This is a genomic window from Streptomyces inusitatus (assembly GCF_014651115.1).
Lineage (GTDB): Bacteria > Actinomycetota > Actinomycetes > Streptomycetales > Streptomycetaceae > Streptomyces > Streptomyces amakusaensis.
Genome location: NZ_BMWG01000001.1, coordinates 736,170 through 828,319 on the forward strand (window position 1 = coordinate 736,170; position 92,150 = coordinate 828,319).

Sequence of the window (92,150 nt, forward strand, 5' to 3'; positions counted from 1 at the left end):
GGACATGAAGAAGATCTTCGCCGGGATGCCGTGGTGGGTTAAGTGGGTCGCCGCGCCCCTCATAGTCCTCGTCGTCTTCGGCGGACTGATCACCAGCGTGGTCGGCTTTGTGATCGGCCTGCTCTTCAAGGTGCTCCTCCTGGTCGCGCTGGTCGCCGGACTCGTCTTCGTCGTACGGAAGTTCACCGCTTCCTCGAACTCGCGAGGGGACTGGTAACCACTGGCGGTACAAGTGTTAACCCGCCCGGGGGAACACCTGTTGACCCCCAGACCCATCCGGGGGGACGGCCGTTACAGTGGCAAGCCGCCGCCACGGCCGCCGGGATCCCGCTCGGGAGAGCTCCCGGAAACCCGTGCGGCGGGCACGCGGGGGCGGCCCCCGCGGGCGGGCGGGTCGCCCGTCACCATGCCCGGGGGTGACCTTTGGCCACAGGTACGAGCGCCACCGTCCCTACCCTGATCGGCTCGGTGCAGCGGGCCCTGCGGCTGCTGGAGGCCGTGGCCTGCCACCCCGAGGGCGCACCCGCCAAACAGCTCGCCCGGGAGACGTCCATCCCGCTCCCCACCGCCTACCATCTGCTGCGCACCCTGACCCATGAGGACTATCTGCGCCGGGAGAAGGGCCTCTTCCTGCTCGGCGGCGCGGTCGGCCGGCTCGCTCTCGGCGAGTCCGCGCAGAATCGTCGCGGCGAGCTCGACAGGACGCTGGAGCACTGGCGGGACGCCATCGGCGCACCGGTCTATCTCGCGTTCTACCGCGAGGGCGAGATCGAGCTGGTCGGCTGCGCCGACTCCCCCTACGCCCCCGCGGTCGAGGAGTGGGCGGACTTCCGCGAGACCGGGCACGCGCACGCCATCGGGCAGTGCCTGCTGAGCCGACTCGATCCGAGAGCCAGGGGCGATCATCTCGACCGCCACCCGGTGCGCCCGGTGACCCCCCATTCCGTACGGGACCGGCGCACCCTGCTGGAGCGGCTCGCCGCCGCCGGGCGGGGGCCGGTGGTGGAGCGCCAGGAGTACGCGCTGGGCACGGTCTGCGCCGCCGTCCCGGTCACGGTCGGTTCCGGCACCGGAGCCGTCGCCGCCGCGATGGCGATCTCGCTCCCCCTCCATCAGGAGGCCCGACTGCTGCCCGCCGTCGAACAGTTACGCAAAGGGGTGGGCGGGCTGCCGGGCGCGCTCGCCCTCTCTATCAGTATCTGAAATATCACCGCTTGTAGTCCTCTAGCGCATACAGCACGATTACGGCAAGAGGGTCATGGGGATCATTCCTGGCCGTTTTCGACAGTCTTTCGGCAGTCTTCCTTCACTGCGGGGTACACGATGCGCGAGTCGGTCCAGGCTGAGGTCCTGATGAGTTTCCTTGTCTCCGAGGAGCTCTCGTTCCGGATCCCGGTGGAGCTTCGGTACGGGACGGAGGATCCGTACGCCGTGCGGATGACCTTCCATCTGCCCGGGGACGCGCCTGTGACCTGGGCCTTCAGTCGTGATCTGCTGCTGGACGGACTGCTGGGCCCCACGGGCGAGGGCGATGTCCACATCGCGCCGACCGGCTCCGACGGACCGGCCGATCTCGGCATCCGGCTCCAGGTGCGCGGTGACCGGGCGCTGTTCCTGGTGAGCGCGGCACCGGTGATGGCCTTCCTCGACCGCACCGACCGGCTGGTGCCGCTCGGCAAGGAGCGCTCGTACGGCGATTGCGAGGGCGATCTCGACCGCGCGCTCACCGGCATCCTGGTGGAGGCCGAGGAGAACGCGGGCTGAGCAGGCTCTGCTTCTTCACTTCTTCCGTCGGCGGCCCTTGCCGCCGAGTCCCGTACGGCCGCCCTGGCGCGCTACGCTCTCCGATCCCGCCGAGAACCCTGTCGAGCCCCCCGCGAGGACCCCTGCGGGGACCCCCGCCGCGGCGGCCGCCGGGGCGCCGGCGGGCCGGTCGGCGGAGACCACCAGCGCCGCGAGCGCGGTCGTCACCGGCACCGAGGCGACCAGACCGATCGATCCGACCAGGGTCCTTACGATCTCCGCCGCCACCACCTCGCTGTTGGCCACCGTCCCCACGCTGCTCTGCGCGATCGAGAACAGCAGAAGCAGCGGCAGCGCGGCTCCCGCGTAGGCCAGCACCAGTGTGTTGACCACCGAGGCGATATGGTCCCGGCCGATCCTGATGCCCGCGCGGTACAGCTCCTTCGGGCCCATGTCGGGGTCGGCCTGGCGCAGTTCCCACACGGCCGAGGTCTGGGTGACCGTCACATCGTCGAGCACACCGAGCGAACCGATGATGACACTGGCCAGCAGAAGGCCGCTCATGTCGATGTTCGGATAGAGGCCGTGAATCAGACCGGTGTTGTCATCGGTGTTCCCCGACAGCACCGCCCAGCCGATGAAGACCGATCCCAGCAGCCCGATCAGCATCAGGGAGACCAGGGTGCCCAGGACCGCCACCGAGGTCCGCGCGGTCAGTCCGTGGCAGGTGTAGAGCGCGATCAGCATGATGGCGCTCGATCCGACCACCGCGACGATCAGCGGATTGGAGCCCTCCAGGATCGCGGGCAGGATGAACAGGGTCAGCACGGCGAACGACGCGATCAGCGCGACCAGCGCCATCACCCCGCGCATCCGCCCCACCAGCACCACCGAGAGCGCGAAGATGCCAGCCAGCAGCGCCATCGGGAGCGTACGGTCCACATCGATCACCGCGTACTGGAGTTCGCGGGGCGCGTCGGGCGCGAACGCCACCACCACGTCCTGCCCCTGCTTCAACTGCCGTGAGGCGTCGGGCTGGACGATCTCGGTGAAGACGCGGCCCGCGTTCTTCCCGGTGGTGACTTTGATCTCGGCCTTGCCGCATTCGCCCTGCCGGGCCTTGACCGCCTCCCGTCCCTGGGGCGTGCTGGTGTCCCCGGTCGGCGGCACCTGAGCGGCGTTCACCTCCTTGCAGTCGACCTTGTCGACCCGGGTGACCGCGGCCTCCTCGGTCTGCCGGTCGAAGCCGACGCCGGTGCGCTCGTGGCCGGGCGCCGAGCCCGGCCAGAGCACCAGGAGTCCCACGACGACGGCGGTCGCGAAAGGGATCAGCACCGCGGCGATCACCCTGCGCAGATGCCGGGAGACGGGAACGGCCGGACCGTGGCTGTGGCTGTGGCTGTGGCTGTGCGAATGGCCGTGCGAGTGGCTGTGCTGAGGGTCGGGCGGCGAAGAGGTCACCGGTCGATCATCGCAAGAACGGAGGGGGGCCTCTGTTCAGCACGCCAGAAATGACGCTAGCGTGGTGTCACCTTTGCACACGCGGGAGCTCGGAGCACCGGGCTGAGAGGGCGCTGAACTCCGTACGAGCCGACTGGCCAAAGCCAGCGCGCGGGCTGCGGAAATCGCTGCGTCGACCGCCGAACCTGTTACCGGGTAATGCCGGCGTAGGGAGTAGGTCTCATGACCGTTCAGGATGCACGCACGCCTGCCGTCGACCAGGCCACCGGCCACGGCGAGCGCAAGCCGGGCTGGCACAAGGGGTATGTCGAGGGCTCCCGCCCCGACCTCCGGGTGCCGGTCCGACAGGTGCACCTCACCAATGGCGCGGATGTGACGCTGTATGACACATCCGGCCCGTACACCGACCCCGGCATCGAGACCGATGTACGCCGTGGCCTCGCGCCGCTGCGGGAGAACTGGATCATCGGCCGGGGCGACACCGAGGAGTACACGGGCCGCCCCGTCCGCCCCGAGGACGACGGCATCAAGCACACCTCGCCGCGCGGCGGGCTCAAGAATCTCGACGCGGTCTTCCCAGGCCGTCCGCGTCAGCCCCGCCGGGGGCGCGAGGGCCGCCCGGTGACTCAACTGGCGTACGCCCGGCGCGGAGAGATCACCCCCGAGATGGAGTACGTGGCCATCCGGGAGAACGTCTCCCCCGAGGTGGTCCGCGAGGAGATCGCGGCGGGCCGGGCGGTGCTGCCGGCCAATGTGAACCACCCGGAGATCGAGCCGATGATCATCGGCAAGCGGTTCCTGGTTAAGGTCAACGCCAACATCGGCAACTCGGCGGTCACCTCCTCCATCGAGGAGGAGGTCGAGAAGATGACCTGGGCGACCCGCTGGGGAGCGGACACGGTCATGGACCTGTCGACCGGCCGCAATATTCACACCACCCGTGAGTGGGTGCTGCGCAACTCCCCCGTTCCGATCGGCACCGTCCCGCTCTACCAGGCGCTGGAGAAGGTCGACGGCAAGGCCGAGGAGCTGAACTGGGAGGTCTACAAGGACACCGTGATCGAGCAGGCCGAGCAGGGCGTCGACTACATGACGGTCCACGCGGGGGTGCTGCTGCGGTACGTTCCGCTGACCGCGCGCCGTAAGACCGGCATCGTCTCGCGCGGCGGATCGATCATGGCGGCGTGGTGCCTCGCCCACCACAAGGAGTCGTTCCTCTACGAGAACTTCGAGGAGCTGTGCGAGATCCTCGCCGCGTACGACGTGACCTACTCGCTCGGTGACGGTCTGCGGCCGGGCTCGATCGCGGACGCCAACGACGAGGCGCAGTTCGCCGAGTTGAACACGCTCGGGGAACTCAACCGGATCGCCAAGAGTTTTCAGGTTCAGACGATGATCGAGGGCCCCGGGCATGTCCCGATGCACAAGATCAAGGAGAACATCGACCTCCAGCAGGAGATCTGCGAAGAGGCTCCCTTCTACACGCTCGGCCCGCTCACCACGGATGTGGCCCCCGCGTACGACCACATCACCTCCGGCATCGGGGCGGCGATGATCGCCTGGTGGGGCACCGCGATGCTCTGCTACGTCACGCCCAAGGAGCACCTGGGCCTCCCGAACCGCGACGATGTGAAGACGGGCGTGATCACCTACAAGATCGCCGCTCATGCCGCCGATCTCGCCAAGGGGCATCCGGGCGCCCAGGAGTGGGACGACGCGCTGTCCGACGCGCGGTTCGAGTTCCGGTGGGAGGACCAGTTCAATCTGGCCCTCGACCCGGACACGGCCCGCGAGTTCCACGACGAGACGCTGCCGGCCGAGCCGGCGAAGACCGCGCACTTCTGCTCGATGTGCGGCCCGAAGTTCTGCAGCATGAAGATCTCCCAGGACATCAGGCGGCAGCACGGCGGGTCGCAGCAGGAGATCGAGGACGGCATGAACGAGAAGTCCAAGGAGTTCGCCGCCGCGGGCAACCGGGTGTATCTGCCGCTCGCCGAGTGAGCCCGGCCGGGGCCTCCGGCCGGTGTCTCACTCCGGCCGGGGCCCGGGATCTCGGGGTTCGGAACTCCTGGGCCCGGGACCATCGGGCTCCGGTCGGCCGGGCTCAGGTCGGCCGGGTTCCGGGCCGGTGAGGTCCGGGCTGGTGAACGCGGTCCGGCGACCGGCCGGTGAGCCCTCGTCCGGGCCGCCGGCCGCCGGAGGCCGGCTCGTGGGGTTCGGCAGCTCCACGGACATCGGGTCGATGCCGGGATCCGACAGCGCGGCCCGCAGAAACGGCAGGATGCCCCGCTCCAGCAGCGCGTGCCGCCAGGCGTCCTGGGCGCGGGTGACCTCCTCGGGGATCTCCTCCGAGATCTCCTCGGCCTCCACCTGGGTCGCGGAATTCCGCAGGGCGGTACGGAGCAGGGCCATCGTGGCGAACAGGATGGCCGCCGCCGTGAGCGCGGCGAAGACCCAGCCCGTGGTGATCAGCGGCGTCGCCAGTGCCGGGGGAGGGTCGAGCATCCTCAGAAGATGGCCGATCAGCAGGAACATCAGGGCCGCGAGCCCGGCCAGCACCGGGGCCAGCACGGTGATCACGGCCGTGAGGCCGACGCCGCTCTCCCGGTCCGGCTCGCCGTCGTCCTCGCCCGTGGTTCTTGTGGCGTTCGTGGCATTCGCGGCGCTCGTCGCCTCGCCGTCGGCGCGGGCCGGATGCGGGCGGGTCTCCTCGCGGATCCGGGTGTAGTGCTCGTACTCGGCGGCGGCGGCCCCGGCGATGACCGCCGTGGCGTTGAGGGCCATGGTGCGCAGCTGTGTGGCGTTCAGCCGCTGCCCCACGGCGCTGAGGTCCGGACGGTCATGGGCGGTACGCAGCACTTCGTCGAGCAGGCGCTCGAACTCGGCTCGGTCCTCGGTCAGCAGGTGCGGAGCACTTCTCATGTGCATCCCCCGGTTCCCCGCGGCACCGGACCGCCCGGACACGACCGGGCGAACGGGTGTCGGCGGAGGAGAGACTGCTACGGATAAGCCGATGGTAGAGCCGCGATGGCGGACAGTGACAGAGGATTTCGGTAAAAGGGTGCCCGGCTTGGGTCAGTTGGGCAGCGGCAGCCGTACGACCAGGAGTTTGCCGGCCATGGTCACGCCGCCGTCCATGGCGATCGCCAGACCGTCCGCGTACACATGGGGCCCTTCGACCACGGGACGGTCGCCGTCCTCGCCGTCCTCGGTGCCGACCTCGCCCAGCAGATAGGGGATGGGGCTGTGGCCGTGGACGATGCGGCTGCCGCCGTAGGTGGAGAGCAGTTCGCGCACCGCCTGCGGGCCGGCCTCGTCACGGAAGGCGAAGCGTTTGGTCAGCTTGCGGAAGAGGTCCCAGCACTCGTCGGCGTCATTGCGGGTGAGGATCTCGTGGACGGTCTCATTGACGTCCTCGATGGTCGATCCGTACTCCAGATACGCCGTGGTGTCGGAGTGGAGCAGCAGATGTCCGTCCTCCTCGACCACCGCGTCGAGTCGGGCCATCCACTGGAGGTGGACGTCCTGGAGACGGTCCATGTCGTTCTTCTGGCCGCCGTTGAGCAGCCAGGCGGCCTGGAAGGTGGCGGTTCCGGCACCGGAGTTGACCGGGGTGTCGGAGAACCGTTTGGCCCCCAGCAGCAGGAGTTCGTGGTTGCCCATCAGGGCCTTGCAGTAGCCGCCGGCGGCGGCGGCCTCGGCGGAGAGCCGCATCACCAGGTCGATGACGCCGATGCCGTCGGGACCCCGGTCGGTGAAGTCGCCGAGGAACCAGAGGCGCGCGTTTCCGGCGGCCCAGCGGCCGTCGGCGTCGATGAGGCCCTGTGCGGCGAGGGCGGCGAACAGTTCGTCCAGATATCCATGGACATCGCCGACGACATAGAGCGGACCGAGGCCGTCCGGGACCGGGGATCCCTCGGGGGCGGTGTGCGCCTGGGGGATGTCGCCGCGGCTGATCACCGGCAGGTCGCGCTCGGTGGGGGTGTAGCCGTCGGGGAACTCTCCCTCCGGCACGGCGTCGCCCGGGTGCGAGAAGGGGGAAGGCGCCGGGGGCTGGGCCGGCGGCGGTGGCGTCTGGGGAACCGGCGGCACCTGCGGAACCGGCGGTGCCTGTGGCGGCGGAGGGGCTTGGGGGCTGTGGGGCTGAGGCGGTGCCTGAGGGGGCTGAGGCTGTTCCTGTCCCTCGGGCGTCTCCGACCGCACGGGTACTTGCGCGTACGGCGGAACGCGGAAATCGCGCAATGTCGCCGTCCGCACCACGGGTCCCTGACCGGCCCCCTGAGTCATCGACCCCTCCACCACCGTCGCGCCGCCGTTCACCTCTCGGCCCAGCCTGGTCGGGGTGGTCCGCGGTGTCGTGCGCCCATCATAGGAATGAGGTCCGCGCTCTGTGACGCACCAGGGGTGGTGAATCCGTCGGTACCCCTGATGCGTCGGCTGATTCGTCCTGAATAAGGGGGTCTAGTCAGGTGCGGGGGAACGAGGCGCGCTCACTGTGGTCCGGGGCGAGCGGCGCTGTGAGGAGGTCCTGATGATCAGCTCGGTCGGTATCACCTGCTCGACCGGACGCCCCTCGTCGATTCCCTCGATCGCGTCGATGAGGAGCTGGACGACGGCCGTGCCGATCCTGCGCGGTTTGAGCGAGAGCGTGGTGATGGGCGGTTCGGTCGCCGCGTACACCGTGGACTCGCTGCAACAGACGAGCAGCAGGTCCTCCGGGACGCGCAGACCGTACCTCCGGGCGGCGGCGAGGAGATCGGTGCCGTTGGGGTCGAAGAGCCCGTAGACGGCGTCGGGCCGGTCCGGGCGGGCGAGCAGCCGGTCGGCGGCCACGGCCCCCGCGCAGGGGTCGTGAGCGGGGTAGGACTCATAGACCGGGTCCTGGCCCACACGTTCGCACCAGCGGAGATACGCGGTGGTGGAGAGGCGTGTATAGGTGTCGGTGGTGGTGCCGGTGAGCAGCCCGATTCTGCGGGCCCCGGCGTCGGCGAGATGGTCGAGCAGATCGAGTACGGCGGCTTCGTGGTCGTTGTCGACCCAGGCGGTGACCGGGAGGGTGCCCGCCGGGCGGCCGTCGGAGACGACGGGCAGCCCCTGCCGGACGAGTTCGGTCACGACCGGGTCGTGGTCGGAGGGATCGATGACGACCGTGCCGTCGAGGGCGACATTCGACCAGACGTCGTGACGGGAGGTGGCGGGGAGGATCACCAGCGCGTAGCCGCGGGCGAGCGCGGCCGAGGTCGCGGCCCTCGCCATTTCGGCGAAGTAGGCGAACTCCGTGAAGGTGAAAGGTTCATCCCCGTACGTCGTCACGGTCAGGCCGATGAGCCCCGACTTTCCGGTACGGAGTGTGCGGGCCGCGGCGGACGGGCGATAGCCCAGCCGCTCGGCGACCTCGCGGACATGCCGGCGAGTGGCGTCCGGGAGCCGGCCCTTCCCGTTGAGCGCGTCGGAGACAGTCGTGATGGAGACACCGGCTGCGGCGGCGACGTCTCGGATGCCCGCCCGACCTTGCCGGCTGCCCCGGCGGGATGTGTCCGTCCGGCTCACCTGGTGCTTCCCTGCTGCTGTCATGGCGAGCCGATAGTAGGGCTCGCGCGGACGATTGGGCCGGTCGCATATTCGCTCGTTGACAGGCACGTTTCTGCATGATCATAACCCATCAACTGCCTTGCAATTTAAAGGAGTTGAACGTTACATCTCTAATGAATAGGGTGCCCCGGCACCCCGGTCGACCGATTGATCGATGTTTCGAAGAGGTCTCAACTCACCTCTACGGGGGATGCGCGCCACGGAGTGAGCCACCGGCGCGCGCCATGGATTCGAGCGCTCCCCCATCCTTTCCGGCTCCATCCGTACGCGCTTCGCGGGAATCCTCATAAGGTGAGTAGTAATGGCCCCGGCGCGCCCCCGCGGTGCGCCGGTTCCATTGAACCGATGCGATGTGTGCTGATTCGATGTACTGATCAGAAGTACTGGTTCCGTGGTGCACGGACGGTCGAGGAGGACCTGCGGTGAGCGAGACGAGCCCCAAGCTTCGAGCAGAGCTGGACGGCATCCCCACCTACAAGCCGGGCAGGCCCGCGGCCGCCGGCGGCACGGTCGCGTTCAAGCTGTCGTCCAACGAGAACCCCTATCCGCCGCTGCCCGGGGTGATGGAGAGCGCGATCGCCGCGGCAGGCTCCTTCAACCGCTACCCGGACCTGGCCTGTACCGGGCTGGTGAATGAGCTGGCGAACCGTTTCGACGTGCCGCTGGAGCATCTGGCCACCGGTACGGGTTCGGTGGGCGTCGCCCAGTCGCTGGTGCAGGCCACCTCGGGCCCGGGCGACGAGGTCGTGTACGCCTGGCGGTCCTTCGAGGCGTACCCGATCATCACCAGGATCAGCGGTGCCCGGCCGGTGGAGGTGCCGCTGACCCCGGGCGATGTGCACGATCTCGACGCGATGGCCGACGCGATCACCGACCGGACCCGGCTGATCTTCGTCTGCAACCCCAACAACCCCACTGGCACCGTGGTGCGCCGGGCCGAGCTGGAGAGGTTCCTCGACCGGGTGCCCTCCGACGTGCTCGTGGTGCTGGACGAGGCGTACCGGGAGTTCATCCGCGACCCCGAGGTGCCGGACGGTGTGGCGATCTACCGGGACCGCCCCAATGTGGCCGTGCTCCGCACCTTCTCCAAGGCGTACGGGCTGGCGGGGCTGAGGGTCGGCTTCGCGGTCGCGCACGAGCCGGTGGCCGCCGCGCTGCGCAAGACCGCGGTGCCCTTCGGTGTGTCCCAGCTCGCGCAGGACGCGGCGGTCGCCTCGCTGCGGGCCGAGGACGAGCTGCTGGGCCGGGTCGGCTCGCTGGTCGCCGAGCGGGGTCGGGTGTACGAGAGCCTGGTCAAGCAGGGCTGGACCGTGCCCGAGACCCAGGCGAACTTCGTCTGGCTCCGGCTGGGCGGGCGGACGGCCGACTTCGCGGCGGCCTGTGAGGCGGCCGGGGTGACGGTCCGGCCGTTCCCGGGGGAGGGCGTGCGGATCACCATCGGCGAGGAGGAGGCCAACGACCTCTTCCTGCACACCGCCGACGCCTTCCGCGCCAAGATCCAGTAGCGCTTCGGCGCCGCTCGCGCCCCGGCGTCACGGGGTGACCTTCCTTCTCCGCGCAGGGCCCGGACCGCACTCAGGTCCGGGCCCTGCGCGCTGTGCCGCCAGGGGGAGATCGCCGGCGTCCGGCCCCGATCCGCCCGGATCCGTCCGAAGGGCACCCCCCGGTCATAGGTGTGGTTTTCGTATGAGCCATAATTGCTTGTGAATGTGAACGCGTTCACAAGCGTGTCCTGTTCATCCCGCGATCGCTGGGATTATTCAGGCAAACTGCCGATCGACCTCGTCGATGTAAGGAGATGACGACGTGGACTTGGCTTTGGCGCCGGAAACCTTGGCGCGCTGGCAGTTCGGCATCACCACCGTCTACCACTTCCTCTTCGTCCCCCTCACGATCTCCCTCGCCGCCCTCACGGCGGGGCTCCAGACCGCCTGGGTCCGTACGGAGAAGCAGAAGTACCTCAAGGCCACCAAGTTCTGGGGCAAGCTCTTCCTGATCAACATCGCCATGGGTGTTGTCACGGGAATTGTGCAGGAGTTCCAGTTCGGTATGAACTGGTCCGACTACTCCCGGTTCGTCGGCGACATCTTCGGGGCTCCGCTCGCCTTCGAAGCGCTGATCGCGTTCTTCTTCGAGTCGACCTTCATCGGGCTGTGGATCTTCGGCTGGGACAAGCTGCCGAAGCGGATCCATCTGGCCTGCATCTGGATGGTGTCCATCGGCACCATCCTGTCCGCCTACTTCATCCTGGCGGCCAACTCCTGGATGCAGCACCCCGTCGGATACCGCATCAACGAGGAACGCGGCCGGGCCGAGCTGACCGACTTCTGGAAGGTCCTCACCCAGGACACCGCGCTCTCCCAGTTCTTCCACACCATCACCGCGGCCTTCCTCGTCGGCGGCGCGTTCATGGTCGGCATCGCCGCCTACCACCTGGCGCGCAAGAAGCACATCCCGGTGATGCGCACCTCGCTGCGGCTCGGCCTGGTCACCCTGATCACCGCCGGACTCTTCACCGCCATCAGCGGCGATGTGCTCGGCAAGGTCATGTACCGGCAGCAGCCGATGAAGATGGCCGCCGCCGAGGCGCTGTGGGACGGCGAGGCCCCCGCCCCCTTCTCGATCTTCGCCTACGGCGATGTCGACGAGGGCCACAACAAGGTCGCCATAGAGATCCCGGGCCTGCTGTCCTTCCTGGCCAAGGGCGACTTCGAGTCGTACGTCCCGGGCATCAACGACGTCAACAAGGCCGAGCAGGAGAAGTACGGCCCCGGCGACTACCGGCCCAATATCCCCGTCGCCTACTGGGGCTTCCGCTGGATGATCGGCTTCGGCATGGCCTCCGTCGCCGTCGGAGTGCTCGGCCTCTGGCTCACCCGCAAGAGGTTCCTGCTGCCCCAGGCCCTGCGGACCGGCGAGGACGAGGTGCCGCACCTGGTGCTCTTCCGCAAGCAGCCGCTGGGACCCCGCTTCTCCCGGTGGTACTGGATCGTCGCGCTGTGGACCATGACCTTCCCGCTGATCGCCACCTCCTGGGGCTGGATCTTCACCGAGATGGGCCGTCAGCCCTGGGTCGTGTACGGAGTGCTGCGCACCAAGGACGCGGTCTCCCCCGGGGTCTCCCAGGGCGAGGTCCTCACCTCGATGATCATCTTCACCACGCTCTACGCGGTGCTCGCCGTGATCGAGTTCAAGCTGATGGTCAAGTACGCGAAGGCGGGGCCGCCCGAGCTGACCGAGGCAGACCTCAACCCGCCCACCAAGATCGGCGGCGACGACCGTGACGCCGACCGTCCGATGGCCTTCTCGTACTGAGGCCCTGAGGAGCTGCTGAGTCATGGAACTCCACGACGTCTGGTTCGTCCTGATCGCCGTCCTGTGGATCGGCTATTTCTTCCTCGAAGGCTTTGACTTCGGGGTGGGCGTCCTGACCAAACTGCTCGCCCGGAACCGGAAGGAACGGCGGGTACTGATCAACACCATCGGGCCCGTCTGGGACGGCAACGAGGTGTGGCTGCTCTCCGCGGGCGGCGCGACCTTCGCGGCCTTCCCCGACTGGTACGCCACCCTCTTCTCCGGCTTCTACCTCCCGCTGCTGCTCATCCTCTTCTGTCTGATCGTGCGCGGAGTCTCCTTCGAGTACCGCCACAAGCGCCCCGACGACAGATGGCAGACCAACTGGGAGCACGCGATCTTCTGGACCTCGCTGCTGCCCGCCTTCCTCTGGGGAGTGGCCTTCGGCAACATCGTCCGGGGCGTGAAGATCGACGCGCAGAAGGAGTACGTCGGCAATGTCCTCGACCTCCTCAACGCCTACTCGCTCCTCGGCGGACTGGTGACGCTGACGCTCTTCACCTTCCACGGCACGGTCTTCGTCGCGCTGAAGACGGTGGGGGACATCCGCGTCCGGGCCCGCGCGCTGGCCCTGAAGCTGGGACTCCTCACCGCCGTCCTGGCGCTCGGCTTCCTGATCTGGACCCAGGCCACACGCGGCGACGGCGCCAGCCTGATCGCGATGGCCGTCGCGGTGGCGTCACTCGTGGCGGCGATCATCGCGAACCAGGCGGGGCGCGAGGGCTGGTCCTTCGCCTTCTCCGGGGTGACCATCGTGGCCGCCGTCTCGATGCTCTTCCTGACGCTCTTCCCGAACGTCATGCCGTCCTCGCTCAACGACGCCTGGAACCTCACGGTCACCAACGCCTCGTCCACCCCGTACACACTCAAGATCATGACCTGGTGCGCCGGTATCGCCACCCCGGTCGTGCTGCTCTACCAGGGCTGGACGTACTGGGTCTTCCGCAAGCGGATCGGCACCCAGCACATCGCCGACGCCCACTAGGAAGACACGACCTGAGACAGGTCGGGGAAGCCCGCCGGTCTTACAGCAGGGGATGTTTCACGTGAAACCCATTGACCCGCGTCTGCTCCGGTACGCCCGGGCCACCCGTGGCTTTCTGCTCGCGGTGGTGCTGCTCGGGCTCCTCGGGGCGGCGCTGGTCGTCGCCCAGGCGATGCTCATCGCCGAGACGGTGGTGGGGGCCTTCGAGAAGGGCCTCACCGCCTCCGAGCTGACGACCCCGCTGGTACTGCTGGCGGCGGTCGCGGTCGGCCGGGCGGCGGTCTCCTGGCTCACCGAACTCGCCGCCCACCGGGCCGGCGCGGCCGTCAAGTCCGAGCTGAGGGAACGGCTGCTGGCCCGCGCCGTGGAACTCGGCCCGGGGTATCTGAGCCGGCAGCGCACCGGATCGCTGGTCGCGCTCGCCACGCGCGGCATCGACGCTCTGGACGACTACTTCTCGCGCTATCTGCCGCAACTGGGTCTCGCGGTGGTGGTACCGGTGGCGGTGCTGGCCCGGATCGTCACCGAGGACTGGGTCTCCGCCGCCATCATCGTGGTCACCCTGCCGCTGATCCCCGTCTTCATGGTGCTCATCGGCTGGGCCACCCAGAACCGGATGGACCGCCAGTGGCGGCTGCTCTCCCGGCTCTCGGGACACTTCCTGGACGTCGTCGCCGGACTGCCCACCCTCAAAGTCTTCGGCCGGGCCAAGGCCCAGGCCGACTCGATCCGCTCCATCACCTCGGAGTACCGGCGGGCCACCATGCGCACGCTGCGGATCGCCTTCATCTCCTCCTTCGCCCTGGAACTCCTCTCGACCCTCTCCGTCGCCCTGGTGGCCGTCACCATCGGCATGCGGCTGGTCCACGGCGACATGGACCTCTACACCGGGCTGGTCATCCTGATCCTGGCCCCCGAGGCGTATCTGCCCATCCGGATGGTGGGAACGCAGTACCACGCCGCCGCCGAAGGGCTCTCGGCCGCCGAGGAGATCTTCACCGTCCTGGAGACGAGGCCGCGCGACGGCGGCACCCGTGAGGCCCCCCGGCAGCCGCGCCTGGAACTCGACTCGGTCACCGTCCGCCACCCCGGACGCGGCGAACCCTCGCTGGACGCCGCCTCGCTGACCGTGGAGCCGGGGGAGACCGTCGCCCTGGTCGGCCCGAGCGGAGTCGGCAAGTCCACCCTGCTTGACGTGGTCCTCGGCTTCACCGAACCGGCCGAGGGCCGGGTGCGGATCGGCGGGACCGACCTCGCCGACCTCGATCTCCACCGCTGGCGCGAGCAGATCGCCTGGGTGCCCCAGCGGCCGTATCTGTTCGCCGGGACGATCGCCGAGAACGTACGGCTGGCCCGGCCCGACGCCGACGACGAAGCCGTGCGGAACGCACTGCGGGAAGCCGGGGCGTACGACTTCGTCACCGCGCTCCCCCAAGGCGCGGACACCGCGCTCGGCGAGGACGGCGCGGGGCTCTCCGCGGGCCAGCGCCAGCGGCTCGCGCTGGCCAGGGCCTTCCTCGCGGACCGCCCGCTGCTGCTGCTCGATGAGCCGACAGCCGCACTGGACGGGGAGACCGAGGCCGGGCTCGTCGAGGCGGTCGGACGGCTGACGGCCGGCCGGACCGTGCTCCTGGTGGTCCACCGGCCCGCCCTGCTCGCCGTGGCCGACCGGGTCGTCACCCTCACCCGCAGCGCCTCCACCGAGCCCGAGCCCGAGCCGGCCGCCCGCCCGGCCGCCGCGCCGCCCGGCCCGGACGCCCGGCCCCTGCCCCTGCTCGTCGATCCCGAGCCCGAGGACGAGGACGAGAAGCGGTACGCGTTCACCGGAGCGGCCGGGACCACCGTCCCCGCGCTCACCCGGGTGCGGAACGCCGCCGAGAAGCAGCGGGGCCGCTTCCTGCTCGGACTGCTGCTCGGCAGCCTCGCCCTGGGATCCGCCGTGGGACTCATGGCCGTCTCCGGCTACCTCATCTCCCGCGCCTCCGAACAGCCCCCCGTTCTCTATCTGATGATGGCCGTGACGGCGACCCGCGCCTTCGGCATCGGCCGGGCCGTCTTCCGCTACGCCGAACGCCTGGTCTCCCACGACGCCGTGCTGCGGATGCTCGCCGAACTCAGGGTCGCGGTCTACGGCCGACTGGAGCGCATCGCCCCCGCCGGGCTCCGGCGCAGCAGGCGCGGAGACCTCCTCTCCCGGCTCGTCATGGACGTGGACGCCCTCCAGGACTACTGGCTCCGCTGGCTGCTGCCCGTCGGCGCGGCCGCCGCCGTGGGCGTGGCGTCCGTCGGCTTCACCGCCTGGCTGCTGCCCGAGGCCGGAGCGGTGCTCGCCCTCGGCCTGCTCGCGGCGGGCCTGCTCGTACCGCTGCTCAGCGGGGCGGTGGCGCGCCGCGCCGAGCGCCGGCTGGCCCCGGCCCGGGGAGCGCTCGCCACCCGGCTGGTCGACCTGCTGCGCGGTACGGCCGAACTCACCGTCGCCGGAGCGCTGCCCGGCCGCCTCGACGGCGCCCGGGAGGCCGATCGCCGGCTGACCCGGATCGCCTCGCGGACGGCGGCGGCCACCGCGCTCGGCAGCGGGCTCACCGCCCTCGTCTGCGGACTCACCGTCGTCTTCGCCGCCCTCGCCGGAGTGCGCGCGGTGGCCGAGGGAAGGCTCGAAGGGCTGCTGCTCGCGGTCGTAGTCCTCACCCCCCTCGCCGCCTTCGAAGCGGTCAACGCGCTGCCGCTGGCCGTCCAGTACCGGCAGCGGGTCAAGCGGAGCGCCGAGCGCGTGTACGAGGTGCTCGACGCGCCCGTCCCCGTCCACGAGCCCGCGCACCCGGCCGCCCCGCCCGCGACCGCGTTCCCGCTGCGGGTGCGCGGACTGCGGGCCCGGTACCCGGGAGCGGAGCGCGAGGCGCTCGCCGGAGTGGACCTCACGCTCAGGGCGGGCAGCCGGGTCGCCGTCGTCGGAACATCCGGCTCCGGCAAGACCACCCTCGCCCAGGTGCTGCTCCGTTTCCTGGACGCCCGGGAGGGCTCCTACACCCTGGGCGGCACGGCCGCGGCGGCGCTCGACGGCGACGAGGTCCGCGGCCTCGTCGGCCTCTGCGCCCAGGACGCCCATCTCTTCGACAGCTCCGTACGGGAGAACCTGAGGCTCGCCCGCCCGGAGGCGACGGAGGACGAACTGCGGCGGGCGCTCGCCGATGCCCGGCTGCTGGAGTGGGTCGACGAACTGCCCGAAGGGCTCGACACCCTGGTCGGCGAGCACGGCGCACAGCTCTCCGGCGGCCAGCGGCAGCGCCTCGCCCTGGCCCGCGCGCTCCTCGCGGACTTCCCGGTACTGGTGCTCGACGAGCCCGCCGAGCACCTCGATCTCGCGACCGCCGACGCCCTGACGGCCGATCTGCTCGCGGCCACCGAGAGCCGCACCGCGCGCGGCACCGCCACCGTCCTGATCACGCACCGGCTGCACGGGCTCGACGCGGTGGACGAGATCCTCGTACTGGAGGAGGGCCGGATCGTGCAGCGCGGCTCCTACGCGGAGCTGGCCGGGGCGCCGGGGCCGCTGCGGCGGATGGCCGAGCGGGAGCGGGCCGCGGATCTTCTCGGGGAACGGCTCGCGGCGGTCGGCGGCTGAGCCGGTCGGCCGCCGGGGGCACGGGCGTTCCCCGGCGGCCGGACCGGGAAGTCAACGGTGCGCCACCCCCCTGGCCAGCAGTCGACTTTCCTCCCCAAAAGGGAATTACTACTCTCAAGAGCATGACCGTGCCCGAACCGAAGGACGCGCAGGGACCGAGGGTGCCGTCGCCGCAGGCGGCATCCGCCGGCGGCAAGGACCCGCTCGATGCCGCGACGGCGGCGACGCGCAGCCTTCAGGGCCTGTCCACCGAACTCACCGCCCGGGTCCCGCAGCTGCTGGAGGCCATGCGCTCCGTCGGAACCGGTCTGGAACTCCACTCCACCCTCGACCGGATCTGCGAGACCGCCGCCGAACTCGCCGACGCCCGCTACGCCGCGATCGGCGTCGTGGACGAGGAGGGGGACGGGCTCTCCGACTTTGTGACCTACGGGGTCGGCGAGGAGACGGCCCGGCTGATCGGGCGCAGACCGGACGGTCACCGGGGGCTGCTCGGCGCGCTGATCCACGACCCGGCCCCGGTGCGGCTGGCCGATCTCACCTCGGATCCGCGCTTCGCGGGATTCCCCCCGGGGCATCCGCCGATGCGGACCTTCCTCGGGGTCCCCATCCGGGTCCAGGGCGAGATCTTCGGCAATCTCTATCTGGCGGAGAAGAACGGCGGGGGCGAGTTCAACGACTATGACCTGCACATGGTGCGTGTCCTCGCCACCGAGGCGGGCATCGCCATCGGCAACGCCCGCCTCTACGAGGCCGCCCGCCAGCGGGAGCGCTGGATCGACGGATCGGTCGCCGTCACCACCGCGCTGCTCTCCGGGCAGGACGCCGACGAGGCCCTGTCCGTCGTCGCCGAGCAGGCCCGCCGACTCGCCGACGCCGACGCCGGGATCGTGATGCTGCCTGCGGGCGAAGGCGGTCTGGAGATCGCCGCCGTCGCCTCCGACCAGCCGGTGACCGCTCTGCTGGGGATGGTCCTCCCGGCACAGAGCCCGGTGGCCGCCTCGCTGCTGGCGGGGGAGCCGGTCTTCATCACGGACGCGTCCGCCGATCCGCGTGTGGTCACCGGCCTGTCCGAGCGGTACGGGCCGAGCATGATGCTGCCGCTGCACAGCGGCGGGCGGGTGCTCGGCGCGCTCGCCACCCCCCGGCGGCACGGCGCGCGCCAGTTCAGCGAGGCCGAGCGGACCCTCGCCACCCAGTTCGCCTCCCAGGCCGCGCTGGCGCTGATCATGGCGGAGGCGCAGCGCGACCGGGAGCGGCTCGCGGTGTACGAGGACCGTGACCGGATCGCCCGCGATCTGCACGACCTGGTGATCCAGCGGCTGTTCGCCACCGGGATGATGCTGGAGGGCGCTCAGCGCAAATCGGTGGTGCCCGCCGTCCAGGACGGTGTCGGCAAGGCGGTCGACGAGCTGGATGTGACCATTCAGGAGATCCGTACGGCGATCTTCGCGCTCCAGCAGGGCCCGGCGGAGGCCCCGTCCGGGCTGCGTACCCGCGTACTGCGGGAGATCAATATGGCGGCCGTGCCGCTCGGCTTCCGGCCCGGGCACCGCTTTGTGGGGCCGGTGGACTCCACCGTCGGCGAGCTGACCGGCAAGAATCTGATCGCGGCGCTGCGGGAGGCGCTGTCCAACGCCTTCCGGCACGCGGACGCGTCCCGGATCGAGGTGGTGGTGGACGCCACCGTCACGCTTCCCGACGGCTCCGGCGGAGTGCGGCTGACGGTCGCCGACGACGGGGTGGGCATCCCGGCCGGCGGGCGGCGCAGCGGGCTGCGGAATCTCGCCCGGCGGGCCGAGTCGCTCGGCGGTTCGAGCGTCTGCGGCCCGGGGATCGGCGAGGGCGGGCAGGGGACGACGGTCAGCTGGGAGGCGCCGAGGTAGCCGTCGCCGACGGGAGGAGCCCCGCGCCGGTCGGCTCAGGCGCTCTTCGGCGGGAGGTCCCGCAGGATTTGCTCGATGACGACCGCGACGCCGTCCTCGTTGTTGGCGACGGTCCGGCCGGAGGCGGCGGCGAGCACATCGGGGTGGGCGTTGCCCATCGCGTAGGAGGTGCCCGCCCAGGTGAGCATCTCCATGTCGTTGGGCATGTCGCCGAAGGCGACGACCTCGGCGGCGGAGATGCCGCGCTCGGCGCAGCAGAGCGCCAGGGTGGCGGCCTTGCTCACACCCGGGCCGCTGATCTCCAGCAGGGCCCACGGGCTGGACCGGGTGATCTCGGCGAGCGGGCCCGCGGCGGCCCTGGCCCGGGTGAGGAAGGCGTCGGGGTCCAGCTCCCCGTGGTGGGCGAGGAGCTTGAGCACCGGGGCTCCGGAGCCGGGGCGGTCCTCCTCCAGCAGCTTCTCGGCGACCGAGACGATGGTGCCGGGGGCGAAGCCGTGCAGCGGCGGGTAGGTCGGCTCGTGGTGGAAGCCCGCGGTCGTCTCGACGCCGAAGGAGACGCCGGGGGTGGCCTCCCGCAGGGCGTGGACGACGCCGAGGGCGGTCTCCCGCTCCAGGGCCTGGACCTTCAGCACCTTTCCGCCCGCGTGCAGATCGACCACGGCCGCGCCGTTGGCGCAGATCGCCAGGCCGTGCCCGTGGACATGGCCGCTGACGACGCTCATCCAGCGGGCCGGGCGTCCGGTGACGAAGAAGACCTCGATCCCGGCCTCCTCGGCCGCGGCGAGGGCGGCGACGGTGCGCGGCGACACGGACTTGTCGTCGCGCAGCAGGGTGCCGTCCAGATCGGTGGCGATCAGCCGGGGGACGACTGGGGCCACGGGCTGGGGATCGGTAGCTGAGGTCACCGCTCCATTCTCCCGCACTCCTCGCACGTGAGTGCGGTAGGGAGCACATATGAGTGGGCTGCGGGAGCACAGGGGCGCACAGGGGCCGCGTACGCTCGAACGCATGCGTCTGAGCACCGTGATCCTTCCCGTCCGCCGCTGGCTCGACGGCGGCCGTGACCAGTGGCTGCGCGCCGAGCGGCTCGGCTTCCACACCGCCTACACCTATGACCATCTGTCGTGGCGCACTTTCCGCGACGGCCCCTGGTACGGCGCGGTCCCCACGCTCACCGCGGCGGCCGGGGCGACCGAGCGGATACGGCTGGGCACCCTGGTCACCTCGCCGAACTTCCGCCATCCGGTGACCCTCGCCAAGGAACTGATCTCGCTGGACGATGTCTCGGGCGGCCGGTTCACGCTCGGCATCGGCGCGGGAGGCACCGGCTTCGACGCGACGGCCCTGGGGCAGGAGGCGTGGACGCCGAGGGAGCGGGCGGACCGCTTCGGCGAGTTTCTGCCGCTGCTGGACCGGCTGCTGACCGAGCCCTCCGTGACCAGCGAGGGGGCGTTCTACTCGGCGGTCGAGGCGCGGAATCTCCCCGGCTGTGTGCAGCGGCCCCGGCTGCCCTTCGCGGTGGCGGGGAACGGGCCGCGCGGAATGCGGCTCGCGGCGCGGTACGGGCAGGCGTGGGTGACCACGGGGGATCCGGCGATCTTCGAGACGGGCACCCCGGAGGACTCCCGGGAGGCGCTGCGGGGACAGCTCGCCCGGCTCGGCAAGGCGTGCGCGGAGGCGGACCGGGACATGGCGGAGCTGGAGAAGATCCTGCTCACCGGCTTCACCCCGGACCGGGACGCCCCGATGCGTTCGCTGGACGCCTTCGTGGACTTCGCGGGCCGGCACTTCGAGCTGGGCTTCACGGAGATCGCGATCCACGCACCGATCCCGGACACGGACTTCGCCGCGGACGAGACGGTCTTCGAGCGGATCGCGACCGAGGCGCTCGGACAGCTGAGCCGCTGAGCCGCCGAGCCGAGTGGTTCGAAGAGCCGGGCGACCGGCCGACCGGTGATCGTTTTTTGTTGAAGAATTTCCGCCCCGGAGGTTTGGTCCACAGAGAACTCGCTTTATCCACAGGGTAATTGGCGGTTCTGTGGACAACTCCGGGACGGCTTCAGCCGGGTTGACCAACACCCCCTGCCGGGGGCTCGCTTGCGGCCAGGGTGTCCATGATCCTTGCGCGTACCTCCCGTTCGGCGGCGGCCGCGATGAAAGCGCTCAGGTGCTGATCGCCAACCAGCTCCCGTACCGCCCGGATCGTCTCCGGCGGCAGCGTCACCGAGCAGGGCCCGGGGGTCGGCGGTACGGCGGCGTCCGGGGTCAGACGCCGCTGGAGGTCACGGGTGGCGAAGGTCCGCATGGCGCGCGCCAGTTCGGCGTCGACCGCGCGCCGGGCGAGCGGGCGCAGCCGCCGGACCAGGTCCGCCGCCCTGGCCGCGTCCTCCTGGGTGGGCGGCCGATGGCCGGGGAAGCGGTCGAAGACATACTCGCCGGTGAACTCCAGGAAACGGGCGGCCATGTGCTCCACCTGCCCGCGAAGCTCCCGCAGCTGGGCGGAGATCGCGGACAGCGGGACGCCTGCCGTGTGCAACTCCGCCGCTACCGCCAGCTCCTGCGGGCTCGGCACCGCGAAGGCGTCGACCCGCCCGGGTATCGGCTCCAGCACCCCCAGCTCCACCGCCTCCGCGAGGGCCGCCTCGTCGACCGTCCCGCCGAAGGCGTCCGCCAGCTCCGCCCGGGTGACGCACTCCGTCTCCTCGTCCGTCCACGGGCCGTGGACCTCGGCGGCCAGACCGAGGACTCCGCCCAGATCGCGCCCCGCGTCCCACGCCGTCAGCAGCTCCTTGATCGAGGCCAGGGTGTAGCCCCGGTCGAGCAGCTCGGCTATCCGCCCGAGCCGGGCCAGATGCGCCGGCCCGTACACATTGGACCGGCCGCGCCGCTCGGGCCTCGGCAGCAGCCCGCGATCCTGGTAGGCGCGGATCGTCCGGACCGTGGCACCGCTGTGGTGCGCCAGATCCTCTATCCGGTACTCGGCGACCGACTCCCCGGCCACATCAGCCCCCTCGGCTCTCACCTCGGCGGGTTCACCCGCGCCACCGCGCGCAGGACGCGGGGCGCGAAGCGGGACAGGAACAGCGAGCCCCGGGCCTCCGGTGTCACCGGCACCACCGCCCGGTTTCGCGCCACGGCCCGCAGAATCGCCTCCGCGACCTTCTCCGGCGGGTAGTTCCGCCGCTGGTACAGCCGGGTGGACCTCATCCGCAGCCGCCGCTCCTCCGCCGCGTCGACCCCGACGAACCGTGTGGTGGCGGTGATGTTGGTAGTGACGATGCCCGGGCAGATCGCCGTGACCCCGATGCCCCGCCCCGCCAGCTCCGCCCGCAGACAGGCGCTGAGCATCAGCACCGCCGCCTTCGAGGCGCTGTAGGCGGGCAGCGACTTCGTCGGCTGATAGGCGGCGGCGGAGGAGATGTTGACGATGTGGCCGCCCCGGCCGCGCTCGGCCATCTGCCCGCCGAAGAGCCGGCAGCCGTGGATGACGCCCCACAGATTGACGTCGAGGACCCTCTTCCAGTCCTCGGGGCGGGTCTCCAGGAAGGGGCCCGCCATCCCGATGCCCGCGTTGTTCACCAGGATGTCGACCACGCCATGGGCCGAGGCGACCTTCTCGGCCAGCTTCTCCATCGCCTCCGCTTCGGCGACGTCAGCCGTCTCGGCCCAGGCCCCGGGCGCGCCGGCCCGCCGGCACCGCTCCGCCGTGTCCGCCGCGCCGTCCTCGTCGCGGTCCACCGCCACGATCCGGGCCCCGGCCGCCGCGAAGGCGAGGGCGGTGGCCCGCCCGATCCCGCCGGCCGCGCCGGTGACCAGCACGAGCCGGCCGCCGAACCGCTCGGCGTACCGCTCGGCGTACCGCGACCGGGCGGAGGGCGGCGGCCCGGCGGTCGCCTCCCGGGCCGCCGGGCCGCCGCCCTCCTCCTGGGCCAGGGCGAAGTCGCCGATCCAGGCGGCGATCCGATCCGGCCGGGTGCGCGGCACCCAGTGTTTCGCCGCCACCGTGCGCCGGATCAGCCCGGGTGCCCAGCGGTCCAGCTCGTCGTAGAGCCGCTCGGAGAGGAAGACATCGCCGGTCGGGGTGATCAGCTGCACCGGGGCGTGGGCGTACGCGTCGGTGCGCGGGCGGCTCAGCCGGGACCGGACATTGTCGCGGTAGAGCCAGGCCCCGTGCGTGGCGTCCCGCCGCAGCGAAGCCGTCGGATAGTCGCCCCGGGGGATGCCCTCCAGCCGCTCCAGCGTCCCCGGCCACCGTCTGCCCAGCGGGCCGCGCCAGGCCAGCTCGGGCAGGCCCGGGGTCTGGAGCGCGAGAACGTACCAGGACTTCGCGCCCTGGCCGATCAGCTGGCCGATCCGGCGGGGCGTCGGCCGGGCCGTCCGCTTCTTGACCCAGTGCCCGAAGTGATCGAGGGACGGTCCGGAGATCGTGGTGAACGAGGCGATGCGGCCCTTGGCGCGCTCGACCGTCACAAACTCCCAGGACTGCACCGATCCCCAGTCGTGGCCCACCAGATGCACCGGCCGCTCCGGGCTGACCGCGTCCGCGACCGCGAGGAAGTCGTCCGTCAGCTTCTCCAGGGTGAAGCCGCCGCGCAGCGGCTTCGGCGCGGACGAGCGGCCGTGGCCCCGGACGTCGTACAGGACCACGTGAAAGCGGTCGGCCAGGCGCACGGCGACCTCGGACCACACCTCTTTGCTGTCCGGATAGCCGTGGACGAGGACGACCGTGGGCCGCGCGGCATCGCCCAGCTCGGCGACGCACAGCTCGATTCCGCCCGTACGGACCCAGCGCTCTCGCGCGTCCCGAAGACTCACGCCGTCTCCCAACTCCCTTGCCGCGCACGGTGCGCGACCACAACGTGACACTGATGAATGTGACAATGCGCGACGGCCGAGTCAAGGGCCGGCGAGCCGCCTGTGGAAAACCCGGCCGAGCCTTTCGTACCCGGACCCTGTTCTCTTTCGTATCCGGTCCGTGACCGACTCCCTAGGGGGTGTACTCCTGGAGTCGCACACCGATCCAGCCGTCCAGGCTGACGTCTGATTTTCCGGGCACCACTACGGTCGGAACGTGACTGTGATCGTGACCGAAAGCCTCAGCATGCGGTACCCACGGGTGACCGCTCTTGACCGGCTCTCCTTGGACATCGGACCGGGCGTGACCGGTCTGGTGGGCGCCAACGGAGCCGGCAAGTCGACATTGATCAAGATTCTTCTGGGGCTGTCGCCCGCCACGGAGGGCCGGGCCGCCGTGCTCGGCCTCGACGTCGCCACCAGCGGCGCCGCCATCCGTGAGCAGGTGGGCTACATGCCCGAGCACGACTGTCTGCCGCCCGACGTCTCGGCCACCGAGTTCGTCGTCCACATGGCGCGCATGTCAGGACTGCCCCCGGCCGCCGCCCGTGAGCGCACCGCGGACACCCTGCGCCACGTCGGCCTCTACGAAGAGCGCTACCGGCCCATCGGCGGCTACTCGACCGGCATGAAGCAGCGGGTCAAACTCGCCCAGGCGCTGGTCCACGACCCCCGGCTGGTCCTCCTGGACGAGCCCACCAACGGACTCGACCCGGTCGGCCGGGACGAGATGCTCGGACTGATCCGCCGCATCCACACCGACTTCGGCATATCGGTCCTGGTCACCTCCCATCTGCTCGGCGAACTCGAACGCACCTGTGACCATGTCGTCGTCATCGACGGCGGCTCACTGCTGCGCTCCAGCTCCACCAGCGACTTCACCCGGATCACCACCACCCTCGCCGTCGAGGTCACCGACAGCGACGAACACCCCGACGGCACCGCCGCGCTCCGCGACAAGCTCACCGCGGCGGGAATCACCCTCCACGCGGGCACCGAGGAGGGACTCCCCGGAGCGGGCCATGTCCTCCTCCTCGAAGCGGCGGGCGAGGAGACCTACGACACGGTCCGCGACACCGTGGCCGGCCTCGGCCTCGGTCTCGTCCGCATGGAACAGCGACGCCACCACATCGCGGAGGTCTTCCGCCCCGGCGGCGCGGACCGGGGCGCGGAGCGTGGCGTGGACCAGGCCGCGGACCAGGCCGTGGGCCAGGTCCCGGACCAAGTCGCGGGCCAGGGCACGGACCAGTCGACGGAGGCGCAGGCCCGATGAGCACGCACACCCCGGGGCCCGCCCCCGAGACCACCCGTATCCACAACATCGGATACCGCAACTACGAGGGACGCCGGCTCGGCCGCGCCTATGTGCGCCGCTCGCTGTACTCGCAGTCCCTGCGCGGCGCGTACGGACTCGGCCGCTCGGCCAAGTCCAAGGTGCTGCCGATGATCCTCTTCGCGCTGATGTGCGTACCGGCGGCGATCGTCGTCGCGGTCGCCGTGGCCACCAAGGCCAAAGGGCTGCCGCTCGAATACACCTCGTACGCGATCTTCACTCAGCCGATCATCGGCCTCTACCTCGCCTCCCAGGCGCCGCAGTCCGTCTCCCGCGACCTGAGGTTCAAGACGGTGCCGCTGTACTTCTCACGCCCGATCGAGCGGTCCGACTACGTACTCGCCAAATTCGCCGCGATGGCGTCCGCGCTGTTCATCCTCACCGGCATCCCCCTGGTGATCCTCTTCGCGGGCTCGCTGCTCGCCAAGATGGACTTCTCCGACCAGGCCGCCGGATTCGGCCAGGGCCTGGTCTCCGTGGCGCTGATGTCCGTGCTCTTCGGCGGCATCGCCCTGGTGCTCGCGGCGCTGACCCCCCGGCGGGGCTTCGGCGTCGCCGCCATCATCGCGACCCTGACGATCACCTCCGTCGCGGTCACCGTGATCCAGGAGATCGCCCGGGCCACCGACGCCCTCGATGTCATCGAGTGGTTCGGCCTCTTCTCGCCGACCACCCTGATCGACGGTGTGCAGACCGCCTTCCTCGGAGCCGTCTCGGGCTTCCCGGGCGGCCAGGGCCCGGGGACCGGAGTCGGCGTGATCTATCTGCTGACCGTCCTCGCGCTCATCGCCGGTTCGTACGCCGTCCTGATGCGCCGCTACCGGAAGGCCGGGCTGTGACCACCATCAATATCGAGCACACCTCGCGGTGGTTCGGAAACGTCGTGGCCGTCAACGACGTCACCATGACCGTGGGCCCCGGCGTCACCGGCCTCCTCGGGCCCAACGGCGCGGGAAAGTCCACGCTCATCAATATGATGGGCGGCTTCCTCGCCCCCTCCACCGGCGCTGTCACCCTCGACGGCGCGCCGATCTGGCGCAATGAGTCCGTTTACCGGCAGATCGGCGTCGTACCGGAGCGGGAGGCGATGTACGACTTCCTGACCGGCCGCGAATTCGTCGTCGCCAACGCGGAACTCCACGGGCTGGGGGCGCGCCAGGCGCAGGCCGCGCTCGCCACCGTCGAGATGGAGTACGCCCAGGACCGCGCGATATCGACCTACAGCAAGGGCATGCGCCAGCGCGTGAAGATGGCGTCCGCCCTGGTCCACGACCCGTCCGTGCTGCTGCTCGACGAGCCCTTCAACGGCATGGACCCGCGCCAGCGCATGCAGCTGATGGATCTGCTGCGGCGGATGGGCGCGACGGGCCGGACCGTGCTCTTCTCCTCGCACATCCTGGAGGAGGTCGAGCAGCTCGCCTCGCACATCGAGGTGATCGTGGCCGGACGCCACGCCGCGTCCGGCGACTTCCGCAAGATCCGCAGGCTGATGACGGACCGGCCGCACCGCTATCTCGTACGCTCCAGCGACGACCGGGCGCTCGCCGCCGCGCTGATCGCCGACCCGTCCACGGCCGGGATCGAGGTGGATCTCACCGAGGGCGGACTGCGCGTCCAGGCCGTCGACTTCGGACGCTTCACCCAGCTGCTGCCCCGGGTGGCCCGTGAGCGGTCGATCCGTCTGCTGACGGTCTCCCCCTCGGACGAATCGCTCGAATCGGTCTTCTCCTACCTCGTATCGGCCTGAAAGGAGCTGTGACGTCATGTACAACCCCACAGTCGCCCGGCTCACCTACCGGGCCGTGCTCGGCAGGCGGCGCGCGGCGATCCTGTTCATCCTCCCCGCCCTGCTGCTGGTCATGGCGGTCGCCGTCCGCAGCTTCAACGGCGCGGACGATCAGATCGCCGCCAGTCTGCTCGGCGGATTCGGCATCGCCGCGATGGTGCCGCTGATCGGTGTGATCGCCGGCACCGGCGCCATCGGACCCGAGATCGACGACGGCTCGATCGTCTATCTGCTCTCCAAGCCGTTGAAACGCTCCAGCATCATCTTCACCAAGCTGATCGTCGCGATCGCCGTGACGATGGCCTTCTCCGCGATCCCGATGCTCATCGCCGGCTTCGTCCTCAACGGCAACGGCCAGCAGATCGCCATCGCCTACACCGTGGCGGCGCTCGTCGCCTCGATCGCCTACAGCGCCGTCTTCCTGCTGCTCGGCACGGTCAGCAGGAACGCGGTCGTCATCGGCCTCATCTACGCCATCGTCTGGGAGAGCGTCTTCGGCAGCCTGGTCGAGGGCGCGCGCACCCTGAGCGTGCAGCAGTGGGCGCTCGCCCTCGCCGAGGACATCGCGGGCGAGGGGCTGGTCGGCTCGGACGTCGGACTGCCGCTCGCGATCGTGCTGCTGGCCTCCGTCACCACCCTCGCGACCTGGTACGCGGGACGGAAACTGCGCGTGCTGAAGCTCGCCGGCGAGGAGTAGGACTCCCTCGCGCCCGGCGTCGGCCCCCGCTTCCCCCGCCCGGGGGACGGGGGCCGACGCGCGTCCCACCCGGGGCATCCCCTAGGGGATCCTCATGGAGACCTGGTTCAGAGGGAGTTCGGGGGTGCGGCTCGGGGATTAGGCCCAAGGCCCCTGCCGGCTGGTCCTGTTGACCGATGGCCGGGCCCGGTGGGTGCGCCTAACGTCACCGGCATGACGAACATCGGATTCATCGGTACGGGAAATGTGGCGCGTGCGGTCGCCGCCAAGGCGGCCGCCGTCGGCCATGACGTGGTACTCGGTTCACGCGCTCCCGGCGACAGGGAGGGGCTGGGTCTGCCCGTCGTCTCCGTCGGGGACGCCATCGCCCACGGCGACATCGTCGTCAACGCCACGCCCGGCACCGAGTCGCTCGCCCTGCTGGCGCCGTTCGCGTCGGCGCTCCAGGGGAAGATCCTGCTCGACATCGCCGTCGGGCTCACCGCCGACCTGGGTCTCGCCCACCCCAACTCCAGCGTCGCCGAAGAGCTTCAGGAGGCCCTTCCCGGCACCCCGGTGGTGAAGACCCTGTGCACCATGGACGCGGCGGTCATGGTCGAGCCGGACCGGCTCACCGGCCCCAGCACCGTCTTCCTCTCCGGGGACGACGCCGGGGCGAAGGCGAGGGTGGGGCGGCTGCTCGGCGACTTCGGCTGGCCCGAGGACTCCCGTACCGACCTCGGAGGCATCGCCACCGCGCGCGGTCAGGAGCATCTGGCGCTGCTCTTCATCGGGGTGGCGGGCGCGCTCGGCTCCCATGTCTTCAACTTCCGGCTGGTGCCGGACGCGCCGGGGCGTCGCACCGGCTGAGCCGGAGGGCGAGGGGCCGGGGAATCGTTTCCCCTTGTACGCGGAGGGTCAGCCCCGCAACAGGGCTTCCAGGGTGAGCGCGATGCCGTCCTCGTCATTGGCGGCGGTCACATCCGTGGCCACGGCCTTCAGACCGGGGTGGGCGTTGGCCATCGCCACTCCCCGGGCCGCCCAGCCGAACATCGGTATGTCGTTGGGCATGTCGCCGAAGGCGATCGTGTCCGCCGCCCGAAGGCCGAGGCGACGGGAGGCCAGGGAGAGCCCGGTGGCCTTGGAGAGCCCCAGCGGGAGGATCTCCACGATCCCCGGACCGGCCACCACCACATCCACCAGACCGCCGACGGTCTCCTTGCCCGCCTTGGCGAGGGCGTCGTCGTCGAGGGTGGGGTGCTGGATGTAGATCTTGTTCAGCGGGGCCGCCCAGATCTCCGCCGGATCGCTGAGGGCGACATGGGGGAGCGGGCCGTCATGAACCGCGTATCCCGCGCTGACCAGCACCTCGCCGTCGAGCCCGTCCCGGCTGGCGGCGAGGTGCAGCGGGCCGACCTCCGCCTCCAGCTTGGCCAGGGCCAGCCCGGCGAGCTGCCGGTCCAGGGTCAGCGAGGTCAGCAGCCGCCGCTCTCCCGCGTGGTAGAGCTGAGCGCCCTGCGCGCAGATCGCGAGCCCCTTGTACCCGAGATCGTCCAGTATCGGCCGGGTCCAGGGCGCTGAGCGCCCGGTCACCACGATGTGCGTGGCACCCGCCGCGGTGGCCGCGGCGAGCGCTTCGCGGGTGCGCCGCGAGACGGTGCCGTCGCTCCGCAGCAGGGTGCCGTCGAGGTCGGTGGCGATCAGCCGGTACGGGAAGGAGGGCGCGGGGCTCACTTGGCGATCGGCTCCAGGATCTCCCGGCCGCCGAGGTAGGGGCGGAGCACCGGAGGCACCCGCACCGAGCCGTCGGCCAGCTGGTGGTTCTCCAGGATGGCCACGATGGTGCGCGGTACGGCGCAGAGCGTGCCGTTCAGCGTCGCCAGCGGCTGGACCGTCTTCTTGCCGTCGGCGCTCTCGCGCATCCGGACCGACAGCCGGCGGGCCTGGAAGCTGTCGCAGTTCGACGCCGAGGTCAGCTCGCGGTACTTGCCCTGGGTCGGGATCCACGCCTCGCAGTCGTACTTGCGGGAGGCGGAGGAGCCGAGGTCGCCGGTGGCCACGTCGATCACCTGGAAGGGCAGCTCAAGGCTGGTCAGCCACTGCTTCTCCCACTCCAGCAGCCGCAGGTGCTCGGCCTCGGCGTCCTCCGGGGCGACGTACGAGAACATCTCGACCTTGTCGAACTGGTGCACACGGAAGATGCCCCGGGTGTCCTTGCCGTACGTCCCGGCCTCACGGCGGAAGCACGGGGAGAAGCCGGCGTACCGCAGCGGCAGCTTCTCGGCCTCGATGATCTCGTCCATGTGGTACGCGGCGAGCGGGACCTCGGAGGTGCCGACCAGGTAGTAGTCGTCCTTCTCCAGGTGGTAGACGTTCTCCGCGGCCTGGCCGAGGAAGCCGGTGCCCTCCATGGCGCGCGGGCGGACCAGCGCCGGGGTGAGCATCGGGATGAAGCCGGCCTCGGTGGCCTGCGCGATCGCCGCGTTGACCAGCGCCAGCTCCAGCAGGGCCCCGACACCGGTGAGGTAGTAGAAGCGCGAGCCCGACACCTTGGCGCCGCGCTCGACGTCGATGGCGCCCAGCGACTCGCCCAGCTCCAGATGGTCCTTGGGCTCGAAGCCCTCGGCCGCGAAGTCGCGGACGGTGCCGTGCGTCTCCAGGACGACGAAGTCCTCCTCGCCGCCGACCGGAACGTCCTCGTGGACGATGTTGCCCAGCAGGAGGAGAAGCCGGCGGGCCTCCTCGTCGGCCTCGTGCTGCTCGGCGTCGGCGGCCTTGACGTCGGCCTTCAGCTGCTCGGCCTTCTTCAGCAGCTCGGCGCGCTCCTCGGGAGCGGCCTTGGGGATGAGCTTGCCGAGCTGCTTCTGCTCGGAGCGCAGCTCGTCGAAGCGGAGCCCTGACGACCTGCGCCGCTCATCGGCGGAGAGCAGGGCGTCGACGAGGTCGACGTCCTCTCCACGGGCGCGCTGGGAGGCGCGGACACGGTCGGGGTCCTCACGGAGCAGGCGAAGGTCAATCACCCCACCAGGCTACCGGTGCGGACTCTCCGCCCGGCCACTCGTTATAGCCTTGCGCGGCTTTTCGCCCCAATTGATGCACTTTGCGAAGAAAGGGAAGGTGATCCGGAATCAATGGGAGGAGCGTCAAGTAAACACCATCCCATTCGCTGGAACGGGGCAGTCGCCCGAGGCCGAAATTGACCGTTATCCCTTGTGGAGTGCGGGACTTGGGTCGCTCTTGTCCACAGGGATGTGCACTTCCGAAGAGTTATCCACAGCCTGTGCGGAAAAGTTGTGGATGGTGAGAGTGATCTTTCACCGTCCGGCACGCGGGGCCTGGGATTCCTCTCCCAAACCCGTCGCACCCACTCATTCGGGTGGGAATTGCTCGCTCCAAAGAGTTGATCAATGAAAAGAAGGTGACAAGACGGTGGCGGGACCCCTGGCGGACCTGTGGAGAGGGGTGGGGTGAACAGGCCGATTTGTCGATGTCGTGGAGCTTGGGTTGTCGACTTGTCCCCAGGTCGAGGACAAAGCCTGTGGATAACTCTGTGGATGCCGAAAATCAGCAGGTAGGACAGTTGGCCGAGGTCAGGCGCGGCCGTCCATCGAGCGCACCAGCCAGTCCGACGCCGCCGTGAACTCCTCGTCCGAGGTGCCCAGCCGCGGCGGCTCCACCTCCTCGGGGGACACCCCCGCGCGGGGGTAGGAGCCGAGGAACCGCACCTGCGGGCAGATCCGCTTCAGCCCCATGAGCGCCTCCGCGACCCGACGCTCGGAGATGTGTCCCTCCGCGTCCACGGCGAAGCAGTAGTTGCCGATGCCCGCTCCGGTGGGCCGGGACTGGATCAGCATCAGATTGACGCCGCGCACGGCGAACTCCTGGAGCAGTTCGAGCAGTGCTCCCGGCCGGTCGTCCCCGCCCAGCCAGATGACCACGGACGTCTTGTCCGCGCCGGTCGGCGCGGCGGGTCTGGCGGGCCTGCCCACCAGGACGAACCGGGTCTCCGCGTTCTTCGCGTCGTGGATCTCGGTCACCAGCGGCTCCAGGCCGTAGGTGGCCGCCGCGAACTCGCCCGCGAAGGCCGCGTCGTACTTCCCCTCCTGCACCAGCCGCGCGCCGTCGGCGTTCGACGCGGCGGACTCCCACAGCGCGTCCGGCAGATGCGTCCGCAGCCAGTTGCGCACCTGGGGCTGGGCCACCGGGTGCCCGGTCACGGTCTTGATCGAGGACAGCTCGGTGCCCGGGCGCACCAGCAGCGCGAAGGCGATCGGCAGCAGCACCTCGCGGTAGATCATCAGCGGCTCGCCGGCCGCCAGCTCGTCGAGGGTCGCGGTGACACCGCCCTCCACGGAGTTCTCGATCGGCACGAGGGCGGCGGCGGCGTCCCCGTTGCGCACGGCGTCGAGCGCGGCGGGCACGGACACCATCGGCACGAGCTCCCGGGTGGCGGCCTCCGGCAGCGTACGGAGGGCGGCCTCGGTGAAGGTGCCCTCGGGGCCCAGATACGTGTAGCGCGTGGCTGACATACGGTCACCCTAATGCGGCCGGGGACACCCCAGGACCGGTACGCCGACAGACGACCGCCACCGGCCGGCCAGCGGCCCGCCAGTGCGCGCCGAGGGCCCTGCCCACGCGGGTAAGGGGCGCCCGCAAGGGAGGCCGCCCCTTACCCGCGCACGGCCCTCCTCAGGACTCCAGCAGCCGCTGGCCCACGTACTCGCCCTCCCGCGCGCCGCCCGGCACCACGAACAGCCCGCTCGCCTCGTGGCGCAGGAACGGCGAGAGCGCGTCCCCCCGGTCGAGCTTGCGCTGCACCGGCACGAAGCCGCGCAGCGGGTCCGCCTGCCAGCAGATGAAGAGCAGACCGGCGTCCGGCGTCCCGTCGGCCCCGATGCCGTCGTGGTACGAGAACGGCCGCCGCAGCATCGCGGCCCCGCCGTTCTGCTCCGGGGCGGAGATCCGGGCGTGCGCGTTGGCCGCGATGACCGGCTTCCCGTCCGGACCCAGCTCGTCGAGGGCGAGCGGGGTGCTCTCGCCGCCGCCGGTCAGCGGCGCGCCGTCGGACTTCCGCCGTCCGATGACGCCCTCCTGCTTCGCGGTCGAAAGGCGCTCCCAGTCGTCCAGCAGCATCCGGATACGGCGTACGACCGCGTAGGAGCCGCCCGTCAGCCAGCCGTGCTCGGTGCCTGCGGGAACGAAGATCCGCCGGTCGAAGTCCGGCTCGGAGGGCTTGGGGTTGTTGGTGCCGTCGATCTGGCCCATCAGATTGCGGGTGGTCATCGGGCGGGCGGTGGCGCCGGGCGCGCGGTTGAAGCCGTTCATCTGCCAGCGCACCCGGGCCGTGTCCCCCGCCGCCTTCTGGATCGCGCGCAGCGCGTGGAAGGCGACCAGCCCGTCGTCCGCCCCGATCTGCACCCACAGATCGCCCTCCGAGCGTCTGGGGTCCAGCCGGTCGGCGGAGAAGGGGGGCAGCGGGTCGAGCCCGGCGGGCCGCCGGGCCGTCAGCCCCGTACGCCCGAAGAAGGTACGGCCGAATCCGAAGGTGACGGTCAGCGAGGAGGGACCGGCGTCCAGCGCGACGCCGGTGTCCTCCCGGGAGGCCGGACGGCCCGCCATCAGCTCCGCCGCCAGCGCCGACCAGCGGCGCATCAGCGCCGCCGCCTCCTTGCGGCCCGCGCCGGGGGACAGGTCGAAGGCGATCAGATGGCCGCTGGACTGCATCGCGGTGGTGATGCCGGGCTGGTGCTCGCCGTGGAAGGCGACCACACCGGAGCCGACCGTGCTGAGCGCGGTCGGGGCGGCGTCGGCCGCGGCGGCGTGCGCCGCGGCCCCGCCCGCCGCGCCCAGCGCCAGACCGGCCGCGCCCGCCGCACCGGCGGTGCCGAGCAGCCGCCGCCTGGAGACGCCCGCCGGAGCCGGGGCCCCGGCGGCCCCGGCGGCTCCGGGGCCGCCGTCGCTCGGCCCGGGGTTCTCCGGCCGCGCGGCCTGCTGCTTCAATGCCTCAGCTTTCATGAGCGGCTCAGCCGATCCTCACGGTCTCGTCGATGGTCGTCTGGTCGATGTCGGAGGTCCGGACCGTCACCTGGACCGTCCACTCCCCGGGCATCGGGATCTGGATCGACTTCGCGCTCCAGTGCCCCGCCGACAGTCGCTCGGCGGTGACCGGGAGCGGGCCGATCCGCTGCTCCCGCAGGGTGAGGGAGACCTTCGCCTCGGGGACGTCCATCGGCTTCCCGTCCGGGCTCTCGACCCGGAGATGCAGTTCGTTGCCGCCGGAGCGGGCCGGGTCCAGGGTCAGCCGCACGGTGCCCCGGCCGTCCGGGCCGCCGGTGTCGAACGGCAGCTTCAGCTCGGCGGGCCCCCGCGCCGCCGCCGGGGCCCCGCCGCCGCCCGCCTTCGCCGCGGTCTCCGTCGTACGGCCCGGTTCGGTCGCCGTCAGCACGGTGGTCACCACGAGCACCACCACCGCGACGCTCGCCTCGGCGAGCACGGAACGGCGCAGTCCGGCGCGGTCGGGGTCGGCGTCCCGCGCCTTCTTGAGGCGGGCGGTGTCCAGCGCGGCCCGCTGACGGGCCAGTTGCGCGACCCGCTCGGGGGCCTCGTCCGGGCCGCTCTGGGCGGTGGTGCCGCCCGTCTCCTTCTCCTCGGCCGCCGAACCACCCGTACCGGTGGTTTCGGCGGCGGCGGGCACAGAGACGAGATCCGCGACGCCGGCCGGTTCGGGCGCGTCCGGAGCGTCGGGTCCGTCGGCCGGTTCGGGGGCGTCGCCGAGCCGGGCGGTCCACTTCCGGGAGAACCACGCGACGCCGACCATCAGCGCCACCAGCACGGCCTTGGTCAGCAGGAGCTGTCCGTACGGCGTCCCGGTCAGCGCCGACCACGAGCCGATCTGCCGCCAGGACTGGTAGATCCCGGTCGCCGCCAGGACGACCACGCTGATGAAGGCGACCCGTGAGAACCGGCGTACCGCCGAGGCCTCGATCGACGGCGCGCGGTGCAGCGCGGTCAGCAGCGCCGCGAGCCCGCCGAGCCAGCAGGCGACGGCCAGCAGATGCAGGATGTCGAGGGGCATCGCGAGCCCCGTCTGGATCCCGGTGGAGGCGTGCTCGGAGAGCGCCCAGGTGGCGGCTATCCCGGTGGCGACGACGGTGCCGCCGACGGCGAGGCCGAAGGTGAGGTCCTTCTGCCGCGCCGCCTCCCCGGGAAGGCCCGGCAGGCCGGCCCGCTCCTGCTTCGCGTACGACCCGAAGAGCACCGCGATGAACAGCGAGGCCGCGCCGAGCAGCAGCAGCCGGGAGACCAGCGCCGCCCCCGTCCTGCTCTCCAGGACGGCGGGCAGCCCGCTCAGATCGAATACGTCCGACAGTCCGCCGGAGCGGGTGTACGGGCCGCGCAGCAGCAGCATCGCGAGGGTGGCGGCGGTGAGCGTCACCCATCCGTACGCGACGAGCCGCTGGAGCGGCCGGACCGAGGCCCCGCGCCGCCAGCAGAGCAGGATGAAGGCGGCCGCGCCGACCATCAGGGTGAAGCCCGTGTACGCGGCATAGCGGGCGATGTCGTAGAGGAGGCCGACGGCCCCGCCGCCCGCCTCGCCGGAGGGCAGGGAGACCGAGGTCTCGGAGGGCGCGCCGACGGAGAAGGTGAACGCGCCGGAGACGGGGTGGCTGTCGGCCGACACCGCCTGCCAGGCGACGGTGTAGGTGCCGTCGGACAGACCGGTCCGGAGATCGACCGCGTAGCGGACCGTGCCGTCCTGGGAGAGATCGCGGACGGTGGCGCGGTCGGCGCGCTCACCGCCGGGGCCGAGGACCCGGATCGAGTCCTTCCCCATGGCGATCTGCTCGGAGAAGGTGAGACTCACTTCCTTCGGGGCGGTGGCGACCACCGCCCCGTCCTTTGGATCGCTCCCGGTCAGGGCGGCGTGGGCCGCCGCGGGCCCGGCGGCGGTGAGCAGCGCGCCGAGGACCGTGCACAGGAGCACGGCCACGGCGAGCAGCGCCCGCGGCGGGGAGGTCGCCCCCGGCGTGTGCCGGGCCGGGTTCGGGCCGAGGTGCGGGGCGGTGGTGGCTTTCATGGCGTGGTCGGTCCCCTCGTCCTCAGTGTTTCGCGGGGTTGTGCGTCGCCGCCTTGACCGGAAGGTCGACCGTGATCGGGTCGGACTTCTCGAAGTGCAGCTTCACGGGGACCTTCTCGCCCTGCTTCGGCCGCTGCTTCAGCCCCATGAACATGATGTGACTGCCACCGCGCGCGAGGTCCAGCCTGCCGTCGGCGGGGACGTCGAACGCCTCCACCTTCCGCATCTTCTGGTCCTTGGACTCATGGATCGTCACATCATCGGACAAGGTGCTGGTGACGGAGGTGAGCCGGTCGGCCCCGCCGTCGTTGCGCACGGTCAGAAACCCGGCGGCCATGTCGCTGACGGGCTGGGGCATGAACGCGCCGTCGACCTTCAGCTCCGGAGCGGGCGCTTCGCCCTCCGCGGAGCAGCCGGTCAGGGCCAGGGCCAGCGCCGTGCCCAGCGCGACGGCGCCCGCCGCCGCGCCGCGGGTGGTCGGGGTCACGGATTCTCCCCGCGGATGAGCTTGGGCAGATCCTTGGCGAACTGGTCGGAGGAGGTGTCCTCGCCGTAGAGGACGTATCCCTTGTCCGTCTTCGGCGAGAAGGCGACGACCTGCGCGCCGTGCATGGAGACGATGGTGTCGTCCTTCTGCTTCTTCGGCGCGTCGATGCCGATGCCCATCTGACGGGCCCCCGCCTGGATGGTCGGGAAGTCGCCGCTCAGCCCGACGAAGGACGCGTCCCCGGCGCTGGGCAGCCACTTGCCCAGCTCGGCGGGGGTGTCCCGCTCGGGGTCCGTCGTCACGAAGACGACCTGGAGCTTGTCCTGGTCGGCCTTGGGCAGCGTCTTCTCGGCGATGGCGATATTGCTCATCGTCAGCGGGCAGACGTCCGGGCAGTTGGTGTAGCCGAAGAAGACGAGCGTCGGCTTGCCGGCGGTCCGCTCGCGCAGATCGAACTTCTTGCCCTTGGTGTCCGTCAGCACCAGGTCCGGCTTGGTGTACGGCCGGTCCAGCACGGTTCCGGCGGCGTCCTTGTCGCGCCCGGAGAGGTCGGTCACGATGCTGCCGGAGTCGTTGGAGGGCTTGGCGGCGGCGTCCTTCTCGCCGGAGGAGCAGGCGGACAGGAGGAGTGCGGCGGCCACGGCGAGGGCGGCGGCCGGCACGGTCTTCTTAACCATCGAGAGATCCCAGATCTGAGTACGGGGAAGGGTGGGCGAAGCGGTCCGTCAGGAGGAGCGCCGACGGCCCGCCAGGACGCCGAAGGCGACGCCGACGGCTCCGACGAGGATTCCGACGACCGCCAGGACACGGGCGGTGGAGTCCGAGTCGTCGGAGGACGAGGCCGCGCTCTCCTTGGCGTCCTTGGAGTCCTTGGCGTGCGAGCCGTCCTCGGTGTGCGAGCCGTCCTTGGCGTCGTCGGCGGCCGGGGTGCCGTGGTGGTCGTCGGCCGCTGCCGACAGCTCCAGGACCGGCGCGGGCGACTCGGGCTCCGTGCCCTCCTTCGGGGCCTCGATCCAGCGCACGACCTCCTTGTTGTCGTACGTCTGGAGGGCCTTGAAGACCAGCTGGTCGGCGTTCTCCGGCAGCTGACCCAGCGAGAGGGGGAACTGCTGGAACTGCCCCGGCCCGATCTTGGAGCCGTCGGCGGTCCAGGTCACCTTGGAGACCGCCTCGGTGATCTGCCGGCCGTGCGACTCGATCGGCTTGGCCAGCTTCGACTTGCTGACCGTCACCTTCCAGCCCGGCACGGGCTGCGGCAGCACCGAGGCCAGCGGGTGCTCGGTCGGCATGCTGATCTCAAGCTTCACGGTGGAGGCGCTGTCCCGCTCATTGGGGACCTTGAAGTTGACCGTCGCGTAACCGCCCTTGGCGGCCTCGCCCTGCGGCTGGACGCTGACGTGCGCGGCGGCGGTGCCGGAGAACAGCAGTACGGCCGAGACGGCGACGGCGGCGGTCGCCGTGGCTCTCACAGCGAAACGCGAGGAGGCGGAGGAGGAAGCGGAGGAAGCGGCGGAAACGTTCTGGACTCTGTTGACGCTCATGACGAAGACACTCCACGGTGAGGAGGGACGAGGACGTGCCGGACGGAGGAAGAACGCGCGGCACCACGGCCGCGCTCCCGTCGAGTCGGCCGTGTCAGGCTGCGAGGACGAACCGCGCGGGCGGCCCACGCCTGATCACCGTGTGCTGAAGCGCCTCTCCCGCCCGGGGCGGAGGAGGATCGTCCGTGCCGCGCCGGGCGCGCGCCGCGTCGAGGGACGTGCGTACGAGACCGGCGCACAGCGCCCGTACCAGCGCGAGCGCGATCCGCAGCGGGCGCAGCCGGGCGGCGTCGGACGCCGCCGCGACCTCCCGCGCGGAGCGGGCGGACAGCCCGGCGAGCCGGGTCAGCGCCAGATCCCCGCGCCGCAGCAGCCAGCCGGTCGCGAGCGCGGCCAGCAGATGGGCCAGCAGCATGGGGAGGGAGGGCAGCAGCTCGGGCCGGGCCACCGGTTGCGCGGTGTGCGCGGGCGGGTTCAGCCCGGCCAGGGTGACGATCTGGTGCGCCTCGGACGGGGAGAGCGAGGCCGCGCCCGCCCCGCAGGTCAGCTTCGCGGCCATCCTGATCAGCATGTCGTCGGCGGTCGGCGGCAGCCGCAGCTCGTGCTGCTGGCCGAGTCCGAACAGCGAGTGCAGGGCCAGCTGCCCCAGCCCCAGCGCGAGGGTGATCGACGGCAGCGAGCGCGTCCGGCCCGTGAAGGGCAGTACGAGGACGAACATCCCGGCGAACCCGGCGAGCAGCGTCCACCAGGGCACGGCCGCGCAGGCGGCCAGCGCGTGCCCCGTCGCGGACAGCGCGACGCAGACCGCGGTGAACACCGCGGCCCTCAGCAGCCGTGGGCCGGCTCCGGCGCGGGGACCGAAGAGCCCCGGCGGAGTCGGTGGGGACGACAGGGACGACATGGCCGGGACATCATCCCACTGCGCCCCCGGCCGTGATACGGCAGGCCCGGCCGTGGCGTCGCGCGGGAGCCCCGCACCGCCGTACCGGTCGCGAGCGTCGGCCGAATGAGCGCAATCACCGCCGCTCCGTGCTTACCGACCGTCTCCGGTGGCAATACGTATCGGTATGTCGAGCCGCAGCCAGGAGGCTGGAGCATGAGCATCTGGTGGTCTCTCCACTTGCGGCGCGAAGCTGCCAGCATTCCGCTCGCGCGCCGCCTGCTGCTCGGCACGATGGAGACCGCGGGAGTCGATTCCGACATCTGCTTCGATCTCTCCGTGGCCCTCAGCGAGGCCTGCGCCAACGCGGTGGAGCACGGCGGCGGCCACGGCCAGGGCGGGACCTCGGGGGCGTACCGGGTCACCGCGTATCTGGACGGCGAGAAGTGCCGTATCGAGGTGGCCGACTCGGGCCCGGGCTTTCCCGCCAGGCCCGCCGGCTGCGCGCACACCAGGGCGCAGGTTCCGGCGATGGCCGAGAGCGGGCGCGGGCTCTGTCTGATCGAGCAGCTCGCCGACCATGTGCACTTCGGCAACCGGCCGGGGCACGGCGCGGTGGTCAGCTTCGACAAGGTCCTCAAATGGCGGGAGGACGCGCTGCTCAAGGTCTCGTAAGACCTGAGCGGGCGCGCCCTCCGTACAGCCGGTCGAGCTTTTGAGCTCTTGAGCTTTTGAGCTCTTGAGCTTTTGAGCTCTTGGGTCAGCTCTTCAGCGAGGCCATCCACGCCTCGACCTCGTCGGCCTGCCGGGGCAGGCTCTCCGAGAGATTCCGGTTGCCGTCCTCGGTGACCAGGATGTCGTCCTCGATCCGGACACCGATGCCGCGGTACTCCTCGGGCACGGTCAGATCGTCCGCCTGGAAGTAGAGCCCGGGCTCCACCGTCAGACACATTCCCGGCTCCAGGGTGCCGTCGACATACGCCTCGGTGCGCGCGGCGGCGCAGTCGTGGACGTCCATGCCGAGCATGTGACCGGTGCCGTGCAGGGTCCAGCGGCGCTGGAGGCCCAGTTCCAGGACGCGCTCCACCGGGCCTTCGAGCAGTCCCCACTCGACCAGACGCTCGGCGAGCACATGCTGCGAGGCGTCGTGGAAGTCGCGGAACTTCGCGCCGGGGCGCACGGCGGCGATGCCCGCCTCCTGGGCGTCGTACACCGCGTCGTAGATCTTGCGCTGGAGCTCGCTGTACCGGCCGTTGATCGGCAGGGTGCGGGTGATGTCGGCGGTGTACAGCTCGTTGGTCTCCACACCCGCGTCGAGCAGCAGCAGATCGCCGGAGCGGACCTGGCCGTCGTTGCGGACCCAGTGCAGGGTGGTGGCGTGCGGGCCGGCGGCGCAGATCGAGCCGTAGCCGACATCGTTGCCCTCTACACGGGCACGCAGGAAGAACGTTCCTTCGATGTAGCGCTCGCTGGTCGCCTCGGCCTTGTCGAGGACCTTGACGACGTCCTCGAAACCGCGGGCGGTGGAGTCGCACGCCTTCTGCAGCTCCGCGATCTCGAACGCGTCCTTCACCGCGCGGGCCTCGGAGAGGTAGACGCGCAGCTCCTCGTCGCGCTCAGCGGTGACCTTGTCGGTCAGCGTGGCCTCGATGCCGGCGTCGTGACCGCGCACCGCGCGGACCGGACCGGTCGCCTCGCCCAGCGCGGCGGCCAGCTCGCGGACATCCTTCGCGGGGATGCCCAGCAGGCTCTCGGCCTCGGTGAGGGAGTGCCGGCGGCCGACCCACAGCTCGCCCTGGCCGGAGAGCCAGAACTCGCCGTTCTCACGGTTGGAGCGCGGCAGCAGATAGATGGTGGCGCGGTGGCCGTCGGCGGTGGGCTCCAGCACCAGGACGCCGTCCTCGGACTGGTCGCCGGTGAGGTAGGCGTACTCCGTGGAGGCACGGAAGGAGTACTCCGTGTCGTTGGAGCGCGTCTTCAGATTGCCCGAGGGGATCACCAGCCGCTCGCCGGGGAAGCGGGCCGACAGGGCGGCGCGGCGGTCGGCGGTGTGGGCGGCCTGGCCGATGGGCTCCAGATCGCGCAGCTCGGTGTCGGCCCAGCCGCTCGCCATGTTGTCGGCGAGCTCGTCGGACACGCCCGGGTACAGGCCGTTCTTCCGCGGCTTGATCTGCTGCTCTTCCTCTTCCGGGGTACTCGGGTTGAGTTCCTCGGTCACGTCAGCCTCCTCGATACGACACTGGACCGGTCTCCATCGTATGTGTGAGCCGAAGACACCCCGAAGGGATGTGAGGAATAAGACATAAGGGGTGTCCAGGTGGCTGATGGCGGATCGTGACCGGATCGCCTCATATCACTCGAAACGGGCCGCGAGCAGTACGACGTCCTCCTCGCCGCCCGTCCCTTCCGTCCCGCCCGTCCCTTCCTGGCCTTCCTGGCCCTCGCCCGGCTGCGCGCCCTCGGCGGCGGGGCCGTCCCGGAACAGCGTGTTCAGTACGTGGTCGGCGACCGCCCCCGGATCCTCGCGGGCCGCCCGGGGCACGCCCACGGCGGCCGAGCGCAGCCGGGCGAAGGCCCGGTCCATCGGGTCGCCGGTGCGCCGCAGCAGTCCGTCCGTATAGAGAAGCACCGTTTCTCCGGGCTCGGGAGTCAGCTCCACGCTCGGCGCTTCCCAGCAGGCGAGCATCCCCAGCGGGGCCGACAGCGAGGTCTCCACGAACTCGGTCCGCCGCTCGCCGACCACCAGCGGTGGGGTGTGCCCGGCCCCGGCGAGCACCACGCGCGCCGCCGACGGCTCGGCGTAGGCGAAGAGCGCGGTGGCGGTCCTGGCGGGTTCGGTCAGCCGGAGCAGCAGTTCGAGATCGGAGAGTACGGCGACGGGGTCCTCGCCCTCCATCACGGCGTACGCCCGCAGGGAGGCCCGCAGCCGGGCCGTCGCGGCCAGCGCGCCCGGCCCCGAGCCGCTGACCGATCCGACGGCCAGCCCCAGCGCGCCGTCGGGCAGCGGCAGCGCGTCGTACCAGTCGCCGCCGCCGCTCCGGCCGCCCAGCCGGCGGGCGGCGAGCCGCACCCCGGGCACCCTGGGCAGCCTGCTGGGCAGCAGCTCCTCGGCGACGGCCGCCACCGTGCGGCGGGCGTGCTCCAGCTCCGCCAGCCGGGCCAGATGCTCGGCGGCGTACCGCGCGTAGCGGCCGAGCAGATGGCGTCGGCGGTCTCCGGGCGACGAGGGTTCGTCGTACATCCACACGGCCACGCCCAGGAGACCGGCCGTCTCGGTGGTGAGGGGCTGGGCGTATTCGGCGGCGTAGCCGAGGCGGCCCGCGACCTCGCGGTGGCGGGGATCGACGGAGGGGTCCCCGAAGAGATCGGGGTGGGCGACGGCCTCCGGGGGCCCGGCGGCGGCGCTCTCCAGGATCCGGCCGTACGCGGTGGCGCACCGGGGGACGGTCTCGATGTGGCCCAGTTCGGCGTGGGTGAAGCCGAGACCCCTGGTGAGTGCGGGAGCATGGCTGCCGCTGCCGCTGCCGCTGCCGCCGAGCCGGCCCGGGCCCGCGGCCGACGCGGGCGGCCGGGGTTCGAGGACCACCAGACCGCGGCGGGCACCGGCCAGGGCGGCCCCGGCCGCCAGCAGCTCCTTCAGAGCCGCGTCGAGGGAGCCGGTCCTGTTCAGGCGCTCGGTCAGCTCCTGAAGAGCGGCCAGATCGGAGACCCAGCCCGCGAGCCGGTCCTGGAGCACCCGCCGGGGGTCCGCGGTGACCGGTGCGGAAGAGAGGTCGGAAGGAAGATCGGAGGGGAGGCCGGTGGGAAGGCCGGGCGGAAGATCGAAAAGGCCGGGAAGATCAGCCGCATTTTCCGTTGGATGAGGAACTGGTGAGTCGATTCCAGCCACTTTCGGCAGGTGAGGGGTACTCATCGCAGTCGGCTTTCCGACTGGTGCGTTTCGCTCAATAGCATCGCAAACCCCCATGTCATTCATGTCATTCTGCGCCGCTACCCATGGATCCACATCTACACGGAGAAGTAAGGGGATGTCCAGCATTGCACCAGTGGGATTGATGGTGTCTATGGGACCTTGAACTCCCCTTGGGGGAATCTTGAACTTGGCCGAAAAATACGCCTGATGGAGGTCAATGCGGTCGACTGAGGGCGTTCGGCAGTGGATCCCCTCGGTGGATCTCTCCGGGGTGAGACCCCGGAGCAGCCGCCGCGGAACGCGTCATACCAAGCGTGGTGGGTACGTAAACAGTGATGGCCAGGGTTAATTGGGACCGCTCCGGAACCTGGCGATCGGCTCAGGCGTCCTAACAGCCGCAGGCCGCGCCAGAACTCCACAGCAGACCCGCGAACGGCGGGACGATCCCGGAAGCTGTGGGCGCGGACAGCGAGCGCCAGGCGCGCGCCACCCCGTGGCCGCGCGTTGAATGGAGCACGGCCCACGTTCGGCTCCCGGCGGCGATCCTGTCGCAGGCGAGGTGGGGACACCCCCATGCCGTCGGCGCGGAGCGGTGATACGCCGATCAGCACGTATCCGTACGCACAGTACGCATTTTGTACGCACAGTGAAGAGTCGCACCCATGGTGCGATGTGGACCTCGGCGTTCAACGGAAAGGAACGAGCGCACATGCGCGAGATCCTCGGAAGGCGACGCAGGCTCCGGTTTTGGCGCAAGAAGGGGCCCGCCCAGTCAGCACAGCTGGAAGCGGCGCTCGTCTGCGCCACCGAGTGGCGTTGGCCCGTACTCCCCGGCGCGGTGCTGACATCGGCCGGCGGTCGTGGTGACCGCGGCCGCCGCTGCGCCTGCCCCGACCCCGAGTGCGTCGTACCCGGCGCACACCCTTTCGATCCCGCGATCCTCGCGGCGACGACCGACGAGCGCATGCTCCGCTGGTGGTGGGCGAACCGGCCCGCCGCGCCGGTCGTCCTGGCCACCGGGGGCGGCGCGCCCTGCGCGGTGAGCCTGCCCGCGGTGGCCGGGGCGCGGGCCCTGGCGGCGCTCGACCGGATGGACGTCCGGCTGGGGCCGGTGGTCGCGACGCCCACCCGGTGGTCGCTGCTGGTCGCCCCGTACAGCCTCGAACAGCTCGGCGAGCTGCTCTTCGCCAAGGACTGCGTGCCCAGCTCGCTGCGTTTCCACGGCGAGGGCGGGTATCTGGTGCTGCCGCCGTCGGAGACGGGGGCAGGGCAGGTCCGCTGGGAGCGGGCGCCGCTGCCCGGGTCGGCCACTCCCTGGCTGCCACGGGTGGAAGCCGTGGTGGACGCGCTGGTGGAGGCGAGCACGAACGCGCCGGACGGCGGCAGCAAGCTCTCGTACTGAACTGAACTGAACCGATCCGACTGATCCGACCGATCCAAGCTGATCCGAACCGGATGAACCGGATCTGAACCGATCGACGGTCCGGGGCCGCCCGCGCGGTGGTCCCGGGTCCTGGGTACGGCGCGTTCCGCCGACCGTGCGTTCCGTCGGCCGCCCCTCCCGGCCTTCCGGCCCGGTCCTTTCCTCCCCATCCTCACGGCGCGTGTTCGCGTACGGGAAAACCGGCGGCGGGTCAAGGTCGCCAGAGTCGGCCGAAATCAAGCGTGATCAGCTCGTGCCGAGCGAACAGTTTCGGCAGCGAAGGCTCAAAGCAGGCCGGAATCTGTCGCTCCGGAAGATCTCGCGGCGGCCGGTACGGGCGTGGCGCGGCCGGGCCCGCCGCCCTGGCGCGCGGCGACCGCCGCAATCCGGCAAGGGGGCGGAATTGCCTTCCGTACTCACTTCGGCGGCGCTCCGGCGAGCGCTTCGTACGCATCGGCCGGGCGCTTGACGCGGGGGATGATCCTGGCCTCGGCGAGATCCCGCAGGGGTTTTCCCGGGGATGGGCAGTGGCATGACCATGAGGTATTCGGGTCGCCGCGGAGTTTTCGGCGGAGGCCGGTCCGGCAGGGAATCCGCCCGCTCCGGGGCTCGGGGCAACTGCCCGACGTCCACTGGATGTTGACCGACCGTCAACGGATCGATCCGGTCTGTCGACCATCCGGGGAAATGGAGAGGCCCGATCGCTGGCGACGGGGGATGCACCAGCGACCGGGCTTCTAGAACCGTAACAAGAGATCGGCGGTACGCAAATTCGATCTCGGGTATTCGGACAGCGATTCAGCTTCGCTTAGCGTGAGTTGTGACTGGAGTCACTCGGCCTTTCCCGGGGTCCGCCGGATACTCCGGACACGGATTCCGGCCGGTGGTGGTTCGGAGGGCCGGTGGTGATCCGATGCCCCGGTGCGGCCGCTCAGCTCAGGGTCACCTGGCGGTTGGTGAGGCCGCCGCGCGCCCGGCGCTCGTCGGCGGTGAGCGGGGCGTCCGACGCGAGCGCCCCGGCCAGCCGCTCGGCGAACGCGGCGGCGGGCTTCTCGCACTCCTCCGCGCCCATCGCGCTCGGCAGGTCCCAGACGGGGACCATCAGGCCGTGCGCGCGGAACGAGCCGACGAGACGGGTCCCCTCGCCGAGCGAGGTGGCACCGGCGGCGTGCAGCCGCGCGAGCGCGTCGAGAAGCTTCTCCTCGGCGTGGGGCATGACCCAGCGGAGATGGTTCTTGTCCGGGGTCTCGCACCAGTAGGCGGCGTCGACGCCGGAGAGCTTCACGGTGGGGATCGCGGCCGAGTTCGCCCGCTCCAGGGAAGCGGTCACCTCGGCGGTGGGGGCCTCGGTGGACTCCGGGATCCAGAACTCGAAACCGGAGTGGACCACGGGCTCGAAGGCGGCGTCGGGGTCGAGAAGGTCCTGAAGCCGGGGGCCGTCGCCCACGACCCGCTCCCCGCCGACCGGATTGCCCGGCTCCGCCGCCAGCGCGCGGCTCAGGGTGTCGGCGAGATCGCGGCTGAGGTCGCCGGAGGAGGTGTCGTTCTGGAGGCCGAGCAGCACGGAGCCGTCGTCGCGGCGGAGCGCGGGCCAGGCCATCGGCAGCACGGTCGCGAGGGTCACCGAGGGCACGCCATCGGGCAGCCCGCCCTTGAGCGTGAGCCGCACGGTCGCCGCGGGCACCAGTTCGCGCAGGGCGACCCAGTCGCACTCGCCGGCCAGGCCTTCGAAGGGGCGCTGGACCAGCTCGGTCACGGCGTGCGCGGCCACCCGGCCGTGACAGGCCTTGTAGCGGCGGCCCGAGCCGCAGGGGCAGGGTTCACGGGCTCCGACCACGGGCACGGGTTCATTGGCACCGCGGGCCCGGTCCTGGGGCTGAGGCTTCGTTGCCTTGTTCTGGGGGCGCTTCTTGGCCATGGTGCGGCTTCTCCCGGGTGCGGCGGCGGTGCTGTGTCTGGCCGCGAGCCTAGCCGTCCGCCGTGTGCGCGTTGCCATGGCACCCGGCTGTGACACGGGTGTGGCACGGGTTGGCACAGGCCGGCCGACACGGGGGCTTCCATCGGGCACGGGGTGCTCAGCCGCGGTCGCCGGGGTGGTTCTCCTCGGCGGTTCTCAGCCGGAACCGCCGTACGGGAAGCCCGAGCCGCCAGGCGTTCCCGTAATCCTCTTTGAATCCTCTTCGAGTCTTCTCGGCATGCTCAGCCGACGTCGTCATAGACCTCCACGAGGTCGAATCCGGGGGCAGTGACGCGCGTAGCGAAATCGTCGCGGCGCTGTCCTTCGCGAACGATCGCCCATACGGTCACCTCGCCCGCCGCGTTGTCCCGGACACCCCACTCACGCGCCAGCGCGGTGATGATGTTCAGCCCGCGACCGCCCCGGGCGGTCACCGAGGGCGTGGCCGGAACGGGCCGGGTCGGTCCGCCTCCGTCCGTGACCTCGACCGTGAGCCGGCCGGTCATGTCGACGCGCCAAGCGGCGCGGACGTCTCCCTCTCCCACCTCCACGTGTCCCAGCGGCCTGCCGTGCCGATAGGCATTGCTGAGTAGTTCGGAAAGAATCAGAACTGCGTCGTCGACGACCGACTCCGGGACCCCGCCGCGGCGAAGATCACCACGCATACGGTGTCGTGCCTGGCCCACGCCCGCAGGGCCATGGGGTACGGCCATGCTCGACGACGTGGGCACCTCTTGTGCCACCACCAACGCCACCCCCGAGACCTCCTTTGCCCCACGCCACCGTGTGAATGCCCCAATGGACTGGACCGGAAACCGTTGGAGGAGGGACCTGTGGCGCACTTCTCAGGGCCGGACGGGGGTTGAACGCGCCGGTGTGCTCCCTGTCATGCGTGTGACGGGTGCTTCTGAGGTTTACGGACGGCCGAGTTGGGAGAGCACCTGCCGCGGCCGGTTGGTGATGATCGCCTCCACGCCGAGCCCGGCGCAGAGTTCCACATCCGCCGGCTCGTTGACCGTCCAGACGTGCGCCCGGTGCCCGGCCCGGTGCAGCCGCTCGATGTAAGCGGGATGATTCCGTACGATCCGGATGCTCGGCCCGGCGATCCTGGCCCCGGCCGGCAGCCGCCCGTCGCGCAGCCGAGGGCTCACGAACTGCATCAGATACACCGTGGGAATGGTCGGCGCGGCGGCCGCGACCCGGTGCAGCGAGCGGGCGGAGAAGCTCATGACGCGTACGGACGAGTCCTCCGCCGTCGCGGGCGCGGCGAGTCCGAAGCGGCCGAGGAGCTGAAGCAGCCGCTCCTCGACCTGGCCCGCCCAGCGGGTGGGGTGCTTGGTCTCGATGGCCAGCTCCACGCGCCGACCGGAGTCCGCGACCAGTTCGAGGAGCCTCTCCAGGGTCAGCACGGAGGTGAGCGACGGATCGCCCCAGTCGGGGCTCTCGGTGGCGTCCTCGCGCCCCTTCCAGGTGCCGAAGTCGAGCGCGGTCAGATCCGCGAGCTCCAGCGCCGAGACCGCGCCCCGGCCGTTGGAGGTGCGGTTGACGCGCCGGTCGTGGACACAGACCAGATGGCCGTCGGCGGTCAGGCGCACATCGCATTCGAGGGCGTCGGCGCCGTCCGCGATCGCCTTCATGTACGCGGCGAGCGTGTGCTCGGGAGCGTCCTCGGAGGCTCCGCGGTGGGCGACGACCTGGATGTGGTTCTGTCGTGCTTGGGTCACCACGTCATCGTGTCACCGCGCCGCGGAGGTACCGAGTCAGGGGGCGTGTCGGGGGCTCTGGGAAGTGCCCGGAGGGCCCCCCGGCAGGACCTTCGGCGGAGCTCTCGACAGACTGTCCGTTTCACCCTATGTAAATGATTCCCCGAATACCCACAGCTCCTGCTTACAGTGGCCTGACGAGCCGTGGGAAATGCTGAAGCGAGACACCGTGCGACTTCCTTCCCGGGCAGCGGCGCCAGCGGACGTCTGCCGGAGTGATCGACGTGGAAAATGAGGAGAGAAAGCTGTGAGCACTGAGAACGAGGGCAACGAAGGCACCGCTCAGCCGGCCGCCCCGTCCGTGCCTCCCGTGCCGGCTGCCCCTCCCCAGGGCGCGCCCCAGCCGGCGGCCCCCGCCGACCACCCCGCCCCCGCCCCGGCCCCTGCCCCCGAGCCCGCTGCTTCCACTCCCCCTCCCCCCGCCCCGCACCAGCAGGGCGCCGGCTGGCCCCCGCCCCCGCCCGCCTTCCCCTCCTACGGAACCGCACCCCAGGGGGACGGCGCCCACCCCGGCGTCTGGGGCGCCCCGGTCCACACCTCCGAGCCGCCCCGCCGCAAGCGCTCCGGCGGCCTCCTCGCGGCGGTGCTGATCGCCGCGCTGGTCGCGGGCGGTGTGGGCGGCGGCGTCGGCTACTGGGCCGCCGAGCGCAACGACAACGGCGCCGACTCCACCACGGTCACGGCCGCCGACATCCCCAAGGACCTCCAGCGCGCGCCGGGCACCGTCTCCGCCGTCGCCGGCAAGGCCCTGCCGAGCGTGGTCACCATCGAGGCCAAGTCCAGCGCCGGCGGCGACCTCAGCGGCGTCGGCGGCCAGGAGGGCGGCACCGGCACCGGCTTCGTCTACGACCAGGAGGGCCACATCCTCACCAACAACCATGTGGTCGACTCCGCCGCCCAGGGCGGCGCCCTCTCCGTGACCTTCTCCAACGGCAAGAAGTACGACGCCGAGGTCGTCGGCCGCGCCCAGGGCTACGACGTCGCCGTCCTCAAGCTGAAGAAAGCACCCCCCGGACTGGCCCCCCTGCCCCTCGGCGACTCCGGCAAGGTCGCCGTGGGCGACTCCACCATCGCGATCGGCGCCCCCTTCGGCCTCTCCAACACCGTCACCACCGGCATCATCAGCGCCAAGAACCGCCCGGTGGCCTCCGGCGACGGCTCCGGCTCCAGGAACTCGTACATGAGCGCCCTCCAGACCGACGCCTCCATCAACCCCGGCAACTCCGGCGGCCCCCTCCTCGACGCGCGCGGCGCGGTGATCGGCATCAACTCGGCCATCCAGTCCACCGGCGGCGGCTTCGGCCAGTCCCAGGCCGGCTCGATCGGCCTCGGCTTCGCCATCCCCATCAACCAGGCCAAGAGCGTCGCCGAACAGCTCATCAAGACGGGCAAGCCCGTCTACCCCGTGATCGGCGCCAGCGTCGACATGGCCACCAAGGGCGCCGGCGCCAAAATCATCGCCCAATCCTCCGGCGGCACCCCCGCCGTGACCCCCAACGGCCCCGCCGCCAAGGCCGGCCTCAAGGCCGGCGACCTCATCACCCGCTTCAACGACAAGCCCATCGACAGCGGCCCCACCCTCATCGGCGAGATCTGGAACCACGCCCCCGGCACCCAGGTCAAACTCACCTACGAGCGCGACGGCAAGCAACACACCGCCACCGTCACCCTCGGCGAACGCGAAGGCGACAGCTGACCCCCCACCCCCAACCCTGCTGCGCCCCCCACCCCCATGCCGGTACTCTGTAGGCCGCTCCGCGCCGGGTCCCGGCAGGAGCGAGGGTGGGTTGCCCGAGCGGCCTAAGGGAACGGTCTTGAAAACCGTCGTGGCAGTGATGTCACCGTGGGTTCAAATCCCACACCCACCGCCAGGTGAATGTATGTGCAGCTCAGAAGGGGTGCCCCGAATCCGGGGCACCCCTTCCGCATGTGCCCTGTCCCACGCTGATTCGCCTCTGCCATGCCGTTGACCAGTGTTTGTGGACCAGGCATGACCAGTTGCTGAGCAAGGCCCTCACGGTTCTAGCTCTGGTGCTTGCCGACGTATGCAGCCACAGCTAGACCAGCGGTGAACGTGAAGGCCGTGACCGACGCTCCTAGCTTCACTGCGTCGAAGGGCCGTGTGCCCGTGAGGGCCACGGCGACCCCGCCTGCTAGCCCGAGGGTGAGCGCACCCAAGATCACGATTAGGGATTTGTAGACGCGGTGATCGCATTCAGGGGACTGGCCAGACAAGTGGGTTCCTCCAAGCGTGCCCTAGTTGGCTGCTGTCTCTAAACAAGCCTGGAGTACCGGCTGGAGTGGTTGTTCGTACGTGTTTTGGTGTGCCAACGAGGTGTCAGCCTGTGCTAACAAGAGCCATACTGTGCCAACAGCTTCCCGGTGGAGCCGAAGGTTGCCAAAGATGGTCACCCCTTGCCGCGCAGTGGAGAAGAGAGTGGACGGTGCCCAAGCAACTACGCTTTCCCGCACCCGATGAGCTGCCTCGGGGGCCTCGTAGAGACTTCGCAGCGAAGATGTTCGACATGTATCGCGCCGCAGGGCGACCCCCGCTGAGAGTGATCAGTGATGATCTGCGAAGCCAGGACGAGCTTTACGAGGTAAGCCGCGAGACCATCCGCCGGATGCTGCTTGGGAAGACAGTTCCCCATACATGGGCCACAGTCTTGGCGGTTTCCACGGTGCTGCATCATCGTGGAAGCCATGGCCGGGACTTCCTGGAGCCGTACGAGAATGAGTACGGCGAGCCGGAGCCAAGCGCGGCCCAGAAGCTGCGGCGCTTCTGGGACAAGGCGCTCGATGCCCCACAAATCGAACCAGATCCATGGGCGGATCAGCCGAGCCCGCAGCCAGCGCGCGGTGGCTACTCAGACGAGCCACCCTTCTGATCCCGTCGATACGACGAACTGAAAGGGCGCCGCTCCAGGGGAAAGAGCGGTGCCTTCGTGCGTCATGGCTTGGTGGCTACTCGCCTTCAGCCTCCTCCAGAGGTCGCCGTACTCCTTGGACAGGAGGTGGCCCCCCCGGGAGGTGCGGAAGAGACGGCCGTCGTCGGCGCTGCCGAACTCCTTGATGTGGTTGCGAATCATGCGGACCAGAAGTGCTGAACCGGCTACGCCTGCGTGGTGTGGCTGAACCCGAGCGAGGTCAGTCCTTCGGCTTGGCACAGCCTGTCGGAGGGGCCGCCGACCTCGGTCTGGAGGAGCTGGTACGCGGCGCCGTGGGACTGGCCCCAGTGCATCGCGGACCGCCACAAGGCGCGGCCCAGGCCCTGGCCTCGTGCCTCGGGCAGGACGGCGAAGTACTGGGGCATGAGCTGAAGGCATCCGATCGCGTCGGGACGTACTTCCATGGGGCCGATCGCGCCCAGGATTCGGTCCTCGACGGCGGTGGCGAGGACTGGGCCGCACTGGCCGGCCTGCATCTGGGTGTGGAGGAATGCCAGGCCGTCAGTGGCCATGGCCGTGGCGAACGGGGCGAAGGTCTCCTGCACAGGGGTCGGCCAGTCGGTCACGGGGCGGACCGGGCCGCCAGGGTTGGGGCAGGGGCGGGCGGTGAAGTCCTTCATCTGGATGCGGGTGCCGCGTGGGGAGTCGGTCTCGGGGCCGAGCGGGCGCACGACCTGGGCCTTCCCGGCGTCGTGCAGGGCGGCGAGCTTCACCGCCAGCTCGGCGGCTTCGTCCACGATGCTGTCACGGTGCCCGTAGGCGAAAACCTTGACGGTGCCGCGGCCACGCCGGTTCAGGGTGGGAATGAGGGTGTGGTCGGGCTGATGAACCACATCGCCGCTGAGGACAGTCTCGTCCTTCTCACTGCTCCAGCGCCGGTCCTTGTCGTAGTGGAGGAAGGACCGGTCGGTGACGGCCGCCCTCAGTGTGTCCTCGAAGAGGTCGACGGTGAGCGTGTGGGGGTGGACGGGGCCGAGAGTCGGCACGATCGGCGCGGTCAGTACGGGCCGGAGCCAGTCCCAGCGGAAGAACATGAGCGGCACCCTAGTGGTCGGCCGGTCAGGGCTCAGGCCCTGACGCGAACACGCCAGGGCCTGAACGGAACCGACCGGATCGTGTCGGTCAGTGGGGGTTGTCGTCACCGGCGTCGCAGGAGCACTCCGCGCTCTCCACGACGTCGTCCAGGTCCAGAACAGCGGTCACCGAGAGGGCGGCGACGGGCGGTGCCGCGCGGCGCGCCGAGGGCGGCGGGCCGGGCAGAAGGGTCACCGGTACGGGCAGGGTCATGAGGCGTTCTCCTTGTCTCCGTGTTGGCAGTAGCTGTGCAGCGGCGCCTTCGCTTCCTGGTAGTGCTTGGCCAGGGGGCGGCAGACCCGGCAGGTGCCGGACAGGGCGCAGCCCTCGCACCCACCGGTGCGAAGCATGAGGCGGTCGGCGATGACGCCGAGCCGGGTGAGGCCGTCGATGCCTTCGGTCATCAGGTCGATCTGGTCGTCGCGGCCGACCTTGCAGATCGAGACCTTGGCGTGGGGGTCGGCGTGGAAGAAGGTGTGTCCCGCGTTGCAGCCGGCGAACGGCTTGCGCTGCCGCAGGTGGGCGGCGGACTGGGCGAGCAGCGGCTCTCCGCCGCCGTAGATCGTGGGCGTCATGTTCGTGTACGCGTGGTTCTCGACGTTCCACTCGTCGGCGAGGGCGGCCATCTCGTCGGCCTCGGAGGCGTTGTCCTCGGTCACCACCACGTTGATCCGCAGAGGCAGGCCCGCCTCGCGTGCGGCGTCCATGCCACGCCGGAACGCCTTCCACGCGCCACGGCGCTGAGTGAGCGTGTCGAAGGACTCCTCACTCGCCCCGTACATGCTGACGACCAGTCGGTAGGGCGGGCAGCTCCGGAAGAGCTTGAGGAGGTCCGGCCGCCAGAGCAGCGAGCCGTTGGTGGAGATCGTGAGCATCATCCCGGCCTGCCAGGCGTACCGGTAGGCGCCCTGGAAGTGGGGGTCCATGGTGGGCTCGCCGCCGGTGATCTGGAGCCAGAGGACGCCGGCCTCGCGCATGATGTCCAGCAGCCGGACCTTGTCCTCCCAGCCGAGGCCGGAGAAGGGGCGCTCGCCGAGATAGCAGTGCTTGCAGCCGAAGTTGCAACCGAGATTGATCTCCCAGGAAGCGCGGCAGTAGCCGTACGAGGACGGCTCGCGCACCAGGACCGTTTCCTGCGCGCGTCGGCCGATGAGGTCCAGGCCCCACATCTCGGCGGCGGTCTGCACTGCCCATGTGGGCAGTGCCTCGCCGTCGGCTGCGGCTTTCCACAGCTCGTCGTAGCCGGCGGCGGGGATCTTGGCACCGGACCGGGCCCCGGGCTTGAGGAGGAGATGCCCGTCGAGGAACGGGGAAGCGATCAGAGCGTGGGCCATCAGTGGCCCTCCTTCCAGATCATGGGGCGCGACGGCACGCGTGTGCTCTGACGACCGGCGCGCCATTAGATCTCGCCGAGGTCGTTGTGGGTGCCACAGTTCCCGCAGCTCTCGTTGAGAGGAGGGCGAAAGTGCCGGATCTGAGCTCCGCCACGGGAGTCGGGGCGGGTGGCGAGGAACGTGCCGTGGTGTGGTCGGCGAACAGACAACAGCCCCCGCTTGTCGGGTCCAGGGGTGACCACGGGGCAGTCTGAAAGCACGACCAGGTCCACCTCGGTCCTCTCCTGCCAGCGGAGCCACAGCGCGGTGGCGTACTCGTCGAGTTCGGCGAGGAATCCGTGGTGATCACCGTCGTTGTGGGCGGACAACTGGCACTGCACGGTCCTGTCCACGCTTTCGGCAGCCACCTTCTCCCGCGCTTCCCGTGCCAGGTTCAGGGGGACTCGACGCCAGTGTGCGCACCGCATCACGACACCGGCTGAGAGGAGGCTTCAGGGCGAGGGGAATGGTCCGTGCAGCGCGGGCATGCGCACGGTGGAAAGCCAACGGGGTCGTCGAGGACCACAGGATCCTTGTCCTCTCGAACTTCTGTCACGTGGCCCCAAGTCCTTCCGGAGTCGCGGGAGATCCGGAATGTCATGAGGACTCGCAGCTCAGCACCTGGGTCCTGTGTCTGTGCACCTCCTTCCCGCTCGCGCGCCAGAGTCTCGTCTCTTGTCGTCATGGCCGAACCCATCTGTCAGTCCCGTTTACTCGTCCGGGGCAACTTCAAGGAAAGCGCCAGGAGTCGGAGGTCTCCACGGCATCAATGCGGCAGTCTTGACGCAGGTCCGTGCACGGGCGCTGGAGGGGCTGAAACCGCCGGGAGGAGGTGTCATGGGACTGGCGGAACGACGCAGGGCCCTGGGCTACAGTCAGGAGAAGCTGGCCCAGTTACTTGGCGTGGACCGCACAACGGTCGGACGTTGGGAAAGCGGCAAGGTCGCTCCTCAGCCGCCCCAGCGACGGGGTTTGGCCGCCGCCCTCGAAGTCAGCCTTCAAGAGCTGGACATCTTCCTGAAGCCGCCACGAGCCGCAGGCCAGGAGGCTGCAGGGCATCAGTCCAGTGACCCTCCGAGCGCGGGAGACCCTGACGAAATGATCCGCCGTGAGTTCCTCCGCATACTGACTTTCAGCGGGGCCTTGACCGTTCTGCCGGTCGAGGAGGCCGAGGCCCTGGCCGAGGGCATCCGTCAGGGAGTGCCCGCCGACTTCGAACGCATGAATAGACACCTCTGGCAGGTCTACCAACTGGCTCGTTCCAAGGGTTCGGTCTACCCCGTTGTCCGGGACCAGCTCACCACCCTGAGCGAGGCCCTGGAGGCACGGCGAGGCAGCTCCCGGCCTCTCCTGAACGCAGCGGCTGACCTCTTCCAGTTGGCGGGTGAAGTCGCGTTCGACGGCAGCCGGTACACCGATGCCGCCGCTTCCTACACGCTCGCCGCCTCGCTGAGCAAGGATGCCGGGGCCTTTGATCTCTGGGCTTGTTCCCTTGTCCGCCATGCCTATGTGGACATGTCCGATGAGCGCTATCGCAACGCGGCTCAGATGCTCACTCTGGCGGAGAGGCTGGCAGGTCGCGGAGACAGCGCCCTGGCTACCCGCTACTGGGTGGCGTCCGTCCAGGCCGAGGCGTATGCCGGCCTCGGTGACCTGGAAGCATGCGAGCGCGCGCTTGACCGGGCCGAGGAAGTCAGCGAGCTGCCCCCGGACAGCGTCAACGCCGGATGGCTCCGGTTCGACGGCACCCGGCTGGCTGAGGAGCGCGGGGCGCGGTACACCCGTCTGGGGCGTCTGGACCTGGCGGAGGAGACCTTGAAGGGCGCGCTGAAACAGAGCGCTCTCGCCTCCGGGCACTCCTACCGAAGGAGGGGCGCGGTGCTGACCGACTTGGCGGCCGTCGGAGCGAAGCGCCACGACCCCGAGCAGGTCACGGCCTACGGCAGGGAAGCCCTGGAACTGGCCCAAGCCTCATCCTCCGGATACGTCGCCCGTAGACTCCGATCCCTGTGCGACGAGTTCGGGCCCTTGAGCCATGACCACCGCGTGGCGGAGCTGGGGGCGGAGATCGCCGCGCTGAGGACGCCGTGACGAGAGGGGTTGGCATGTCGCAGACCGAAGGCGCACGACTGTTCCGGGAGGCGTGGATCGCGGGGGTGCGCCAGCACTTCCCCGGCGAACCGAAGGCCGGATACGTCACTCCCTGGGAGGGCACCCCGGAGTGGGAGCGCCAGGCAGCAGACTCCGTGTACGAGCAGGTCCGCCACTTCATTGAGATCAGCGGCGGGCATGCGGCCCGGTTGTCCCGGGAGCAGAAGAGCCGCTTCGTCGCCACCTGCTGGACCGCCCAGATGTACCAGCACTTCGAGGACCCGAAGCCGGGGTACGTGGCCGACTGGCCCGAGCTTCCGGAGTGGCAGCGGGAGACCGACGCGGACATCTTTGAAGTCATCCAGAAGTCGTTGGGCTGAGTGCCTGGTGTGCACTGCCCGGTAAGCGGGGCTGCTGCCTTGGACGCCAGAAGAGATAGGGATCGGCCCCCAGAACCCAGATCTGGGGGCCACGTTTCCAGCCCGGACCAGGAGCGCCGGATCTTTCGCGATCTCATCCGCGCGCTCTCCGGCGACGGTGATGTGGATGTCCTCATGTCGACCCATGACGTGGCCGGTCTCGCCGAGGAGTCCGACCATGTCACCGTGCTCACCGCCGGCGCGGTGCGGTTCACGGGAACCACCGCCGACTGACTCCTTTTATCGCCGCCAAGCGGACTTAATGCCGCCAATGGGAAGAAAAGCTTCGGTCGGTTGCGGTCGATTCGCGGTCGGCGATCGACATTTGCTGCCGCCAAGACGTGTCAGAGGTTGCTGATATGGTCAAAGTTTTTGGTTGTGGAACTCTACGCGGATAGAGGTATCGACGGAGTTACTAATTCCGCTTAGGTCACGGAAAGTCATTGAAAAATTTTCCCTTCCCTGGAGTGGAGGGTAAAGCCCCAGCTCAAGGGGTACATGTCTAGACCTTTCCCTGCCGATGGGCCCTCTTCATGCACAGGAATTGTGTGCTTATCCCCAGCGTGGAGGCGCTTCTCCACACCCCTTGTGGATAAGCGGATTTGTAATGCTCCTTTCTGGTGCCACCATTGATGTCCACGGGTGGCGAGGCCGCAAAGGAAAGGCGGCCCCCGCTGGCACGGGAGCCGCCCTGACCCAATCCCTTGCGAGAGAAGAGGTCAGTTATGACAGTACCCACTGAGGCCGGGGCTTCCAATCCGGCGGAGTCGGACATCTGCACGCGCAGTGATTCCGGAGTGGGGCGCTCCAGGCGTCGGCAGGGTCTGCTCTGGGGTGCGGTGGTGGGGGGTGTCGGGTTTGCGGTGATGGTTATGTCGCACCATGTGCCGAATCTTGCTACTCCTGTGGCGACGGGGGCGGCGGTTTCGGCGGTGCTTGTTCCGCTGGCGCAGACCCGGATGGGGAGTGGTGGCAGGCGGCGGCGGGAGGTTGACGAAAGCTGAACTGGGGTCGTTCGCCCACATGCTGAGAAGCCCGCCCGGTGGACCGGGCGGGCTTCGCGCGTCGGCGTGCGTCGGCGCGCGTCGTCTGTGCGTCGGAGTCAGAGTGCTGAGGTGTAGCGGAGTTCGGTGAGGGTGGTGTCGGCGTAGACGTCGTCCTGGGTCGCGCCGTCGGGGCGGTAGCCGGCGCGTTCGTAGAAGAGGCGGGCCGGGTGGTTGGCGTCGAGGACCCAGAGGGTGATGGAGGTGAAGTGCTGGGTGCGGGCGAGGGTGTGGGCGGCGGTGAGGAGGGCGCGGCCGATGCCGGTGCCGATGAGGTCGGGGCGGGTGTAGAGGGCGTACAGCTCGGCGGTGTCGGGCCGGGCGGCCTCGTCGCGGCTGGGGCCGAGGCAGGCCCAGCCGACCGGGGTGCCGTCGGTGTCGCCGTCGGCGACGGCGACCAGGTCGGTGGTCCGGGGGCGTGGGAGGGCGAGGCGTTCGCGGCGGCGGAGGGCGTCGGCCTCGGCGGTCATGGCGTCCAGGTAGGGCTGGGGGACGATGCCCGCGTACGCGGACTGCCAGCCGGCCACCCGCAGGGCGGAGACGGCGTCGATGTCGGCTGTGGTCATCTCTCGTACCTGCGGCATCGCGTCACTGTACGGCCGGGGCGCGGTCGTCGGCACCGGGTTTTGATCCCATGGCTCCGGGTGGTGCCACGGCGGTGTCACCCCGGGGCAATCTGATGTCATGCGGTGCCACAAGTCGCTGACCTGCGACGATGCATCCAACTAGTGCCATGCTGGCGCGCCGTGTGCCATGTGTGGCGGCATTCTGCTTGCAAGTGGCACCACTCTGGTGCCATAGTGGAGCCATGGACCTCACGCCGTACGTCGAAAAACTCCGCAGGGAACTGGCGGTGGCCGCCGAAGCCGGGGGTGACGAAGCCCGCGAGCTGGCCGAGCGGCTGACCGCGCCGCTGGAGTCGGCCACCCGTCTGACCATGCTGAATGTGCTGTCCGCCGCCATGGACGAGATCACCCGTGAACTCGCCCCCGGCTCGGTCGACGTACGGCTGCGTGGCCTCGACCCCGACTTCGTGGTGGTGCTTCCGCAGTACGACGAGGGCCGGAACGAACCGTTCGACCTGCCGGTCTCCGCCCCGGCCCCGGCCCCCGCGCCGGTCCCGTCCGACACGGACGAGGGCGGCACCGCCCGCGTCAATCTGCGGCTGCCGGCGCAGCTCAAGGCGCGCGCCGAGGAGGCGGCGGGCCGCGAGGGCCTGTCGGTCAACGCGTGGCTGGTGCGGGCGGTGTCGGCCGCGGTCGACACGGGTGGTGCCGCCGCGGCGCGTACCCCCCAGAAGGCCAGGACCGTCGGCCAGAACTTCACGGGCTGGGTGCACTAGCCCCAGAGCAGCGTCGCAAAGAACCGCAAAGAACCGGAAAGAACCGGAAACGACTTCGCCCACACCACGTCCCACCAGCGGGGACGCCAAGAGGACCCAAGAGGACGGGACAGCCATGCCTTCTTTCGACACTCCCCAGCCGATTCTGGTCAACGTCCACGTGGACGCGGGATCCGTCCAGTTCGCCGCGGCCGACCGTACCGACACCGCCGTGGAGGTGGCTCCCCGCGACCCGAACAAGCGTCAGGACGTGCGGGCCGCCGAGCAGACCGAGGTCACCTACTCGGGCGGCGAGCTGCGCATCAGGACGCCCAAGCAGCGCTACTACATCGGCCCCACCGGAACGGTCGATGTGACGGTCGAACTGCCCACGGGCTCGCGTGTCGAGGTGACCGGGGCCTGGACCCAGGTGCTCGGTGAGGGCCGGCTCGGCGAGGTCGGTGTGAAGACCTCCTCCGGTGATGTCCGCTTCGACGAGACCGGGCCGATCCGGCTGGAGGCCGCCCACGGCTCGATCACCGTCGAACGGGTCGAGGGCCCCGCCGAGATCACCACCAGCTCCGGCAGTCTGCGCGTCGGCAGGGTCGAGGGGTCCGCCGTACTGAAGAACTCGCACGGTGCCACGGTCGTCGGCACCGTGACCGGCGAGCTGCGGGTGCGCGGCTCGAACGGCGACATCAGCATCGAGCGGGCCGGGAGTTCGCTCACCGCCGCCACCGCCCACGGTGCTCTGCGCGTCGCCGAGGTCGTCAGCGGCATGGTCAAGCTGGAGACCTCCCACGGCGCCATCGAGGTCGGCATCCGCGAGGGCACCGCCGCCTGGCTCGACGTCAGCTCCGGCCGCGGGCAGGTGCGCAACACGCTCGACAGCTCCGAGGCCCCGGCGAAGTCCGTGGACACCGTCGAGATCCACGCCCGTACGCGCTACGGAAACATCGACATCCGCCGCGCCCGCGCCCGCGCCTGAGGGTCCGCCCCTCCCCGCTCCTCCCCGCCCCACCCTCCACCTCACCTCATCCTTCGATCGGGGGACCCCATGCCTTCAACTGTCATGCCCATGCCCAATAATCAGAGCAATCAGGGACAGCGGCCGCCCGCCGCGGTCTCCGCCCTCGGCCTGCGCAAGTCCTACGGCCCCAAGACCGTGCTCGACGGCGTCGACCTGACCGTCCCCGAAGGAACGGTCTTCGCGCTGCTCGGCCCGAACGGCGCGGGCAAGACCACCGTCGTGAAGATCCTCTCCACCCTGGTCTCCGCCGGCCCGGGCACCGGCGAGATCCGCGTCGGCGGGCACGACCTGGCCGCCGACCCGCAGGCCGTACGCGCCGCGATCGGCGTCACCGGCCAGTTCTCCGCCGTCGACGGTCTGATCACCGGCGAGGAGAACATGCTGCTCATGGCGGATCTGCACCACTTTCCCCGGAGTGAGGGCAAGCGGGTGGCCGCCGAGCTGCTGGAGCGCTTCGATCTCGTGGAGGCGGCGAAGAAGCCCGCGTCCACCTACTCCGGAGGTATGAAGCGCCGTCTGGACATCGCCATGACGCTGGTCGGCGATCCGCGGATCATCTTCCTCGACGAGCCGACCACCGGACTCGACCCGCGCTCCCGGCACAACATGTGGGGGATCATCCGCGAGCTGGTCGCCGGCGGTGTGACCGTCTTCCTCACCACCCAGTATCTGGAGGAGGCGGACGAGCTGGCCGACCGTATCGCCGTCCTCAACGACGGCAGGATCGCCGCCGAAGGCACCGCCGAGGAGCTGAAGCGCCTGGTCCCCGGCGGACACGTCCGGCTCCGCTTCACCGACCCGGCCGCCTACCGGTTCGCCGCACTCGCGGTGCGCGAGGCCACCGGGGACGACGAGGCGCTGACGCTCTCCATCCCCAGCGGCGGCAGCCAGCGCGAACTGCGCTCCATCCTCGACTGGCTGGACGCGGCCGAGATCGAGGCGGACGAGCTGACCGTCCACACCCCCGACCTCGACGACGTGTTCTTCGCCCTGACCGGCCCGACCGGCCCGACTGCCCCGACCGGCCCGGCCGCCTCGGCCACCGTCCCCAACCAGACCAAGGAGAACGTCCGATGAGCGCCCTCACCCTCGCCGTACGCGACTCGTCGACGATGCTGCGCCGCAACCTCCTGCACGCGCGTCGCTACCCGTCGCTCACCCTGAATCTGCTGCTCACACCGATCATGATGCTGCTGCTCTTCGTCTACATCTTCGGAGACGTGATGAGCGCGGGCATCGGCGGCGGCGGCGCGGACCGCGCCGACTACATCGCGTACATCGTCCCGGGCATTCTGCTGATGACCATCGGCGGAACCGTGGTCGGCACCGCGGTCTCCGTCTCCAACGACATGACCGAGGGCATCATCGCCCGCTTCCGCGCGATGGCGATCCACCGGGGGGCGGTGCTCGTCGGACATGTGGTCAGCAGTGTGCTCCAGTCCGTCATGAGCGTGCTCCTCGTGGGCGCGGTCGGGGTGGCCATCGGCTTCCGGTCCACGGACGCCACGGCGCTGGAGTGGCTGGCCGCGTTCGGACTGCTCGCGCTCTTCGCCACGGCGCTCACCTGGATCGCGGTCGGCATGGGCCTGATCAGCCCGAACGCCGAGGCCGCCAGCAACAACGCGCTGCCGATGATCCTGCTGCCGCTGCTCTCCAGCGCCTTCATCCCGGTCGACTCCATGCCCGGCTGGTTCCAGCCGTTCGCCGAGTACCAGCCGTTCACCCCCGCCATCGAGACCCTGCGGGGCCTGCTGCTCGGCAGCGAGATCGGCCACAACGGATGGCTCGCGGTCGCCTGGTGCGTGGGCCTGACCGTGCTCGGATACTTCTGGTCGATCTCGAAGTTCAGTGACGACCCGAAGTGACCGTGACTGTAACCGTGAAGAGAGGTTTAGAGATATTCCCTCACGCTTGAGGGGGAATGAACGCCTCTTGGACGGTTCAGCGGGTATTCGGTGGGCAACTCTGAGGTCGCGACGGAGTGAGATCCGGTCCGATGGGGGGACCGGCCGGGGGCGGCCGGTCATGGGGGTGGGCGACGGCCCGCGCGAAGGCACTTCGGTGCCGGGCGCGGGCCGTCGGCCGTTTTCCGGGAAGGGGTCCGGATGCCTTGACACGGCGAGCGGATCTGACGGACAGTCAGAAAATCTGATCGGTACGACTCGTACGCCCGGGGAGGCCGCCGCCGTGACTCTCGCCCCCGCCGACCGCCAGGAGCCCCGCGACGGAAGCGGCCCGGACGCCGCCGGTCCGGGCGAGGACTTCGTACGGCGGCTGAAGGAGTACGAGGGCAGGCAGGCGGGCCCGCCGACCACCGGCCGGGACCCGGTCAACGCGCCGATGATCAGGCACTGGTGCGAGGCGATGGGCGATGCCCACCCGGCGTACCAAGGGCCGGACGCCATCGCTCCGCCGACGATGCTCCAGGCCTGGACGATGGGCGGGCTCGCCGGACACCCGGAGCGCGGGGCGGTGGCGCGGGACGAGCTGTTCGCCCTGCTCGACGGGGCCGGCTGCACCTCGGTGGTCGCGACCGACTGCGAGCAGGAGTACCCGAGGGCGCTGCGGCCCGGCGACGAGATCACCTTCGAGACGGTGATCGAGTCGGTGTCCGCGCGCAAGCGCACCAGGCTGGGCGCGGGCCACTTCGTGACGACCCGGACCGAGATACGGGTCGACGGGGAGCCGGCCGGTACCCACCGCTTCCGCGTCCTGAAGTACGCGCCGGACCTCAAAGCCTCCGCTCCCGAGGCCCCGGCCCCGACCCCGACCCCGGACCCGGCCCCGGCAGCGCCCCGCCGCCCCCGCCCGGTGATCAACCGGGACAACGCGGGATTCTGGGCGGGAGTCGCCGCCCACCGGCTGCTGATCCAGCGCTGTACGGCCTGCGGCACGCTCCGCCTCCCCTGGCTGCCGGGGTGCGACGGCTGCGGCTCGCCCGAGTGGGACACCGTCGAGGCGAGCGGCGAGGGCGTCGTCCACTCGTACGTGGTGATGCACCACCCGCCCTTCCCCGCCTTCGACCCGCCCTACGCGGTGGCCCTGGTCGAGCTGGCGGAAGGCGTACGGATGGCCGGCAATGTGACGGGAGCGCGCTACGACGAGGTGCGCGTCGGGACGGCGGTACGGCTGGAGTTCCTCCGGGTCGACGAGGAACTGGAACTCCCCTTCTTCCGCGCCCTGCCCGACCGAGGTGCGACCCGAGGTGCGACCCGAGGTGCGACCGGAGGTGCGACCGGACTGCCGATGGCGGCCGGGACCGAACTGCCGCCGCTCGCGATCCCGGTCACCCGCACCCTGATCGTCGCCGGGGCGCTCGCCTCCCGCGACTACCAGGACGTCCACCACGATCCGGAACTGGCGCGGCGGCGGGGCTCCCCCGACGTCTTCATGAACATCCTCACCACCAACGGCCTGGTCGGGCGGTACATCACGGACCGCTTCGGCGATCGCGCGGTGCTCCGCTCGGTCGCGATACGGCTGGGCGCGCCCAACCACCCCGGCGACACCCTGGTGCTGAGCGGCACGGTCGTCTCCCTCGCGGACGGGACCGCCGAGGTGCGGATCACCGGAACCAACGCCCTCGGCCTCCATGTGACGGGCACGGTCACCGTGGCCCTCCCGGACACCGAGACCTCCGGATGAACCCGGCCCGGAGCCGGAGCTGGAACCGGAACCGGATGAACAGGGGCGGCGGTCTGGGCGGCCGGGCGGCCGTCGTCGGCATCGGGGCCACCGAGTTCTCCAAGGACTCCGGCCGCAGCGAGCTGGCGCTCGCGGCCGAGGCGGTCCGCGCCGCCCTGGACGACGCCGGGCTCAGCCCCGCCGATGTCGACGGACTCGTCACCTTCACCATGGACACCAGCCCCGAGATCGCCGTCGCCCGGGCCACCGGGATCGGCGAGCTGTCCTTCTTCTCCCGGATCCACTACGGCGGCGGCGCGGCCTGCGCCACCGTGCAGCAGGCCGCGCCCGCCGTCGCCGCCGGGGTCGCCGAGGTGGTCGTCTGCTACCGCGCGTTCAACGAGCGCTCCGGCCGTCGCTTCGGCTCCGGGGTGCGACAGCGGGAACCCTCGGCCGAGGGGGCGGCCCTGGGCTGGAACATGCCGTTCGGGCTGCTCACCCCCGCCTCCTGGGCGGCGATGACCGCCCGGCGCTATCTGAGCGTCCACGGGCTCACCCCCGAGGCCTTCGGCCCGGTCGCCGTCACCGGCCGGCGGCACGCGGCCCGCAACCCCGCCGCGTACTTCTACCGGCGGCCCATCACCCTCGCCGACCACGCGGCGTCCCGCTGGATCGCGGAGCCGCTGCGGCTGCTCGACTGCTGCCAGGAGACCGACGGCGGCCAGGCGCTCGTCGTCACCAGCCTGGAGCGGGCCCGTGAGCTGCCGCACCCGCCCGCAGTGATCGTCGCCGCCGCGCAGGGCGCGGGCCGGTCGCAGGAGCAGATGACCGGCTTCCACCGCGCCGATCTCACCGGCCTGCCCGAGACGGCCGTGGTCGCCCGGCAGCTCTGGCGCGCCTCCGGTCTCGCCCCGGGCGACATCGACGTCGGGATCGTCTACGACCACTTCACCCCGTACGTGCTGATGCAGCTTGAGGAGTACGGCTTCTGCGGCCGGGGGGAGGCCTCGGACTTCGTCGCGGCGGACGCGCTGCCGCTGAACACCCACGGCGGCCAGCTGGGCGAGGCGTATCTGCACGGGATGAACGGCGTCGCCGAGGCGGTACGGCAGATCCGGGGCACCTCGGTGAACCAGGTCCCGGGCGCGGCCAGGGCACTGGTCACGGCGGGCACCGGCGTTCCGACGTCCGGGTTGATCCTGGGCGCGGACGGCTGAGCGAAGGGCCGCAGCGCTGGCCGCCGGGTCCCCGGGGCCGTTCACTTCGGCCATGCGCACCCGCAGCCGGGCCCAGGTCGCCGCCGCCCTCGTACTGATCTCGCTGCTCGGCCTGCCCGATCTGCTGCTCGCCCCGCCGCCGGGCCGGACCGCATCGGACACCCGCCGGGCGTCGACGACCGGCGTCCTCGCCGAACCTCCCGACACCACCGCCGACACCGATGTGACCTTCCGGGGTCTGGCGTTCGACGTCTGCCGGGTCCCCTCGCTCGCCGTGATGAGGGCGTGGCGCGGCTCCTCCCCGTACGGAGCGGTCGGCGTGACCTACGGCGGGCGCGGCCGCGACTGTCCCGACCAGCCGCATCTCACCCGGCGCTGGGTGTCCGAGGTGCACCGGATGGGCTGGCGGGTGCTGCCGGTGTTCGCCGGCTCCCAGCCGCCGTGCGCGAGGGAGCCCCGGAGAGCCGATGAGGCCGGTGAGGCTGGTAAGGCCGGTGAGCCCGAGGAGACTCAAGAGGCGGCGGCTGCCCGGGGCGCGCGCAACGCCCGGGAGAGCATCGGGGCCGCCCCCGCCGCCCAGGGCGAGCGCGAGGGCGGCGACGCCGTACGGCAGGCCGCCGCGCTCGGCATGGACCGGGGCAGCGCGCTCTATGTCAGCCTCAGGTCTTACGACCTCGGCGACGCCGACTGCGTCCGCGCCACCCTCGATTTCATCCGCGCCTGGAACCGCGAGGTACGCCGCCAGGGGTACGTCCCCGGCCTGCGCGGCGACGCCGAGACGGGGGCCCGCCACATGGAGCGCGCCCGCCGGGCCGGCACCGGCGATCTCCCCTCCGCCCTGTGGTTCTCCCGCTGGAACCACCGGCCGTCGCTGCACGGGGAGGCCGTTCTGCACCCGTACGCCTGGCGGGTGAAGCGCCGGATCCACCAGTACGAGGGCGAGGTCACCGAGGAGTACGGAGGCCATCGGCTCACCGTCGGACGCAATATGACCGACGCCCCGGTGGCGCGTGTCAGCCGACGACCCGAAGACGATCCGAAGGCGCCCGGGACGCCGTCTCCCCCGCCCGGAGGGGCGAATCAGCCCTGAGACCGATGTCGTCCCACCTGAGGGTCTCCTCCACCCACAGGAGGTCGGAAGGCCCCCGACCGTACAACCTGAGGCGGAGAAGGCTTCAGGCCCTCCGGCCGATCCGAACAGGAGGGGACCGCTCCTAGCGTGGAGCCATGACCACGCCAGTCTGCACAAACGCTTCGAGGGCCGCCCTGCCGGCGGCTCCGTCGTACGGGGCCGACACACGGTTTTCGCCTCACGCTCGCTACTCGTCGTTCTCGTCGTACGTCAGGGCCCGGGGGCCGGTCCTGCTGCGCACCGCCCGTTCCCTGACCGCCAACCCCTGCGACGCGGAGGATCTGCTCCAGACCGCGCTGACCAAGACGTACGTCGCGTGGGAACGAATAGAGGACCACCGGGCGCTCGACGGCTATGTGCGCCGCGCCCTGCTCAACACCCGCACCTCGCAGTGGCGCAAGCGCAAGGTGGACGAGTTCGCGTGCGACGAGCTGCCCGAGCCGGAGAACTTCCCCGCGCCCGACCCGGCCGAGCGGCAGGTGCTGCACGACGCGATGTGGCGCGCGGTGATGAAGCTGCCCGACCGGCAGCGGGCGATGGTCGTACTGCGCTACTACGAGGATCTCAGCGAGGCCCAGACGGCGGAGGTGCTCGGGGTGTCGATCGGCACGGTCAAGAGCGCGGTGTCGCGCGCGCTCGGTAAACTCCGCGAGGACCCGGAGCTGGCCCCGGTCCGCTGACCCGGTCCGCCGACCCGTACGCCGAATCCTCCCTCGTGGGTAGTGACACAGCAGAGCCCTGGGCGCAGAATCTGCACAACCTACTGCCAGGTAGCGCCCATGCGCCCATCGGGAGGACGCCGTGCTCAGCACCATGCAGGATGTACCGCTGACCGTGACCCGCATCCTGCGACACGGGATGACGATCCACGGAAAGTCCCAGATCACGACCTGGACGGGGGAGGCCGAGCCGCGCCGGCGCAGCTTCGCGGAGGTCGGTGCGCGAGCGGGGCAGCTGGCGGGCGCGCTCCGCGACGAACTCGGCATCGACGCCGACCAGCGGGTCGCCACCCTCATGTGGAACAACGCCGAGCACGTCGAGGCGTATCTCGCGATCCCGGCCATGGGCGCCGTACTGCACACGCTCAACCTCCGCCTCCCCGCCGAACAGCTGGTGTGGATCGTCAATCACGCCGCCGACCGCGTCGTCATCGTGGACGGCACCCTCCTGCCGCTGCTCGCGCCCCTGCTGTCCCATCTGCCGACGGTCGAGCACATCGTCGTCTCCGGCCCGGGGGACCGCGCGCTGCTCGCCGACACCGAGGCGCAGATACATGAGTACGAGGATTTGATAGCGGGCCGTCCGGCCGACTACGACTGGCCCGAGCTGGACGAACGGACCGCCGCCGCCATGTGTTACACCTCCGGCACCACCGGGGACCCCAAGGGCGTGGTCTACTCGCACCGCTCGATCTATCTGCACTCGATGCAGGTGAACATGTCCGAGTCGATGGGCCTCAACGACCAGGACACCTCGCTGGTCGTCGTACCCCAATTCCATGTGAATGCCTGGGGACTGCCCCACGCGACCTTTATGACCGGCATCAACCTCCTGATGCCGGATCGTTTCCTCCAGCCCGCCCCGCTCGCCGAGATGATCGAGCGCGAGCGCCCCACCCACGCCGCCGCCGTCCCCACCATCTGGCAGGGTCTGCTGGCCGAGGTGCTGGCCCGCCCCCGCGATCTGACCTCCATGAAGCAGGTCACCATCGGCGGCGCGGCCTGTCCGCCCGCGCTGATGGAGGCGTACGACAAGCTCGGCGTACGCCTCTGTCACGCCTGGGGCATGACGGAGACCTCCCCGCTCGGCACGATGGCGCACCCCCCGGCCGGGCTGAGCGCCGAGGAGGAGTGGCCCTACCGCGTCACCCAGGGGCGCTTCCCGGCGGGCGTGGAGGCACGGCTGATCGGCCCGGCGGGCGAGACGCTGCCCTGGGACGGGCGCTCGGCGGGCGAGCTGGAGGTGCGCGGCCCCTGGATAGCGGGCGCGTACTACGGGGGCGCGGGCGCCGAGGAGATCAGGCCCGCCGACAAGTTCAGCGCGGACGGCTGGCTGCGCACCGGCGATGTCGGCGTCATCGGCGAGAACGGCTTCCTGACCCTCACCGACCGGGCCAAGGACGTCATCAAGTCCGGCGGAGAGTGGATATCCAGCGTCGAACTGGAGAACGCGCTGATGGCCCACCCGGAGGTGGCCGAGGCCGCCGTCGTCGCCGTCCCCGACGAGAAGTGGGGCGAACGCCCGCTCGCCACCGTCGTCCTCGTCGAGGGCTCGACCGCCGGTTACGAGGCGCTCAAGGCGTTCCTCGCCGAGCGGATCGCCAAGTGGCAGCTCCCGGAGCGATGGGCGCTGGTCCCGGCGGTGCCGAAGACGAGCGTCGGCAAGTTCGACAAGAAGGTGATCCGCAGGCAGTACGCGGACGGCGAGCTGGACGTCACCCTGCTCTGACCAGCCTGTCCGACCGACCGACCGCCCCGGTCCCTCCGCGACCGCTTCCCCGCATCGGCCCGTCTAGTTCGTACCGATCTTGGCGAGCAGATCCACGATGCGGGACTGCACCTCGCCGCTGGTGGAGCGCTCCGCGAGGAAGAGCACGGTCTCGCCCGAGGAGAGCCGGGGCAGCTCGGCCCGGTTGAGCCCGGCCGAGGTGTAGACCACCAGCGGGGTGCGGTTGAGCCGTCCGTTGGCCCGCAGCCAGTCGATGATCCCGGCCCGGCGGCGGCGTACCTGCATCAGGTCCATCACCACCAGGTTCGGCCGCGTCTGCGCCGCGAGCGTCACCGCGTCGGTGTCCGCGCCCGCCCGCGCGACCTGCATGCCGCGCCGCTCCAGGGTCTCGGTGAGCGCGAGCGCGATCTCCTCGTGCTCCTCGATCAGCAGCACCCGGGGCGGATGCTGCTCGCTGTCGCGCGGGGCCAGCGCCTTGAGCAGGATCGCCGGATCCGCGCCGTACGCGGCCTCCCGGGTCGCCTGCCCGAGACCGGCCGTGACCAGTACGGGGACCTCGGCCGCCACGGCGGCCTGACGGAGCGACTGAAGCGCGGTCCTGGTGATGGGGCCGGTCAGCGGGTCGACGAAGAGCGCGGCGGGGAACGCGGCGATCTGGGCGTCGACCTCCTCGCGGGAGTGCACCACGACCGGCCGGTAGCCGCGATCGCTCAGCGCCTGCTGGGTGGAGACATCGGGCGCGGGCCAGACCAGCAGCCTGCGCGGATTGTCCAGCGGCTCCGGGGGCAGCTCGTCGTCCACCGGCTGCGGCTGCGGCCGGTTGGCCACCTCCACCGCGCCGCCGGGGCCGTCGAGCGGCTGGGGGCCCTCGGCGCCCTCGTCGGGCGCGCCTATCGCGTACGCCCGTCCCTCGGCCCGCTCGCCGGGCGGCCGGGGGGCGGTGCCGCCGGGCCCGGTTCCCGGCTGGCCCTGCGGATGCGGACGGGCGGACGGCTCCGCGCCGCCGCGCTCGATGCCGATGTCGGGGGGCGTGGCCAGCCTGCGCCGGCGGCCGGAGCCGAGCGAGCCCTGCTGGGCCTGCTGCTGCCCCTGCCCCTGCTGCTTGTCGGTGACCTGCTGGGCGAAGGGCACGCCCTGCCCGAGCGTCCGCACGCTGAAGGCCCGCCCGTGCGAGGCATCGGCCGGAAGCGGAGCCTCCGCCGGAAGCGGCTGGGCGAGGGTGTGCGGTCCGGCGGTCTCCGGACCGGCCACGGGCGGTTCGAGCGGCGGCAGCGGCAGCGAGACGGAACCGGTGCTCGGCCCCGAGACCGAGTCACGCGAAGCGGTGTGGCCCCCGGCGGGATCGTCGGCGGGTACGGGGACGGGCCCGGCCGTCCCGGTCTCCTGCGGCTCGCCGGGGTGGGCCCGGCGGCGGCCGGTCGGCGTGGAGTGGTCCGTGAACTCCACGGCCGGTGCCGGTGCCGGTGCCGGTGCGGGTGCGGGTGCGGGTGTCGTCGGCCGGTCGGCCTCGGCGGGCGGCAGCGCGAACGCGCTCCGTCCGGTCTCGGGTTCTTCCGGTGCGGGTGCGGGCGCGGGCGCGGGGGCCAGCGCGCGGCGGGCGCGCCGCCCGGCGGCCTCGGCGGCGGCGGGCCCGGCCGACAGCTCGGGCATCCCACTGCGAACCGGACGCTGTCCGGCGGGGTCGGCGACGAGCCCCTGCGGCGGTACGGCGTGCTGAACGCTCTGCTGCTGCGGAATCCCCTGGGCCATGCCCTGCGGGGGAACCGCCTGCTGGGGCACCCCCTGCGGCGGTACGGCCTGCCCGAACGCCGCTCGTCCACTCGCCCCCTCGGCGGCCGTGACCACGGAACCCTCGGCGGGTACGCCGGACGCGACGGGCGGCGGCGGAGGGCCCACCGGCTCGGCCGGCTCGGTCGGCTCCACGGGCGCTGCGGGCCCAACCGGACTCACCGGCTCCACGGGTGCCACCGGCTCTTCGGCCGGGCTCGGCCGCCCGCGCCGACGGCCGGTTCCGCCGCCGCCCCCCTGCGTACCGCCGGAATCCTGCGCTTCGGCCGTCCCGTCCTGCTCGGCGGCCCTGCGCCGTCCCGTCGGCACCGGCGGGACGGGTTCCTCCGGGGCGCTCCGCACCGGGAGAACGCTCTCCAGGAAGGCGTCGGTGGACCCGCGACGCCGACGCCCGCTGGGCTCCGCGCCCGGCTCGGTCCCGGTCTCGGTCCTGGACTCTGTCTCGGGCTCGGCCGCCACCTGGGAGGAGGTGCGCTGCTCCGGCAGCGGCAGGGCGATCGCGCCGGTGGAATCGGCCTCGGGGGCCGCCGGGGCCGCCGGGGCCGCCGGAGTCTCCGCAGCCGACGGCGGCGCGGGAGCGGGAGGCGCCGTCGCCGGGGCGGCCGGAGCGGCCGGGGCGATGCGGGGAAGCGGTCGCGGAGGGACCGGGGCGGCGGCGGGAGCGGGCCGGGCCGTCTGCCGGGCGGCCGGCGCCAGCGCGTTCACCGGCGTGGGCACCGGAGCGGGCGTCGGCATCACGCCCGCGCCCGCGCCGAGCGGCACCTCCAGCACATACGCGCTGCCGCTCATCCCCGGTACGTCGTGCGTCTGGAGCACTCCGCCGTGCGCCCGGACGATCCCGCGCACGATCGGCTCGTGCACCGGGTCCCCGCCCGCGAACGGCCCGCGCACCTCGATCCGTACGACCTCGCCGCGCTGCGCGGCCGCGAGCACCACCGTCGAGTCCGCGTGTCCGCCGTCGGGCAGCAACCGGGCCCTGCCGGTCGAGTCGACCCCGGCCACATCGGCGGCCAGATGCGCGAGCGCCGTCGCCAGCCGCGCCGCGTCCACCTCCGCCTCGATCGCCGGCGCGTGCACGGCGAACTGCGCCCGGCCGGGCCCGATCAGCTCGACCGCGCCCTCGACGGCGGTCGCGACGACCGCGTCGAGCAGCACCTTCGACTTGTCGAGCGGCTCCCGGCCGGTGTCGAGCCGCTGGTAGCCGAGGACATTGTCGATGAGCGTCGTCATCCGCGAATAACCGGCGGCCAGATAGTGCAGCACCTGATTGGCCTCGGGCCACAGCTGTCCGGCGGGGTCGGCGACGAGCGTGCCCAGCTCGGCGCGCAGCTCCTCCAGCGGCCCGCGCAGCGAGTCGCCGAGTACGGCGGTCAGCTGCTCATGACGGTTCGACAGCTCCTCGAAGCGCTCGTCGCGCTCCTCGATCTCCACGCTGTACCGCTCCGACCTGTCCGCCAGCTCGGCGGTGAAGCGCTCGGTGGTCTCCGCCAGCTCGGCCGTGAGGCGTTCGGAGGTCTTCTCGTTCTCGGCCGTGAGCCGCTCGGTGACCTCGGCCAGCTCCGCCGCGTGCCGGGCGGCCAGCTCCTCGCCCGGCCGCCGGTCCGTGAAGGTCATCACCGCGCCGACGAGCTGATCCCCGTCCCGTACCGGAGCGGTGGTCAGATCGACCGGCACCCGGGTGCCGTCCTTCGCCCACAGCACCTGCCCGCGCACCCGGTGCTTGCGCCCGGAGCGCAGGGTGTCCGCGAGCGGCGACTCGGCGTACGGGAAGGGCTTGCCGTCCTCGCGCGAGTGCAGGATCAGCGGGTGCAGCTCCTGGCCGCCGAGGTCGCTGGCGCGGAATCCGAGGATCTGGGCGGCGGCCGGATTGACCAGCACGACCCGGCCCTCGGTGTCCGTGCCCACGACGCCCTCGGCGGCGGCCCGCAGAATCATCTCGGTCTGCCGCTGCGAACGCGCCAGTTCCGCCTCGGTGTCCATCGTCCCGGACAGATCGCGCACGACCAGCATCAGCAACTCGTCGCCGGTGTAGCCGCCGTGCGAGTCATAGGCCTCGCGGCCGTCCTCCAGGCTGGCGCTGGTCACCTCGACGGGGAACTCGCTGCCGTCGGTCCGCCGGGCCATCATCCGGGTGGGCTTGGTGCGTCCCCGCTCGTCGGCCGCCTCGGGGCGGCGCATGGAACCGGGGATGAGCCGCGAGTCGAACGCGGGCAGCAGATCGAGCAGCCCGCGCCCCACCAGGGCGGTGCCCGGGGCCTCGAAGAGCCCCAGCGCGATCGTGTTGGCGTTGACGACCGTGCCGTTGGCGTTGACGAGCACCAGGCCGTCGGGGAGCGCGTCGAGTATTGCCGCGAGGCGAGCAGCGCCTCGGGACGGCCTGCTGCTCACAACGACGGTTCCTTCCTGGCCTGCTGCATGTGCGGACGGCCGGCCCCATTTTGCCCTTCGGGTCTCGGCCTGTCACTGAAGGGAGTCTAAGTGCACCGGATGCGCGAGGGGCGGCGGATGAGGGGGACCTCATATCCGCACCCCGTGCGAACAGGGTGCGCGGACCCCTCAGAAACGGGTGCTCGGCAGCACGGGTTCCATGCTCTGCCAGCGGGAGATCTCGCAGCCGTCGGTCCGCCTGAACGTCGCGTTCACCGTCCGCCCCCGCCACGTTCCCGTCACCCGCGCGGTGGCCGGGCCGCCCGTCTGCTGCGTACACACCCGCCCCAGCGGCACCGGCGCGAACGGGTCGCGCCCCTCCCGCGCCAGCTCGTCCAACCGCTCGCACGCCCCCTCGGCCGCCGGGTGCGTCCCCCCTGCCGGGTCGCACTCCAGCCGGTACCGTCCCTCGGTCCGCGCGTTTCCCGTGTCCGACACCACGACCGTCAGCCTGTCCCGCCGCTCCTCGGGCGCGGACAGCAGCGAGGTCAGCGGCGACAGCGCGGGCAGCGGCAGATCCGCCGCCGCCCCGGCCGTGGGGGCGGCCGTGGCGAGCGCGGCGGCCGAAGCGGTCACGGTGAGGATGATGCGGCGCAGCATGGGGGCTCCCGAAGCTCTGGGCGGTCCTGTCGTCCTGTTCCCGGAGGCGCGTCCGATCCATCGCCCCCACCCCTCCTAACGCCCCTCCCGCCCTCACGTTGCGCCCCCGCCCCCACCCCGCCCGCCCGGCCCTTCGCGCTTTGCCCTGCGGCCCGGGTCCCTAGTACCGTGGGCCGCGATTGGTGACACGGCGTTCGACTGTGTCATCATCGGCACACACAACGCGCCCGCGCGGGGTGTGCTGGAGGCGTCGCCTAGTCCGGTCTATGGCGCCGCACTGCTAATGCGGTTTGGGTTTTAAAGCCCATCGAGGGTTCAAATCCCTCCGCCTCCGCCAGCTCGATCACCAAAGCCCCGGCCCCACGGCCGGGGCTTTCGTGTATCCCCCGGCCCGTCCCCGGCCCGTCCCCGATCGAACGCCCGGCCGGGATCCCCGCGCGGGATCACCCATCCCACACCGACTCGGATCCTGGCGTTTCCGCAGCTCAGGCCGGGTGTGTCGAATGGATTTCGCCTCACGGCGCAGGTCATGTAATGTTGTTCTCGCAACGCCGACCGGGAAGAAAAGCCCGGGAAGCCAAGCACTCGTAGCTTAACGGATAGAGCATCTGACTACGGATCAGAAGGTTGCAGGTTCGAATCCTGCCGAGTGCACAGTGCCAAAAGGCCCCTGGATTTCATCCAGGGGCCTTTTGCTTTGTTGTCCTTCGAGTAGTGCCCAGAGGGGCGGGTAGATCAGGACACCGCCGGTGGCTGGGGATATGCGGCTGGCCTGCGGAGGAGTGAGCCGGGGAGCGGGCCGGGCGCGGCCGGAATGCGATGTACAGCCCCGGAGGGTGTCGGTCGGCTCGGGTAATCTGCCCGTTTTCGGTAAGAAATCTGCGTGCGCCCGGAGGTACGGATGACATGGCGGTGCTCCGGGGTCGGATGGCCGGCGGGGGCGCGGATGGCCGTGCTGCGGTGAGAGGGCGGGCGGGTCAGTCCGCTGGTGGCGGGGAAGAGCCTGGGGTTTCGGGCCGAGGGGGAGCGGGGGTGTGTGGGGGCGCGCGGGAATGTGTGTCCGCTGGGGGCGGTGGTGTCGGGGCGGGTGACCAGTGCGCGGTGTGGGGAGTGTGCGCGGCTGGACCGGGCGCACTCGGTGGCGGCGGACACGATCGCGGATGATCCGAGGGTGTACCGGGTCTATCTCGCCTGGTTCGGACCGGGGCTGGTCAAGGTGGGGATCACGGCGGAGGAGCGCGGGCCGGCCAGGCTGCTGGAGCAGGGGGCGGTGGTCTTCAGCTGGCTGGGGCGCGGCCCGCTGATGGCGGCGCGGCGGACCGAGGAGCTGCTTCGCGCGGCTCTGGGGATACCGGACCGGATCCCGTACGCCCGGAAGCGGGCCGTCCGCACCCGGCTGCCCGAGACGGCGCGGGAGCGCGCGGCGGAGATCGGGGAGCTGCACCGCGCCGCTCTCGCGCTGGACGGGTGGGCGGAGTCGCTGGAGCCGCTCGGGTTCGAGGCCGTCGACCACACGGAGGCGTTCGGGCTCGCGGGGCTGCCGCCCGCCGTCTCGGCCGTACGGGAACTCGCCGACGGAGGGACGGTCGCGGGGACGCTGCTCGCCGTCGCCGGGCCGGATCTGCATCTGCGTACGGCGGACGGGGAGATCGTCGTACTCGACACCCGGCTGATGACCGGCTGGTCCCTCGTCGGGGCCGGTCCCGGGGAGGGGGTCTCGGTGCCGACCGTCCCGCTCGAAGGGGTGGAGGCGGGCGGCACAGTGCAGGACGGGCTCTTCTGAACCAGGGGGACAGGGGCAGGCCGAGGGGGCGCGGGTAAAGACTTGGATCCCGGACGCATCCCTTATCGCAATGACCGTGGACTCCCCGCCCCGCCGGACCGCAGGGTGAAGGACATGAGCAACGACCTCGTGAGACCTGTCCCCGCCCATGAACCCCCCTACTACACCGTTGTCTTCACCTCCGTGCTGAGCGACTCCCAGGACGGTTACCCCGAGACCGCCCGGCGGATGGGGAAGCTGGTGGAGGAGATACCGGGCTTCCTGGGGTACGAGTCGGCCTGCGCCCCCGGCGGGCTGGGGATCACGGTCGCGTACTTCCGCGACGAGGAGTCCATCGCCGTCTGGCAGCGCCACCCGGAGCACCGCGCGGCCCAGCGGTACGGCCGTGAGAACTGGTACCGCGAGTACACCCTCCACATCGGGAAGGTCGAGCGGAGCCACTCCTTCAGCCGGGAGTCCCGTCCGGTCCCCCACGGCAACGCCGCCCGCGGCGCGGAGGGTTAGGCGTTTCTCAGGAAATTCACAGGCTGGGCCAAGGCCGTTTTCACGGCGGGGGCGAAGGCTGACGCCATGACCGCGATCTCGCCCCAGGGGCGTACCGAGATGCTCAGAGCGGACGGGAAGCCCGTCCGGGTGCTCATCGTGGACGACGAGGCGGCGTTGAGCGAGCTGCTCTCGATGACGCTGCGCTACGAGGGCTGGGAGGTGCGCAGCGCGGGGGACGGAGCCGAAGCGGTCCGTGCCGTGAGGGAGTTCAGGCCCGACGCGGTGGTGCTCGATGTGGTGCTTCCCGATATGGACGGGATATCGGTGCTGCGCAGGCTGCGGCGGGAGGAGCCGGCGGTGCCGGTGCTCTTCCTCACGGCCAGGGACGCGGTCGAGGACCGGATCGCGGGGCTGACGGCGGGCGGCGACGACTATGTCACCAAGCCGTTCTCGCTGGAGGAGGTCGTCGCCCGGCTGCGCGGGCTGATCCGCCGGTCGGGGGCGTCCTCGGTGCGTACCGAATCCCTGCTCTCGGTGGGCGATCTGACCCTGGACGAGGACAGCCACGAGGTCACCCGCGCGGGCCGGTCCATCCATCTGACGGCCACCGAGTTCGAGCTGCTGCGCTATCTGATGCGCAACCCGCGCCGGGTGCTCAGCAAGGCGCAGATCCTGGACCGCGTGTGGTCGTACGACTTCGGCGGCCAGGCCAATGTGGTGGAGCTGTATGTCTCGTACCTCCGGAAGAAGATCGACGCGGGCTGCTCCCCGATGATCCACACCCGGCGGGGAGCGGGGTATCTGATCAAGCCGGGGGAGTAGAGACGGGCTGAGCCTCCTTACTCGCTATACAGCGTATGGCGATCCTTGTACGGTGTACGAGAAATCTCTCGTACACCGTACAAGGAGCTGGCATGACGGCGACGACCGCCAAGCCCGAATCGGCCCCCACGGGCCGCCATCCGCAGCGCTGGCTGATCCTCGGCGTCATCTGCCTCGCCCAGCTGACCGTGCTGCTCGACAACACCGTCCTCAGCGTCGCCATCCCCTCCCTCAACCGGGAACTCGACGCATCCGCCACCGACATCCAGTGGATGATCAACGCCTACTCGCTGGTCCAGTCCGGTCTGCTGCTCACCGCGGGCAGTGCGGCCGACCGCTACGGACGGAAGAAGCTGCTGCTGGCGGGCCTCGCGCTCTTCGGCATCGGCTCGCTCGCGGCCGGGCTCGCCCAGACCTCGGCCCAGCTGATCGCCGCGCGCGCCGGCATGGGCGTCGGCGGCGCGCTGCTGATGACCACGATCCTCGCGGTCATCGTCCAGATCTTCGACGACACCGAGCGGGTCAAGGCCATCGCCCTCTGGTCGACGGTCAGCTCGCTCGGCTTCGCTGCCGGACCGCTGATCGGCGGGATCATGCTCGACCACTTCTGGTGGGGCTCGATCTTCCTGATCAACATCCCGGTGACGGCGGCCGGGCTGATCGCGGTGTTCCTGCTGGTGCCGGAGTCCAAGAATCCGCAGGGGGAACGGCCGGACCTGGTCGGCGCGGTGCTCTCCACCATCGGTATGACCGCGGTGGTCTACGCGATCATCTCCGGGCCCGAGCACGGCTGGACCTCCGGCCAGGTGCTCGTCTCGGCCGCCATCGGCGCGGTGGTGCTCACCGCCTTCGCCCGGTGGGAGCTGAGCATCCCGTACCCGATGCTGGACATGCACTTCTTCCGGAACCGGCGGTTCGTCGGGGCGGTCGCGGGCTCGATCCTGGTCGCCTTCGGCATGGGCGGCTCGCTCTTCCTGCTGACCCAGCACCTTCAGTTCGTGCTCGGGTACGGACCGCTGGACGCCGGTCTGCGCACCGCGCCGCTCGCGCTGACCATCGTCGCCCTGAACATGACCGGCATCGGACCCCGGCTGCTGCCGAAGTTCGGCACCCCGGTGACGATCGCGATCGGCATGGGACTGGTCTCGGCCGGTCTCGCGGCGATCGCGCTGCTCGGCGGGGAGAGCTACGGAGGGATGTTCCTCGGCCTGGTCGTGATGGGCGCGGGCATCGCGCTCTCGATGCCCGCGATGGCCAACGCGATCATGAGCGCGATCCCCCGCGAGAAGGCCGGCGTCGGGGCCGGGGTGAACGGCACCCTCGCGGAGTTCGGCAACGGCCTCGGCGTCGCGGTGCTCGGAGCCGTACTGAACTCCCGCTTCGCCGCGCTGCTGCCGGGAGTGGCGGGGGCGGCCTCGCTGCCGGCCGCCCTGGCGGCGGCGGACGGCGAGGCGGGACGGGCCGGGGTCTCGGCGGCCTTCGCCACAGGACTGGAGACGAGTCAGCTGGTCGGAGCGGTGGCGGTGCTGGCGGGCGGCCTGCTCGCGGCGGCGCTGCTGTGGCGGGCGGAGAATGAGGAAACCGTCCGGCAGGCGGCATAGCATCGGCCGGGGCGGTACATGATCGGCCGATCCCGGGCGACGGCTTCGCGGCTTCGCCCGGGCCGGCCGTCCGACGGGGCACACCGAGGAGGGTGGCGTGATGGTGAGTGCGGCCGACCGCGCGAAGGGTCCCGCGCGGACCAGCGTCTGGCTGGAGGACAGGGCCGAACGGGGCCGCCGGGCCGCCCAGCCCGCCGGTCTCGACCGCGCGAAGATCGTCGAGGCGACGACCCGGCTGCTGGACGCCGAGGGCGCGGCCAAGTTCTCGATGCGGCGGCTGGCGGCGGAGCTGGAAGTCACCGCCATGTCGCTCTACTGGTACGTCGACACCAAGGACGACCTGCTGGAACTGGCGCTGGACGCCGCCTTCGGGGAGACCTCGCTGCCGGACGCCGACGACCCCGAGCGGTGGCGGGAGCAGCTGCGCGCGCTGGCCGTGGAGTACCGGACGGTGCTGGTGCGCCACCCCTGGATGTCGGGGATGGTCGGCACCTTCCTCAACGTCGGGCCGAACGCGATGGCGTTCTCGATGTCCTTGCAGCGGGTGATGCGGAACACCGGACTGCCCCCGCGCGGACAGACGGGCGGCATTTCGGCGGTCTTCCAGTTCGTCTACGGATTCGGCACGGTCGAGGGCAACTTCCTCACCCACTGCCGGTCGGCGGGGATGACCGAGGACGAGTACATCCGGCAGGCCCTCGGCTCGATGAAGGGGGATCCGAATCTGAAGCGGTACCTCAACAGCTCCTCGGACATCACGGACGCGCGGGGCGGCGACACGGTGGGCGAGGCCCGCCAGCGCGACTTCGACTACGCGTTCGACCTGCTGGTCGCCGGCATCGAGGCGATGGCCGCCCGGGGGTAGCAGACCTCCGGCCGGGACAGACCGGGCCCGGGCTGGGCGCCGCCCGGGCCCGTGGGCCTCAGGCCTTGCCGCTCTTCAGGGGGACCTCCTTGATGAAGAGCGTCACCACACAGGCCACCAGGGCGAACGGCGCGGAGTAGAGGAAGACGTCCGCGACGCCATGGCCGTACGCGCTCTCCAGCACCGCGCGCACCGGCTCGGGGAGCGCCGCCAGGTCGGGGAAGGCGCCGCCGCCGATCTCGCCCGGGGCCGCGCCCCGCGGGCCCAGTTCGGCCAGGCCGTCCTCCGTGTACTGGGTGACCCGGGTGCCGAGTACCGCGCCCAGGGCCGAGACGCCGATCGCGCCGCCGAGGGAGCGGAAGAAGACGACCACGGAGGAGGTCGCGCCCAGATCCTCGGGCGAGACCTGGTTCTGGGTGCACAGGACCAGGTTCTGCATCATCATGCCCAGGCCGAGCCCCATCACGGCCATGTGCACGCCCAGTTGCCAGGTCTCGGTGTCATGGCGGATGGTGCCCAGCAGCCCCAGCCCCACCGTGGTCAGCGCACCGCCGGTGACCAGCCAGCTCTTCCAGCGGCCCGTCCTGGTGATGATCAGGCCGGAGACGGTGGAGGAGAGCACGAGGCCCGCGATCATGGGGATGGTCATCACCCCGGACATCGTCGGCGACAGCCCCCGCGCCAACTGGAAGTACTGGCTGAAGAAGACCGTGCCCGCGAACATCGCGACGCCGACGAAGAGCGAGGCGGCCGAGGCGAGGGTGATGGTCCGGTTGCGGAACAGCCGCAGCGGAATGATCGGTTCGCTCGCCCGCGCCTCGGTGAGCAGGAAGCCCGCGCCGAGCACCACCGCGCCGCCGACCATGGCGGCGGTCTGCCAGGAGGCCCAGGCGTAGTCGTCCCCGGCGAAGGTCACCCAGACCAGCAGCAGCGAGACGGCGGCGCTGATCAGGAACGCGCCCGTCCAGTCGACCTTCACCCGGCGGCGGACCACCGGCAGCTTCAGTGTCTTCTGGAGCACGACCAGCGCGATGAGCGCGAACGGCACCCCGACGTAGAAGCACCAGCGCCAGCCGAGCCAGTCGGTGTCCGTGATCACCCCGCCCAGCAGCGGGCCGCCGACCGTCGCGGCCGCGAAGACGGCCCCCAGATAACCGCTGTATCTGCCCCGCTCCCGGGGGGCGATCATCGCGGCCATGATGACCTGCGAGAGCGCGGTGAGACCGCCGACGCCGATGCCCTGGACCACCCGGCAGGCGATCAGCGTCCCGGTGTTCTGCGCCAGCCCGGCCACCACCGAACCGGCGATGTATATCAGCAGGGCCGACTGCACCAGCAGCTTCTTGCTGAACTGGTCGGCGAGTTTGCCCCAGAGCGGGGTGGTCGCGGTCATCGACAGCAGCGCCGCCGTGACCACCCAGGTGTAGGCGCTCTGTCCGCCGCCGAGATCGCCGATGATCCGGGGCAGGGCGTTGGAGACGATCGTGGACGACAGGATCGCGACGAACATGCCGAGCATCAGCCCGGACAGCGCCTTCATGATCTGCCGATGGGTCATCGACGGGCCGTCGTCGGGGTGGGCGTCCCGCCCGGCCCGGCCGTCGGCGCCCCGCAGACCGGACGGTGTGGTCGTCGCCATGAGTGGTCCTTCTCTTATGTCTTGTCTGTCACGTCGTGTGCTGTGTCGCCGTGTGCCGTGTCGCGGGGATCGAGGGGGAGCGCGCAGTGGTCCCCGAAGGAGTCGCGCAGCCGGGCGAGCATGTCGATCAGCTGTCCGATCTCGTCGTCGGACCAGTCGTGGAGGCGGCGGGCGAAGACGCCCGCGGTACGCCGGTGCAGCTCGGCGATCATGGCCGAGCCCGCCGGGGTGAGCCGCAGGATGCGGGAGCGCCGGTCACCGGGGTCGAGATCGCGCTCGACCCAGCCCGATCCGGCGGCATGGGCCACATGTCTGCTGGTCACCGACATGTCGACGGAGAGCAGCTCGGCGAGCCGGCCCATCCGCATCTCACCGTGCCGGTCCAGCAGGGCGAGCACGGCGGCGGATCCCGAGGGGCACTCGACGGGCAGCAGCCGGGCCAGGCCGCGCCGGAGCGTGCCGATGGCGCTGAGCTGCCGGGCCAGTTCCGCGTACTGAGCCTCTGCGGCCATGGCCGAGCCTCCCCGAGTCCGTCGTTCAGCTCGCCGTCGAGCTTTGTCGTTGCTTTGGGCAACCATAGGATTGTTGGTTGCTGAAGGCAAATGAAAAGGGGGAGGGGTGTTCAGGGCCCCGTGAGGGCTTCGCGTACGGAGGCGGTGGTCCGTGCCCGGGGTTGGGTCCCGCGTACGGGTTCGCTAGGGTCGTGCCCCATGGCACACAACCCCCATGCTCCCCAGGGCCAGCACCCCCAGGGCGGCCAAGACCCTTCCGGCAGCACCCAGATGTTCCGCGCGTTCGTCGACGAGGGCGAGCCGCAGGGCCGTCGTCAGAACGCCTCCGCGCAGTCCGGGCCGAAGCCCGGCGTGATCATCGCGGTCGTCGCGGTGGTCGCGATCCTCGGCGCGGTGGCCTGGCTGGCATTCGCGTAACCGCGTAACCGCGTAACCGCGTAACCGGGCGACCGGGTAATCGGCCGGTCCGGGGCCGCACTTCGGTGCGGCCGCGCCGGCGTCCCGTGCGGCGGGTCGGCGCTCCCGGCCGGGCGCGCCGCCACCGTCGTTCCGCGCTCCACGATGCGTATCGGTCCTCCGCCGCGCGGCGATTGACGTCACATCGGCGCGAAGGCCCCGGTGGCCGGGCGGCGTTCCACCGGGGACCGGTCCTGCGTCAGTCGGAGATCAGACCGTCCCGCAGCTGGGCGAGCGTACGCGTCAGCAGCCGGGAGACATGCATCTGCGAGATGCCGACCTCCTCGCCGATCTGCGACTGGGTCATGTTCGCGAAGAAGCGCAGCATGATGATCTGCCGCTCCCTGGGCGGGAGTTTGGCCAGCAGCGGCTTCAGCGACTCGCGGTACTCCACCCCCTCCAGCGCGGTGTCCTCGTACCCCAGCCGGTCGGCGAGGGAGCCCTCGCCGCCGTCGTCCTCGGGGGACGGGGAGTCCAGCGAGGAGGCGGTGTACGCGTTGCCGACGGCGAGGCCGTCGACGACCTCTTCCTCCGAAACGCCCAGGACGGCGGCGAGTTCGGGCACGGTCGGGGAGCGGTCGAGACGCTGGGCCAGCTCGTCGCTCGCCTTGGTGAGCGCGAGCCGCAGCTCCTGGAGCCGGCGCGGCACCCGCACCGACCACGAGGTGTCACGGAAGAAGCGCTTGATCTCGCCCACGACGGTCGGCATCGCGAACGTGGGGAATTCCACGCCCCGTTCGCAGTCGAACCGGTCGATCGCCTTGATCAGGCCGATCGTGCCGACCTGGACGATGTCCTCCATCGGCTCATTGCGGCTGCGGAAGCGGGCCGCCGCGTACCGCACCAGCGGAAGATTCAGCTCGATCAGAGTGTCGCGCACATAGGTGCGCTCCGGGCTGTCGACGGTCCCGTCGCCGTTCGCCGCGTTCGCCGTGTCCAGCGCGCGCAGCCGCAGGAAGAGTGAACGGGAGAGAGTTCGGGTGTCGATGGCCTCCGAGCTGTCAGGTGTGACAGGTGCGGGGGCGCTCTGCGCGGGCGTGAGCGTGAGCACCTTCGAGCTGCCCTGTTCTACGGACATGCCACCCCCTTGAGGTCGCGTACGGTCGCGGTGGCCGCGACCAACGGGAACGCAGCCTGCACCTGAAATACCGGCCGCAAGGCTGCCGCAAACGCTTCTCCGGCAGAATGTCACATGTCGGCAACACGCCGAAGAGATTTGTCGACACAGCTTCAGGGGATCATCGCAGGAAGCAAGGGGTGCAGGGGTGTTGGTGCCCCTGAAAAACGTTCTGCTTGGGTCTACCCGTTCCGACTACGCTTCGATCCTGTTTGCGGACCGCAATCGGGCGAAGCTGCGGGCAAGGAGCCTTGACACGTGCATCTGCGAAACGCCGAGCTCCTGGCTGATCTGCGACTGCGTCAGATTGCTGTAGTAACGGAGCATCAGAATCCGCTGCTCCCGCTCCGGTAGCTGCACCAGCAGATGCCGTACGAGGTCCCGGTGTTCGACGCCCGCCAGCGCCGGGTCCTCATAGCCGAGCCGGTCGAGCAGCCCCGGCAGCCCGTCGCCCTCCTGGGCCGCCTCCAGCGAGGTCGCGTGGTACGAACGTCCGGCCTCGATGCAGGCGAGCACCTCGTCCTCGCCGATCTTCAGCCGCTCGGCGATCTCGGCGGTCGTCGGGATGCGGCCGTGGGCCGTCGTCAGATCCTCGGTCGCGCCGTTGACCTGCACCCACAGCTCGTGCAGCCGCCGGGGCACATGCACGGTCCGTACGTTGTCACGGAAGTATCGTTTGATCTCGCCGACGACCGTGGGCATCGCGAAGGTCGGGAACTGCACCCCCCGGTCCGGATCGAACCGGTCGATCGCGTTGATCAGGCCGATCGTGCCGACCTGGACGACGTCCTCCATCGGCTCATTGCGGCTGCGGAAGCGGGCCGCCGCGTACCGCACCAGCGGGAGATTCGCCTCGATCAGGGCCCCGCGCACCCTGCTGTGCTCCGGGGTCCCGGGCTCCAGCTGCTTCAGCTCCCCGAAGAGGACCAGGGTGAGGGCGCGGGTGTCCGCCCCCCGCCCGCCGGGCCGGACGGACCCGGCGGCCCCGGCGTCGTCCGGGGCCCCGGTGTCGGTCAGCTCGGCCTCGGCTTCTGTGGTGGTGACGGTGACGGTGGCGGGGGTGGGGGCCGCTGCGGGGGGATCGTTCGCCCGCTCGTTCTGGGGCAGCGCTTCAGGCGCGGTACTGGCCGGCACGTACGCCACCCCTTTGCGGTCATCTACGGTCAAGTCATCAATCAAAAGCGGTCATAGCATCACAAGACATGTCCACTGTGTGCAAGCACCAGATAACACCGTGTTGAAGGCAAGTTGGGGTTTAAACCTCAAGCAGCCCCCCGCCACAAGGGCGGGGGGCTGCTGATGTGCCGTACGGCGCCGGGGACGCGGGCCCCGGCCGGGGCTCAGAACTCGTAGTCGGCGATCACCCAGGTGGCGAACTCGCGCCACCGTCCGGCGGCGGCCTGATGGGCCGGATGCTCGATGTACCTCTTCAGCGCGTCACGGTCGGCCACGGCGGAGTTGATCGCGAAGTCGTAGGCCATGGGCCGGTCGCTGATGTTCCAGGCGCACTCCCAGAACTCCAGCTCGGGCACGAGCCCGTCGAGCTCCTGGAAGGCCTTCGCTCCGGCGGCCACTCGGGGCTCGTCCCGCTCGACGCCCTCGTTGAGCTTGAAGAGAACCAGGTGACGGATCAAGGAACGCTCCTCGGCAGGGGCCGGCGGCGGCGGGGTCCGCCGGGGGCTAGTTGACCAGCTCGGTCATGAAGTCGCCGACGCTCTTGGCGGCGCTGGATATGCCCTCGAAGCCTATCTGGACCAGGTCGGCGGACTTCTCGGGGGAGGTGATGATCGTGTACACCACGAAGATGACGATGATGTAGAGGGCGATCTTCTTCGCTTGTGCCATGCCTCTTCCTCCCCGGTGTTCCCTGTGACTCCGCTGACTCCGCCGTGGCCCCCGGCTCTCCGTCCCGGCCCCGTCCGTGCCGTGATCGTGGAGAGTCGCGGAAGTCTAACCGAGCCTTTAAGGACCAAGGACCCGAGGATCGGGGCCGTTCGCCGTCCAAGTCGGGGCCTTTGAGGGCGCACGATGGAGTCGGGTGCGGGCCCGCGGGGATACGGCAGGAATTCCGCCGGCTCCCGTACCGGCCCCTGTGCGGGGCCCGCCGCATGCTCCCCCCGACTGCGGCAGGGCCCGAGGGCCGGTCCGTCCCACCCCACCGGGGGAAGCGGTCATCCCCCCCGACCGCTTCCCCCGGACCCCTCCTCCTCTCCCCCTTGTCCCTCTGTCCCGGCCGGACGTTCTGAGGCCCCTACCGGTCCTCCGGCAGCAGTCGGAACGCCTTGTGGCCGGTCAGCGGCCGGATCATCCGGAAGTGGCGGTCCGTCGTGAACAGGACCTCCGTGCGGTAGGCCGCCGCCAGCGCGACGTTCATGGCGTCCGTCAGGCCGATGCCCTGCCCTCCGTCCGCGTCCGCGTAGCCCTCGGCGACGGCGATCGCCGAGCTGAGGTGCGCGGCGACGGGCGGCACCTCGAATCTGCGGGTCGCTGTGTTCCGCTCGATGAACCGTGCCGCGGTCAGGGCTTTCCGTGCGCCGCCGCGTGCCGAGATCAGATAGTCCAGCTCGGCGAGCACCATGGGCGAGACGATGAGGTGACTGATGGTCGCCAGCGCTTCCTTGTGGGCCTCGTGTTCCGCGAGACGCGGGTCGAGGAGGCGGTAGAGCGCGTTGGTGTCGGCGATAGCGATCACGATCAGGCCCCCATGCCCTTCAGCACGTCCTCGATCTCGTCGTCGCTGAGATCGGGAAGGCCCAGGTCGGGGAGGTCGATGAGGCCCATGGGGTCGGTCGGATAGGGCGGGACGTCCTCTCCTATGGGCACCACACGCGCGACCGCGATGCCGTTCTTGGTGACAGTGATGGTCTCGCCACGGGCCGCCGCGGCGAGGATCTGTGACGATCTCTGATTGAAATCGCGGGCTGTAGTCTCCATGTAGTACATGTTACTACATGGAGTCTGGGCGGCCCTGTGGCGGCGCCTTGGGCAGACGCAGGACCAAGCGGGCGCCGCCCCCGGAGGCGGCGGGGGCCCGGGCGGTGAGGGTGCCGCCGTGGGCGGTGGCGATGGAGCGGGCGATGGCCAGGCCGAGGCCGGTGCCGCCGTCGTGGCGGGTACGGGCGTCGTCGAGGCGGGTGAAGCGGTCGAAGACGCGTTCGCGGTCCTCGGCCGGGATTCCCGGGCCGTCGTCGGTCACCTCCAGGACCACTTCATGCCCGCCGGCGGTCACGCGGACCCGGACGGCCGCGACCGCGTGGCGGCGCGCGTTCTCCAGGAGGTTGGCCAGCAGCCGCGTCAGCTGGGCGGCGTTGCCGAGTACGGGTGCGGGGCCCAGGGCGTCGATGTCCGCGGGCGGGGTGATCCCCGGCCGGCGGGCCAGGTCGTGGGTGAGGAGGGTGAGGTCGACCTGTCGGTGGTGCGGTTCGCGGTGGGCGTCCAGACGGGCCAGGAGCAGGAGGTCGCCGACGAGGGTCTGGAGGCGGCCGGTGTCTTCGAGGGCCTCGGCGGCGACCTCGGGCCAGTCCGCGCCGTCGGGGCGGGCGAGGGCGAGTTCGAGGCGGGTGCGCAGGACGGTGAGCGGCCCGCGCAGTTCGTGGGAGACGTCGCCGGTGAAGACGCGCAGTCGGGTGACGGCGCGGTCCAGGCGGTCCAGGGTGTTGTTGAGGGTGGTGGCCAGACGGGAGATCTCGTCCCGTGCGGGTGGGACCGGCAGACGGCGGTGCAGATCGTTGGCGGTGATCTCGGCGGCCTCCCGGCGCACCGCCTCGACCGGGGCCAGCGCCCGGCCCACCGCCACCCAGGTCAGCGCCGCTCCGAGCAGCACGATCAGCAGCACACCGGTCGCCACGAGCACGAGCACACCGCGCAGGGTGTCCTCGGCGGCGGTGAGGTCGACCACGCTCCGGGCACGGTAGCGGCCGTCGGCCGAGAACGAGGACACCTTGGGCCCCTCGGCGGCCCTCTCCGCGGACCTCGTCTCCAGGGACGGCCCGGAGGCGGCCTCCGACACGGGGACCACCTCGACTTCGGCCCCGTTCACCTCGACGCTGTCGCCGATGCCGCTCTTTCCCGCCCGCTCCATGAGCGTCACCGCCAGATCGGCCTGCCGCTGAGAGGCGTCCCGGGCCGACTGCCACAGATCGCCGCGTACGGTGCCGAGCAGAACGGTCGCCCCCGCCGTCAGTGCGACGGCCAGCACCGCGGCCACGGCGAGAGTCATCCGTCCCCGCACCGTGGCCGGCCGTACGCGGAGTGGGAACCGGCGGCGCGCGGGCGCGGGCACCGGGCCCTCAGCTCTCGGAGGACAGCCGGTAGCCGGCACCCCGGACGGTGCGGATGCTTCTGCGCCCGAACGGCGCGTCGATTTTCCGGCGGAGCGCACTGACGTACACCTCCACGATGTTCAAGTCGCCCTCGTAGTACTCGTCCCACACGCGTTCGGCGATGTCGGTCTTGGTGACGATCTCGTCGGCCCGCTCGGCCAGACAGGCCAGCACCGCGAACTCCTTGGCCGTCAGGACGACTTCGTCCCGGCCGCGCCAGCAGCGCAGCGACACCGGCTCGACGCGCAGATCCCCCACCTGGAGCACCGCCGTGGCGCGGCGGCCGGAACGGCGGACGAGGGCCTTGAGGCGGGCGGTGAGCACGACGAAGGAGAACGGCTTGGCCAGATAGTCGTCCGCCCCCGTCTCCAGCCCCTCGGCCACGTCGTACTCCCCGTCCTTGGCGGTGAGCATCAGCACCGGGGTGGCGCTGCCCGCCGCGCGCAGCCCGGCGCAGACGGCGTAGCCGTTCAGGCCCGGCAGCATCACATCCAGCACGATCACGTCGTACTTCCCCGACAGCGCGCGCCGCAGCCCCCGGCGTCCGTCGGCGACCCAGTCCACCTCGAAGCCTTCACCGGCCAGCCCCTGGCGCAGCAGACCCGCCAGCCGTGCGTCGTCCTCCACCATCAGCATGCGCATGTTGTGCAGCCTGCCTCAACGGAGGGGCGACCGGCAGCCCGTGCTGAAGCCCGCTTCAGGATTTCAGTGTGGCCTCAGCGGCCCCCTGCCACGGTTCACCCATCGCCACCGCGGATCGAGCGGTGACCGGACCGGAAGGACATCCTGTGCGTCAGTCCAAGACTCTCAAGCGTGCCGCCATCGTCGGCGCCACCGCTCTGCTGGGCGTCAGCGCCGCCATCGGGGCTGCCCAGGCGAACGGTGCCGACAGCTCCGACACCTCCGAGCCCAAGTCCGCGACCACCGTTCAGCACCCGGACAAGGGCGTGGGCCCCTCCACCGAGTCTGTCGACAAGGACCCGGGCTGGGACCCGGGCAAGGCCGCGGACCGTCCCGGCAAGGTGACCAGCAAGCACGCGTTCGGCGACGCGTCGGCTTTCTGCTTCGTGCCTGCCGACGGTGAGCTGCCGACCGGAGCGGCCCTGCCGTCCGGCGGCGCCGACGGCAAGCCGGAGATCTGCTTCGAGTCCGCCGAGGACGACAAGCCCGGCGACCCCTTCGAGCCCGCCGGGCCCGGCGCGTTCGAACAGAAGAAGTAGACCGGTCCGGAATCACGCCCCCCACAGACAGGGCCGTCCCGCTCGCCAGGCGGGACGGCCCTGTTCCGGGTTTCCGGACGCCGAAGGAGTACGCAAAACACCCCCTGATCGCGTTTCCGCGGATCAGGGGGTGTGAGAAGCGGTAGCGGAGGGATTTGAACCCTCGGTGAGTTTCCCCACACTCGCTTTCGAGGCGAGCTCCTTCGGCCGCTCGGACACGCTACCGGGAGAGAGCTTAGCCCACAGTGGGCCGTGAGCCGAAATCGGTTGATGGATGAGGTGTTTTCGCAGGTGGGGAGGGTGGGGGGCGACGAGGGGGCGGTCAGGGGCGGTCAGCGGGTGCGGAAGAAGTCGGTGAGGAGCTTCGCGCACTCGGGTTCCAGGACGCCCTGGACGACCTCGGGGCGGTGGTTGAGCCTGCGGTCGCGGACGACGTCCCAGAGGGAGCCGGCCGCGCCGGCCTTCTCGTCGCGGGCGCCGTAGATGACGCGGTCGAGGCGGGACTGGGTGATCGCACCGGCGCACATGGTGCAGGGTTCGAGGGTCACGACCAGGGTGCAGCCGGACAGCCGCCAGCCGCCGAGGTGCTCGGCGGCGCGGCGGATCGCCAGTACCTCGGCGTGGGCCGTGGGGTCGCCGGTCAGTTCGCGTTCGTTGTGGCCGAAGGAGAGCGGGACGCCGTCGGGGTCCAGCACGACGGCGCCGACCGGCACATCGCCGGAGAGCGCCGCGTGTCCGGCCTCCGCGAGGGCGAGACGCATCGGCGTCTCCCACGGGTCTCGTACGGGGTCTCCTGTCAGGGTGGCCTCTTCCGTCACTAGCGGACGGTCTCCAGCACCTCGGCCGCGCCCAGGGCGTCGGCGATCTCCGGCAGTGCGTCGGTGTTCAGGGTCAGCAGCTCCTTCTCCGAGAGGCCGAGGTCGGCGAGGATGCCGCGGTCGCCCAGCGGCGCGGCCGGCACCGCCTCGGCGGCGGGGTCCGTGTCGTCGTCATGGTCATTGTCGTGCGCGGACGGCTCTCCGTCCTCGGTGCCGTCGAGGTCCAGCGCGTCCAGTTCGTCGGACGGGTCGTCGGCGTCCCGGCCGAGCAGTTCATTGGTGAGGATCTCCCCGTACGAGGAGCGCGCGGCGGCTGCCGCGTCGGAGACGAAGATACGAGGATCCTCCTCGCCCTCCACCCGGACGAGTCCGAACCAGGAATCCTCCTGCTCGATGAAGAGGATCACCGTGTCCTCGTCCAGCGAGGCCGCGCGGGCCAGATCGGACAGATCGGACAGGGTCTCCACATCGTCGAACTCCGTGTCGCTCGCTTCCCACCCGTCTTGAGTGCGCGCGAGCAGTGCGGCGAAGTACACCGTGACTCTCCCACTGATCAGAGGTGTGACGACTGGGCGGTGCGCTGATGTGTGCCTCGCCCACTCGGAATCGTGGCAGAAACCGGGGCTTTGCGAGAGGTCTTCCGTCGTTGCGTCGGCCATCAGTTCTCATCCGGTCCCATCCGGAGGTTTCACGTGGAACCAGGGAACCGGCGCGGAAGCCGCTGCGGGACCGGTGTGGAACCAGTGCGGGAGCCGGTGTCGGGGGCACCGGACGGGCTACCAGCGGAAGGTGCGCATCCGCATCTGCTGGCGCATCCGGGCCGCCCTGGCCCGCCGGGGCTGGACGCGGTCCCGCAGGGCCTTCGCCTCGTTCAGCTCTCGGAGGAACTGGGCGCGTCGCCGTCTGCGCTCGGAGTTCGACTCCGGATCGGTCTCGTGCTCATTCTCCGGCTCTGTCTCCGGGCTTTTCCGGGCGTGCTCCACGGCGCGCTCCACGGCGCGTTGCCCGCGCTCGCACCCGTGCTCGTGCTCATGTTCGGGATACTCCGGTTCCGGCATCGGCCACACCACTCCACGGCTGGACGTCTGCCTCCACCTTCCCTCCGGAAGGTTCCTTGATGCGAGCCGGGCTACTGTTGACGTCATGCGGATCCATGTCGTCGACCACCCGCTGGTGGCGCACAAACTCACCACGCTGCGCGATCGGCGCACCGACTCCCCCACCTTCCGGCGGCTCGCCGACGAGCTGGTCACGCTCCTCGCGTACGAGGCGACCAGGGACGTGCGCACCGAGCTGGTGGACATCGAGACCCCGGTGGTCCGGACGACCGGTGTGAAGCTGTCGCACCCGCGCCCGCTGGTGGTGCCGATCCTCCGGGCCGGGCTCGGGATGCTCGACGGGATGGTGCGGCTGCTGCCCACCGCCGAGGTCGGCTTCCTCGGGATGATCCGCAATGAGGAGACGCTGGAGGCGTCGACCTATGCCACGCGGATGCCGGAGGACCTTTCCGGGCGTCAGGTGTATGTCCTGGACCCGATGCTGGCGACCGGCGGGACGCTGGTAGCGGCGATCCGTGAGCTGATCAAGCGCGGTGCGGACGATGTGACGGCCGTGGTGCTGCTGGCCGCCCCCGAGGGCGTCGAGGTCATGGAGCGCGAGCTGGCGGGGACGCCGGTGACCGTGGTGACAGCCGCGGTGGACGAGCGGCTGAACGAGCAGGGGTACATCGTGCCCGGGCTCGGTGACGCCGGTGACCGGATGTACGGCAGCGCGGAGTAGCGGAGCGGTCGCGCGGCTCAGGATGTGGAGAAGCCCCGGGTCCCCTGGACCCGGGGCTTCTCCGTGCTCCGGGGACCCGGGGCCGCCGGGCGCCCGCTCAGCACTTGGGCTTCGGCCCCGGCGCGGGGTTGGCGAGAGCGGTGAGGGCGCGGTCGGCCGCGGGCTTGGGGGACAGCTTGGTGAAGGCCGTGCCGAGGATCAGGTCGACGTCCTTGGTCTTGCGGGCGTCGGTCTTGTTGGTGGTGCCCTTGAGCTGGGTGCCGAGGAGAAGGAAGGGGCCCTTGACGGCCGTCGGGGAGCCCAGCAGCACACCCGTGTTCTTGATTTTCTTGTCGAAGGCGGCGGGGGCGTTGCCCACCTTGCCGATGGTGAAGCCGCGCTTCTTCAGCTCGTCGGCGGCGGCCTTGGCGAGACCGCTGCGAGGGGTGGCGTTGTAGACGTTCACGGTGACCTGGGCCGGTCTGAGCCGCAGCGGCGGCGCGGCGGACTCCTTGGGAGCCGGCTTGCAGTCCTCGCCGCGGGCCGCCGCGGCGGCCTTCTTGCCGTCGTCCGTGAAGACGTCGATGAGCTGTAGCGTCCCCCAGCCGGCCACTCCGAGAACGACCCCTGCGGCGACCAGCGCCGTGATGATCCTGCGGCGCTTGCGCGGGCGTCGCATCCGCGGGTACGTCTCGCCCGTGACGCGGTACTTTCCACCCATGCCGGGAGGAGTCAGCATGCTCATGGGCGCAGCGTAATGCGGCCCGGGGGCCATTCGTACAAGATGATCGACTGACTGGGTCCGTACGGCCTCCGAAAGGCCCCGAACGGGTCAGTGTCAGCCCAGTTCGAGGACCCGTGCGTGCAGGACCTGCCGCTGCTGGAGCGCGGCGCGCACCGCGCGGTGCAGGCCGTCCTCCAGATAGAGGTCGCCCTGCCACTTCACGACATGGGCGAAGAGGTCGCCGTAGAAGGTGGAGTCCTCGGCGAGGAGGGTCTCCAGATCGAGCTGGCCCTTGGTGGTCACCAGCTGATCGAGGCGGACCGGGCGCGGCGCGACGTCCGCCCACTGCCGGGTGCTTTCCCGGCCATGGTCGGGGTAAGGCCGTCCGTTTCCGATGCGCTTGAAGATCACACGGAAAGCCTACCGGGCGAGCGCCTCCGGGCGCAGCCACGGCGGCCGAGTGCGATCCTGGGCAAAACTCCTCAGATACGGAGAATCGGGGGCCTCATGGTCGAGAGCGTGCCGCCGCCCGCGCGGGAAATCGCCTCCGGGTACGCCCTCACGGGAGCGGCGATCGAGCTGGGCGCGCTTCTGTGGGAGGGGCGGTGTCTGCCCGAGGCCCCGATCCGTATCCCGCTGTCGATGCTCAACCGGCACGGACTGGTGGCCGGGGCGACCGGGACGGGCAAGACGAAGACGCTCCAGCTGATCGCCGAGCAGCTCTCCGCCAACGGTGTGCCGGTCTTTCTCGCGGACATCAAGGGGGACGTCTCCGGCATCTCCGCCCCCGGGCAGCCGGGCGAGCGGGTGGGCGAACGAGCCGCGCAGGTCGGACAGGAGTGGGAGGCGCGGGGGTTCCCCGCCGAGTTCTACGGGCTCGGCGGCATCGGCCCGGGGATCCCGGTCCGGGCGACGGTGACCGGCTTCGGTCCCGTACTGCTCTCCAAGGTGCTCGGGCTCAACCCGACGCAGGAGCAGTCGCTCGGGCTGATCTTCCACTACGCCGACGCCAAGGGGCTCGAACTGGTGGATCTGAAGGATCTGCGGGCGGTGGTCGCGTTTCTGACCTCGCCCGAGGGGAGGGCCGAACTCAAGGACATCGGCGGGCTGTCCGCCGCCACGGCCGGGGTGATCCTGCGGTCGGTGACCGCGTTCGAGCAGCAGGGTGCGGGGGGTTTCTTCGGGGAGCCGGAGTTCGACACCTCGGAGCTGCTGCGGACCGCGCCGGACGGGAGCGGGCTGGTCTCCGTGCTGGAACTGGCGGCGGTGCAGGGCAAGCCGCAGCTGTTCTCGACGTTTCTGATGTGGCTGCTGGCGGACCTCTTCCACGAGCTGCCGGAGGCGGGGGACCTGGCCAAGCCCAAGCTGGTCTTCTTCCTGGACGAGGCGCATCTGCTGTTCACGGGCGCGAGCAAGGCGTTTCTGGAGGCGATCACCCAGACCGTGCGGCTGATTCGCTCGAAAGGGGTCGGGGTGTTCTTCGTGACCCAGACGCCCAAGGACGTGCCCTCCGATGTGCTGGCCCAGCTCGGCAACCGGGTGCAGCACGCGCTGCGGGCGTTCACCCCGGAGGACGCCAAGGCGCTGAAGGCGACGGTCCGTACGTTCCCGAACTCGGCGTACGACCTGGAGGAGGTGCTCACCGGGCTCGGCACCGGCGAGGCGGTGATCACCGTACTGAGCGAGTCGGGCGCTCCGACCCCGGTGGCGGCCACCCGGCTGCGGGCCCCGCAGTCGCTGATGGGGCCGGTGGACGCGGCGGCGCTGGACGCGGCGGTGCGGGAGTCACCGCTGTACGAGCGCTACGCGCGGGCGGTGGACCGGGAGTCGGCGTTCGAGAAGCTGGCGGCGAAGGCCGAACGGGCGGAGCCGGAACAGGAGAAAGCACCGGAGCCAAAAGCGCGGGGCGGTGACCGGGACGACGGTTCGCTGGTCGAGCAGGTGGTGGGCAGCGGGGTCTTCCGCTCGCTGGCGCGCTCGGTCGGCACCCAGATCGGCCGCGAGATCACCCGCTCCCTCTTCGGCACCGCCCGCCGGCGGCGCTAGACGTCCCGGCCGGCGGGCCCGTGCCTCTGTGGGACGGGACCGGCGGCCCCCGGGCGGGGGGGCGGCTGCTCGACTTCCCGGTGGCGGCCCCGTGGCCCCCGTGGAGGGCCCCG

General features: G+C 70.8%; 80 protein-coding genes, 4 tRNA genes and 3 pseudogenes. 43 read left to right on the forward strand and 44 right to left on the reverse strand.

What is annotated here, in order from left to right:
- Positions 1-4: 4 nt before the first annotated feature.
- The 3 genes from IE247_RS03290 to IE247_RS03300 all read left to right on the forward strand — a co-directional run bounded on the left by IE247_RS03290 (position 5) and on the right by IE247_RS03300 (position 1,764).
- Entirely contained in the window at positions 5-217 is a 213-nt protein-coding gene (locus IE247_RS03290) for a DUF5326 family protein (RefSeq protein ID WP_190121425.1), read from the forward strand.
- A 206-nt stretch (positions 218-423) separates the two neighbouring features.
- The gene (locus IE247_RS03295) at positions 424-1,203 is read left to right on the forward strand and encodes an IclR family transcriptional regulator (protein ID WP_190121279.1); all 780 of its coding nucleotides are present in this window, start codon (positions 424-426) and stop codon (positions 1,201-1,203) included.
- A 120-nt stretch (positions 1,204-1,323) separates the two neighbouring features.
- The gene (locus IE247_RS03300; protein WP_190121280.1) at positions 1,324-1,764 is read left to right on the forward strand and encodes an SsgA family sporulation/cell division regulator; all 441 of its coding nucleotides are present in this window, start codon (positions 1,324-1,326) and stop codon (positions 1,762-1,764) included.
- A gap of 15 nt (positions 1,765-1,779) precedes the next feature.
- On the opposite strand, the gene IE247_RS03305 is transcribed toward IE247_RS03300, so the two are convergent.
- Positions 1,780-3,204 (reverse strand): YibE/F family protein, encoded by a 1,425-nt coding sequence (locus tag IE247_RS03305; RefSeq protein WP_190121281.1) that lies wholly within the window; start codon positions 3,202-3,204, stop codon positions 1,780-1,782.
- 222 nt (positions 3,205-3,426) lie between these two features.
- Between IE247_RS03305 and thiC the strand changes: the two genes are divergently transcribed.
- Positions 3,427-5,205, forward strand: coding sequence for a phosphomethylpyrimidine synthase ThiC (gene thiC, locus IE247_RS03310; protein ID WP_190121282.1), 1,779 nt, complete (start codon positions 3,427-3,429; stop codon positions 5,203-5,205).
- A 27-nt stretch (positions 5,206-5,232) separates the two neighbouring features.
- Here thiC and IE247_RS03315 read toward each other — a convergent pair whose 3' ends face one another.
- The 3 genes from IE247_RS03315 to IE247_RS03325 all read right to left on the reverse strand — a co-directional run bounded on the left by IE247_RS03315 (position 5,233) and on the right by IE247_RS03325 (position 8,778).
- A complete protein-coding gene (locus tag IE247_RS03315) occupies positions 5,233-6,132 on the reverse strand; it encodes a hypothetical protein (protein ID WP_190121283.1) in 900 nt (299 codons plus the stop codon).
- A 147-nt stretch (positions 6,133-6,279) separates the two neighbouring features.
- The gene (locus tag IE247_RS03320; protein WP_190121284.1) at positions 6,280-7,491 is read right to left on the reverse strand and encodes a metallophosphoesterase; all 1,212 of its coding nucleotides are present in this window, start codon (positions 7,489-7,491) and stop codon (positions 6,280-6,282) included.
- 174 nt (positions 7,492-7,665) lie between these two features.
- The gene (locus IE247_RS03325) at positions 7,666-8,778 is read right to left on the reverse strand and encodes a LacI family DNA-binding transcriptional regulator (protein WP_190121285.1); all 1,113 of its coding nucleotides are present in this window, start codon (positions 8,776-8,778) and stop codon (positions 7,666-7,668) included.
- 440 nt (positions 8,779-9,218) lie between these two features.
- Here IE247_RS03325 and hisC point away from each other — a divergent pair, with 440 nt between their 5' ends.
- From hisC to IE247_RS03350, 5 genes are all read left to right on the forward strand, one after another.
- Positions 9,219-10,301 carry a histidinol-phosphate transaminase gene (gene hisC / locus IE247_RS03330; RefSeq protein ID WP_190121286.1) on the forward strand — a complete coding sequence of 361 codons (1,083 nt, stop codon included), beginning with the start codon at positions 9,219-9,221 and terminating at the stop codon, positions 10,299-10,301.
- Between the two features lie 301 nt (positions 10,302-10,602).
- On the forward strand, positions 10,603-12,111 hold the full coding sequence (locus IE247_RS03335; protein ID WP_190121287.1) for a cytochrome ubiquinol oxidase subunit I: 1,509 nt from the start codon (positions 10,603-10,605) through the stop codon (positions 12,109-12,111).
- Positions 12,112-12,133: 22 nt separating this feature from the next.
- On the forward strand, positions 12,134-13,135 hold the full coding sequence (gene cydB, locus IE247_RS03340; RefSeq protein WP_190121288.1) for a cytochrome d ubiquinol oxidase subunit II: 1,002 nt from the start codon (positions 12,134-12,136) through the stop codon (positions 13,133-13,135).
- A gap of 61 nt (positions 13,136-13,196) precedes the next feature.
- A complete protein-coding gene (gene cydD, locus IE247_RS03345; protein WP_190121289.1) occupies positions 13,197-16,757 on the forward strand; it encodes a thiol reductant ABC exporter subunit CydD in 3,561 nt (1,186 codons plus the stop codon).
- 122 nt (positions 16,758-16,879) lie between these two features.
- Positions 16,880-18,643 (forward strand): GAF domain-containing sensor histidine kinase, encoded by a 1,764-nt coding sequence (locus IE247_RS03350; RefSeq protein WP_190121290.1) that lies wholly within the window; start codon positions 16,880-16,882, stop codon positions 18,641-18,643.
- Between the two features lie 35 nt (positions 18,644-18,678).
- Here the strand turns inward: IE247_RS03350 and IE247_RS03355 are convergent, their stop codons facing one another.
- The gene (locus IE247_RS03355; protein WP_229868524.1) at positions 18,679-19,548 is read right to left on the reverse strand and encodes a Cof-type HAD-IIB family hydrolase; all 870 of its coding nucleotides are present in this window, start codon (positions 19,546-19,548) and stop codon (positions 18,679-18,681) included.
- Between the two features lie 103 nt (positions 19,549-19,651).
- Between IE247_RS03355 and IE247_RS03360 the strand changes: the two genes are divergently transcribed.
- Positions 19,652-20,551, forward strand: coding sequence for an LLM class flavin-dependent oxidoreductase (locus IE247_RS03360; protein WP_190121292.1), 900 nt, complete (start codon positions 19,652-19,654; stop codon positions 20,549-20,551).
- Between the two features lie 151 nt (positions 20,552-20,702).
- Here IE247_RS03360 and IE247_RS03365 read toward each other — a convergent pair whose 3' ends face one another.
- Both IE247_RS03365 and IE247_RS03370 read right to left on the reverse strand, forming a co-directional pair.
- Complete coding sequence (locus tag IE247_RS03365; RefSeq protein ID WP_190121293.1) at positions 20,703-21,644, reverse strand: MerR family transcriptional regulator; 942 nt, start codon at positions 21,642-21,644, stop codon at positions 20,703-20,705.
- A 17-nt stretch (positions 21,645-21,661) separates the two neighbouring features.
- On the reverse strand, positions 21,662-23,458 hold the full coding sequence (locus IE247_RS03370; protein ID WP_190121294.1) for an SDR family oxidoreductase: 1,797 nt from the start codon (positions 23,456-23,458) through the stop codon (positions 21,662-21,664).
- 286 nt (positions 23,459-23,744) lie between these two features.
- Between IE247_RS03370 and IE247_RS03375 the strand changes: the two genes are divergently transcribed.
- The 5 genes from IE247_RS03375 (at position 23,745) to IE247_RS03395 (ending at position 28,162) form a co-directional block, all read left to right on the forward strand.
- The gene (locus IE247_RS03375) at positions 23,745-24,770 is read left to right on the forward strand and encodes an ABC transporter ATP-binding protein (protein ID WP_229868588.1); all 1,026 of its coding nucleotides are present in this window, start codon (positions 23,745-23,747) and stop codon (positions 24,768-24,770) included.
- Positions 24,767-25,669 carry an ABC transporter permease gene (locus IE247_RS03380; RefSeq protein ID WP_190121295.1) on the forward strand — a complete coding sequence of 301 codons (903 nt, stop codon included), beginning with the start codon at positions 24,767-24,769 and terminating at the stop codon, positions 25,667-25,669. The genes IE247_RS03375 and IE247_RS03380 overlap by 4 nt, the downstream gene beginning before the upstream one ends.
- A complete protein-coding gene (locus IE247_RS03385) occupies positions 25,666-26,577 on the forward strand; it encodes an ABC transporter ATP-binding protein (protein WP_190121296.1) in 912 nt (303 codons plus the stop codon). Before IE247_RS03380 ends, IE247_RS03385 begins: the two co-directional genes overlap by 4 nt.
- A 16-nt stretch (positions 26,578-26,593) precedes the next feature.
- Positions 26,594-27,313 (forward strand): ABC transporter permease, encoded by a 720-nt coding sequence (locus IE247_RS03390; RefSeq protein WP_190121297.1) that lies wholly within the window; start codon positions 26,594-26,596, stop codon positions 27,311-27,313.
- A gap of 213 nt (positions 27,314-27,526) precedes the next feature.
- Positions 27,527-28,162 carry an NADPH-dependent F420 reductase gene (locus tag IE247_RS03395; protein WP_190121298.1) on the forward strand — a complete coding sequence of 212 codons (636 nt, stop codon included), beginning with the start codon at positions 27,527-27,529 and terminating at the stop codon, positions 28,160-28,162.
- Positions 28,163-28,210: 48 nt separating this feature from the next.
- Here the strand turns inward: IE247_RS03395 and IE247_RS03400 are convergent, their stop codons facing one another.
- The 9 genes from IE247_RS03400 to IE247_RS03440 form a co-directional block, all read right to left on the reverse strand.
- A complete protein-coding gene (locus IE247_RS03400; RefSeq protein ID WP_190121299.1) occupies positions 28,211-29,026 on the reverse strand; it encodes an HAD family hydrolase in 816 nt (271 codons plus the stop codon).
- Positions 29,023-30,312 carry a serine--tRNA ligase gene (gene serS / locus IE247_RS03405; RefSeq protein WP_190121300.1) on the reverse strand — a complete coding sequence of 430 codons (1,290 nt, stop codon included), beginning with the start codon at positions 30,310-30,312 and terminating at the stop codon, positions 29,023-29,025. The genes IE247_RS03400 and serS overlap by 4 nt, the downstream gene beginning before the upstream one ends.
- A 570-nt stretch (positions 30,313-30,882) precedes the next feature.
- Positions 30,883-31,821, reverse strand: coding sequence for a prephenate dehydratase (gene pheA, locus IE247_RS03410; RefSeq protein WP_190121301.1), 939 nt, complete (start codon positions 31,819-31,821; stop codon positions 30,883-30,885).
- A 160-nt stretch (positions 31,822-31,981) separates the two neighbouring features.
- Positions 31,982-33,307, reverse strand: coding sequence for an iron uptake transporter deferrochelatase/peroxidase subunit (efeB, locus tag IE247_RS03415; RefSeq protein ID WP_190121302.1), 1,326 nt, complete (start codon positions 33,305-33,307; stop codon positions 31,982-31,984).
- A 7-nt stretch (positions 33,308-33,314) separates the two neighbouring features.
- Positions 33,315-35,369, reverse strand: coding sequence for a copper resistance protein CopC (locus IE247_RS03420; protein ID WP_190121303.1), 2,055 nt, complete (start codon positions 35,367-35,369; stop codon positions 33,315-33,317).
- Positions 35,370-35,391: 22 nt separating this feature from the next.
- The gene (locus IE247_RS03425) at positions 35,392-35,856 is read right to left on the reverse strand and encodes a copper chaperone PCu(A)C (protein WP_190121304.1); all 465 of its coding nucleotides are present in this window, start codon (positions 35,854-35,856) and stop codon (positions 35,392-35,394) included.
- Positions 35,853-36,533 (reverse strand): SCO family protein, encoded by a 681-nt coding sequence (locus IE247_RS03430; RefSeq protein ID WP_190121305.1) that lies wholly within the window; start codon positions 36,531-36,533, stop codon positions 35,853-35,855. The genes IE247_RS03425 and IE247_RS03430 overlap by 4 nt, the downstream gene beginning before the upstream one ends.
- Positions 36,534-36,581: 48 nt before the next feature.
- Entirely contained in the window at positions 36,582-37,397 is an 816-nt protein-coding gene (locus IE247_RS03435; protein ID WP_190121306.1) for a YcnI family copper-binding membrane protein, read from the reverse strand.
- 94 nt (positions 37,398-37,491) lie between these two features.
- Positions 37,492-38,298, reverse strand: a complete 807-nt coding sequence (locus tag IE247_RS03440) for a hypothetical protein (protein ID WP_190121307.1) — start codon at positions 38,296-38,298, stop codon at positions 37,492-37,494.
- Between the two features lie 195 nt (positions 38,299-38,493).
- On the opposite strand from IE247_RS03440, the gene IE247_RS03445 reads away from it, so the two are divergent.
- Positions 38,494-38,952, forward strand: a complete 459-nt coding sequence (locus IE247_RS03445) for an ATP-binding protein (RefSeq protein ID WP_190121308.1) — start codon at positions 38,494-38,496, stop codon at positions 38,950-38,952.
- An 85-nt stretch (positions 38,953-39,037) separates the two neighbouring features.
- Here the strand turns inward: IE247_RS03445 and IE247_RS03450 are convergent, their stop codons facing one another.
- A complete protein-coding gene (locus IE247_RS03450) occupies positions 39,038-40,495 on the reverse strand; it encodes an aminopeptidase P family protein (protein ID WP_190121309.1) in 1,458 nt (485 codons plus the stop codon).
- Positions 40,496-40,630: 135 nt separating this feature from the next.
- Complete coding sequence (locus tag IE247_RS03455; RefSeq protein WP_190121310.1) at positions 40,631-42,316, reverse strand: PP2C family protein-serine/threonine phosphatase; 1,686 nt, start codon at positions 42,314-42,316, stop codon at positions 40,631-40,633.
- Positions 42,317-42,899: 583 nt separating this feature from the next.
- Between IE247_RS03455 and IE247_RS03460 the strand changes: the two genes are divergently transcribed.
- Entirely contained in the window at positions 42,900-43,592 is a 693-nt protein-coding gene (locus tag IE247_RS03460; protein ID WP_190121311.1) for a bifunctional DNA primase/polymerase, read from the forward strand.
- Between the two features lie 952 nt (positions 43,593-44,544).
- Here the strand turns inward: IE247_RS03460 and IE247_RS03465 are convergent.
- The 3 genes from IE247_RS03465 to IE247_RS03475 form a co-directional block, all read right to left on the reverse strand.
- On the reverse strand, positions 44,545-45,531 hold the full coding sequence (locus IE247_RS03465) for a DUF5926 family protein (RefSeq protein ID WP_190121312.1): 987 nt from the start codon (positions 45,529-45,531) through the stop codon (positions 44,545-44,547).
- Between the two features lie 281 nt (positions 45,532-45,812).
- Entirely contained in the window at positions 45,813-46,412 is a 600-nt protein-coding gene (locus IE247_RS03470) for an ATP-binding protein (RefSeq protein ID WP_190121313.1), read from the reverse strand.
- A gap of 72 nt (positions 46,413-46,484) precedes the next feature.
- Positions 46,485-47,294, reverse strand: a complete 810-nt coding sequence (locus IE247_RS03475) for a glycerophosphodiester phosphodiesterase (protein ID WP_190121314.1) — start codon at positions 47,292-47,294, stop codon at positions 46,485-46,487.
- A gap of 286 nt (positions 47,295-47,580) precedes the next feature.
- Between IE247_RS03475 and IE247_RS03480 the strand changes: the two genes are divergently transcribed.
- The 3 genes from IE247_RS03480 (at position 47,581) to IE247_RS03490 (ending at position 50,221) form a co-directional block, all read left to right on the forward strand.
- Positions 47,581-49,029, forward strand: coding sequence for a S1C family serine protease (locus IE247_RS03480; RefSeq protein ID WP_190121315.1), 1,449 nt, complete (start codon positions 47,581-47,583; stop codon positions 49,027-49,029).
- An 85-nt stretch (positions 49,030-49,114) separates the two neighbouring features.
- Positions 49,115-49,204, forward strand: a tRNA-Ser gene (locus tag IE247_RS03485).
- A 645-nt stretch (positions 49,205-49,849) separates the two neighbouring features.
- A complete protein-coding gene (locus tag IE247_RS03490; protein WP_190121316.1) occupies positions 49,850-50,221 on the forward strand; it encodes a hypothetical protein in 372 nt (123 codons plus the stop codon).
- Positions 50,222-50,445: 224 nt separating this feature from the next.
- Here IE247_RS03490 and IE247_RS03495 read toward each other — a convergent pair whose 3' ends face one another.
- From IE247_RS03495 to IE247_RS34860, 4 genes are all read right to left on the reverse strand, one after another.
- Positions 50,446-51,315 carry a GNAT family N-acetyltransferase gene (locus tag IE247_RS03495; RefSeq protein ID WP_190121317.1) on the reverse strand — a complete coding sequence of 290 codons (870 nt, stop codon included), beginning with the start codon at positions 51,313-51,315 and terminating at the stop codon, positions 50,446-50,448.
- An 88-nt stretch (positions 51,316-51,403) separates the two neighbouring features.
- Positions 51,404-51,568, reverse strand: a complete 165-nt coding sequence (locus IE247_RS03500) for a hypothetical protein (protein ID WP_190121318.1) — start codon at positions 51,566-51,568, stop codon at positions 51,404-51,406.
- Positions 51,565-52,689 (reverse strand): radical SAM protein, encoded by a 1,125-nt coding sequence (locus tag IE247_RS03505; protein WP_190121319.1) that lies wholly within the window; start codon positions 52,687-52,689, stop codon positions 51,565-51,567. Before IE247_RS03505 ends, IE247_RS03500 begins: the two co-directional genes overlap by 4 nt.
- 65 nt (positions 52,690-52,754) lie before the next feature.
- A complete protein-coding gene (locus IE247_RS34860) occupies positions 52,755-53,096 on the reverse strand; it encodes a hypothetical protein (protein ID WP_308433185.1) in 342 nt (113 codons plus the stop codon).
- 469 nt (positions 53,097-53,565) lie between these two features.
- On the opposite strand from IE247_RS34860, the gene IE247_RS03515 reads away from it, so the two are divergent.
- Positions 53,566-54,819, forward strand: coding sequence for a helix-turn-helix domain-containing protein (locus IE247_RS03515; RefSeq protein ID WP_190121320.1), 1,254 nt, complete (start codon positions 53,566-53,568; stop codon positions 54,817-54,819).
- A gap of 14 nt (positions 54,820-54,833) precedes the next feature.
- Positions 54,834-55,199, forward strand: a complete 366-nt coding sequence (locus tag IE247_RS03520; protein WP_190121321.1) for a hypothetical protein — start codon at positions 54,834-54,836, stop codon at positions 55,197-55,199.
- A 1,141-nt stretch (positions 55,200-56,340) separates the two neighbouring features.
- Here IE247_RS03520 and IE247_RS03525 read toward each other — a convergent pair.
- On the reverse strand, positions 56,341-56,865 hold the full coding sequence (locus tag IE247_RS03525; protein WP_190121322.1) for a GNAT family N-acetyltransferase: 525 nt from the start codon (positions 56,863-56,865) through the stop codon (positions 56,341-56,343).
- 224 nt (positions 56,866-57,089) lie between these two features.
- On the opposite strand from IE247_RS03525, the gene IE247_RS03530 reads away from it, so the two are divergent.
- The 10 genes and pseudogenes from IE247_RS03530 to IE247_RS03570 all read left to right on the forward strand — a co-directional run bounded on the left by IE247_RS03530 (position 57,090) and on the right by IE247_RS03570 (position 67,053).
- The gene (locus IE247_RS03530; protein ID WP_190121323.1) at positions 57,090-57,623 is read left to right on the forward strand and encodes a toxin-antitoxin system HicB family antitoxin; all 534 of its coding nucleotides are present in this window, start codon (positions 57,090-57,092) and stop codon (positions 57,621-57,623) included.
- Between the two features lie 115 nt (positions 57,624-57,738).
- The gene (locus tag IE247_RS03535) at positions 57,739-58,590 is read left to right on the forward strand and encodes a DUF4097 family beta strand repeat-containing protein (RefSeq protein ID WP_190121324.1); all 852 of its coding nucleotides are present in this window, start codon (positions 57,739-57,741) and stop codon (positions 58,588-58,590) included.
- A 90-nt stretch (positions 58,591-58,680) separates the two neighbouring features.
- The gene (locus IE247_RS03540; RefSeq protein ID WP_190121325.1) at positions 58,681-59,709 is read left to right on the forward strand and encodes an ATP-binding cassette domain-containing protein; all 1,029 of its coding nucleotides are present in this window, start codon (positions 58,681-58,683) and stop codon (positions 59,707-59,709) included.
- Positions 59,706-60,497 (forward strand): ABC transporter permease, encoded by a 792-nt coding sequence (locus IE247_RS03545; protein ID WP_190121326.1) that lies wholly within the window; start codon positions 59,706-59,708, stop codon positions 60,495-60,497. The genes IE247_RS03540 and IE247_RS03545 overlap by 4 nt, the downstream gene beginning before the upstream one ends.
- A gap of 409 nt (positions 60,498-60,906) precedes the next feature.
- Positions 60,907-61,812, forward strand: a pseudogene (locus IE247_RS34140) (bifunctional MaoC family dehydratase N-terminal/OB-fold nucleic acid binding domain-containing protein); the annotation flags it as partial.
- Between the two features lie 105 nt (positions 61,813-61,917).
- A pseudogene (locus IE247_RS34145) lies at positions 61,918-62,277 on the forward strand (MaoC/PaaZ C-terminal domain-containing protein); the annotation flags it as partial.
- Between the two features lie 35 nt (positions 62,278-62,312).
- Positions 62,313-63,473, forward strand: a complete 1,161-nt coding sequence (locus IE247_RS03555) for a lipid-transfer protein (RefSeq protein ID WP_190121328.1) — start codon at positions 62,313-62,315, stop codon at positions 63,471-63,473.
- 52 nt (positions 63,474-63,525) lie between these two features.
- Positions 63,526-64,563 (forward strand): DUF1906 domain-containing protein, encoded by a 1,038-nt coding sequence (locus tag IE247_RS03560; protein ID WP_190121329.1) that lies wholly within the window; start codon positions 63,526-63,528, stop codon positions 64,561-64,563.
- 137 nt (positions 64,564-64,700) lie between these two features.
- Entirely contained in the window at positions 64,701-65,285 is a 585-nt protein-coding gene (locus IE247_RS03565) for a SigE family RNA polymerase sigma factor (protein ID WP_190121330.1), read from the forward strand.
- A gap of 121 nt (positions 65,286-65,406) precedes the next feature.
- Positions 65,407-67,053: a long-chain fatty acid--CoA ligase gene (locus IE247_RS03570; RefSeq protein WP_190121331.1), complete on the forward strand. Its 1,647-nt coding sequence runs from the start codon at positions 65,407-65,409 to the stop codon at positions 67,051-67,053.
- Between the two features lie 63 nt (positions 67,054-67,116).
- Here the strand turns inward: IE247_RS03570 and IE247_RS03575 are convergent, their stop codons facing one another.
- The gene (locus IE247_RS03575) at positions 67,117-71,229 is read right to left on the reverse strand and encodes a PAS domain-containing protein (protein WP_190121332.1); all 4,113 of its coding nucleotides are present in this window, start codon (positions 71,227-71,229) and stop codon (positions 67,117-67,119) included.
- Between the two features lie 168 nt (positions 71,230-71,397).
- The gene (locus IE247_RS03580) at positions 71,398-71,868 is read right to left on the reverse strand and encodes an SSI family serine proteinase inhibitor (RefSeq protein ID WP_190121333.1); all 471 of its coding nucleotides are present in this window, start codon (positions 71,866-71,868) and stop codon (positions 71,398-71,400) included.
- Between the two features lie 243 nt (positions 71,869-72,111).
- Here IE247_RS03580 and IE247_RS03585 point away from each other — a divergent pair.
- The 7 genes from IE247_RS03585 (at position 72,112) to IE247_RS03615 (ending at position 77,425) form a co-directional block, all read left to right on the forward strand.
- Positions 72,112-72,205: transfer RNA gene (locus IE247_RS03585), tRNA-Ser, on the forward strand.
- Between the two features lie 244 nt (positions 72,206-72,449).
- A tRNA-Arg gene (locus IE247_RS03590) sits at positions 72,450-72,522 on the forward strand.
- A gap of 331 nt (positions 72,523-72,853) precedes the next feature.
- Positions 72,854-73,651, forward strand: coding sequence for a DUF2797 domain-containing protein (locus IE247_RS03595; protein WP_190121426.1), 798 nt, complete (start codon positions 72,854-72,856; stop codon positions 73,649-73,651).
- 114 nt (positions 73,652-73,765) lie between these two features.
- On the forward strand, positions 73,766-74,155 hold the full coding sequence (locus tag IE247_RS03600; RefSeq protein ID WP_190121334.1) for an antibiotic biosynthesis monooxygenase family protein: 390 nt from the start codon (positions 73,766-73,768) through the stop codon (positions 74,153-74,155).
- A gap of 66 nt (positions 74,156-74,221) precedes the next feature.
- Positions 74,222-74,959 (forward strand): response regulator transcription factor, encoded by a 738-nt coding sequence (locus IE247_RS03605; RefSeq protein WP_308433186.1) that lies wholly within the window; start codon positions 74,222-74,224, stop codon positions 74,957-74,959.
- A 92-nt stretch (positions 74,960-75,051) separates the two neighbouring features.
- A complete protein-coding gene (locus IE247_RS03610; RefSeq protein WP_190121335.1) occupies positions 75,052-76,560 on the forward strand; it encodes an MFS transporter in 1,509 nt (502 codons plus the stop codon).
- 100 nt (positions 76,561-76,660) lie between these two features.
- On the forward strand, positions 76,661-77,425 hold the full coding sequence (locus IE247_RS03615; protein WP_190121428.1) for a TetR/AcrR family transcriptional regulator: 765 nt from the start codon (positions 76,661-76,663) through the stop codon (positions 77,423-77,425).
- Positions 77,426-77,495: 70 nt separating this feature from the next.
- On the opposite strand, the pseudogene IE247_RS03620 reads toward IE247_RS03615, so the two are convergent.
- Both IE247_RS03620 and IE247_RS03625 read right to left on the reverse strand, forming a co-directional pair.
- Positions 77,496-78,983: pseudogene (locus tag IE247_RS03620) on the reverse strand (MDR family MFS transporter); the annotation flags it as partial.
- A 95-nt stretch (positions 78,984-79,078) separates the two neighbouring features.
- Complete coding sequence (locus IE247_RS03625) at positions 79,079-79,576, reverse strand: MarR family winged helix-turn-helix transcriptional regulator (protein WP_190121337.1); 498 nt, start codon at positions 79,574-79,576, stop codon at positions 79,079-79,081.
- Positions 79,577-79,774: 198 nt separating this feature from the next.
- Here IE247_RS03625 and IE247_RS03630 point away from each other — a divergent pair, with 198 nt between their 5' ends.
- Entirely contained in the window at positions 79,775-79,993 is a 219-nt protein-coding gene (locus IE247_RS03630; RefSeq protein WP_190121338.1) for a hypothetical protein, read from the forward strand.
- 238 nt (positions 79,994-80,231) lie between these two features.
- Here IE247_RS03630 and IE247_RS03635 read toward each other — a convergent pair whose 3' ends face one another.
- From IE247_RS03635 to IE247_RS03670, 8 genes are all read right to left on the reverse strand, one after another.
- Positions 80,232-81,110 (reverse strand): RNA polymerase sigma factor SigF, encoded by an 879-nt coding sequence (locus IE247_RS03635; RefSeq protein ID WP_190121339.1) that lies wholly within the window; start codon positions 81,108-81,110, stop codon positions 80,232-80,234.
- Positions 81,111-81,344: 234 nt separating this feature from the next.
- The gene (locus tag IE247_RS03640) at positions 81,345-82,283 is read right to left on the reverse strand and encodes an RNA polymerase sigma factor SigF (RefSeq protein WP_190121429.1); all 939 of its coding nucleotides are present in this window, start codon (positions 82,281-82,283) and stop codon (positions 81,345-81,347) included.
- A 206-nt stretch (positions 82,284-82,489) separates the two neighbouring features.
- Positions 82,490-82,783 carry a Dabb family protein gene (locus tag IE247_RS03645; protein ID WP_190121340.1) on the reverse strand — a complete coding sequence of 98 codons (294 nt, stop codon included), beginning with the start codon at positions 82,781-82,783 and terminating at the stop codon, positions 82,490-82,492.
- Between the two features lie 46 nt (positions 82,784-82,829).
- Positions 82,830-82,994, reverse strand: a complete 165-nt coding sequence (locus tag IE247_RS03650) for a hypothetical protein (protein WP_190121341.1) — start codon at positions 82,992-82,994, stop codon at positions 82,830-82,832.
- Between the two features lie 406 nt (positions 82,995-83,400).
- Positions 83,401-83,847, reverse strand: coding sequence for a PIN domain-containing protein (locus IE247_RS03655; protein WP_190121430.1), 447 nt, complete (start codon positions 83,845-83,847; stop codon positions 83,401-83,403).
- A complete protein-coding gene (locus IE247_RS03660; RefSeq protein ID WP_190121342.1) occupies positions 83,844-84,083 on the reverse strand; it encodes a type II toxin-antitoxin system Phd/YefM family antitoxin in 240 nt (79 codons plus the stop codon). Before IE247_RS03660 ends, IE247_RS03655 begins: the two co-directional genes overlap by 4 nt.
- A 13-nt stretch (positions 84,084-84,096) precedes the next feature.
- Positions 84,097-85,368 (reverse strand): ATP-binding protein, encoded by a 1,272-nt coding sequence (locus tag IE247_RS03665; protein ID WP_190121343.1) that lies wholly within the window; start codon positions 85,366-85,368, stop codon positions 84,097-84,099.
- 70 nt (positions 85,369-85,438) lie between these two features.
- Complete coding sequence (locus tag IE247_RS03670; protein WP_190121344.1) at positions 85,439-86,113, reverse strand: response regulator transcription factor; 675 nt, start codon at positions 86,111-86,113, stop codon at positions 85,439-85,441.
- A 146-nt stretch (positions 86,114-86,259) separates the two neighbouring features.
- On the opposite strand from IE247_RS03670, the gene IE247_RS03675 reads away from it, so the two are divergent.
- A complete protein-coding gene (locus IE247_RS03675; RefSeq protein WP_190121345.1) occupies positions 86,260-86,691 on the forward strand; it encodes a hypothetical protein in 432 nt (143 codons plus the stop codon).
- Between the two features lie 140 nt (positions 86,692-86,831).
- Here the strand turns inward: IE247_RS03675 and IE247_RS03680 are convergent.
- The 4 genes from IE247_RS03680 to IE247_RS03695 all read right to left on the reverse strand — a co-directional run bounded on the left by IE247_RS03680 (position 86,832) and on the right by IE247_RS03695 (position 88,567).
- Positions 86,832-86,916 (reverse strand) — tRNA-Ser (locus tag IE247_RS03680).
- Positions 86,917-87,023: 107 nt separating this feature from the next.
- Positions 87,024-87,452, reverse strand: coding sequence for a tRNA adenosine(34) deaminase TadA (gene tadA / locus IE247_RS03685; RefSeq protein WP_190121346.1), 429 nt, complete (start codon positions 87,450-87,452; stop codon positions 87,024-87,026).
- 56 nt (positions 87,453-87,508) lie between these two features.
- Positions 87,509-88,045: a tRNA adenosine deaminase-associated protein gene (locus IE247_RS03690; RefSeq protein ID WP_190121347.1), complete on the reverse strand. Its 537-nt coding sequence runs from the start codon at positions 88,043-88,045 to the stop codon at positions 87,509-87,511.
- Positions 88,046-88,285: 240 nt separating this feature from the next.
- Positions 88,286-88,567, reverse strand: a complete 282-nt coding sequence (locus tag IE247_RS03695; RefSeq protein ID WP_229868527.1) for a hypothetical protein — start codon at positions 88,565-88,567, stop codon at positions 88,286-88,288.
- A gap of 85 nt (positions 88,568-88,652) precedes the next feature.
- Here IE247_RS03695 and upp point away from each other — a divergent pair, with 85 nt between their 5' ends.
- The gene (gene upp, locus IE247_RS03700; protein ID WP_190121348.1) at positions 88,653-89,288 is read left to right on the forward strand and encodes a uracil phosphoribosyltransferase; all 636 of its coding nucleotides are present in this window, start codon (positions 88,653-88,655) and stop codon (positions 89,286-89,288) included.
- Between the two features lie 97 nt (positions 89,289-89,385).
- On the opposite strand, the gene IE247_RS03705 is transcribed toward upp, so the two are convergent.
- Positions 89,386-90,012, reverse strand: a complete 627-nt coding sequence (locus IE247_RS03705; RefSeq protein WP_229868530.1) for a LytR C-terminal domain-containing protein — start codon at positions 90,010-90,012, stop codon at positions 89,386-89,388.
- 93 nt (positions 90,013-90,105) lie between these two features.
- Complete coding sequence (locus IE247_RS03710) at positions 90,106-90,402, reverse strand: type II toxin-antitoxin system VapB family antitoxin (protein WP_003955420.1); 297 nt, start codon at positions 90,400-90,402, stop codon at positions 90,106-90,108.
- Positions 90,403-90,498: 96 nt separating this feature from the next.
- On the opposite strand from IE247_RS03710, the gene IE247_RS03715 reads away from it, so the two are divergent.
- Positions 90,499-92,037, forward strand: a complete 1,539-nt coding sequence (locus IE247_RS03715; RefSeq protein WP_190121349.1) for a helicase HerA-like domain-containing protein — start codon at positions 90,499-90,501, stop codon at positions 92,035-92,037.
- Positions 92,038-92,150: the final 113 nt, after the last annotated feature.

Bases quoted from the DNA above. Each gene is read 5' to 3' on its own strand.
- IE247_RS03670 (WP_190121344.1), bottom strand. From the start codon at position 86,113: ATGCGCATGCTGATGGTGGAGGACGACGCACGGCTGGCGGGTCTGCTG.
- pheA (WP_190121301.1), bottom strand. From the start codon at position 31,821: ATGTCAGCCACGCGCTACACGTATCTGGGCCCCGAGGGCACCTTCACC.
- IE247_RS03630 (WP_190121338.1), top strand. From the start codon at position 79,775: ATGGCACACAACCCCCATGCTCCCCAGGGCCAGCACCCCCAGGGCGGC.
- IE247_RS03650 (WP_190121341.1), bottom strand. From the start codon at position 82,994: ATGGCACAAGCGAAGAAGATCGCCCTCTACATCATCGTCATCTTCGTG.
- IE247_RS03540 (WP_190121325.1), top strand. From the start codon at position 58,681: ATGCCCAATAATCAGAGCAATCAGGGACAGCGGCCGCCCGCCGCGGTC.
- IE247_RS03515 (WP_190121320.1), top strand. From the start codon at position 53,566: ATGGGACTGGCGGAACGACGCAGGGCCCTGGGCTACAGTCAGGAGAAG.
- IE247_RS03455 (WP_190121310.1), bottom strand. From the start codon at position 42,316: ATGCTGGACATCCCCTTACTTCTCCGTGTAGATGTGGATCCATGGGTA.
- upp (WP_190121348.1), top strand. From the start codon at position 88,653: ATGCGGATCCATGTCGTCGACCACCCGCTGGTGGCGCACAAACTCACC.
- IE247_RS03660 (WP_190121342.1), bottom strand. From the start codon at position 84,083: ATGGAGACTACAGCCCGCGATTTCAATCAGAGATCGTCACAGATCCTC.
- IE247_RS03435 (WP_190121306.1), bottom strand. From the start codon at position 37,397: ATGAGCGTCAACAGAGTCCAGAACGTTTCCGCCGCTTCCTCCGCTTCC.
- tadA (WP_190121346.1), bottom strand. From the start codon at position 87,452: ATGCGTCTCGCCCTCGCGGAGGCCGGACACGCGGCGCTCTCCGGCGAT.
- IE247_RS03445 (WP_190121308.1), top strand. From the start codon at position 38,494: ATGAGCATCTGGTGGTCTCTCCACTTGCGGCGCGAAGCTGCCAGCATT.
- IE247_RS03460 (WP_190121311.1), top strand. From the start codon at position 42,900: ATGCGCGAGATCCTCGGAAGGCGACGCAGGCTCCGGTTTTGGCGCAAG.
- IE247_RS03290 (WP_190121425.1), top strand. From the start codon at position 5: ATGAAGAAGATCTTCGCCGGGATGCCGTGGTGGGTTAAGTGGGTCGCC.
- IE247_RS03300 (WP_190121280.1), top strand. From the start codon at position 1,324: ATGCGCGAGTCGGTCCAGGCTGAGGTCCTGATGAGTTTCCTTGTCTCC.
- IE247_RS03380 (WP_190121295.1), top strand. From the start codon at position 24,767: ATGAGCACGCACACCCCGGGGCCCGCCCCCGAGACCACCCGTATCCAC.
- IE247_RS03610 (WP_190121335.1), top strand. From the start codon at position 75,052: ATGACGGCGACGACCGCCAAGCCCGAATCGGCCCCCACGGGCCGCCAT.
- IE247_RS03560 (WP_190121329.1), top strand. From the start codon at position 63,526: ATGCGCACCCGCAGCCGGGCCCAGGTCGCCGCCGCCCTCGTACTGATC.
- IE247_RS03580 (WP_190121333.1), bottom strand. From the start codon at position 71,868: ATGCTGCGCCGCATCATCCTCACCGTGACCGCTTCGGCCGCCGCGCTC.
- IE247_RS03360 (WP_190121292.1), top strand. From the start codon at position 19,652: ATGCGTCTGAGCACCGTGATCCTTCCCGTCCGCCGCTGGCTCGACGGC.
- IE247_RS03420 (WP_190121303.1), bottom strand. From the start codon at position 35,369: ATGAAAGCCACCACCGCCCCGCACCTCGGCCCGAACCCGGCCCGGCAC.
- IE247_RS03315 (WP_190121283.1), bottom strand. From the start codon at position 6,132: ATGCACATGAGAAGTGCTCCGCACCTGCTGACCGAGGACCGAGCCGAG.
- IE247_RS03525 (WP_190121322.1), bottom strand. From the start codon at position 56,865: ATGCCGCAGGTACGAGAGATGACCACAGCCGACATCGACGCCGTCTCC.
- IE247_RS03535 (WP_190121324.1), top strand. From the start codon at position 57,739: ATGCCTTCTTTCGACACTCCCCAGCCGATTCTGGTCAACGTCCACGTG.
- IE247_RS03520 (WP_190121321.1), top strand. From the start codon at position 54,834: ATGTCGCAGACCGAAGGCGCACGACTGTTCCGGGAGGCGTGGATCGCG.
- IE247_RS03600 (WP_190121334.1), top strand. From the start codon at position 73,766: ATGAGCAACGACCTCGTGAGACCTGTCCCCGCCCATGAACCCCCCTAC.
- IE247_RS03530 (WP_190121323.1), top strand. From the start codon at position 57,090: ATGGACCTCACGCCGTACGTCGAAAAACTCCGCAGGGAACTGGCGGTG.
- IE247_RS03500 (WP_190121318.1), bottom strand. From the start codon at position 51,568: ATGACCCTGCCCGTACCGGTGACCCTTCTGCCCGGCCCGCCGCCCTCG.
- IE247_RS03490 (WP_190121316.1), top strand. From the start codon at position 49,850: ATGTTCGACATGTATCGCGCCGCAGGGCGACCCCCGCTGAGAGTGATC.
- IE247_RS03395 (WP_190121298.1), top strand. From the start codon at position 27,527: ATGACGAACATCGGATTCATCGGTACGGGAAATGTGGCGCGTGCGGTC.
- IE247_RS03605 (WP_308433186.1), top strand. From the start codon at position 74,222: ATGACCGCGATCTCGCCCCAGGGGCGTACCGAGATGCTCAGAGCGGAC.
- IE247_RS03375 (WP_229868588.1), top strand. From the start codon at position 23,745: ATGCGGTACCCACGGGTGACCGCTCTTGACCGGCTCTCCTTGGACATC.
- IE247_RS03555 (WP_190121328.1), top strand. From the start codon at position 62,313: ATGAACAGGGGCGGCGGTCTGGGCGGCCGGGCGGCCGTCGTCGGCATC.
- IE247_RS03465 (WP_190121312.1), bottom strand. From the start codon at position 45,531: ATGGCCAAGAAGCGCCCCCAGAACAAGGCAACGAAGCCTCAGCCCCAG.
- IE247_RS03625 (WP_190121337.1), bottom strand. From the start codon at position 79,576: ATGGCCGCAGAGGCTCAGTACGCGGAACTGGCCCGGCAGCTCAGCGCC.
- IE247_RS03495 (WP_190121317.1), bottom strand. From the start codon at position 51,315: ATGTTCTTCCGCTGGGACTGGCTCCGGCCCGTACTGACCGCGCCGATC.
- IE247_RS03695 (WP_229868527.1), bottom strand. From the start codon at position 88,567: ATGCCGGAACCGGAGTATCCCGAACATGAGCACGAGCACGGGTGCGAG.
- thiC (WP_190121282.1), top strand. From the start codon at position 3,427: ATGACCGTTCAGGATGCACGCACGCCTGCCGTCGACCAGGCCACCGGC.
- IE247_RS03665 (WP_190121343.1), bottom strand. From the start codon at position 85,368: ATGACTCTCGCCGTGGCCGCGGTGCTGGCCGTCGCACTGACGGCGGGG.
- efeB (WP_190121302.1), bottom strand. From the start codon at position 33,307: ATGAAAGCTGAGGCATTGAAGCAGCAGGCCGCGCGGCCGGAGAACCCC.
- IE247_RS03545 (WP_190121326.1), top strand. From the start codon at position 59,706: ATGAGCGCCCTCACCCTCGCCGTACGCGACTCGTCGACGATGCTGCGC.
- IE247_RS03705 (WP_229868530.1), bottom strand. From the start codon at position 90,012: ATGAGCATGCTGACTCCTCCCGGCATGGGTGGAAAGTACCGCGTCACG.
- IE247_RS03565 (WP_190121330.1), top strand. From the start codon at position 64,701: ATGACCACGCCAGTCTGCACAAACGCTTCGAGGGCCGCCCTGCCGGCG.
- IE247_RS03635 (WP_190121339.1), bottom strand. From the start codon at position 81,110: ATGTCCGTAGAACAGGGCAGCTCGAAGGTGCTCACGCTCACGCCCGCG.
- cydB (WP_190121288.1), top strand. From the start codon at position 12,134: ATGGAACTCCACGACGTCTGGTTCGTCCTGATCGCCGTCCTGTGGATC.
- IE247_RS03325 (WP_190121285.1), bottom strand. From the start codon at position 8,778: ATGACAGCAGCAGGGAAGCACCAGGTGAGCCGGACGGACACATCCCGC.
- IE247_RS03715 (WP_190121349.1), top strand. From the start codon at position 90,499: ATGGTCGAGAGCGTGCCGCCGCCCGCGCGGGAAATCGCCTCCGGGTAC.
- IE247_RS03440 (WP_190121307.1), bottom strand. From the start codon at position 38,298: ATGTCGTCCCTGTCGTCCCCACCGACTCCGCCGGGGCTCTTCGGTCCC.
- IE247_RS03390 (WP_190121297.1), top strand. From the start codon at position 26,594: ATGTACAACCCCACAGTCGCCCGGCTCACCTACCGGGCCGTGCTCGGC.
- IE247_RS03615 (WP_190121428.1), top strand. From the start codon at position 76,661: ATGGTGAGTGCGGCCGACCGCGCGAAGGGTCCCGCGCGGACCAGCGTC.
- IE247_RS03350 (WP_190121290.1), top strand. From the start codon at position 16,880: ATGACCGTGCCCGAACCGAAGGACGCGCAGGGACCGAGGGTGCCGTCG.
- IE247_RS03430 (WP_190121305.1), bottom strand. From the start codon at position 36,533: ATGGTTAAGAAGACCGTGCCGGCCGCCGCCCTCGCCGTGGCCGCCGCA.
- IE247_RS03320 (WP_190121284.1), bottom strand. From the start codon at position 7,491: ATGACTCAGGGGGCCGGTCAGGGACCCGTGGTGCGGACGGCGACATTG.
- IE247_RS03505 (WP_190121319.1), bottom strand. From the start codon at position 52,689: ATGGCCCACGCTCTGATCGCTTCCCCGTTCCTCGACGGGCATCTCCTC.